Raw genomic sequence first — 115343 nt, forward strand, 5'->3', positions numbered from 1 at the left:
GGCCGCGGCCGGCATCAGCACGGCACAAAGCGGCGTGACCTCCCTGTCGACGAGCCTGACCACGACCAACAGTACCCTCGGGGCACTGTCGACCCAGGAGTCGACCGATGTCGGATCGTTGTCGACCAGCGTGAATACCACCAACAGCAATGTGGCGAGTCTGTCGACGTCGGCTGCCGCCGGCATCAGCACGGCGCAAAGCGGCGTGACCTCGTTGTCGACCGGCCTGAACACGACCAACAGCACCCTCAGTGCACTGTCGACGCAGGAGTCGACCGACGTCGGATCGTTGTCGACCAGCGTGAATACCACCAACAGCAATGTGGCGAGTCTGTCGACGTCGGCCGCGGCCGGCATCAGCACGGCGCAAAGCGGTGTGACCTCGCTGTCGACAGGTCTGAACACGACCAACAGTACCCTCGGGGCACTGTCGACTCAGGAATCGACCGACGTCGGATCGTTGTCGACCAGCGTGAATACCACCAACAGCAATGTGGCGAGTCTGTCGACGTCGGCCGCGGCCGGCATCAGCACCGCGCAAAGCGGCGTGAGCTCGCTGTCGACAGGACTGAACACGACCAACAGCACCCTCGGTGCACTGTCGACCCAGGAGTCGACCGACGTCGGATCGTTGTCGACCAGCTTGAATGCGACCAACGGCAACGTCAGCTCGCTGTCGACAGGTCTGAACACGACCAACAGCACCCTCAGTGCACTGTCGTCCCAGGAGTCGAGCGACGTCGGATCGCTGTCGACCAGCTTGAATACCACCAACAGCAATGTGGCGAGTCTGTCGACGTCGGCTGCCGCCGGTATCAGCACGGCGCAAAGCGGCGTGACTTCCCTGTCGACAGGTCTGAACACGACCAACAGTACCCTCGGGGCACTGTCGACTCAGGAGTCGACCGACGTCGGATCGTTGTCGACCAGCGTGAATACCACCAACAGCAATGTGGCAGCCTGTCGACGTCGGCTGCCGCCGTATCAGCACGGCGCAAAGCGGCGTGACTTCCCTGTCGACAGGTCTGAACACGACCAACAGTACCCTCGGGCACTGTCGACTCAGGAGTCGACCGACGTCGGATCGTTGTCGACCAGCTTGAATGCGACCAACGGCAACGTCAGCTCGTTGTCGACGGGCCTGAGCGCCACGAACAACAACGTGGCGAGTCTGTCGACTTCGGCTGCCGCCGGTATCAGCACGGCACAAAGCGGGGTGACCTCGCTGTCGACAGGTCTGAACACGACCAACAGCACCCTCGGTGCACTGTCGACTCAGGAATCGACCGACGTCGGATCGTTGTCGACCAGCTTGAATGCGACCAACGGCAACGTCAGCTCGTTGTCGACGGGCCTGAGCGCCACGAACAATAACGTGGCGAGTCTGTCGACTTCGGCTGCCGCCGGCATCAGCACGGCGCAAAGCGGCGTGAGCTCGCTGTCGACAGGTCTGAACACGACCAACAGCACCCTCGGTGCACTGTCGACCCAGGAGTCGACCGACGTCGGATCGCTGTCGACCAGCTTGAATGCGACCAACGGCAACGTCAGCTCGCTGTCGACGGGCCTGAGCGCCACGAACAACAACGTGGCGAGTCTGTCGACGTCGGCTGCAGCCGGTATCAGCACGGCGCAAAGCGGCGTGGCCTCGCTGTCGACGGGCCTGAACACCACCAACAGCAACGTGGCGAGCCTGTCGACCTCGACCGCCGCCGGCATCAGCACGGCGCAAAGCGGCGTGACCTCGTTGTCGACGGGCCTGAATACCACCAACAGCAAAGTGGCGAGTCTGTCGACCTCGACCGCGGCCGGCATCAGCACGGCGCAAAGCGGCGTGGCCTCGCTGTCGACGGGACTGAACACAACCAACAGCAAAGTGGCGAGCCTGTCGACCTCGACCGCGGCCGGCATCAGCACGGCGCAAAGCGGCGTAAGCTCGCTGTCGACGGGCCTGAACACCACCAACAGCAATGTGGCAAGCCTGTCGACCTCGGCCGCGGCCGGCATCAGCACCGCGCAAAGCGGCGTGACCTCCCTGTCGACAGGTCTGAACACGACCAACAGCAAAGTGGCAAGCCTGTCGACCTCGACCGCGGCCGGCATCAGCACGGCGCAAAGCGGCGTGACCTCCCTGTCGACGGGCCTGAACACCACCAACAGCAATGTGGCGAGCCTGTCGACGACGGCCGCCGCCGGCATCAGCACGGCGCAAAGCGGTGTGACCTCGCTGTCGACAGGTCTGAACACGACCAACAGCAAAGTGGCGAGCCTGTCGACCTCGACCGCGGCCGGCATCAGCACGGCGCAAAGCGGCGTAAGCTCGCTGTCGACTGGCCTGAACACGACGAACAGCACGGTCGGCTCGCTTTCCACGAGCTTGAACACGACGACCGGCAGGGTCAACTCGCTATCAACGAGTCTGAACACGACCAACAACAACGTATCGAGCCTGTCGACATCGGCATCGACCGGAATCAGCGCGGCAGAGAACGGTGTGACTTCACTCTCCACGAGCCTGAACACGACGAACAGCAATCTGGCGTCGTTGTCGACCTCGTATTCCGGCTCGATTGCCTCCTGGCTCAACAAACTGAACGCGGTCAACAACAGCCTGTCGACGTTGAGCCTTTCCACATCGACCAGCGTGGTTCAGCTCTTCACCGGCGTTGCGTCTCTCTCGACCGGTTTGAACACAACAAACGGCAAGGTGGCGGCGTTGAGTACCACGGTGACATCGCTGTCGACGGGGCTGGCCTCGCTGTCCACGCAGATAAACTCGCAGGGGTCCGGCAAAGTCGCGGTGCAAAGCACGAGTACGTCTACTGCTACCGCGCTCTCGACATCGACCTCGACAAGTGCCAGTACCGCGCAAAGCACCTCATCGACAGGGACGGCTTCGCTATCTACCAGTTCGACCTCGCTCTCGACCAGCACGAAGGCAGTCGTTACCGCGCAAGCAGTTCAGGGCATGTCGGCAAACCCGGTCGCGACAGGCGCCGCAGCACAGGTCGTCAACAGCTCCGCCACGGCAACGGGCACCAACGCGCTCGCCTCGGGGACGAACTCGGTTGCGCTCGGCGCGGGAGCGGTAGCAACAGCGGAGAATTCGGTCGCGCTAGGCGCGAGCTCAATCGCAAGCGAAGCGAACACGGTGTCGGTGGGCTCGCCTGGCAACGAGCGCAGGATTACGAATGTGGCGCCCGGGATGAACCCGACGGACGCGGTCAACATGTCGCAATTGGGAGCCGTGCAGTCGAACGTGAATCAGGTGGCAAGGATGGCCTATTCCGGAATTGCCAGTGCCGCCGCGCTGACGATGATTCCTGAAGTTGATCCCGGGAAGACGCTCTCGTTCGGCATAGGTACCGCCGGCTACCAGGGATATCAGGCGGTGGCCCTTGGTTTTACCGCTCGAATCACGAACAACCTGAAGGTCAAGGGAGGGGTGGCGATCAACGGTGCGGGCGGCAATACGTACGGTGCTGGCGCAGCCTACCAGTGGTAAGCGACGCATACGCACTCGAGTGAACAATCATGCGAATCGGAATTTCGGCTTTCACGCATGCCGGCCAGAACGTCTGGGAAAACGGCCTGGGCCAGAACGTGTTCTATCTGGCCCGCTTGTTGCGCACGTTGCCGTTTGTCGAAGAAGTGTTGCTGCTCAATTGTGGCGATCAGTCACACCTGCCCGATGACGTCGAGCCGGACGATGCCGGCTTTCGGCTGATTGCGCCGCAAGACACAACCGACTTGATCGACGTGGCGATCGAAATGGCGGGCGGGCTCGACGTCAATTGGCTCGACCAATTGCGCTCGAAGGGAAAGAAGGTGGTCTACCACTGCTGCGGACAGCCCTATGCAGCCCTGATCGAGCCAACGATCTTCGGCACGGAGGGCTATGTCTCCCGTTTTGAGCGCTGCGATGAAATCTGGACCTTGCCGAGAGACCGGTGCTTTCACCCAATGCTCGAATCCCTTTACCGATGCCCGGTGTACGACGTGCCCTATTTGTGGGAACCGACATTTCTCGAGCGGCGCGCCACATTGCTGCGCAGGGACCATGCAGTCGAATTCGGATATCGTCCCCAATCTCGCAAGGAATATACGTTTCGCGCACTCAGGGCTGCGGTATTGGAGCCGAATATCTCCGTCACCAAGACATGCAGTATTCCAATGCTGATCTGCGATGCAGCTTTTCGTGCGAACGAGGATGCCGTTGCCGAACTGCATCTGCTCAACACGATTCAGATGAAAGATCATCCGACGTTCGTGCATCTTGCCAACTCCCTGGACCTGACGAAGCGCCGGAAAGTCCGCTTCGAGCAACGGCATGATTTCGCCGGCTACATGAGCCAGTTCGGCGACGCCGTTGTCACGCATCAGTGGCAACAAGATCAGAATACGCTCTATCTGGATGCACTTTACGGCGGATACCCGTTGATCCATAACTCGAAGTGGCTGGGGTCGGCAGGGTACTACTATCCGGACGCGGACATACCGAGCGGCGCATGTCGGCTCATCGAAGCTTCCCGAAACCACGATGAGAATTTCGATTCCTATCGGCGCTCCGCAAGCGAGTTTCTGGCCGCGCTGAGCCCGCTTCACACGATGAATCAGACTGCGTATTCGCGCAGCTTGTTGCGGTTGACATCCGTACGAGATCGGAGGGCGGCATGTTGAATGGTCGGGGGCTCAAGGTAGGGGTGACGCTCTTCGTGCGTTCAGGTCAGCAATCCATGTGGGAAAACGGGATCTTTCAGAACTGTTTCTTCCTGGCCATGCTGCTCGCGAAATCGCCCCTCGTCGAGGCAGTATTCCTGGTCAACGGTGGCGATGGTCGTGCCGAGGATGCACGAGAATTTCTGGCTGATGCGCCGGCGCAGGTGATCGATCTGCAAACGGCGCGCTCGCAGCTTGATGTGATCATCGAGCTGAGCGCGCAGCTCGACCCGCAGTGGGCGCGAGACTTCCGGTCGCGCGGCGGGCGCGTCATCGGCATGCGCGTGGCCAACGATTACGCAATCGATGTCGAGCGCATGATCTTCAATCGCCCTCATGGCATGCTTGTTTCCGGTACCGGATACGACATGATCTGGACATTGCCTGCCTTTGAAAGAACGTGCTCTGCCTATTACGAAGCAGCATTGCGTGCCCCGGTGCGAACCATGCAGCATATCTGGAGTCCGGTGCTCCTCGAACGCGCAGTCGGCCGGAGTGCGCCGACGCAGCCGTTCGGCTATACCCCCGGCCGCTCGCGCTGGCGCCTCGCCATCCTTGAACCCAACCTATGCATGGTGAAGACCAGCCACGTTTCGATGCTGCTTGCGGATGTCGCATATCGTCAGTCGCCCGACATCATCGAGGTGCTGCGTGTATATAACTCGTTTCATCTGAAGAGCGACCCGCTGTTTGTCGGATTCGCGACGAGCCTCGACCTCGTGCGGCACGGGCTTGCTTCATTCGAGGCGCGCTTTCCCACGTATGAAATCATGGCGTTGCAGGCTGACGCGATCATTTCTCACCATTGGGAGAATGGACAGAATTACCTGTACTACGAGGCGCTGTATGGCGGGTACCCGCTTATCCACAATTCGACGCTGCTTGGGGACAGTGGATACCGGTATACGGACTTCGACCCGCAGGACGGCGCTTTGGCGCTACGCCAGGCGTTTGCAGAGCACGATGGGCGGCTCGACGACTACCGGTGTGCCGCGCGTGGTTTCTTGAAGACGCTTGATCCGCATGCAGAGCGCAATGTCGAGCAATACAGCGCGGCGATCGCAGAACTCTATCAGTGATCAAACCTTCAGTTTTTGCTCGAGACGGACGATTTATCGGCCGCTCAGCGCGCTGCGCGAAGCCGGCAAGGCACTCGGCGTGGACCCAGCGATCGTCGATCGCGCTGCCAAGCAACACCGATGGTTCGACTCGCGCCAGGCCTGCTGCGGCGCGTCGTCGAGGCCGGCCTCGCCCACAAAAATGCGGACAGGTCCCGCACCCGCGCCGATGCCTTGCGCGCAGGCCGCGAATGCTGTTCGGCGCATGCCCGCTACTCGACATTGTCCGCGACGTCCGTCATCCGGATCATGTGCGGCTTGACGCCTTCGTCGTCCGCGGCCACCGCTTCCTTCGGATGGATCAGCGCTTCGAGCCGCGCCTTCGTTGCAATGAACTCGGGCGTATTGACCTGCGCATAATCGCGCGGCCGCGGCACCGGCACCTCGATCAGTTCCTGCACGCCGCCCGGGTTCGCCTTCAGCACCAGAATCCGGTCCGCCAGGAAGATCGCCTCGTCGAGGTCGTGCGTGATGAACAGGATCGTCACGTCGATATTGCGCCAGATGTCGAGCAGGTGGGTCTGCATCCGCGCACGCGTCTGCGCGTCGAGCGCGCCGAACGGCTCGTCCATCAGCAGGATCCGCGGGCGGTTCGCGAGCGCGCGGGCAATCGCCACGCGCTGCTTCATCCCGCCCGACAACTGGTGCGGATACACGTCGGCGAAACGCGTCAGCCCGACGAGATCGAGCCACTGCAGCGCCTCGCGCTCGGCCTCGCCGCTGCTGCTGCCGTTCATGCGCAGGCCGAACATCACGTTCTTCTTCACGGTGAGCCACGGAAACAGCGTATAGCCCTGGAACACCATCCCGCGGTCGGCGCCCGGCCCCTGCACGGGCTTGCCGTCCAGCAGCACCTCGCCGCTCGTCTGCGCGTCGAGCCCGGCCAGGATGCGGATCAACGTCGACTTGCCGCAGCCGGACGGGCCGATCACGCACACGAACTCGCGCCGGTGCGTACGGAAGCTGATGTCGTCGAGCGCGACGCACTCGCCCTGCGGCGTCGCGAAACGCTTGCCGACATGGCGCACGTCGAGAATCACGTCGCGGGTTTTCAGCCGCGCGAAGCGCTCGCGCACCGCGTCGGATTGAATCAGGTAATCGGGAACGGTTTGCGGATTCTGCATGATGCCCTCTGCGAAAATCGGTCGATGGATGCGCGTCGACGGGTGTCACGCCTTCAGCGTGCGATCCCACGGAAACAGCTTGCGGCCGAGCAGCCCGAGCACGATGTCGGTGCCGAGGCCGATGATCCCGATCATCAGGATCGCCGCGTATACGTTGTCGAAATGCTGGTAGCGGGCCTGCTGGCTGATGTACCACGTGATGCCCGAACTCGTGCCGACGAGTTCGGCGACGATCAGGTAGGTCCACGCCCAGCCGAGCAGGATCCGCTGGTCGCGATACAGGTCCGGCAGCACGCCCGGAATCACGACGTGCGTGAGCAGCTTCAGCTTCTTCGTGCCGAGCGTCATCGCGGCCTCGAACAACCCGTATTCGAGCTTGCGCGTCGTGTTCGCGATGATCAGCACCTGCTGGAACAGCGTGCCGATCACGATGATCGCGATCTTCGGCGCGTCGTAGATGCCAAGAATCGCGACCATCAGCGCGCCGAACGCCGGCGCCGGCAGGTAGCGGAAGAACTCGAGGAACGGCTCCTGCAGCCGCGCGAGCGCACTGAAGGTGCCGCAGACGATGCCGAGCGGCACGCCGATCGCGGACGAGATCACGAAGCCCCAGAAGATGATCCGGATGCTGTGCCACAGGCTCTCGTGCAGCCACACGCCGTCGCGCGATGCGGGCGGTGTCGTGAACGCCGTGTAGAACGCGCGCAGCACCTGGTGCGGCGCGGGCAGGTAGACCGGGTTCGCGCGCACGCCTTCGGGCACGGCCGCGTGCGTCGCACGCGCATGCGCGAGTTCGTCGTCGAACACGTCGCGATCGATCTGCATGCCGGCCTGGAAATAGTCGACGCTCCCGGGATTCGTGATGCGCATCTGCGGATGCCAGACGAACGGCACATAGCTGATCAGGCACCAGACGGCGCACGGCAGCAGGAACGACGCGAGGCCGAGCGTCCATTTGCCGCGCGTCGTCAGTTCGCGGCGCACGGCCAGCCAGCCGGTCGTGTTGCGGGTCATTGACATGGGAATCTCCGTATCGTTGCGGGTGCCGGTCGCGCGCCGCCCCGGGGCCACGCGCGACCGGGCGTTCATTGCAATGCGCCGTCGGCGGCCTGGGCGCGGTAGGCCCGCCAGCCGCCGAAGCGCGTGATGTCCTGCGCATCGTCGAGCGCCGCGCTTTCGCACAGGAAACCCTGCACCCGCGAACCGTCCGCGAGCGTCAGCGTGCCGATGCCGAGCGGCGCCGCAATCCCGGCGACGAAGCTGCCGTACGCGTCGACCGGCATCTCCCAGATCTCGACCGCGATCGGCGCGCCGCCGTCCGGCACGCGCACGAGGCCCGGCTTGGCGAGGCCGCCGCTGGCCGCCGCGGACAGCGCGTAGAGGCGATAGGCGGCGGCCGTCGTCGTCGCGGCAACGAAACGCGCGCCCCGATCCGTGAGCTGCCCGTTCAGCGGCTCGCCACGCAGATGCGCGCCGACGACGGCCACGCACACGACACCGGACGACGCGTTGGAAGACGCGTTGAACGACGCGTTGGACGACACACCGGACGACACGCCGGACGACACGCCGGACGACACGCCGGACGACACATCGGACGACACACCGGACGACGCGCCAGACGATGCGCCAAACGACACATCGGACGATGCGCCGGACGCAGGCGCCGCCGGCGCTGGCGCCCCGGCATCGCCGACGCCCGCATCGCCGCCCGCGACGGCGCCGTCGACCCACGCCTGCGCGAGATCCAGCAGCCGCGCATCGTCGTGCGCGCGGCCGACGAACGTGATCCCGAATGGCAAGCCCGCATGCCGTCCGCTTTCGCACGTGCCGGCCGGCACCGCGATCGCCGACAGGTCGAGCAGGTTGACGAAGTTCGTGTAGTAGCCGAAGCGCGAGTTGACGCCGATCGGGTCGGCTTCGAGCGCGTCGACGGTCGCGGTCGTCGCCGAGGTCGGCATCACGATCGCATCGAGCCCGCCCCATGCGCGATCGGCCTCGACGCGCAGCATCGCGAGCCGGTCGAATGCCGCGAACGCATCGGCCGCGCTGAAACGCGACGCACCGCCGACGATCTCGCGGATCACCGGATGCAGCGCATCGGGTTCCCGCGCGGCGAATGCGCCGATCGCGGCGAGCCGCTCGGCCACCCACGGGCCTTCGTACAGCAGCCGCGCGGCGGCCAGGAACGGGCCGAAGTCGATCTCGACGACCCGCGCGCCGGTCGCGCGCAGGCGTTCGAGCGCCACGCCCCACGCCGCGCGATACGATTCGTCGCCGAAGAACTCGAGCTGATCGGCACGCGGCACGCCGAAGCGCAACTGCGCGAGCGGCCGCCCCGGATGCGCGCGCAGTCCGCTAGCGCCCGGCAGCGGCTGCCACGCGCGCCCGTACGGATCGCCTTCGGTCACGCCATGCGCGACGTCGAACACGGCCCGCGCATCGGCCGGCGAGTGCGCGAACACCGACACGCAATCGAGCGAGCGGCAGGCCGGCACGACACCGAGCGTACTCACCACGCCGCGGGTCGGCTTGAGCCCGACGAGGCCGTGGAACGCGGCCGGCACGCGCCCGGAGCCGGCCGTGTCGGTGCCGAGCGAGAACGTCGCGACGCCGAGCGCGACCGCCACCGCCGACCCGGAACTCGACCCGCCCGACGCATAGCGCGGATCGAGCGCATTGCGGCACGCGCCGTAAGGCGAGCGCTGCCCCGAGAGCCCGGTCGCGAACTGGTCGAGATTGGTCTTGCCGACGGGAATCGCGCCGGCCGCGATCAGCCGCTCGACGACGGGCGCGCTGCGTGCGGGCGTGTACGCATAAGCCGGACAGGCCGCCGTCGTCGGGATGCCCGCGAGGTCGATGTTGTCCTTGATCGCGAACGGCACGCCGTACAGCGGCAGCGTCGCGATGTCGCGCCCGGCGAGCGCGTCGGCATACCGCGTCATCTCCGCGCGCGACAGCGGCCGGATCCACGCGTGATGCGGGTCGCCCGCGTCCAAATGCGCGGCGATCGCGTCGACGAGCGCATGCGGCGTCAGGTCGCCCGCTTCATAGCGCGCGCGCAGCGCGGCAATCGAGCGCAGCCCGGGCAGGAGGGAGCGTTCCGTCGTGTTCATGCGACCTCCTCGGCAGCACCCGCCTTCATCACCATCAGCCGCTGGCCGGCCACCACCGCCGCGCCCGGCGCGCAATCGATCGTCTCGATCGTGCCGTCTTCCGTTGCCGTCACCGCCACCTCCATCTTCATCGACTCGACGATCGCGACGACCTGTCCTTCGGTCACGCGCTCGCCCGCTTCGACCAGCACCTTCCACACGCTGCCCGACACGTCCGCGGCAATCGCCCGCTGCGTGTCGTCGAGCGCGCCCGCCGCGCGCGCCGCCTGCCCGTCGCCCGGCTCCGCTTCGCCGACGTATTCCGCCTGCCCGGCCGCGCGCCATCGCTCGCGCTCGGCTTCGAACGCGGTTTGCTGCGCGGCCTTGAACGTCGCGATCGACTCGGCCTCGTCGCGCAGGAAGCGGTTGTATGCGCCCAGATCGAACACGGATTCCTCGATCCTCAGCGCCGCGCGGCCCGCGATGAAATCCGCGCGCAGTGCGGTCAGCTCGGCTTCGCTGACTTCGTAGAAGCGGATCTCGTCGAAGAAGCGCAGCAGCCACGGCTTGCCGGTTTCGAATTCGCGCGTGGTGCGGTGGCGGTTCCACATCTGCACGGTCCGGCCGACGAACTGGTAACCGCCGGGCCCTTCCATCCCGTACACGCACAGATACGCGCCGCCGATGCCGACCGCGTTCTCCGGCGTCCAGGTGCGCGCGGGGTTGTACTTCGTGGTCACCAGCCGGTGCCGCGGATCGATCGGCGTCGCGACCGGCGCGCCGAGATAGACGTCGCCGAGCCCCATCACCAGATAGCGCGCGTCGAACACGATGCGCTTGACGTCGTCGATGCTCGCCAGCCCGTTGATGCGCCGGATGAACTCGATATTGCTCGGGCACCACGGCGCATCGGGCCGCACCGACTGCATGTAGCGCTCGATCGCGATGCGCGTCGACGGGTCGTCCCACGACAGCGGCAGATGCACGATGCGGTTCGGCACGCGCATGTCGGCCACGTCGGGCAGTTCGCGCTCGGCTGCCTGCAGATGCGCGAGCAGCGTGGCGAGCGGCAGCGTCCGCGCGTCGAACTGCACCTGCAGCGAACGAATCCCCGGCGTCAGGTCGAGCATGCCGGGCAGCCGGTGCGCGTCGAGCCAGCACATCAGCGCATGCACGCGAAAGCGCAGGTTCAGGTCGAGCACGAGCGGCCCGTATTCGACCAGCACGTTGCGATCGCCGGAGCGCCGGTACACCACGCCGATGCCGCCGCCGGCCGCCGGATCGCGATGCAGCACGCAATCGTCCGGCGCGCCGGCGCAAGCCGCAGGCACGACCGCGGCAGCGGCAGGCGCGGGCGACACGCGGGCGCGCACGAACTGCACGGTGTCGCCCGGCCGCAACTGCCCGAGCTTCCACAACTCGTCGCGCACGACCGTCACCGGGCACACGAAGCCGCCCAGGCTCGGGCCGTCGGGGCCCAGGATCACCGGCATGTCGCCGGTGAAATCGACCGCACCGATCGCATACGCGTTGTCGTGGATGTTCGACGGATGCAGGCCCGCCTCGCCGCCGTCCACCCGCGCCCATTGCGGCTTCGGGCCGATCAGCCGCACGCCGGTGCGGCTGGAGTTGTAGTGGACCGTCCACTGCGTGCCGTAGAGCATCGCGATGTCGTCGGGCGTGAAGAAGTCCGGCGCGCCGTGCGGACCGTCGAGCACGCCGAGCGTCCATGCGTGCGTCAGCGCGGGAACCTCGGTCGCGGCCAGCGTCGCGCCCGCGTCGCCGCGCCCCGCGTCCGCGTGCAGATGCAGCACGTCGCCCTTGCGCAGCGCGCGCCCCGCGTGACCGCCGAACTGGCCGAGCGTGAAGGTCGCCTTGCTGCCGAGATAGTCGGGCACCTGCAGCCCGCCCTTCACGGCCAGGCAGGCGCGCACGCCCGCGCCAGTCACGCCGCCGAGCTTGAGCACCGCGCCGGGCCGCGCGCGCAGCACCTGCCAGAACGGCGCGGGCTCGCCGTCGAGCGTGGCCGCGAGCGGCGCGCCGCCGAGCACGAACAGCGTCGCCGTGTTGAAGCGCAGCGTCGCGCCGACCATCGTGAATTCCAGCCCGGCCGCGTCGCGCGCGTTGCCGAGCAGCGCGTTCGCGAGGTCGAACGCGCGATCGTCCATCGGCCCGGACGGCGGCACGCCGACGCTCCAGTAGCCGACCCGCCCGGGGGCCTGCTGCACGGTGGTCTGCACGCCGCCGTCGAGCACGTCGATCGTGTGCGGCGCGAACGCGAAGCGCGACAGGAATGCCGTCGTCGGCGCGCCGCGCGCGAACGTGTCCGAGCCGGCGATCGCGCGCAGGTAGTCGAGGTTGGCCTCGATCCCGTACAGCTCGGTACGCGCGAGCGCGGCCTGCAATGCGGCCAGCGCGTCGCGCCGCGTATCGCCGCGCACGATCAGCTTCGCGAGCAGCGGATCGTAATGCGCGCTGATCTCGGTGCCCGCCTCGATCCAGCCGTCGACGCGCACGTCGTCCGGAAACGCGACGTGCGTGAGCAGGCCGGCGCTCGGCAGGAACTGCTTGTGCGGATCCTCCGCATACAGCCGCACCTGGATGCTCGCGCCGCGCGGCGCGACCGCGAGCGTGTCGAGCGGCGGCAGGTCGCCTTCGGCCTGCAGGATCATCCACTCCACGAGATCGACGCCCGTCACCGCTTCGGTCACGCAATGCTCGACCTGCAGGCGCGTATTCACCTCGAGGAAATAGAACTGGCGCGCGTTCGCGTCGAACACGAATTCGACGGTGCCGGCCGATGCGTAGCCGACCGCGCGGGCGAGCCGCACCGCGCTCGCGTGCAGCGCGTCGCGCTCGGCATCGGTCAGGTCCGGCGCGGGCGTTTCCTCGATCACCTTCTGGTTGCGGCGCTGCACCGAGCAATCGCGTTCGCCGAGCGCGATCGCGCCGCCCCGGCCGTCGCCGAAGATCTGCACTTCGATGTGCCGCGCGTGTTCGACGAACTTCTCGAGATAGACGCCCGCATGCGCGAAGTTCGCGTTGCCGAGCCGCACGACGGATTCGAACGCTGCCTCGAGCTGCGCGGCATCGCGGCAGAGCGACATGCCGATCCCGCCGCCGCCCGCAGTGCTTTTCAGCATCACCGGATAGCCGATCGCGCCGGCTTCGGCGAGCGCCGTCGCCACGTCGTCGAGCAGGCCCGTGCCCGGCAACAGCGCGACGCCCTGTGCGGCGGCGAGCGCGCGCGCGGTGTGCTTGAGGCCGAACGCGCGCATGTGATCGCCGCGCGGGCCGATGAAGCGCAGGCCCGCCGCTTCGCATGCATCGGCGAAGCCCGCATGCTCGGACAGGAAGCCGTAGCCGGGATGCACGGCCTGCGCGCCGGTCTCGCGCGCGGCGGCGAGGATCGCCGCGACGTTCAGGTAGCTGTCGGCCGCAGGCGCCGGCCCGACCCGCACGGCTTCGTCGGCGAGCGCCACGTGACGCGCGTCGCGATCGGCGTCCGAATAGATCGCGACCGACGCGATGCCGAGCCGCTTCAGCGTGCGGATCACGCGGCATGCGATTTCGCCGCGGTTCGCGACGAGGACTTTGGCGAATCTCATGCGGCCTCCCGCGAACGATGGCGAGCGTGGGCGTGGTTCATTCGGCCTCCCAGATCGTGAGGCGCACGGGCGTCGGGTTGTAGCCGTTGCACGGGTTGTTGAGCTGCGGGCAGTTCGAGATCAGCACCGTGACGTCCATCTCCGCGCGCATCTCGACGTACTTGCCGGGCGCGGAAATGCCGTCCTCGAACGTGAGCCCGCCGAGCGGCGTGACGGGCACGTTCATGAAGAAGTTGACGTTGCCGACGAGGTCGCGCTTGCCGAGCCGCGCACCCGCGCCGCACGTGCAGTGCGCGATCGCGTTGAGGAAGCTGTCGCGGCAGTTGTGCATGTAGCGCTTGTCGAGCGCATAGCGCACGGTGTTGCTCTCGGCCGCGCACGCGCCACCGAGCGTGTCGTGGCGCCCGCACGTGTCGGCGACGATCGTCACCATCGGATTGCCCCGGCTGGACAGCAGCACGCTGCCCGCGCTCAGGTACAGGTTGCGCTGCGCGCGAATCGTGTCCTGCGCGCTGTAGCGCTCCTCAGTGTCGTCGGTGCGGTAGAACAGCGTGTCGACCGCCTGGTTGCCTTCCAGGTCGAGGATGCGGAAGACCTGGCCGCGTTTCAGGTCGTGCAGCCACGGTTCGCCCGCGTTCAGCGTGGTGTCGTGGATCGCGTCGCGCGGGTCGAGACGGCTTTCGATGATCGGCATGGTCCGGCTCCTTACGCGAACAGGCGGTCGGTGTTGGTGAAGCCGCGCATGTTTTCGGCGCACGCGCGCCGGCACGGGTCGTCCTCGGGCGCGGCGCCGTCCGCGGGATACGCGCGGTACGCGATCAGCTTCACGGGCTTCGGCGCATAGTCCGGACGCGGATCGAGCGGATGCGGCGCGGTCGAGAACGCCGCGAGCGTGTTCATCTCGAAGCGCAGGTCGAGCGCGCTGCCGGCCGGCGAATGTCCGGCGACGAAATCGAGCGTGCCGTCGTCGCGCGTGTCGAGCCGGCTGAAGAAGTTGACGTTCGCGGCAAGATCGCGCGCCGACAATCCGTGTTTCGCGAGCTCGAGCACGAGGCTGTCGCGGCCGTTGCGGATCATCGCGTTGCGATCGGCCTGGTACGAGCTCGTACCGTACTTGTGCGCGAACAAGCGCGCATCGCCGACGCCGCCGAGCGGGTCGTGCCAGCCGAGCGTGTCGGCCGTAATCGACGCGATCACGCGCCCCATGTCCGTGTACAGCGCATGACCGCGCGTGAGATGCGCGGTGTGCTGCGCCTTCAGCGTATCGGCCATGTTGTAGCGTTCGAGCGGGTCTTCCTGGCGATGAAACACGGCGGACAGGTTCGCGCCGCCGTCGACGTCGACGACGCGCAGCGCGAGGCCGCGGCGCAGGATGCCGGACCAGTGGGTGCCTGCGGGAATCAGCGTTTCCCACACGACGTGCGGCGGCGGGGCAAGGAGGGCTTGGGGGCTCGGCGACATGGCGGCTCCGTGGAGGGTTGGACAAAAGGCGTGAGAGGGCGACCGAACGACATCGCGACCTCCCGGGCTTTTATCCCTCCGTGGAGCCTCGCCGTTTCCTCGAATCGAGGCGAAGGCAAGACCGGATTGCTCTCGGACCAGTCATCGCGCGGCGCGAACGCCGCACGACCGGAACCCTAGCGATCCTGAAGATGATGCAAATTGCTTCGCACCTCTCGAGCGTCTATCAAGCGAGTTGCGTGCCAGCCGCCGTGCAACGACCACACGACGACCGCGCAACGACCGCACGACGCGGCACGACGGCGCGACGACCCGCGGCATGCACGAATCGGCGGCGGCGGCTTGCCCTCGCAGCGGGCGTGCGGCGCACCATGCGCATGCGATCGCGCACCGGCGCAGTGCGGAGCGTGCGCACCTGCGCCGCGCGTTCGGCAATGGCATGGGCATTGCTGAACGGATGCATCGTCACTCGATATCTCACGCGTCATGAACAAGCTCGACCTGCTCCGGCGCGCATTGAGCGCGCTGTTCTCCGCCCGCTTCATCGAACTTCAGCGCGCCGCGCGGCGCCGTTGAATCGCGTGACCACGTGCCATTGGCACGCTTCTCGCTCGGCATGACGCCGAGAGGTGCGGCAGCGTCGCATCTTAGGGGTGCTAGGGTTCCGGTTCATCGAACGTCTGGTCCGAGAGCAGCCCGGCGCGGGTGCGTCCGATCGCGAGACCGGACGCACCCGCGCTACACGGCGGGACAAAAGCCCGGGAGATTGGCGATGGCAACGGCCGTCGCGCCTCTCCGTGGCCGCTTCGTTCGTTCCGCATCCGCAGGAACCGGCCACGCGGCCGGACCGCGCACAGGCGCGGTCCGAATCGACGATCCCGATCCCGGTCTCCTGGAGAACAACGATGACCCGTCCCGCCCTGGCGTTCCGCCGCCTGCCGTCCCTCCGTTTCGTCCGTCATGTATTGGGGGCCGCCGTCACGGCCGCCGCGCTGTTGACGGCGCCCGCCGTGCACGCGGCCGCGCCGCTGAAGATCGGCTACAGCGACTGGCCCGGCTGGGTCGCGTTCCAGGTCGCGCTCGACAAGGGCTGGTTCAAGGAAGCCGGCGTCGACGTCGACTTCGAATGGTTCGATTATTCGGCGTCGCTCGACGCGTTTTCCGCGGGCAAGCTCGACGCGGTCGCGGCGACCAACGGCGATGCGCTCGTCACCGGCGCGGCCGGCGCGAAGAACGTGATGATCCTGCTGACCGACTATTCGGCCGGCAACGACATGATCGTCGCGAAGCCGCCGCTGCGCACCGTCGAAGGCCTGAAGGGCAAGAAGGTCGGCGTCGAGCTCGGCCTGGTCGATCACCTGCTGCTCGAAACCGCGCTGCAGAAGCACGGGCTCAAGGACGGCGACGTCACGCTCGTGAACGCGAAAACCAACGAACTGCCGCAGGTGCTCGGCTCGTCGTCCGACATCGCCGCGGTGGCCGCCTGGCAGCCGAACGCGGGCGAGGCACTGAAGCGCGCACCGGGCGCACGGGCGATCTTCACGTCGGCGGATGCGCCGGGGCTGATCTACGATGCGATCACGGTCGCGCCGGCGAGCCTCGCCGCACGCCGGGCCGACTGGGCGAAGGTGGTCAAGGTCTGGTACCGCTGCGTCGCGTACATCAACGACCCGAAGACGCAGGCCGACGCGGTCAGGATCATGTCCGCGCGTGTCGGGCTCGCGCCGGAACAATACCTTCCGCTGCTGAAGGGCACGCACCTGCTCGACGAGGCTGCCGCGAAGCGTGCGTTCCGCAAGGGCGACGGGCTCGATTCGATCTATGGCTCGACGCGCAACGCGAATGCGTTCAACGTGCGTAACGCCGTGTACAAACAGTCGCAGGACGTCGACGCGTATATCGATCCGCGCTTCACCGCGCCGCACTGACCGTCGCGGGTTCGCTTGCAGGCCGGGCCGGGCATGCCGGTGGCGGGTCCGGCCCGCTGACCACGGACATCCGGGCACGCTCGTGCCCGATGGAGATCGAAGCAGCAGGACGCGGGAATCGTGCGCGGGCCGAACGGTTCCCGCGCATGCCGACCGCTCGCCGCGGCAAGCGTCCGGCCGTCGGCAAGCCGCGACGCCGCCATGCACGGCGCTCATGCGCTGCATGAAAACTAATCGATTGTTGGCAGCGCCGATCGACCCCGACAATCCGCTTCATGCCCGTTGCTTGCGGTACGGGCCACTCCCCCTCCCAATCGGCACGTCACGATCCATGAACCATCCCGCCCCTGTCTCCTGCATTGCCGAGGCCTGCGCGGCCACGGCCGCTCCGTTCCATGCGCGCCCCCGCACCTGCGGCGAAGCGCTCGTCGATCTCCTCGAACGCCAGGGTGTCGAATGCGTGTTCGGCATTCCCGGCGTGCATACCGTCGAGCTCTATCGCGGCCTCGCGGCATCGTCGATCCGTCATGTGACGCCGCGCCACGAACAGGGGGCCGGATTCATGGCCGACGGCTATGCCCGCGTCACGGGCCGGCCGGGGGTCTGCTTCATCATCACCGGGCCGGGGATGACCAATATCGCGACCGCGATGGCACAGGCCTACGCGGATTCGATTCCGATGCTCGTGATCTCGAGCGTCAACGCGCGGCGCGAACTCGGCAGCGGCGACGGCCGCCTGCACGAGCTGCCGTCGCAGCGCGACGTGTTCGCGGGGCTCACCGCGTTCTCGCACACGCTGCTCGACGCGGCCGACCTGCCGCAGGTCCTCGCGCGCGCCTTCGCGGTGTTCGAAAGCGCGCGTCCGCGCCCCGTGCATATCGAGATCCCGCTCGACGTGATCGTGATGCCGGCGCCCGCGCTGCCCGCCACGCCGCTCGCGCTGCCCGCGCGCCCCGCGCCGGATGCGAACGCGCTCGCGGCAGCCGCCGACCTGCTCGCGCAGGCCCGGCGGCCATTGATCCTGGCCGGCGGCGGCGCGATCCACGCCGCGACGGAACTGCGCGAACTCGCCGAACGCCTGCACGCGCCCGTCGCGCTGACGATCAACGCGAAGGGCCTGCTGCCGGCCGGCCACCCGTTGCTGATCGGCTCCACCCAGTCGCTGCCGGCCACGCGCGCGGCGATCCGCGAGGCCGACGTGGTGCTCGCGGTCGGCACCGAACTCGGCGAAACGGATTACGACGTCACGTTCGACGGCGGCTTCGCGATCGACGGCCGGCTGATCCGCATCGACATCGACGCGCAACAGCTGATGCGCAACGCGCGCGCCGAAATCGCCATCGCCGGCGATGCACGGCTGGCGCTCGGCGCGCTGTCGACCCGCGTGCACGAACGGCCGGCGCCGGCACCCGAGCCCGGCTGGGGCGCGCCGCGGGTGGCCGCCGTGCGCGCCGCGATCGCGGCCGGCCACGACGACGCCGCGCGTGCCCAGGCACGGCTGATCGAGACCATCGTCACCGCACTGCCCGGCGCGATCATCGCCGGCGATTCGACGAGCCCCGTCTACGTCGGCAATTTCACGCACGATGCGCCGGCACCGCGCAGCTGGTTCAACTCGTCGACCGGCTACGGCACGCTCGGCTACGGGCTGCCCGCCGCGATCGGCGCAAAGCTCGCCGCACCTGCGCGGCCCGTGGTGTGCCTGATCGGCGACGGCGGCCTGCAATTCACGCTGCCGGAGCTCGCGAGCGCGGTCGAGGCTCGCGTGCCGGTGATCGTGATCGTCTGGAACAACCGCGGTTACGGCGAGATCCGCAAATACATGGTCGAGCGCGACATCACGCCGGTCGGCGTCGATCCGTATACGCCCGATTTCCAGACGCTCGCACGCGGCTTCGGCTGCGCGGCGCAGGCGGCCGCGACGCCCGACGCGCTGGCCGACGCGCTGCGCGATGCGACGGCACGCCCGATGCCGACCGTGATCGAAATCGACGAGGCAACCTGGTTCGGTCAGGTGCGGCCATGAGCACGACGCCCGATCTCGCGTTCGATCCGCCGCTGCACACGCGCCATTTCATCGACGGTACGTGGCGCACGAGCTTCGGCGGCGCGACGCTACCCGTCGTCGACCCGTCGACGGAAATGGTCATCGCCGAGGTCAGCGCAGGCGACGACGCCGACGTCGAGCATGCCGTGCAAGCCGCCTCGCGCGCGTTTCGCGACTGGAAACGCACGACGGGCGCCACGCGCGCGGCGCTGCTGCGTGCCATCGCGCGCGGCGTCGACGCACGGCGCACGCGGCTCGCGACACTGCAGTCGCTCAACAACGGCAAGCCGTTCGCCGAAGCCGAGATCGACGTCGCCGACGTGATCGCCACCTTCGACTACTACGCGGGCCTCGCGGAGGCCCTCGACACCGACGGCGAAACCGAGATCGCGCTGCCCGGCGGCGACCATCGCGCGTGGATCCGGCGCGAACCGGCCGGCGTCGCCGCGCTGATCGTGCCGTGGAATTTCCCGATGGTCACGACCGCATGGAAGCTCGCGCCCGCGCTCGCCGCCGGCTGCACCGTCGTGCTGAAGCCGTCCGAGATCACGCCGCTGCCCGAGCTCGAACTCGCCGCGATCGTCGCCGAAGCGGGCCTGCCGCCCGGCGTGCTGAACGTCGTGACGGGCACCGGCCACGAGGTCGGTGCCCGGCTGTGCGCGCATCCGCTCGTCGCGAAGGTGTCGTTTACCGGCAGCACGGCAGTCGGCGCGCAGGTCATGAAGACGGCCGCGGACACGATCAAGGGCGTCGGTCTCGAACTCGGCGGCAAATCGTCGATCGTCGTGTTCGACGACGCCGACCTCGATCACGCGGTCGACCTGATCGCGGGCGGCGGCCTGTTCAACGCCGGGCAGATGTGTTCGGCGACCTCGCGCGTGCTCGTGGCCGCCCCGCTCGCCGACGACCTGATCGCGCGCCTCGCGCGACGGATCGAGACGACCGTCGTCGGCCCGCCGTTCGCACCCGGCGTGCAGATGGGCCCGCTGACGAACCGCGCGCAATACGAACGCGTGAAGCGCCACATCGCACAGGGCCGCGCCGACGGCGCGCGGCTCGTGACGGGCGGCGACGCGCTCGCCGGCCCCGGCTACTTCATCCGGCCCGCGCTGTTCGCCGACGTGCCGGCCGGCTGCGCGCTATGGCGCGACGAAATTTTCGGGCCGGTGCTGTGCGTGCGCGCGTTCGACGCCGAGGACGACGCGATCGCGGCCGCCAACGATACCGAATACGGGCTCGTCGCAACCGTCGTCACGCGCGACGCCGCGCGCGGCAGGCGGGTCGCCAATGCGCTCGAGGCGGGCGTCGTGTGGATCAACACACCGCAACTGATCTATCCGCAAACCTCATGGGGCGGCTACAAGCGCAGCAGCGTCGGGCGCGAGCTCGGCCCGTTCGGGCTGGCCGCCTTCCAGGAGATCAAGCAGGTCATGACGGCGGCCCGCTGAGGCTGGCGACCCATGCGTTTATGTCATGGCGCGCATGCGGATATTTCGTTTGTTGCGGAAATTTGACCTCCCTACAGTTCATCCACACCCCGCGCCGCCTTTCGGCGACCGGCATCGAACCACACGGCATCGTTTATCAGGAGACGGCCATGCAACACTTCAAGGCGGGCAGAAGGCAGGTGATCAAAACCCTCGGCACGGCACTCGCCGCATCCGCCATTCCGATGCCGTTCATCAGGACTGCGAAGGCTCAGTCTGGAAACTTTTCCGGAAAGACGCTGCGCCTGCTCACCTGGTCCGACGATACCGGCGCGGCCGCGCTGCGCAACATCGCGGAAACCTTCAGCAAGCAGACCGGCGCGCGCGTGATCGCCGATCGCGCGGACGGCACGTCGGGGATGGTCGCGAAGGTCAAGGCCGCGGGCGAGCGGCCGACCTACGACGTCATCACGCTCGCGGGCGTCGGCGCGGCCGGCCTCGCCGACGCCGGCCTGCTCGCGAAGCCCGACCTGAACCGGCTGCCGAACCTGAAGGACGTCGCGCCGCAATACCGCACGGGCGCGAACGGCTTCGGCATCGGCTACCTGCTGTGGTCGGACGGGCTGATCTACAACACGGCGACCGTGAAGAGCGCGCCGTCGAGCTACGAGGCACTGTGGGATCCGAAATATGCGGGGCGGCTGTTCCTGCCGCCGCCGGAGTGGGCCGAAGCGGTCGACCTCGCGATCATCGCCGCGAAGCTGGCCGGCGGCTCGCAGCAGAACATCGATCCGGGGTTCCGGAAGCTCGCGCAGCTCAAGGATCGCGTGATGACCCTCGGCGAGAACCCGAACCAGGTCGCCGACCTGTTCCGCACCGGCTCGCTCGACATCGGCGGCATCTATTCGCCGGCGTTCTTCCCGGACCAGATCCGCAAGCCCGACTACAAGTTGGGCGTGACGTACGGCATGAAGGAAGGCTTCGCGACGCAACTGATGTTCACGGTGATCCCGAAGGCGCATCCGGGCGACCTCGACCTGATCCACGCGTTCATCAACCATTCGCTCGACGCGGGCGTGCAGGGCCGGATGGCGGCCGACGTGCTGAACGGGCCCGTGAACGGCAAGGCCGTGATTCCCGCGGAAAGCCGCGCGTTCGTGCCGTCGCCGCAGCAGATCGCGGAGAAGGCCGTGCTGCACGACGACAAGGCGCTCGCCGTCGTCCAGCCGGCGTGGATCAAGCGCTACACGGGCCTCTTCGCGGCGTAACGACATGGCCTCCCTGTCCTCCCCCCGCGACGCGGCGCCGGCCGCCGGCACACCGGCCGGCGCCGGCTCGGACGCCGGGCCCGCGCTGGCCGGCGTGCCGCCGTGGCTGCTGCTCGCGCCGATCCTCGCGTTCCTCGCGGTGCTCGCCGCCGCGACGCTCACCGTGTTGCGCATGAGCGTCGGCGTATCCGGCGACGAATGGCGGACCTTCACGCTGCAGAACTACGCCGATCTCGCGGACCCGTACTTCACGAAATCGCTGTGGCTCACACTGCGCCTCGCGTTCCAGAGCATGGTGTGCGCGGTGCTGCTCGCGATCCCGGTCGCGCTCGCGATGGCGCGCACCGAATCGCGGCTCGCGCGCCGGCTGATGCTCGCCGGCGTGTTGCTGCCGCTGCTCGTGAACCTGCTGCTGCAAGGTTATGGCTGGCTCGTGATGCTCGGCCCGGCGGGATTGCTCAATCGCGCGCTGCTGGCCTCGGGCGTCGTCGATCGGCCGCTGCAACTGCTGTACCGCGAGCACGGCGTGCTGCTCGGGCTGATCCAGACCGCGTTCCCGCTCGCCGTGCTGCCGCTGTCGAGCGCGCTGCGCGCGGTGTCCCGCGCATACGACGAAGCCGCCGCGACACTCGGCGCGAGCCGCTGGCAGACGCTGCGGCACGTGACGCTGCCGCTCGCGATGCCCGGCCTCGTCGCCGGCGCGCTGCTCGTGTTCGCGTACAACGCCAGCGCATTCGCGGTGCCGCTGCTGCTCGGCGGCCGACGCGTGCCGATGCTCGCGGTGCTCGTGCACGACCAGGTCGCGCCGCTGCTCAACTGGCCGGCCGCGTCGGCATCGGGCGTCGTGCTGATGGCCGCGACGCTCGTCGTGATGGCGGTGTCCCAGCGCCTCGTGCGCACCCTGCAACGTGCCGGCGAGGTGAGCCGATGAATACCCTGCTCTTGCGTACGCCCCTGCCCGGCCGCCTCGGCCGCGCGACGGGCACGCTCGCGACGCTCGTGCTGTTGCTCGCCGCGCTGCCGATCCTGACGATGATCACGATGTCGTTCGGCGCATCGGGCACGCTCGAATTCCCGCCGCGCGAGTTCAGCCTGCACTGGTATCGCGCCGCCTGGCAGACGTTCGTGTCGTCCGATGCGGGCAGCGCGCAGTCGATGGGCGCCGCGTTGACGACCAGCCTCGTCGTCGCGGTCGCGACGATGCTGATCGCGACCGCCGTGTCGGTGCCCGCGGCCTACGCGCTGTCGCGCTGCCGCTTCCGCGGCAAGGCGCTCGTCGAGCAGCTCGTCGCGTTGCCGATCGTCTATCCGCTCGTGATGCTCGGCCTCGCGCTGCTGATCGTGTTCAACGCGCTGCCGGTCGAGCTCGGCATCGTGCGGCTCGTCGTCGCGCACGTGATCCTGACGCTGCCTTTCACCGTGAAGAACTGCGCGGCCTCGGTTGCGTCGATCGGCCCCGACTTCGAGGAAGCCGCGTGCGTGATGGGCGCGAGCCCGTGGCGCGCGCTCGTCGACGTCGTGCTGCCGCTGATGCGGCCCGGGATTCTCGCCGGGATGCTGTTCGCGTTCATCGTGTCGTTCAACGAATTCACGGTGACGTTCTTCCTGTACAGCATCGACACGATGACCCTGCCGGTCTGGCTCTACAGCCGCACCGTGTCGTCGCTCGACCCGACCGTGTTCTGCTTCGCCGTGTTCACGGTCGCGATCGACTTCGCGCTGATCTGGATGCTCGAAAAACTCGTCGGCGACAAGGGCGTCGCGCTCTGATGCGCGCACGGCCTCGCCCTCGACCATGCAAGGAACCGTCATGACCCAGCTCATCCTCCAGAACGTGACCAAGCGCTTCAATCAGGCGTGTGCGGTCGACCACGTCGACCTGTCGGTGCCGGACGGCAAGCTCGTCTGCTTTCTCGGCCCGTCCGGCTGCGGCAAGACCACGCTGATGCGGATCATCGCCGGCCTCGACACGCCGACCTCCGGCACGGTGACGTTCGCCGGCCGCGACCTCACGCACGTACCCGCCAACCGGCGCGACTTCGGCATGGTGTTCCAGTCGCTCGCGCTGTTTCCGCACATGACGGTCGCGCAGAACATCGCGTACCCGCTGCGGCTGCGCAAGACGGCGCGGGCCGCGCAGGCGCGGCGCGTCGCCGAGCTGCTGGAGCTGATCCAGCTGCCGCACATGGCCGACCGGCTCGTCACGCAGCTGTCGGGCGGGCAGCGCCAGCGCGTCGCGATCGCGCGCGCGATCGCGTCGTCGCCGCGCCTGCTGCTGCTCGACGAGCCGCTGTCGGCGCTCGACGCGAAGCTGCGCGAGGCGATGCAGGTCGAGATCCGGCTGCTCCAGCAACGGCTCGGCATCACGACGATCATGGTCACGCACGACCAGCGCGAAGCGATGACGATGGCCGACGAGATCGTCGTGATGGAGAAAGGCCGCATCCAGCAGGTCGGCCGGCCGCTCGACATCTATCGCGACCCGGTCAACGAATTCGTCGCCGACTTCATCGGCCTCGGCAACATCCTGCCGGTCGCGCGCGACGGCGACGACGCGATCGTCCTGCCGGGCGGACAGCGCCTCTCGATCGGGCGCGCGCCCGACACGCCACACGCGCCCGACGCCGTGCGCCTGCTGATTCGTCCCGAGGACGTATGCGTGCGCCCGGGCGCGACGGCGTCGGGCGCGCCGAACACGCTCGCCGGCACGATCACGTTCGTGCGCGACGTCGGCGCGTCGATCGAGGCGACCATCGATTGCCGCGGCTTCACGCTGACGGCCGCGACCACGCCGCGCGAGACACCCGACCTGCACGTCGGCATGCCGGTTGCCGCCGAACTGCCGGCACACGCATGCAAGCTGATCGCCGCACGCGGCGCCTGATTTTCCTTTCGTTCCCCAACGCAGCAACAAGGATCCCGCCATGAACGCATCGACCCAAGCCAACCGCCTCGTGCGACGCCTGCTCGCCCGTACCGCCCTCCTCTGCGCCTGCGCCACGGGCGTAGCCGCCGTCGCGCCGCTCGCGCACGCCGACGCGCTCGACACGATCGCCAAATCGGGCGTCGTGCGCATCGGCGTATTCGAGGATTACCCGCCGTTCGGTTCGATCGGCCCCGACATGAAGCCGCAGGGCTACGACATCGACATGGCGAACCTGATCGGCAAGGCGCTCAACGCGAAGGTCGAACTCGTGCAGGTCACCGGCGACAACCGGATGGCGTATCTCGCCGACCGCAAGACCGACATGCTGCTGTCGGTCGGACAGACGCCGGAGCGCGCGAAGGTGATCGACTTCTCGAACGCGTATGCGCCGTACTACCTCGCGGTGTTCGGTCCGAAGTCGCTCGCCGTGAAGGGCAACGCCGATCTCGCCGGCAAATCGGTCGCGGTCGCGCGCGGCACGCTCGAGGACCTGAGCATCAGCAAGGTCGCGCCGCCGAGCGCGACGATCAAGCGCTTCGACGACCCGAACGGCGCGATCGCGGCGTTCCTGTCGGGACAGGCGCAACTGCTGGTGGTCGGCAACGACGTGGGCGCCACGATCATCGCGCGTCATCCGTCGATCGATCCGGAACAGAAGTTCTCGCTGTTCAGCTCGCCCGACCACGTCGGCCTGAACAAGAACGAGCCGCGCCTGATGCAGAAGGTCAACGACGCGATCGCCGGCGCGAAGAAGAACGGCGCGCTGAACACCCTGTCGCAGAAGTGGCTGCACGCTGCCCTGCCGGCCGATCTGTGATGCGCAGCGCCTTCGCCCCGCACGCTCGACCCAAGGCATCGCGATGAGCTACGTGTTCGACTTCAGCGATTTCGGTCTCTACGCCGGCATGCTCGCGCGCGGCGTCGGCGTGACGCTCGGCCTGACCTCGGCCGCGACCGTGCTCGGCGGCCTGCTCGGCACCGGCGGCGCGTGGATCGCGCTCGCCGGCCCGCGCTGGGCGCGCGCGCTCGCCGCGTCCTACGTCGAGCTGATCCGCAATACGCCGTTCCTGGTCCAGTTGTTCTTCATCTTCTTCGGGCTGCCCGCGCTCGGCGTACACCTCGACGAAGCGCAGGCGGCCGTGCTCGCGATGACGGTCAACCTGGGCGCCTATGCGGTCGAGATCCTGCGCGCCGGGATCGAATCGGTGCCGCACGGGCAAGTGCAGGCCGCGCGGGCGCTCGGGCTGCACGGCCGGCAGGTGTTCGGCCACGTCGTGCTGCCGCAGGCGCTCGCGAACGTGTACCCCGCGCTGCTCGGGCAGGTCCTGATCGTGATGCTCGGCTCGGCGGTCGTGTCGCAGATCTCGGTGCCCGACCTGACCTACGCGGCCAACTTCATCCAGTCGCGCAATTTCCGCGCGTTCGAGATCTACATCGTCGTGACCGCGATCTACCTGCTGCTGTCGATCGCGCTGCGCATGCTGCTCAATCGCGTCGGCCGGCGGCTGTTCGCCGGTCGCACGCGCCACGGCGCGGCTGCCGCACCGCGGCGCACGCGGGTTGCCCGCTTCACGTGGCGCGCCCGCTCCCCTGAAACCCACCTGCCGACGGAACGTGCGCGATGATCGAATTCACCTTCCAGGACATTGCATGGAACCTGCTGCTCGCCGCGCGCTGGACCGTGCTGCTGTCGCTGATCACGTTTGCCGGCGGCGGCCTCGCCGGGTTCGCGCTGCTGGCAATGCGCATCTCGCCCGTGCCGGCGCTGCGCCGCTTCGTGATCCTGTACATCGAACTGTTCCAGGGCACGCCGTTGCTGATGCAACTGTTCCTCGGCTTCTTCGGATTGCCGCTCGTCGGCATCGACGTGACGCCGTGGGTCGCGGCGTCGGTCGTGCTGACGCTAAATGCCAGCGCCTGTCTGGCCGACATCTGGCGCGGCTGCGTCGACGCGGTCCCGCACGGCCAGTGGCACGCGGCGGCCAGCCTCGGCATGACGTGGACCCAGCGGCTACGCTACGTGGTGTGGCCGCAGGCGTGGAAGATCGCGCTGGCGCCGACCGTCGGCTTCCTCGTGCAGGCGGTGAAGAGCACCGCGCTCACGTCGATCATCGGGCTGACCGAACTGACCAAGACCGGCAACATCATCACCAACGCGGTATTCAAGCCGTTTCCGATCTACGCGATGGTCGCGCTGCTGTACTTCGCGATGTGCTTCCCGCTGACGTGGTATGCGCGCACGCTCGAGCGCCGCTATCGCGTCGCGAAGGCGCGCTGAACCGGCGCCGCGCGCGCCTCATTACGATGCAGGGACTTTCATGATTTCCATCAGCAACGTTTCCAAGTGGTACGGCCAGTTTCAGGTCCTCGCCGAGTGCACGACCGAGGTGAAGAAAGGCGAGGTGGTGGTCGTGTGCGGCCCGTCCGGCTCGGGCAAGTCGACGCTGATCAAGACCGTGAACGGCTCGAGCCGTTCCAGCAGGGCGAGATCCTCGTGAACGGCCAGTCGGTCGGCGACAGGAAGACGAACCTGTCGACGCTGCGCTCGAAGGTCGGGATGGTGTTCCAGCATTTCGAGCTGTTCCCGCACCTGTCGATCGCCGCGAACCTGACGCTCGCGCAGGTCAAGGTGCTCGGCCGCGGCAAGGACGAAGCGGCCGAGAAGGCATGAAGCTGCTCGATCGCGTCGGCCTGAAGGCGCATGCGCACAAGTTTCCGGGCCAGCTGTCGGGCGGCCAGCAGCAGCGGGTCGCGATCGCGCGCGCTGTCGATGGACCCGATCGCGATGCTGTTCGACGAGCCGACGTCCGCACTCGATCCCGAGATGATCAACGAAGTGCTCGACGTGATGGTCGAACTCGCGCAGGAAGGGATGACGATGATGGTCGTCACGCACGAGATGGGCTTCGCGAAGAAGGTCGCCCATCGCGTGATCTTCATGGACCAAGGCGCAATCGTCGAGGACGACCGCAAGGACGATTTCTTCTCGAATCCGAAGTCGGATCGCGCGAAGGACTTCCTCGCGAAAATCCTGCACTGAGCGATCCCGCGCCGCCGCCCGTTCCACGCCGATGCTCCCGATGAAACGACTGCCTTCCCTCAATGCGCTGCAGGTCTTCGACGTCGTCGCGCGACACGGCAGCTTCACGCGCGCCGCCGGGCACCTGTGCCTGACCCAGGGCGCCGTGAGCCGGCAAATCCTCGCGCTCGAAAGCTTCTATCAGTTTCCGCTGTTCAAGCGCACGCCCAAGGGGCTGACGCTGACGGCCGAGGGCGAGCTCCTGTTGCCGACGGTGCGCGAAAGCTTCGCGCGCATCGAGGAAGTGTCGATGCGCCTGTCGCGCAGGCGCACCGAACTCGCGCTGAAGGTGCCGACCTGCATGATGCAGTGGATGCTGCCGCGCATCATGCGGTTCCAGGCCGAGCATCCCGAACTCCAGGTGCAGATCACCACCACCTGGGAGCATCACGTCGATTTCCGCATGGAGCCGTTCGACGCCGCGGTGATCTACGCGCCCGGCGCCGGCCCCGACATGCATGCGATCCCGTTGTTCGAGGAACGGCTCACGCCTGTCTGTGCGCCGAGCCTGCTGGAGCGGCAACCGCTCGCGAGTCTCGAAGACCTGCTCCGTCACACGCTGCTGCATCCGACGCGCGATCACCGCGACTGGAAGCGGTGGCTCGACCATGCGGGCGCGCCGCACGTCGACTCGACGCGCGGGTTGAGCTTCGAGACGCTGGATCTCGCCACACACGCGGCGATCGACGGTTACGGCATCGCGATCGGCGACCGGACGCTGGTGGACGAGAGCGTGGCCGCGCACCGGCTCGTGATGCCGTTCGACGTATCGTTGCCGACGGGGATGGGTTATTACTTCGTGTATCCGCGCGGGTCCGAACAGCAGCAGAAGATCCAGCTGTTCGGCGACTGGATCGCGGACGAACGCGCGTGGCGCTGCGTCGACACGCCGGCCGTGCCGCCGTCTCGGCCATCGCCATCGCCATCGCCATCGCCGAAACTTCCGGACTGAACCACGTCATGCGAGCGCCGCTCGCGTACTCGGACCTGTCCGGTCATGCGGTCGACGAATCCCGGAGTGAGGAAAACGGTTGTCGTTCCTTTCTCCGCCATCGTCGGCGACGTAGCGCTCCCACCTGAAACCTGTCGACCAGACGGCCGGCCTCGTCGCGCGAAGCCGCGTGCGCGATCTGCGGATGCTCCGCGCCGTCGATTTCCGGCGTCTCGGACAGGAGCGCCGTGCCGCCGATGCGTTTCAGCAGATCGACGGCCGCGCCGCGCGCGGAATTCCGCGGTCGTCCCCGACTAGCCGTCGGACCCGCCCCATCGCAGGCCGGCCGTCAGCCGCGAGGCCGGCACGGTGCTGCACCGCGCGCCGATCCTCCAGTCATGCCGATGGGTGTCCCTGCGCGATTCAACCCGGACACAACAACCGCAAACTTACGATTGAAAATAACTCTCATTTGCATTAAATTCCGGCGCGCAAATGTACCGTTTGGAACACGGATGCCGGCGCAACGCGGCTCGTGGTGCCCGAACGCGAACCAATTTCTCAGGGACGGGTATGAGCAGAAAGAACTGGGCGGCCGCACCGGTGGCCATCGCCGTCGGCACGGTCGGGCTGAACGTCGCCAATGCGCAGGAGCTGGTGCTTCCGGCCGTCGAGATCTCGGCGCAGCGCACGAAGGCACCGTTTCGCGCGCCCGACTCGACGAGCGCGACGCGCACCGAGGCGGACGTGATGGAGATCCCGTTCGCGGTCAGCAGCGTCGATACGAAACTGATCCAGACCGTGGCCGCCACCCGCGGCGAAGACCTGTACGACTGGGTCGCCGGCGTCGCGCGGCAGAACAACTTCGGCGGGCTGTGGGACAACTATGCGGTGCGCGGCTTTGCCGGCGACGGCAACACGTCCGGCACCGACTACCTCGTCAACGGCTTCTCGTGGAATCGCGGCATCAGCGTGCCGCGCGACACCGCGACGCTCGAGCGCATGGAAGTCCTCAAGGGCCCCGCGTCCGCGCTGTACGGCCGCGGCGACCCCGGCGGGCTCATCAGCTACACGACGAAGCAGCCGCAGTTCAAGCGCTCGAACACGATCGGCGTGTCGGCCGGCAGCTACGGCGCGCTGCGCGAGACGCTCGATTCGACCGGCCCCGTCACGCAGTCGCTCGCGTACCGCTTCATCGCGATGAACGAGGACAACGGCAGCTTCCGCGACACGGTGTCGAGCAAGCGCTACCTGTTCGCGCCGTCGTTCACCTGGGATATCGGCGCCGACACGACGCTCCACTACGAATTCGAGACCGCGCGCCAGCGCGCGCCGCTCGATCGCGGCGTGGTCGCGGTCGGCGGCCAGCTCGGTGCGGTGCCGGCGTCGCGGTTCCTGGGCGAGCCGCGCGACGGCGACTACGACGTGCGCAACTCGGGGCACCAGTTCACGCTCGAACATCGCTTCGATGCCGACTGGTCGGTCAACGCCGGCTTCGCGCAGCGCGACACCGACCTGTCCGGCCGCTCGTCCGAAGCGTTCGCGCTGCAGCCGGACGGCCGCACGCTGTGGCGCCGCTACCGGCAGGTCGCGTTTCACTCGAACGACGTGCAGGGGCGCGTCGAAGTGGCCGGCAAGGCCCGCACGGGCGCCATCGACCATGCGTTCGTGATGGGCGTCGATGCGTATCGCTTCAACTACGACCAGTTCGTCGCGCGCTCGACGCCGACAGCCGCGGCGCCGTATGCGATCGACATCTTCGATCCGGTGTACGGCCAGCCGGCGCCCGTGCCGCGCACCGCGACGAACCTGCTCGAGCGCGACGACGGCCAGGGCCTGTACGCGCAGGACACGCTCGCGTTCGGGCCGCACTGGAAAGTGCTCGCCGGGCTGCGCTGGGACCGCTTTCACCAGTCGGTCGAGAATCGCCTGAAGGGCGTGACGACGAGCCAGCTGCAAACGGCGCTGAGCCCGCGGCTCGGCATCGTGTACGAGGCCAGCGCAGCGCTGTCGCTGTATGCGAACACCGCGTACTCGTTCCGGCCGAACAACGGCGCCGGCGCGAACGGCCACGCGTTCGACCCCGAGAAGGGGCACGGCTACGAAGCCGGCGTGAAGTGGGCCGGCACGCGCTGGCTCGCGACCGTCGCCGCGTTCTACGTGAACAAGCGCAACGTGCTGACCGCCGATCCGGCGAATGCCGGGTTCTCGCGTGCGGCCGGCGAAGTGCGCAGCCGCGGCGTCGAATTCGAATGGAACGGCGAACTGGGCCACGGCTTGCGCGGCATCGTCAACCTCGCCTACGTCGACGCGCAGGTCACGCGCGACACCGTCCTGACGCCGGGCGCGCGCCTCGTCGACATTCCGCGCCTGAGCGGCAGCGCGCTGCTGATGTACGAAACCGCGCTGCCGCTGGTCGACAAGGCCGGCGCGGGCGCGGGCGTGATCTACGTCGGGCGCCGCGCGGGCAACACCGCGAACACGCAGGACGGCTTCGACCTGCCCGCCTACGCGACCGTGCAGCTCAACGGCTACGTGCAGGTCAACAAGCATCTGCGCGCGTCGGTCGTGCTGAACAACCTGTTCAACCGCACGTACTACGTCAGCTCGTACAACAGCCTGTGGGTCACGCCCGGCGCGCCGCGCAGCCTGTTCGCGTCATTGGCGTATTCGTTCTAGGCCGGCGCGGCGCGTCGACGGGCAGGCGCGGGGCGCGATTCGGCGATGCGTCGACGTGCCGGGGCGCGCATCCGGCCATCTCGAATCGTCAGGCAGCCAGCCACTGCGCCGCATCCGCCACATCCACCGGAATCTCCGGATTGAACCGCGTCATGCAGTTCAGGTCGAGCGCTCGGATCTGCTCGGTCATGAAGTCGACGAAGATCCGGATGCGCGTCGGCAGATGTTGCCGGCTCAGATAGCAGATGTAGTGGCCGCGATCCTGCGGCACATGCTGCGCCAGCGCGACGACGAGTTCGTTCGACGCGAGATGGTCGCGGATCTGGTAGCCGGCCATCTGCGCGATGCCCGATCCGTTCAGCACCGCGCGCAACACGAGATCGGCGTCGTTGAACGTGCGGCGCGCCGTCGGCAGGTACTTCTGCACGCGGCCGTCCACGTTGAATTCCCATTCGAACAGGCGCCCGCTCGCGAACCGGAAATTGATGCACGCGTGGCGGTCGAGGTCCTCGATGCGTTGCGGGAGCCCGTGCGCCGCCACATACGACGGCGCCGCGCAGAGCGCCATCTGCATCGGAATCAGTTGCCGGGCGATGATGCTGGAGTCCTCGATGCGCCCGTTGCGGAACGACACGTCGATCCGCTCGGACACCAGGTCGACGGGCCGGTCGTCGAGCAGCAGATCGACGATGATGTCCGGATAGGCGTCCGCAAACTTCTCCAGCAGCGGCGCCACGATCTTCCTGCCGAACCCCGCGGCCGAGCTGATGCGGATGAGGCCGCGCGGCGGCCCCTGCCGCAACTCGAGCATGTCGTTCATCGCTTCGACGATCTGCGCCACGCCCTGATGGCAGTTCTCGAAGAATCGCCGGCCCTCGCACGTCAGCTCGGTCGTGCGCGTGGTCCGCTGGAACAGCCGCGTACTCAGTTGCGCCTCCAGCTTCTGCACATTGCGGCTCACGGCCGGCCGCCCGACGCCGAGCAGTTCGGCGGCCTTCGTGAAGCTCCCCTCGCTCGCCACCGCAACGAACGCGAGGATGCCCGCATAGCTCGCACCGAAGCTCGCCGACAGCGCATCGGCGCGACCGGCCAGGTCGCGACGAACGTCGGGCTCCGATGTTTCCGAATGATTCATTTCCGCTGCCCCCAAGCATGCTGCTCATACGGATTGGCGCGTCGCCGGCATGCGCCGGCCAAGCGCCTGCGTGCGAACGTGATTCAGCGCCCCGCCAGCCACGCGTCGAGGCCGATGCGCCCGAGCCGCGCCGCGCCGAGCGGCACCAGCGACGTTGCCTCGACGCGGCCGCCGTAGTAGCGGGCGTCGCGATCGGTCACCACCGCGCGTGTGTCGCCGACCGACTTCAGATAGCGCGCGACGATTTCCGCGAACGGCGCGCGATCCGGGCCCGCGATCTCTATCGTGCCGTTCTGCGGCCCGGCGAGCGCGGCCTGCGCGACGAGGGCCGACACGTCCTCCGCGGCGATCGGCTGGAACAGTCCATCACCGATGCGCACGGTGCCGTCTTCCGTGCCGGCATCTGCGATGCCGCCGATGAATTCCATGAACTGCGTCGCGCGCACGATCGTGTACGGCACGCCCGCCGCCTCGATCGCCTGCTCCTGCGCGACCTTGGCCAGGAAATAGCCGTTCTCCGGCATGCGGTCGCAGCCGACGATCGACAGCGCGACGTGATGGCGCACGCCCGCGGCCACTTCGGCCTTGCCGAGATTGCGCGCCGACGTGCGGAAGAAATCGAGCACCGCCTGCGGCTCCCATGACGGTGCATTCGCGACGTCCACGACGACGTCGGCGTCCGTCAATGCGTCGGTCAGGCCTTCGCCCGTGATGGTATTGACGCCGGTGCGCGGCGATGCGGCGAGCGCCTGATGGCCGGCTTCCTCGAGCAGCGTGACGACACGCGAGCCGATCAGGCCCGAACCGCCGATGACGACGATCTTCATCGCAAAATCTCCTGACGAATGAACTGCAGTGGAATGTGACGGGGCGTGACGGCTGCCGGATCGGGTGAACGCGGCGATGACCGTCCATCGCTTGGCGCAATTGTGGAAGAATCATGTCCTATCCAGCAGTGCCAAGAATCGTCGATCGGACTGATCCATGCCGTGCCTGTCCCCGTCATCCGCGAGACCGTCATGTCTGAGCACCCCTCCACCCTGACCATCGAAATCGACCGGCAGCATCGGTTGCCGATCTATCTGCAGATCTGCGAGCGGTTCAGAACCGCGATCGCCGCGGGCCACCTGCGTCCCGGCGATCGCGTGCCCGCGCTGCGCGGCCTCGCGACGCAGCTGAACACCGCGCGCGGCACCGTCGAACAGGCATACACGATCCTGGTCGACGAGGGCTATCTGCAGATGCGCGGCGCGGCCGGCACGTTCGTCTCGCCGTCGCTGCCGAATTCAGTGACGCGGGCGGCGCCCTCGCGTGCCGACGATCCGGTCCGGCACGCCGAGGATGCCGGCCTGCGCCAGCCGCCGGGCATGTCACGCGACAGCCCGCCGCCGCGGCGCGCGCAACCGATCGCCGTCGCGCTGAGCGGCGAGCCGCGCCCGCTGCAGCCCGGGCTGCCCGCGCTCGACGCGTTTCCGCGCAAGGTATGGCACCGGCTCGTGTCGCTGCGCGCGCGCAGCGCCGACCGCGCGCTGCTGGGCTACCCGAATCCGGCCGGCTACCGGCCGCTGCGCGAGCACATCGCCACCTATCTGGGGCTGTCGCGCGGCGTCACCTGCGTGCCCGAACAGGTGTTCGTCACCAGCGGCTACCGCGCGACGCTGGAACTCGTGCTGCGCAGCCTCGCGCGCCCGAACGACCGTGTGTGGTTCGAGGACCCCGGCTATCTGCTCGCACGCAGCTTCCTGTCCGAGACCGGCGTGGAACTCGTCCCGGTGCCGGTAGACGCCGACGGAATCGACGTCGAGCGCGGCCTGCAGCTGGACGCGCACGCGCGCTTCGCGCTCGTGACGCCGTCGCGGCAGAGCCCGCTCGGCCATACGCTGTCGCTGTCGCGGCGCATCGCGCTGCTGGACTGGGCCGAAAAGACGTCGGGCTGGATCGTCGAGGACGACTACGACAGCGAGTTTCGCTATCTCGGCCGCCCGCTGCCGGCGCTGAAGAGTCTCGACCGGCGCGATCACGTGATTTATTGCAGCACCTTCAGCAAGGCGATGTATCCCGGCTTGCGGCTCGCGTATGCGGTCGTGCCGGAACGCGCGGTGGAACGCGTCGAACGCGTGGCCTGCAGCATGAACGCCGGCTCGCCGACGCTCCTGCAGGCGGCCCTCGCGGATTTCATCGAACAGGGGCACTTCGCCCGGCACCTGAAGCGCATGCGCACGCTGTACGGCGAGCGCCGCACGCTGATCGTGAACGCGTTGCGACAGGTGTTCGGCAAGCGGATGATCGTCGAACTGCCGGTGGGCGGCATCCAGTTCGCGGTGCGGTTCACCGACGGCCCCGACGGGCCGGTCGACGACGTCGCCGTCGCCGCACGCGCGCGCGACGCGGGGCTCGCGGTCGTGCCGCTGTCGATCTGGTACACGAACAGCCATACGCAGCAAACGCCGCGCGGCCTCGTCATCGGGTTCGCGAACGTCGCCGACGCGGACGAAGCGCACCGTCATGCACGGACGCTCCTTGCGTGCCTCGGCGGCTGACGCGCGGCGTGCGGCCGGGCCTCCGGCGTGGCCCGCTCGGACGACGGCAATCTCGCCGTCGATCTGCGCCTGCCCGCCGAGTTCGGCGGTCCCGGCACCGGGACCCATCCGGAACAGCTGTTCGCGGCGGCCTTCGCCGCGTGCTTCCACGGCGCGCGATTGGTTCCGAAGCGGCAATAGAGTGCGCACCTTCCCGGCACTACTGGCCCGTGGGACCTGCAATTACGATGGTCGCCAGGCAGGTCGCGCAATGAATGGTCATGCGCAGCGCCGATAGCCCTGCTTCAGCAATCAGGAGAACGTATCATGACGCAACGTATCAACTACTTTCAGCAATCGCCGGAGCTGACGAAGAAGCTCGTCGAACTCGACGGGCTGCTTCAGAAGACGACGATCGAAGTGCCGGTTCGCGAACTCGTCGAGATTCGCGCGTCACAGCTCAACGGCTGCGCGTTCTGCGTCGACATGCATATCAAGATGGCCAGGATCCACGGCGAGCGCGAACTGCGCGTGCATCACGTCGCGATCTGGCGCGAGTCGCCGCTGTTCTCGCCGCGCGAGCGCGCCGCGCTCGAATGGACCGAAGCGCTGACGCAGCTTTCGCCGCACGGCGTGCCGGACGATCTCTACGATCGCGTGCGCGCCCACTTTGCCGAGAAGGAGCTGTCGGATCTCACCGTCCTCGTCGGTGCGATCAACTGCTGGAACCGCCTGAACGTCGCGTTCCGGATGGTGCCCGGCTCGTTCGACAAGATGTTCGGTCTCGACAAGGCCAACCTGGAGTAACGACATGAAACGCATCGTGCTCGCGCTTGCACCGCTTGCGCTGTCGCCGCTGATGCCCGTTCCGCCGGCTGCCGCCGCACCGCAAGCCAAGGTGACGCAACTGACCACGGAGCCGCTGCCCGAGTATCCGGGCAAGGAAGTGGAGATGATCGTCGTCGATTATCCGCCCGGCAGCGTCGACCCCGTTCATCGCCACGACGCGCACGCGTTCGTCTATGTGCTCGACGGCAGCATCGTGATGGGCCTGAACGGCGGCAAGACGGTCACGCTGCACGCGGGCGACACGTTCCACGAAGGCCCCGACGACGTGCACACGGTCGGACGCAACGCCAGCAGCACGAAGCCGGCGAAATTCGTCGTGTTCCTGATCAAGAACAAGGACGCGCCGGTCCTCACGCCGGTGAAGTAGCGGGGTCGTCGTCGAGGCGCCAGGTCGGCCGGCAACGGCAGCTCGGCTGCCACGAGCGCACGCGTTCCGCAACGCGACGGCTTGCCTGGGCTGGCCGGCCGTCGCCGTCTCGGCCGGCGCACGGCCGGCAAGCGAGCCTGCAAACCGCATGCCCCGCCTTTGAAGGCCCTTCGCTGAAAAGCCGGGATCGACTGCGTACAGCCGGATGCCCGATGCGGGAAAGCCGCAGACATGAGTGTGCCGCACGGAAAGCCTTGCCCGGAAATATTCGACGCCGGCATGCGGCGTCCGGCCGGCATTTATCTGACGTAGCGCGGCCCGATCAACGCATCATCGGGAAATCGCCGGGTATACTCCCCACCAGTATCGCCATATACTCCCCCCCAGTTTCATTCGACGAATGAAATGCCACATGATCGGGGCTCTGCACGCCAGTTCCGTCTGGTCGCCGGGCCGATGCGCGAAGGGAATTCGATCCGAACCGTCGTTCACTGCCGAAGCACCGAAAAGGAGCATGACCATGTCCGTCGCCATTCATCCCACTGTCGATCGCGGTATCCAGAAGGGCGCCGATCCGTTCGCGAGCGGTACGCTGCGCTGCCTGTGCACGCAGGATCCGGTCGAGGTCCGGGTCGATACGCAGGTCGCATTCAATCACGCGTGCGGCTGCACGAAATGCTGGAAGCCGGCCGGTGCGCTGTTTGCCGTCGTGGGCGTCGTGCCGCGCGACAAGGTCTCCGTCACCGCGCATGGCGAGAAATTGCGCGTCGTCGACGACAAGGCGCTGATCCAGCGTCATGCCTGCTCCACGTGCGGCACGCATCTGTTCGGGCGCATCGAGAATCGCGACCATGCGTTTTACGGCCTGGATTTCATCCATACCGAACTGTCGCAGGATGCCGGCTGGGATGGCCCGGGTTTCGCCGCGTTCGTGTCGTCGATCATCGAAAGCGGCACGCCGCCGTCGTTGATGGCGGATGTGCGCGACACGCTGCGCAGCAAGGGGCTGGAGCCCTACGATTGCCTGAGCCCGGCGCTGATGGACGTGCTGGCGACGCATACGGCCAAGGCTAAAGGAACTTACCGGGAGGCGTGAGGCCAGCGCCCGTGCCGGTGCGCGGCGGCCGGCTGCCGCGCACCGGCGCATCGTCGTCGCACCGTTGGAAGTCAGTGGCGTTACTTCCTCGACCTACTTCACGTTTTGCTCGTGAGAACGGCCGGGCAGCCGGTCAATGCGGACCCGAGTCCAGACAAAAGGGTGTGCTTCGCGGATTTCCATGGATGGCGCTTTCCGACCCGGAGCGGACGGCCGCCCTTCTACAAAGCAGCCATTCGCTTCAGATGGGCCAAACGCCGCGCGAAAGTTTACAACTCATTCGGATTGACGTGTGTGAAATGCAATGGGGTTAACGATTCCTTGAAAACTCCGCTGCCATTGCATCTAATTGCTATCAAACGCAACAATCAAAGCTTGGCGGGGTAGCATCATGAAGAAAATTGCCTTGCATTTGATGGACGCCGCATTGGTCTCGGCGGTTTTGTTTTTTTACTACGTTCGCGCATTTTACGGTCACGGTCGAGCACCAATATCAACCCAAATGGCTCATTGGCGAGACGTATGCTTCGTCTTGACGCTTATCGCGATGTTTGTCATTCCATTTCGAGTAAAAAAATCATATCCGAGCATATATAACTTCGCTACATTTAACGCAAAAGGAGAGAGAAGAAAAACAATATTAATTCCATTATTGACAACGATTACGATCATCATCGGCACGGTGGCAATAATTCGAATATTCATTGTGGCGGCGCCGTAAACAGGGGGGCGTTAATAGTTGTGAATACATCTTCATATCCGAGTCCACTGTGATCATACCTGCACCTTATCTGACAAGACGCAGATCACAAACCTACGCCGAGACCTACGCCAGACGTTTCAGCGATGGGCCGTTACCGACCCGTTGCAGACTCCGGCAGCCGTGATACGAACGTCGTTTGAGCCTGAGGAAGCGGTCGTTCGCGTCGTCTACGCAAAGCAGGACACGACGACTTTGACACTGGGGTCGCTCTTGCGAGGGCCTCTCACGTGGTAATCTATAGAATCGACCTGCCCACGTTGCGCCGACGCGAATTCAATTCCCCCCCTTTTTTGACTCGCCATGCCCCGAAAAGCTGCCTCCGCGCGCCCAGACTGGGTGATGCGTACCCAACCGACAGAAGGCATAGAGCGCATTGAGGCCTGGTTTCATGGCAAAGCGTATGCCATGCATCGCCACGATACGTACGCGGTCGGACGCACGCTCGCAGGGGTGCAGAGTTTCAGTTATCGACGCAGTCGCCGCGACAGCCTGCCGGGCAACACCATCGTGCTACACCCTGACGAAGCACATGATGGTCAGGCGGGTACGTGCGAGGGCTTCCGTTACCGCATGATTTACGTGGAGCCAGCACTTTTTCAAGACGTGTTGGGTGGCCAGGCGCTTCCGTTCCTCGAAGACGGTGTGACAACTGACCCACGCATCGCAGCGGCAACGGAAACCCTGCTTCAACGTGTAGACCATACGTTCGAGCCGCTTGAGCAGAGCGACGCGCTAGCCGAGCTTGCGCATGCGCTCGCCGCCGTCTCTGGCATGCAGCGCGAACGAGGCAAGGGCGATTATTTCGCGGCACGCCGTGCTCGCGATTTTTTGCACGCGAACTTCACGCGAGTAGTCACGCTCGAAGAAGTGGAAATCGCAACGGGCCGCGACCGTTGGAGCCTCTCGCATGATTTCCGCACGTTCTACGGCACGAGTCCGTATCGCTACCTCACCATGCGTCGGCTTGATGCGGTGCGGCGCTCACTGCTCTCGGGCATCTCGCTAGCGAGTGCTGCGGCAGACGCAGGCTTTGCAGATCAGAGTCACATGACGCGTCATTTCCTGAAGGCCTTCGGCCTAACGCCGGGAGTCTGGCTCCAGATAGTGGACAACGTGCCCCTCGATTGAACTGTCACCCACGATCGTTCAATACGGCGCTCTGATGGCTGAGTATTCTCGACGGCACATCCATACCGAACGGAGAGAACGATGTCCACTTCAACATATTCCCTCACAGCCCCCGCCTCACGCGGTCAATGCGAAGCAATCGACCTGACTGGCAAGATCGCGTTGATTGACGGGCACTGGCAACCGCGCGTGGTTGCGGAAATGAACGATTATCAGTTCAAGGTCGTCAAGCTCGAAGGTGAATTCGTTTGGCACAAGCACGCTGATACAGATGAGACCTTTATCGTGCTAGACGGTGAATTGCGAATCGACTTTCGTGGCGAACCATCGGGAGACGGCTCTATCGTGTTGCGTGCGGGTCAGATGGCCGTCGTGCCGAAAGGCGTCGAACACAAGCCTTGCGCGCCTGCCGAAGTGAAACTGTTGCTGATCGAACCGCGCGGTGTCGTGAATACCGGCGACAGCGCAACAAGCGAACGCACTGTACTAAACGATCAGTGGATTTAAGCGCCCGCGTTTGAAAGAAGGCGGCGCAGATGCATGCCCCCTTTTTTCGAATCTACGCTAAATGTCCGCTGCGCGTCGGAAAGCCGCCGTCCACTCCACCGTCACGAATGTCAGATGGTGGCCGAACCCGGAAGCTCGAAGTTGGTCGACAGTCGCGCTCTGGCACCGGCCCCCCCCGACTTCCGCTGTCGACCCTGAACGGCCAGTCCGGCCGTCGCGAACTCAGCGGCCGGTTTAAATGGGACAACGGCCAAGCGCTTTACTGGAGCGGCACAACTTTAATTTCGTTCAGCGCGATTATTTCGCTTCCGAAAATTGGCGCCGTTGAAAGTGTTTAGACTGCGCCATTTTCAACAGAAGGCTTCGGTGGAGAGAAAAACTGGAAACCCTTCTTCTTCAGGTTAGCGAGAAAACCTTGCCCGTTTCCTGAGAGTTCGGCCTCAGACCAAACTTGATAAATCAATAGCCAATGTTTGTCTTTTTCACGCGCATCCGCTTTCAGCAGCGCGTTTGTCCTATTTTTTACTGCTTTTGCTATCTTTTTGCGGTCTCGAAGCAATGCGTACTCGAGTAGCAATACATTCACAACGCAATCATCTAGAGCTATGACGTCGATGAGCTCCTTGTCGTCCAAGTCGAGAACCAAGTTGTGCTTGAGAACAAGGAACAAAGCATGGGCTATGGTGTCCGGATATAGCTTGCGCAGTCCTATTCTGATCAACTCCCTGGAGAATTCAGCTATTTTTTCCAGCGCGCCATCATGCCAGTACGGTGCAAAAACGTGCTCGTCCAAAAGTGGAACAAGGTACGGGTAAGCTAACGCAAGATTCATTGCTTCCTGCGTATACATTCGCTTCGCCCTCAAACTGAGATTTCGCGGGGCGATTCCATCTGGATCTCCAGGACTCTTCTTCGTGCGCGTCTTCGCCAGCACCTTGATTGCGTAGTTCAGTGGGGTCGACTTACCTATAGTTTGGCCGCAAGTTAATGCGAGATCCAAATATGAACGGATTTCAGAAAACTTGAGTTCGTCGTTAGGAAATTTGAATCGATTAAGCACCAATATCCAATCCTCGTCGCTTGGACGGGGAAGAGACAAAATTTTGGTTTTTTTCTCGTTTAGCGACATCTCGAAAGCACGCAACCCCAACCCTAAATCCTTGATAAACCGCTCTGCCTCTTCGAAATTTGCAGCGTAGAAGCTGTAATCATCCACATGTCGCTTAACCTTGCGATACCCCTTTTTCTGTAAGTCGGCATCAATCTGCGTCAAGATGATCTCCGAGATGATGTTCGACGCATGAGGGCCTATCAGCAATCCGTTGGTCTGACGGTCGCGCGTGTTCTGGGTGCATCTATCAAGTAGGTTTCCTGCAAAGTTGATCAAGCTGTCGCTTCCCTTTGCGGCCTCCTTACCATGGAGCGCCCAAGGAACAGAGTGTGTGTATATGCTCGGGAAGCAAGTGGCGATGTCGGCGGCAACAACAAATTGTGCGCCGGACATCCATCGAAGCTCATCTTCTTCGAATTGGAAGCGCTCGTCACCCTTATAGTTCATCTCGAAGATCTTACCGTCTCCGACATGCCGCACATAAATTCGGCTGAAAGCCGGATCCGGCTTATTGCAATGAATGGCGATGGTTTCCCAGTGCTTAGAGATCGCCAGTGCCTGAGCTGCATATGCTTGTGGATGCGGGATACCCAGATGCCTCGGAATATTGCTGTCCCGCAACGCCTCGTATCTCACGTAGTCGTGAGCACATTTGCCAATTTCTTTTTTTAGCGTCGATTCATCAAGTTCGTCAAGAAGGCTGCCCATCGCGCCCAAAACGATTTGAGTTAAACCCGCGCTGGAAAAGCATGGCGGAATTTTCTCATTAAACAAGCCGTGATCTAGCAAACCATACAATACATCGGAAGGGCTCAGTTGCTCCTTGGTGGCGTCGTACCAGGGAATTTCTAGATTTTCGAGAAGTTCGTCAAACTCTATTGCGGGGGCAGAGGCGATGCCGGTTGAATTCACGTTCGCACCTTATGGCAGGTCGCTGAAAAGATGATCACCGGATCTTACACTTTTTGATGTTCTGACAGGTCCTTTCATGCATATGCGGTATGAAATGCCGATGCCATAGACCTCTGGCAACGCCGCAGTGATTCCCAGCGTTCCCCGTGCCCTTTTGTCTCTTGTAGGGTGAAAAGCGGCCCTTCGAATCACTACGTGGAAACGCTCGTTAGCGTCCGGACTTGGCCGATCGCCGACATTTCGCACCGCGCTCCCCGGAAATCCGCGATGACCCAATAAAAACGACAACGTCATCGAACAAGGCAACGGCATACAGATCAACCGCCGTGAATTCAACCCCCATACAGCCCCGTCGAATACACAAGCCTTCCCGCCCAAACGAAACGCGTCGCGCCAACATCCGGGCGCGACACACTAGCGCTTTGAAGCACGCCCGCGCGTCGTCGCCTTTGCTGCCGCAACCGGCGCCACTTCCGCCGGGGCAGCCGCCGTGCCCGTCCGCTTGAACCACGGCGAACCCAGCGTGGCCGCGCTCATGTCCGACGCAGCCGCGAGCAACAGCGGCGCGAGTTCCTTCAGGCGCGACTCCGGCAGGCGGCTCGTCGGCCCGGCGAGGCTCACGATACCGACCACTTCGTTCGTGACCGGATTGCGCACGGCTGCCGCGATCGACGTCATGCCGACCTCGTACGTCTCGATCGCCATCCCGTAGCCACGCGCGCGTGCGCCGTTCAAATCCTTCAGGAACTGCTGGATCGTCTTCGGTGCGCGCGGTACATTCTGCACCTTCGCGCTGAGCCCGCCCTGCCTCGACACCAGTTCGATCGCGCGCTCGTCGGGCAGCGTCGCGAGCCACGCCTGGCCGCTCGCGGTGCAATGCAGCGGCGGCTGGCTGCCCATGTCCGGGTCGTAACGCAGGCCGGACTTCGCACCCTGCGCCTTGCCGACGAACGTGATGTGATCGTCCTCGACCACGCCCAGCCGCGCCAGTTCGCCCGACGACTCGGCCAGGCGATCGAGCACCGGCTGGGAAATGTCGAATACCCCGCTCGTCGACAAATAGATCAGCGCGAGCGACACCAGCTTCAGCGCCAGCATGTATTCGCCGTGCTCCTCGTCCTGACGGACGAACCCCTCGTCGATCAGCATCGACAGCAGGCGATGCGTGCCGCTGCGGGGAATGTTCAGCGTATCGGCAATGGTGGCCAGCGGCATGCGGCCGCCGTTCTTTGCCAGCAATTCCAGCACTGCGAGCGCACGCTCGAGATTTCCTGCCATGGCGCCTTCTCGTCCGTATGGTGAATGTCAAATAAGAACACAATTCCATACTGGAATTCAAGAGAATTTGCGCGACACCGCCCCCCCGCCGTGGCGCCGCGCTCGCCGTCAGTGGCCGGCAGCCCCGCTCACGGCCACGAACCTTCCGCGATGGCGCGCGCCCTTGAGCAGCACCGCCGCACCGCCCACGGCCGCCGGCACCGCAAGCGCCGCGAAGACCTGGCCGAAGCTCCAGTTCGCATGGAGCATGGCCGCGCCCAGCATCGCGCCCGCGATGCCGCCGAAACGGCCGACTCCGAGCATCCAGCTCGTCCCGGTGGCCCGCATCTCGGTCGGATAGGAGCCGGCCGCCAGCGCGCAGAAGCCCGTATTCGAACCGTTCATGCAGTACCCGATGCCGAACGCGAGCACGCAGATCACGCCGAACGGATGAGCCGACACACCCATGTACCAGGCCAGCGCGCCGCCGGCGAGCACGGTCGCGCCGAGCGCGGCGTGCGGATTGAATCGGTCCATCTGCCAGCCGATCAGCAACGAGCCGACCGTTCCGCCCGCCTGGAACAGCGCGCCGACGATCGCCGCCTCGGCCAGCGAAAACCCCAGACCGCGAATCAGCGTCGGCAGCCAGTTGCCGAGCAGATAGACGGTCAGCAATCCCGCGAAGTAGCAGATCCACAGCATCACCGTGCCGAATGCATGTTCGCGCGACAGAATCGCGCGAACGGGGCTGCGCACGTCGCGCACCGGTTCGGCGGACACGAACCGCGTCCGTGCGTCGGCGACCGCCGGCTGTATGCGATTCAGCACGCCGATGAGCCGTGCGCGGCGCCGCTCCGACAGCGCGAGATACCGCGCCGATTCCGGCAGCCATTTGACGAGGATGGGCACGTACGCGATCGGCAGCACGCCGCCGAGCAGCAGGACCGAATGCCAGCCCCACGCTTCGATCATCCACGCGCTCACGAAGCCGCCGCCCGCCGCGCCGAACGTGAAGCCGCAGAACACGGCCGTCACCATCAGCGCGCGCCGCCGCGGCGGCGCATATTCGGCCATCAGCGTGGCCGCGTTCGGCATCGACGCGCCCAGGCCGATGCCGGTCAGGAAGCGCAGCACCGTCAGCGACACCACGCCGGTCGCAAACGCCGATGCAATGCTCCACAGGCCGAAGAACATCACCGCGCTGACCATCACCGTCTTGCGGCCGAAGCGGTCGGACATCGGGCCGGCCGTGAGCGCGCCGAACGCGAGGCCGAGCAGGCCACCGCTCATCACCGGGCCCAGCGCGTCACGCGGAATCGACCACGCGCCGGAAATCGACGGCGCGATGAAGCCGATCATTACCGTGTCGAGCCCGTCGAGCATCACGATCAGCATGCACAACACCAGCACGAGCCACTGGAACCGGCCCACCGGCCGCGTATCGAGAAATTGCTGAACGTCGAGTGAGCGCGCGTCATTCGATTCGCTTTCCTGAATGAAATGTTTCGGCCGTCGGGCCGTCTGCGAGGAAGTCATGCTGATGTCTCCGGAGATGCTGTTCTTGTTGTCGTATCGAATGCCCGATCCGCGCGCCGGCGCGATGCCTGGCGCCGATCGGGCCCGTTGCGTCGAGAAGGCGGCCGCCACGCGATCAGGCCGGCACGGCCGCCGCATCGATCACGGCAACGGTGGCTTCACGCAGGCGGCGCGCGCGCTCGACGGCAGGCGTCGTCTTCGCCCACGCCTCGTTCGGCACCTCGACGCTCACCGGCAGGTGAGCGGGCAGCGCGCGCAGGATGCCCGCAAGGTCGAGACCGCCATCGCCCGGCACCATCCGCGCGCAGCGTGCCTGGAACAGCAGCGTGTCGACGTCGGTCGGTCGGTCGGCCGGCGCATCGCAGAACTGGACGTAGCCGAAGTACGCGTGCGGCAACGCGCGCAACGCGTCGAGCGACGAGCCGGCACGATCGAAGTGGATCGGATCGACGATCAATCCGGTGTTGCGCCGGCCGCACGCGTCGACGATGCGCGCGCCGGCGCCGATGTCCTTCACGTCGGTCCACGGCATCGGCTCCAGCGACGGCGACAGGCCGAGCGGCGCGGCCAGGTCGCACAGCCGGCCGAGCCGGTCGACGGTGCGCGCCTCGTCGGGATCGTTGCCGGCCACGAGGACGTAGCGCGCGCCGAGCTCCGCCGCCGTTTCGAGCATCGGCAGGTAGTGCGTCACGTCGGTATCGGGCTTCAGGCGCGCGATCTCGACGTCGAGCACGCGCATGCCCGTATCGCGCAGGACCGCCAGCGTTTCGCGCCTGAGCGGCGTATCGCCGACGATCTCGTGGCGAACCTCGGTGTCGGTGGCCGGCAGCAGTCGCAGGCCGACGTAGTCGTAGCCGGCGTCGACGGCGCATCGCACCATCTGCGGCGGGCTCAGTTCGAGCACGGTCAGCGCCGACAGCGACAGCGCGCGGAATTGAGGCTGGGTCATATCGTCTCCTTGAGCGTCATGGCGCACTACGCGGCACGTTCAGCGCAACGGCGAAAACGGCGCGGGCACGCAGATCGTCGATTCCATGGTCGTGAGGTGGGCCGGGCCGCCCTTCGGCGGCCAGATGCCGTCCTTGACCGCTTCGGCGCGAATGCGCGAACGCTCGTCCACGCTCGCATACGGCCAGATGTTCAGGAACCGCGGCGTGTCGCCGTCGAGCGCATACATCGCGCCGACCAGCGGCGAGCGGCGGGTGCGCTCCGGCACCGCCTGCTCCCACACGTCGATCGTGTGCTGCAGGCTGCCGAGCTTCGTGCCGTACACGCGCATCTCGTAGATGCCGCCGTGCACGGCCGGTTCGATCGGCGGCAGGAACGGGAACAGCGCATAGCTGGCCGTCTTCACGTCGATGATCGATTCGCCGCAGCCGAACGGGTTGCCTTCGAGCAGCATCCGTTTGCGCTCGGCGACGAGCGCGGCCTCCGATTCATAACCGCGCAGCACCAGCACCTGACCGAGCGTGCCGATGTCCGAGTACCACGCGCCGAGCAGCCTGCCGCCGTGCGGATCGCCGCTGGCCTGAATCCCTTCGAAGACCTGCGCGTTCGCGCCGATCTTCACCGTGAGCGTCACTACGTCATACAGTCTCATTGCGTTGTCCTCGTGGATGAATCGATGCCGGCACGCGCGGATTCGGGCGCGGCGTCGGCGAGAGAAAGGCCGGCGAGATAACCGAACGTCATCGCCGGGCCGAGTGTGATGCCGCCGCTGGGATAGCAGCCGCCCATCATGCTGGCGGAATCGTTGCCGACCGCGTAGAGGCCGGCGATCGCACGGCCGGCGTGGTCGAGCACGCGCGCGTCGCGGTCGGTGGCCAGGCCCGCGAACGTGCCGAGGCTGCCCGGCAGCAGCTTCACCGCATAGAACGGCCCCGCGTCGATCGGCGCGAGACACGGGTTCGGCTGCCGGTCGGCATCGCCCTGCACGCGGTTGTACGGCGTCGAGCCCTTGTGAAACGCCGGATCGCAACCCTGCTTCGCGTACTGGTTGTAGGCCGATACCGTGTCCACCAGCGAAGCGGCGTCGATTCCGCATTCGCGCGCTAGCGCGTCGAGCGTCGCGCCGCGCTTCAGATAGCCCGAGCGCCGGTACGGGCCGGTCGGGAACGGAAACGGCTTCGAGAAACCGAGCCCGTAGCGCCGCTGAAAGCGATGGTCGCAGACGAGCCACGCGCACACTTCCTCGCCGGCCGGCGTCGTGTCGAGCAGCGCGGCAATGAAGTCGTGATACGACGATGCCTCGTTCACGAAGCGCTTGCCCGCGCGTGTCACCGCGATCACGCCCGGCTTCGCGCGTTCGATCAGATGCGGAAACGCGACGGCGTCGCCGCCCGGTTGCGGCACCAGCGAGACGGGCGCCCACGCGGCCGGCGCATCGAGCGACCGGTCGAAATGCGCGCCGATCGATTCGCCGAGCCGGATCCCGTCGCCGGTATTGCAGAGCGGCGCCGCCGACCAGTGTTCGCGGCCCGACGGCGTATACGCGAACGTCTGCGCACGCCGCGCCCGATCGTGAGGGAAGCCTCCGCAAGCCAGCACGACGCCGCGCGCCGCGCGCACCTCGTGCACGATGCCGTCGATCGCCACGCGGGCGCCGGTCACGCGCACGTCGTCGCGCAGCAGGCCGATCGCCTTCGCATGGGTGCGCAGGTCGACCCCGCGATCGGCGGCCGACTTCAACAGGCGCGCGACGAGCGCATTGCCGTTGACGAGATGCATCGAGCGCCCGTAACGCAGCTTGTGCCACGCGAACGCGGCCAGCCGGCGGCCGACATGCAGCGCGGAGCTCAGCGAGCGCGTCGCGCGATAGAAATGCGCGAGATCCTGGCCGGACGCGAGTGCCATCCCCTTGAGCGTCGTCACCGACAGCGGTGTGCGCAGCTTGTCGAGCAGCGGGCCCAGTTCACGGCCGTCGTACGGCATCGCGCAGACCGAGCGCCCGCCCGTGCCGGCGCCCGGCGTGGTGTGGAAATCGGGAATGCGGTTGCCGTCGACGAAGCGCAGCGCCGTGTTCCGCTCGAAGAATTCGATCATCTCCGGGCCGCGTTCGAGCAGCGCATCGGCCTTCGCCGCATCGAACTGCGCGCCCAGCTCGTTCTTCAGGTACGTGCGCGGCGCATCGATGTCCTCGCGAATGCCGGCACGCGTAGCGAGCGGATTGCGCGGAATCCACATCCATCCGCCCGACCACGCGGTGGTGCCGCCGAACACGGCCTCCTTCTCGGCGACGATCACGCCCAGGCCCCGCGCCGCCGCCGTGACGGCCGCCGCGAGGCCGCCCGCGCCGGAGCCCAGTACCAGCACGTCGCAATCGAGTATCGGTTCACGCTTCATGTTCAGTCCTGCCCGTTCAGTGTCTCCAACGCCGGATGCGACACGATCGCGACGCCTATGGAATATCATTGCGAAGTGGAATACTATTCCACTCAATCGGATTTCGCAAAGACTTTGTGACGACAGGGAGGCAATGCAATGCGAGTACTGGTAACGGGCGGCAGCGGTTTTCTCGGCGCATGGATCATCAGGAGGCTGCTGGCGCGCGGCATGGAATGCGTGAGCTTCGACGTGCGCACGAACCCGCGCCTCGTCGAGGCGCTCGCGCCCGAACGGGCTGCGGCCGTACGCTGGCGCACCGGCGACATCGCCGACGCGGCCGCCACGGCGCACGCCTTCGACGGCTGCGACGCGGCGATCCATCTCGCAGGCATCCTCACGCCCGACTGCGCGGCCGATCCCGTGCGCGGCGCGCGGGTCAACCTGATCGGCACGCTGAACGTATTCGAGGCCGCACGCTCGGCCGGGCTGCGACGCGTGCTCTATGCGAGCAGCGCCGGCGTATTCGGCCCCGACGACGGCGCCGTGCCGTTGCCGCAAACCCACTACGGCGCGTTCAAGCTGGCGTGCGAAGGATCGGCGCGCGCGTACTGGCACGACCACGGGATCGCGAGCGTGGGCTTCCGTCCGCTCGTGGTCTATGGGGCCGGACGCGAGACCGGATCGAGCGCGGGGCCGAGCCTGGCCTGTCGGGCGGCCGCGCGCGGCGAGCGCTACACGATTCCGTTTACCGGCGCGACGGGCCTCGTGTTCGCCGACGACGTCGCCGCCGCTTACGAGGCCGCGCTGCTGGCCGACATCGAAGGCGCACACGCCTTCACGCTGGCGGGCGAGATCACCCCGGTGAACACACTGATCGAACGGATCGCGGCCCTCGTGCCGGGTGCGCACATCGATGCCGGCGGCCCGCCGCTGCCGATCGCGACGGCGTTCCCCGACGACCCCGCGCTCGACCGCCTGCTGCCCGGCCTGCCGCGGACCGCGCTCGACGACGGACTGCGGCAGACGGTGGCGTTCTACCGGCGCCAGCGCTAGGCCGGCGCCCGCTCCCCGCGGCTACGCGACGACGTCCGCGGGTGCAACGCCCGTGCGCGTCGCAGCCGCGCGATGCACGGCGAGCGTCGCCGCGAGCGTGCGCGCGGCGTCGTCGGCCGGACACAGCGGCGCCTCGGCGCCCGCGATCACCGCCGCGAAGTGGCGCAACTGCTCGTGATACGGATCGGCGCCATGCGGCGTGCAGCGCTCGACCGTCAACGGATCGTGCCAGCCCTTCCCGCTGCGGTATTCCCACAGATCGAGCTGCGGCAGCGTGAGCGACGCATCGGTGCCGATCAGGAAATGCGTGTTCACCTGCTGGCGCGGATAGTGCGCGGCCTCGCCCGCCGCGAGATCCCAGTTCCACGGCGAGGTCGCGCAGTCGGACACGGCCAGCGTGCCGAGCGCGCCGCTGTCGAAGCGCAGCAGCACGGCGGCCGTGTCTTCCACGTCGAAGCCGCGCACGCGATTGGACGCCTGGGCCTGCACCTCGACGATCTCGCCGAGCAGGAACCGCATGATGTCGATGTCGTGAATCAGGTTGATCAACACCGGGCCGCCGCCCGCGCGACGACGCCATTCGACGTCGAAATACGCATCGGGCTTGTAGAACGTCGCGAGCGCATTGGCCGCGACGGGCTTGCCGAGCCGCCCCGACTGCACGATCTCTCGCGCGCGCCGCAAGATCGGATTGTGGCGGCGATGGTGGCCGACCAGCAGCGGCACGCCGGCTTCGCGTGCGGCGCGACCGAGGCCCGCCGCCGCCGCGACGCTGTCCGACACCGGCTTCTCGATCAGCGCCGGCACGCCGCGCGCGATGCAGGCAAGGCCGACCTCGACATGCGTCGCATTCGGCGTCGCGACGATCGCGCCGTCCGGGCGCATCGCGTCGAGCATCGTCGCGTAGTCGGCGAACCAGCGCAGCCCCTCGGCACGCGCGAACTGCTCGGCCGCCGGCGACGGATCGGCGATCGCCGCGACTTCCACCTGCGCATGCGTGCGCGCGCGCTCCACGTGCATCCGCCCGATTGCGCCTGCACCGATCACTGCCAGCCGTCTTCTTGCCATCGCTTCATCTCCGTTGTGCGGGGCGTACGTGTCGCGTCGAGCCGTTCGTCTTCCGGATCGACCGGGTGAATACCCCGATTTATTGAAACCATCTTTGATTGTTGAATGCTATTCCACTTCTAACCATAATTCACGAAAATTCGACACGTGTCGCGCGGCCCGCCCACGGACCGCACGGAATCGAACCTTGACCAGGAAACAGGAGGCCAGACACATGACTGATCAGCACGAGCAGAACGACACCCTTTCCGGCGCCCCGGCAGACGTGCCCGACCACCCGGCGGCGTCGCGCCGCGCGTGGCTCGTCACCGCGGGCAAGGCGCTCGCGGGCGGGGCCGCGGCGCTCGCCGCGCCGGCGATCGTGCGCGCGCAGGGCGAGCAACCGCTGAAGCTGGGCCTGCTGATGGCCAAGCAGGGTGTGTGGACCGAACAGGGCGAAGTGATCGCGAACGGCGTCAAGCTCGCGCTCGACGAGGCGGGCAACCAGGCGCGCGGCCGGCGCGTCGATCTCGTCTGGTACGACGAACCGAACCCGCAGTCGGCGCAGCAGAACATGCAGAAGCTCGTCGAGCAGGACCACGCGATCGCGGTGATCGGCGGCACGAACAGCGGCACGTCGCTCGCGATGTCGTCGGTCGCATGGCGCACCAGGACGCCTTACATCGCGCCGAACGCCGCCGCGCGCGAGCTGACCGGCAGCAGTTGCAACCCGTACACGTTCCGCGTGCTGAGCCCGACGCCCGTCGCATGCCGCGCACTCGCACCGTCGATGCTCGCGATCGGCAAGAAATGGCACTTCCTCGTCGCGAACTATGCGTACGGGCAGGACATTCAGCGCGCGATGTCCGACTTGTTGAAACAGGCCGGCGGCGTCATCACCGGCGCCGACGTCACGCCGCTCAACACCACCGACTTCAGCTCGTTCATCCTGAAGATCCGCCAGTCGAAACCCGATGTCGTGCTGCTCGGGCTGCCGGGCGGCGACCTGTCGACGTTCCTGAAGCAATACGCGGAAATGGGCATGAAAGGCCGCATCCCGGTGGCGTGCCCGATCATCGGCGACTCGGATCTCTGGTCGATCAACGCCGACGCCGCCACCGGCTACTACGGCAAGCCGTGGCATTTCAGCTCGCCGGGCCATGCGCCGGAAGAAGTTGCGTTCATCAGGAAGTACACGGCGAAGTACGGCAAGCCGCCGGCCGACAAGGCCTGGATCGGCTGGTTCACGGCGCGCGCACTGCTGCAGGCGATCAACCACGCGAAGAGCACGTCCGGCGCGGACATCGTGCAGAGCCTGGAGACCATTCAGCTCGCCGACGGCAGCGGCGCCGCCTACTTCCGCCCGTGGGACCACCAGTTGTTGCGGCGCTGGAGCGTGTTCAAGGTGAAGGACCGGATCGGCGACAAATGGGACTGGCTCGACCCGATCTCCGTCGTGCCGCAGAACCCCGGCGACCTCGACCGTCTGTTCGGCACACGCGAAGAGATCGGCTGCAAGATGGCCGCGCGCTGAGCCCGCGCGCCGCCGCCAAGCGTATCCCGCGCGCGTCGCGGCCCGCCGCTCGCCCGTCACGACGGGCCGCGGCGCGGCGGCGGCGAGCCGCACTCTGGAGTAAGGGCATGGCTGAAATGTTGTTGTCCCAGGTCGCCAACGGACTGGTGCTGGGATTCCTCTATGTATTGCTCGCGATCGGACTGTCGATCATCTGCGGGCTGCTGGGCATCGTGAATTTCGCGCATGGCGCGCTCTTCGCGCTCGGCGCGTATTTCGCGATCGCACTGTCGACGCAGTTCGGATGGGCCGCCGTCGTGCTCGCACCGGTGCTCGTCGCGGCGGTGGGCATGCTGATCGAAGTGGTGTTCATCCGGCGCCTGTACGGCAAGGAGCCGCTCCTCGGCCTGATCGTCACGTTCGCGCTGTCGCTGCTGCTCACCGCACTGGTTCGCCTCGTGTGGGGCGCGGGCGGGCTGCCGTTCAGTCCGCCCGGGATGCTCAACGGGTTTCTCGTATACGGGCCGCTGCTGATCACGAAGTATCGACTGTTCGTGCTCGCCGCGACGATCGCGATCCTCGTCGTGCTGTGGTGGTTCATGAACTACACGCCATACGGGCGGATCCTGCGCGCCGGCAGCCGCGATCCTGAAATGGTCGGCCTGCTCGGCATCAACCTGCCGCGCGTGCTGACCGGCGCGTTCGCGCTCGGCGCGCTGCTGGCGGGTGCCGCGGGCGTGCTCGCGGCGCCGCTCGTCACGGTCACGCCGGGGATGGCGACGACCGCCGTGATGCCCGCGTTCGTGATCGTCACGATCGGCGGGCTCGGCTCGTTCGCCGGTGCGGTGGTCGCGGGCCTGCTGGTCGGCATCGCAACCGCGCTGGCCGTCCAGTTCTTTCCGGCGGCCTCGTCGGTCGCGATGTACGCGCTGATGGCACTCGTCCTTCTCGTGCGCCCTCGCGGGCTGTTTGGTGAACGCTGGGAGCGCTTCGAATGAAATTCGACTATCTGACCCGCCATCCGGTTGCAGTGCTGACCACCGCGCTCGTCCTCGTGTCGCTTGCCCTCACCGCGACCGGCACGCCGCTCGAGCGCGCAACCCAGATCGCGATCTACACGCTCTACGGGATGGGCGTGAACCTGCTGGTCGCGTATACGGGGCTCGTCCCGTTCGGCGCATCGGTGTTCTTCGGCACGGCCACGTACCTGGTCGCCGTGTCGCTGCTGCGCGTGCTGGGCAACGAGCTGCTCGCGCTGGCGGCCACCGTGATCGTGACGACCGTGCTCGCCGCGCTGATCGGCGCGGTTGTGTTGCGCCGGCGCGGGCTCTACTTCTCGCTGCTCACCCTCGCCTGTTCGCAGATCGCGTTCGAGATCGCGTTCAAGTGGACCGATGTGACCGGCGGCGAAAACGGCCTGCAGAACGTGCCGCGCCCGACCTTCCCGACGACCGTCGGCTTCCACGTATTCGCATGCGTGACGGTGATCGCCATCGCCTGTCTGCTATGGCGCCTCGTGCACGCGCCGTTCGGACGGGCGCTGCAGGCACTGCGCGACAACGAGCAGCGCGCGGCGAGCCTCGGCTACGACACGTATCGGCTCAAGCTGCGCGCGTTCGTGATCTCGGCTGCCGTGATCGGCTATGCGGGCGGCCTGCTGTGCCTGATGCTGCAGGGCGCGTACGCGAACAACCTGAGCTGGGAGCACGCGGGCGACAGCCTGCTGATGACCGTGCTCGGCGGTGTCCACCAGTTTCTCGGGCCGCTGTGGGGCGTGATTGCGTTCATCCTGCTCGAAGACAAGCTCAGCAGCCTGACCGAGCACTGGTGGCTGATCTTCGCGCCGATCGTCATCGCGTTCGCGTTCTTTTCGCCCGAGGGCATCCACGGCATCGCGCAGCGGCTGTTGCGACGTCCGCGCTGGACCCTCGTGCGCGACACGATTCCCGCGCGCCCCGCCACGATCGCGCCGTATCGCGCGGGCGGCGTCGAGACCGATCCCGCCACGCCCGTGCTGAGCGTGCGCGGATTGACGAAGCGTTTCGGCTCGCTCGTGACCGCCGAACGGATCGACCTCGACGTCCATCCGTGCCGGCTGCACAGCTTCATCGGCCCGAACGGTGCGGGCAAGACCACGTTCTTCAACATGCTGACGGGCGTGCTGTCGCCGACGGCCGGCACGATCACGTTCGACGGCAAGGACGTGACGAAGCTCGCCATGTTCCGCCGCGTGCGGCTCGGCATGAGCCGCTCGTTCCAGATCCTCAGCGTATTTCGCAATCTCACCGTGTTCGAGAACGTGCGCGTCGCGGTGCAGGCCGCGCAGCACGATCGCCTCGGCCTGTGGCGCGACGCGCACACGCTCGGCGAACAGAACGAGATGACCTGGTCGCTGCTCGCGGCGGTCGGGCTGGCCGAGCGCGCGGCGCATGGTTGCGAAAGCCTGTCGCACGGCGAGCAGCGCCTGCTCGAAATCGCGCTGTCGCTCGCGACTCGCGCACGCCTGCTGCTGCTCGACGAGCCGCTCGCGGGGCTTGCCGAAGCCGACCGCGTGCGCGTGGCGGCGATCATCCGCGAGCTGGCGAACCATCACGCGGTGCTGCTGATCGAGCACGACATCGATCGCGTGCTGACGATTTCCGATCGCGTCAGCGTGCTCCATCGCGGCCGGCTGATCGCCGACGGCTCGCCGGCCGAAGTCGCGCGCCATCCCGAGGTGATCGAAGCCTACCTGGGCCACGCGAAGGGCGAGCGGCCGGTCGATGCGAGGCTGGCCGCCCGACGCGGCGCACAGCACGAAGATGCCGCACCGGCACGCCGCCCGCTGCTGCGCCTCGAAGGCGTGAAGGCCGGTTATACCGGCAACACGATCCTCGACGGCATCGACCTCACGCTCCACGAAGGCGAAGTGATCGCGATCCTCGGACGCAACGGCGTCGGCAAGACGACGACGTTGCGCGCCGCGACCGGCGTCGCCGACGTGACGGCCGGGCGCATCGTGTTCGACGGCCACGACATCACCGGGCGCCCCGCGCACGAGATCAATCGACTCGGCCTCGCGATGGTCCCCGAGGGCCGCCGCCTGTTCCCGAACCTCACGGTCGCCGAGAACTTGCGGCTCGCCGCACGCAAGGGCGGCGCGAGCGTCGACGAGATGTTCGCGCTGTTCCCGCGACTCGCGACGCGCAAGGATGCGCGCGCCGAACATCTGTCCGGCGGCGAACGACAGATGGTGGCGATCGCGCGCGCGCTGATGGCGCCGGCGAAGGCGATCCTGCTCGACGAACCGTTCGAGGGGCTCGCGCCCGCCGTCGTACAGGAAGTGCTCGACGCGGTAGTCAAGCTGCGCGAGCGCGCGAGCGTCGTGATCGTCGAGCACCAGGCCGACATGGTGCTGCCGATCGCGGATCGCGCGTACGTGCTCGTCAACGGTCGCGTCGCGCACGAAAGCAGCGCAGTCGCGCTCGAACAGGACACCGCCACCCAGGCGCAATTGCTCGGCATCGTACACGACGAGGCCGGTTCCACCCAGGAGATGAAAACAGCATGACAGCCCCCTTGACCCCGACTGCCCCGGTTTCGCTCGACGAAGGCCTGAGCGGTGCGACCCGCATCCATTTCATCGTCGGCGATCCGATCGCGCAGGTCCGTTCGCCGAAAGGCGTGACGGCCGCGCTGCGCGAGGCCGGACTCGACGCGCTGGTCGTTCCCGCTCATGTCGCACCGGACGATCTTGCGGCGTTCTTCGCGGGCATCACACCGATGCGCAACGTCGACGGCGTGATCATCACCGTGCCGCACAAATTCAGCGCCGCCGGGTTCTGCTCGCGCCTGTCCGATGAAGCGGCATTCCTCGGCGCGGCGAATACGCTACGACGCACCGCCGAAGGCGGCTGGCACGGCGGCATGTTCGACGGCACCGGTTTCGTCGCCGCGCTCGGCGACGAAGGCTGCGACCTGCGCGGCAAGCGCGCGCTGCTGGTCGGCGCGGGCGGCGCAGGCTCGGCGATCGGCCATGCGCTGGTGATGGCGGGTGTCGCGTCGCTCGACGTGCGCGACAACGATGCCGCCCGCACCGCGTCGCTGGTCGAGCGGCTGGCCACGCTGCAACGCGGCACGGTGCGCGTCGCCGGCGCGGAGGTCGCAGCCGAATCGTTCGACGTGATCGTCAATGCGTCGCCGATGGGCATGCGGCCGGACGATCCGCTGCCCGTCGACGTCTCGCGCGTGCCGGCCACCGCGTTCGTCGGCGACGTCGTCACGAAGCCGCCGCTCACGCCGTTCATCGAGGCAGCGCGTGCTCGCGGTTGCCGAACCGTCACGGGCACGCAGATGTTCGCGCGGGTCTGCGATCGAATGGTCGCATTCCTGGTCGATACCGATACCGCCGCCTAAGTGCATGTGGACAGGTCGCGATCGTCATGCGCGGCGCGGCCTGCCGAATCGTTTCCGCCGAACGACGGTGACGCGGCGTGCCGCGCCGCCGTTCCTGCCTGCCTCATCACGACCATCCGACGACAACCCATGCATCCCGGGCGTACCTCGCCCGGGCGCCTGGCGCGCAGCGCCGCCCGGCTCGCCGCCGCACCGGCGTCGACGCGCAGCCAGTTCGCAGCCGGTGTGGGCAGCGTGCACCGGTTCTGAACGAAGTCGCGCTTCGTCTCTCGATCATATTTCGGAACACTATTCCACTTTGTTGTTTATTGGAATAACATTCCAAAACGGTCGAAGCCTCTTCCGCCACGCGCCGAATCCGGACGTGCGGCGGAACGAAACGAAGGAGACATGGACATGGCTGCAGTGCAACAGGGTTGGGACGAAGAGGTGGACCTGCTGGTGTTCGGCGCAGGTGCGGCGGGCATGACCGCCGCGCTCGTCGCGCATCACGAGGGGCTCGCCGTCCTGATATGCGAAAAAACCGCCGCGGTGGGCGGCATCACGTCCACGTCGGGCGGCACGACCTGGGTGCCGGGCACACGCTTGAGCGTCGCCGCGGGCGTGCCCGACAGCGTCGACGATGCGCGCCGCTTCCTGCAGTCGGTGGTCGGCGCGCGCGGCGGCGACGACGCGCGCGAAGCATTTCTGCAAAGCGGCCCCGACGCGATCGACGAACTCGCGCGCATCAGCGACGTGAAGTTCGTCGCCGCCACCGCACATCCCGATTACGTCAACGGCCCGGGCGCGGCCTACGGCGGCCGGGCGCTCGTGCCCGCGCCGTTCGATGCGCGCGTGCTCGGCCGCGCGTTCGCGCGCGTGCGCCCGCCGCGCAAGGAATTCATGGGCCTCGGCGGCATGATGGTCGCGCGTGCCGACCTCAATGCGCTGCTCGCGCCGTTCGCGTCCGTCGCGAACTTCAAGCGCACGATCGCGGTCGTCGGGCGCTATGCGATGGATCGCCTGCGTTTTCCGCGCGGCACGCAGCTGGTGATGGGCAACGCGCTCGCCGCCCGGCTCTATTACAGCCTGCTCAAACGCCAGGTCGAGATTCGCTTCGACACGCCGCTGCTCGAACTGGTACGCGAGAACGGCCGCGTCACCGGCGCCATCGTCACGACACCGGATGGCGGTCGCAAGCGAATCGGCGCGCGGCGCGGCGTGGTGCTCGCGACCGGCGGCATCGCGCGCCATCCGTCGCTGCGCCGGCAGTTCTTCCCTGCCGCGGCCCAGCCGCTGTCGCTGTCGCCGAATACGCATACCGGCGACGGCGTCGACCGCGCACAGCGCGTCAATGCGCGGGTCGAAAACGGCGGCGACAGCCCGGGGCTGTGGATGCCGTGTTCGATCCGCCGCGCACCGGGCGCCCCCCCGGGCGGCGACGGCGACAGCGTCTGGCCGCACATCATTCTCGATCGCGCGAAGCCCGGCCTCATCGCGGTCAACAGCCGCGGCGAGCGCTTCGTCAACGAATCGAACTCGTACCACGACTTCGTGATGGGCATGCTGCGCGACAGCGGCAACGGTCCGAGCGTGCCCGCCCATCTGATCGTCGATGCGGCGTTCATTCGCACCTATGGCCTCGGCCTGCTGATGCCGGCGCGCAGTGCGGCCCGCATCGCCGAATTCGAACGCGCCGGCTATCTGGTGAAAGGTGCAACGCTGGCCGAGCTGGCGGCTAAGTTGCAGGTGGACGCGAACAGTCTCACGCGCACCGTCGCGACCTACAATCGCGACGCCGCCAATGGCGAGGATCCGGCATTCCAGCGCGGCAGCAGCCCGATGAGCCGCTTCAACGGCGATCCGGCGCAACAGCCGAATCCGTGCATCCGCCCCATCGGCGCCGGCCCCTACTATGCGCTGACCGTATGGCCGGCCGATCTCGCGTGCAGCGCGGGGTTGAGCGGCACGGCGAACGGCGAGGTGATCGATGTCGACGGGCGCGTGATCCCCGGCCTGTTCGCGTGCGGCAACGATCTCGCGTCGATCTTCCGCGGCACGTACCCCGGCCCCGGCACGACGCTCGGCCCGGCCATCGTATTCGGCTGGCGCATCGCGAAGTTCGTCGCGCGACGCGAAGCGGCATCGACGGGCACATCACCCGCGGCCGCGGTGCACCGCTCGACCTGCGACAGCGCGCAACGCTGACGAACGCGCCGGCACGGCACGCGCAGGCCGCGCCGGCTCACCCCATCGAGAAGGAGTCGTTCATGCAACGCATCGTCAACCGCCATCGATTGAACATGCCGAAACTGGGGCTCGGCACATGGCCCATGCTCGGCGACGAATGCACGCGCGCGGTCGCGCTCGCACTGGAGTCGGGTTATCGCCATATCGATACCGCAGCCGCGTACGAGAACGAAGCGGCGGTCGGCAACGCCATCGCCGCTTCGAACGTCCAGCGCGAGCAGATTCACGTGACCAGCAAGGTATGGTGGGACCAGTTGAACCCCGAACGCATGCGGAAATCGCTCGACGACACCTTGCGCGCGCTGCGCTGCGACTACGTGGACCTGTTCCTGATCCACTGGCCGGCGCCCGACTGGAATCTTGCCGAGACGATCGACACGCTCGTTTCGTTCAAGGAGCAGGGACGCGCCCGAGCGATCGGCGTCGCGAACTTTCCGCTTGCGCTGTTGCGCGCCGTCGTCGAACAGATGCAGGCGCCACTGGCCGCGATACAGGTCGAGTATCACGTGCTGCTCGGTCAGGCGCGGCTGCTGCAATTCGCGCGCCAACATGACATGGCGCTGATCGCGTACAGCCCGCTCGCGCGCAACCGCGTGTCGGAGATCCCGGAACTGCAGCGGATCGCCGACAAGCATCGCGTGCTGCCGAGCCAGGTGGCGCTGAAATGGCTGCTCGACCAGCCGAACGTGGCCGCCGTGCCGAAGGCGGCCGGGCAACGCAATCAGCTCGCCAATCTGGCATCGCTCGACGTGAACCTGGACGACGCTGATCGTGCACTGATCGCCGGCCTGCCGAAGAATCAGCGACTCGTGAGTCCGGCGTTCGCGCCGCAGTGGGATCCGGCCGTGTAAGGAACAGCGTGTGGGTCGGCGATCGTTGCGGGCACGGGATGAATCGCGACTTCGGCACGCCTGTCGCCCACGCCGCGCCGCCCTTCACCTGGGTGCCGGCCCGATCACGGGCGCCGGAACCGATCGGCGTCGACGAAATCAGTCGACGCCGACGGACCGGAGATCGCACTGGCCAGCACTGGGGCTTTGCATCGCGCCTGCATCGCGAGCCAATGCCCGCAAGGCATTCAGATCCGGCCCCATAAATCAGAATTTGTGCCGGTAAACACCTGACCGATCAAGACCTGGCACCCGCCATCTTCCGCAAGCATGTCTTTCCGGGGTTTACCTAACTGACTGGACGCCGAGCGCATGCTTAAATAAATCAACTTGATTTATTTAATGCGCCGAAAGCGGCGCCACATGGAGGGAGACGCCATGCGAAGCCCGCACATCGGCCAGGGCAGCAACTCGGTCAACGTGCGCCGTTACAACGAGCGCCTGCTGCTGAAGACGCTGCGCCGTACCGGCAGCGCGTCGAAGGCCGACCTCGCCCGCCACGCGAACATGACGAGTGCGGCTGTCGGCGGCATCATCGCGTCGCTCGCCGACGCGAAGCTGATCGAATTCGCCGGCCGCACCGAAGGCCAGCGCGGCCAGCCGGCGTCGCTGATTCGTCTCGATCCGAATGGGGCATTCGGCATCGGCGTCCGCATCGACCGCATGCGCATCGAAACGGCGCTGGTCAACTTCGCGGGCGAGATCATCGGCTGCCGCTCCCACGACACCCTGCTCCCTCCGCCCGCGACCGTGCTCGAACTGGTTCGCAGCGACATCGAAGAGATGCAACGGCTGCTGCCCGCGCAGGATCGCGATCGGCTGGCGGGCGTCGGCGTGGCCCATCCGTTCAACCTGGGAAGTTGGCTGCGCGAACTCGGCCTGCCGGCCGAAGCCTTCCGCGCGTGGGCCGAGATCGACCTGGCCCGGGAACTCGCCAATGTCATTCCGCTGCCGGTGTTCAGCGAAAACGACGGCAACGCGGCCGCGATCGCCGAACTGTTCTATGGCTGCGGCCGGCAACGCGACAATTTCGTCTATCTGTTCCTCGGACCGGTGATCGGCGGCGGCATCGCGATCGACGGCGACTGCCTGCACGGCCGCACCGGCAACGCCGGCGATTTCGCCGTGATGCCCGTACACCCGAGCCGCCTGCCGTCGGCGCCCGCGCCGCACGGCGCGTGGGACATCCTCCTGACGCGTGCGTCGTTGAGCGCGCTGATTCGTCATCTGCGCCATTGCGGCGAGCGGGTCGAGAACCGCGCGGATCTCAACGACTGCATCGCACGCAACGTGCCGGCCGTCGACGAATGGATCGACGATTGCGTCGATGCGCTCGCGTTCGCGCTGCGCGGGGCGCTATCCGTACTCGATTTGCCGGTCGTCGTCCTTGATTCGGACGTTGACGCCGGCCTGCTCGACACGCTCATGCAACGCCTGGGCGTGGCGCTCGCCGACATCACGCCGGAAGCCCGCAGCGCGCCGGAACTCGTGCGCGGCTCGTTCGGCGCCGACGCCGGCGCGATCGGCGCCGCGACGCTGCCGATGTTCTTCAACTTCTCTCCACGCTCCGGCATCCTGCGCGGTGCAGGCCTGGATACGCAAGAGGTCGCTTATGTCGCGTTCTGAGTCCCCCCGGCCGCTGCTCGAGATGCGCGGCATCAGCAAGACCTTCCCGGCCGTGCGCGCGCTCGACAACGTCAGCCACGGCGTCAGGTGGAAGCCGCGCGACACTTCGCTCAGGTCGCGCGGCACCGTGCGCAGCGACTGGTAGAAGCTGAACGTCATGTTCCACGCCTGGCTCGTGAAGATCGCGAAGATCGCCGCGAGCTCGGCGCCGAGCACGCGGCCCGGGAACAGTGCGAGGAAGAACGTGACCGTAAACGAGATATAGCCGAGCACCGGCACCGACTGCAGGATGCGAGGATCGGGATCAGCACCATGCCGGCACGGCGGCTTTCGCGCGGCGTGCCGTTTACAAGCGTGATACCAGCGACGCGACCATCGCCGGCGAGCATCCGCAGGTGGTGCCCACGCAGTATTCGGGCAGGTCGACGGGCGAGCGAGATCTTCTGCGTCTGCAGCACGGCGATCGGCGCCATTGCGATGAACGCCGACGATCGCCATTGCGAGTATCCGATGATCAGCGGAAACGCGACCGCATCCCAGCGGTTGGGAGCACGCGCCACGCGGACGCGTTGGCGGTGCGATTCGGATCGAAGAAACTGATATCCATCGGTAGCGTCTTGGTCGAATTGAAAATCGATGGGATCGGCCGCGTGACGCGCGGCCGGATGCGCCGTTAGCCGGCGCGGCTCAGAACGGCTTGTGGCGCGCCCGGTACAGGACCGCCGAACGCGCGATCGACGCAGGCAAGACCAGCACCCGCGCGACGGCGGGCAGCATGATCGGCAGGACCGAACCCTCCTTGACCGGACCGGGATCCGCGCTCAGCTGAACGCCGACGTAGACGACGCCGCAGGCAACGATCGGCAAGAACGGCGCGAAGCCGATGGTGCGCGTGCGATGACCGCCCGCACCGCTGGTTTCCGTTGCCGCGAGATTCGGCATGAGGGGCTCCGGAGAAGTGATTCGGTGTCGCAGGCTATCGGGCGGACATGACGCAAACGTGACGTGTCACTTACAGGACATTGACAGGTCATCCGCCGGTGGTCCGTCATTGCGCCGCAAGCCGCGAGCAACCTCGCAACGCGCGGGAATAAATCCGCCGCCGCAGCGGTATGGCATACGAAGGCGCCGGCTTATTCCAGGACGATCCGGCCGTCCGGTTCCGTCACACGAATGCGAGGCTCACATGTCTTCATCGAATCCCACCCGCCCGTCGCGTCGCAAGGCCCTGCAATGCATGGCGTTCGGCGGCCTCGGCACGCTGTTTACGCTGTCGGGCGGCATCCTGACGCCGTTCGACCTCGCGCTCGCGCAAAGCGGCGCCGCACTCCCCGCGGACAAGGGCCGGCCGCTGTTCGTGCAGATCAGCGACACGCACATCGGCTTCAACAAGGACGCGAATCCCGACGTCGCGGCCACGCTGCGGCAGACCATCGAGCTCGTCAACGCGATGCCTGCCACGCCCGCGCTCGCGATCCATACCGGCGACATCACGCACCTGTCCAAGGCAGCGGAGTTCGACCAGGCGTCGCAGCTGCTGTCCGCGCTGCGCGTGCCGGAGCTGCATACGGTGCCCGGCGAACACGACGTGACCGACGGCTCGGGTGCCGAATATTTCAGCCGCTTCGGCAAGGCGTCGGACAACCGCGGCTACTACAGCTTCGATCACGCGGGCGTGCACTTCGTCGCGCTCGTCAACGTGATGCACTTCAAGCCGAACGGGCTCGGCAGCTTCGGCGACGAGCAGCTCGCGTGGCTCGCGCAGGATCTGAAGGGGCAATCGTCGAGCACGCCGATCGTCGTGTTCTCGCACATGCCGATGTGGACCATCTACGAGCCGTGGGGCTGGGGCACCGGCGACGCACCGCAGACGATGGCGCTGCTGCGCCGCTTCGGCTCGGTCACCGTGCTGAACGGGCACATTCACCAGATCGTGTCGAAGGTCGAAGGCAACGTGACGTTCCACACCGCGCGCTCCACCGCGTTCCCGCAGCCGACCGCCGGCAACGGCCCCGGCCCGGTGCCGCTCACCGTGCCGCGCGACCGGCTGCCCGCGATGCTCGGCGTGACGACCGTCGACTTCGCCGGCCATCCCGTGGCGGCGTCGCTGCGCGACACGACGCTGGCCTGATCCCTCGCCTGATCCCTCGCCCGATTCCGCTACGCAAGGAGACCGACATGACCTTCCTCAAGCCCTCGACGCTGCTGGCGGCGCTGACCCTGTGCGCGGCCGCCGCCGGCACGCCGCTCGCCGCATTCGCGCAACCCCCGGCCGGCCCGCTCGTGACGATCCACAACTTCATGTTTTCGCCGATGTCGACCACGATCAAGGCCGGCACGACGGTCACGTGGAAGAACCTCGACGCGGAACCGCATACCGTCGTCAACGACGCGGGCATCTTCCATTCGAACGCGCTCGACCAGGACGAGACCTACTCGTTCCGCTTCGACAAGCCGGGGGTCTACAAGGTGTTCTGCGGGATTCATCCGTACATGAAGGAGACCATCACCGTGGAATGACGCGGCGCAGCGCGCCGCACCATGCGCGCGAAGATCCGGCACCGCAGAGCGACGCCCGCCGATCGCCTACACTGGTTCCAACCGGCCGGCCCCCGCCGGCCGTCACCGACCACGAGGCAAGCGATGACGGCAAGTCAACCCGCACACCCGAAGCTACCCGGACAGGTCGTGCTCGTGCTCCAGGGCGGCGGCGCACTGGGCGCATACCAGCTCGGCGTATTCGAGGCAATGGACGCGGCGGGCATCCAGCCAGACTGGGTAATCGGCACGTCGATCGGCGCGATCAACGCGGCGCTGATCGCCGGCAACGCTCCCGCGCGCCGCGCGCAACGAATGGCCGAATTCTGGCGCCACGTCACCGAACGGCCCGCCGTGACCGTGCCGGGCTTCCCGACGAGCTGGGACAAGATCGGCTCGGAACTCGCGGTGATCGGCGCGGGCCTCACGGGATTCTTCCGGCCGAATCCCGCCGCGTGGCTCGGGCCGCTCGCGCGGGTCGGCGTCGAGCACGCGTCGTACTACGTGGTCGAGCCGCTGCGCGACACGCTCGCGTCGCTGATCGACCTCGACCTGCTGAATGCGTGCCGGCCGCGACTGACCGTCGGCGCGGTCAACGCGTGCACCGGCACGATGCGCTATTTCGATTCGCGCGACCGGCCGCTCGACATCGACCACGTGATGAGCTCGGGCGCGCTGCCGCCCGCGTTCCCGGCCGTGCGGATCGACGGCGCGCCCTACTGGGACGGCGGCATCTATTCGAATACGCCGGTCGAGGTCGTGCTCGACGATGCGCCGCGCCGCAGCTCGATCATTTTCTCGGTGCAGATGTGGAATCCGGTCGGGCCCGAGCCGCAAAGCATCTGGCAGGTGTCGGAGCGGCAGAAGGACATCCAGTACGCGAGCCGCACGGACGGCAACATCGCGCGGCAACAGCAGATTCACCGGCTGCGCCACGTGATCAAGGAACTGGTGATGCGGCTGCCGGAGGCGGAGCGCACGTCGGCCGACGTGCAGGCGCTCGCCGCGTGGGGCTGCCAGACGACGATGCACGTGATCAAGCTCGCAGCGCCGCGGCTCGACGGCGACGATCAGTGGAAGGACATCGATTTCACGCCGGACGGCATCGCGGCGCGCCGGCAGGCCGGGTTCGACGCGACGATGGAGGCGATCGCCGCGCGACCGTGGGATCAGCCGATGGACCCGACGGAAGGGCTCAGCGTCTGGAGCCCGGAAGAGAACCGGATCGGCGAACGGCACAACTGAGGCAGCCGGCGCAACGTCCGCGCGCGCACCGCCCTGCCCGGCAGCGGCTTAAAGCGCACGGACGATGCCGCCGTCGACGCGAATGTTCTGCCCGGTGATGTAGCCGGCGCCTTCCGACAGCAGGAACGTCACGGTCTGCGCGATCTCCTGTGTCTTGCCGAAACGGCCGACCGGAATGCGCGCGACGATTTCGGGCGTCTCCGGCCAGCTATCGATGAAGCCGGGCAGCACCGAATTGATGCGGATGTTGTCCTTCGCGTACCGGTCGGCGTACAGGCGCGTGAACGCACTGAGCGCCGCGCGCAGCGCGGACGACACCGGCATCGCCTGCTCGGGCGCGTCGGCCGCGAAGCTCGAAATGTTGACCACCGCACCGCCGCCCTGCTTCAGGAAGACCGGTGTCACGCGGCGCAGCACGCGCGCGACGTTGAGCACGATCAGGTCGAGCCCTTCGTGCCATTTGTCGTCGTCGATCGAGAGCAGGTCGCCCTTCGGCGGATGCCCGGTATTGTTGACGACCGCATCGATACGGCCGTACTTCGCGAGCGTCTCGTTCACGAAGCGCGCGATGTCGGCGTCTTCGGTGACCGACCCCGCCACGCCGAACCCGCCGAGTTCCTTCGCCAGTTCGACCGCGCTGCCGGACGGCGACATCAGCGCGACGCGATAACCGTTGCTCGCGAGATCCCGCGCGATTGCGGCGCCCATACCCTTGCCCGCCGCCGTCACCAAAGCCACTTTCTCTACAGTCATGCTGTTCTCCTGGATGGGTCGGCGCAGCGCCGCGATCATCGTCTATGGCAGCACTGTAGGACTCTATAATCGGCTTGTCGAACCATGATTTCTCCACCCACCCTGTAGAATTTCTACTGCATGAAGGCGCTATCGCGTACCCGCCGGTTCCCGCCGCTCAATGCGCTTCGCGCGTTCGAGGCCGCCGCGCGACACCTCAATTTCCGGCTGGCCGCCGACGAACTCGGCGTGACCCAGGGCGCGGTGGCGCAACAGGTCAGGCATCTGGAGGACGTCGTGGAGGTTCAGCTGTTCCGGCGACTGCCCAGGGGGCTGGCGCTGACGCGCGAAGGGCTCGAGTATTTTTCGTCGGTCCAGCGTGCGCTGCAGATCATCTCCGACGCCACGGACGCGCTCGGGCAGCGCCCGACGGTTCTGGCGGTCAGCACGACGCCGTCGTTCGCGTCGAAGTGGCTGATTCCGCGCCTGTCGGACTTCGGCCGACTGCATCCCGACATCGAGGTGCGCGTGATCGCCGACGAAAGGCTGGCGTCGTTCCGGGCCGACGGCGTCGACATCGCGATTCGACTGAGCAAGCCGCCGTTCCCGGCCGGCCTGGTCGCCGAGTTGCTGTTTCCGCTCGACATCTTTGCCGTCGCCAGCCCGAAACTGCTCGACAGCGGCTCGCCGATCCGGACGCCCGCGGACCTCGCAAAGCACGTGCTGTTGCACGACGCGCACGATCTGTGGCCCGAGTTCATCGACAAGCTCGGCGGCAAAGGCCGGGCCGATCCGACCAAGGGGCCGCGGTTCAGCCAGTCGCTGCTCGCGATCGACGCCGCGGTCGCCGGCCAGGGCATCGCGCTGACCAGCGAGCCGCTGGTCGAACGCGATATCGCGGAAGGCCGGCTGCGGCGCGTGTTCGACTTTTCGTTTCCGATGTCGCTCGGGTTTTACGTCGTCTTTCCGCAGGCCAATGCGCATTCGGAGGCGCTCGATGCGATGCGGCGGTGGCTGTTCGCGCAGTACGGGAACGGGTGACACGCTGAAGTCCGACCGATCAACAACCCCACTTCCATCAGTGCCTTCGCACGTATCGTTATTTTCCGATATATGATTCGCCCATCGACGATACCCGTTTGCCCCGAACATCACGCCCTTCCATGCCGACCGAACTCGACATCGACGCGATCCTGAAAGCGCTCTCGAACCCCGTGCGCCGGGAAATCCTCGTCTGGCTGAAAACGCCGGGCGCGCATTTCCCGGAGCAGACGCTGCCGTACGACCACGGCGTCTGCGCCGGGCAGATCGACGCGCGCTGCGGGCTGTCGCAGTCGACGGTTTCCGCGCACCTCGCGACGCTGCAGCGCGCGGGGCTCGTGACGTCGACGCGGATCGGCCAATGGGCGTTCTTCCAGCGCAACGAGGCCGTCATCGACGCATTTCTCGACGCCCTGCGTCGCGAACTCTGACCCAGGCCATGCGGGCCACCCGCCGCGCACGACGCGACGGCCATCCCGTCTTTCGTGAAGAGGTTATCTCCATGCCCACCCTGTTCGACCCCGTTACCCTCGGCGACCTGACCCTGCCGAACCGCGTCGTGATGGCGCCGCTCACCCGTGCCCGCGCCGGCAGCGCGCGCGTGCCCAACGACCTGATGGCCCGCTATTACGCCGAGCGCGCGTCGGCCGGCCTGATCATCAGCGAAGCGACTTCGGTCACGCCGCAGGGCGTCGGCTACGCGGACACGCCGGGCATCTGGTCCGACGAGCAGGTGGAAGGCTGGAAGCGCGTGACGCAGGCCGTGCACGCGGCGGGCGGCCGCATCGTTTTGCAGCTCTGGCACGTCGGCCGGATTTCCGATCCGGTGTTCCTGGACGGCGACCTGCCGGTCGCGCCGAGCGCGATCGCCGCAGGCGGTCACGTGAGCCTCGTGCGGCCGCCGCGTCCGTACGTGACGCCGCGCGCGCTCGACATCGATGAAATTCCGGGTATCGTCGCCGCGTACCGCAGGGGCGCGGAAAACGCGAAGAAGGCGGGCTTCGACGGCGTCGAGATCCACGGCGCGAACGGCTACCTGCTCGACCAGTTCCTGCAGGACAGCACCAACCTGCGCACCGACGCGTACGGCGGCCCGATCGAGAACCGCGCGCGCCTGCTGCTCGAAGTGGTCGACGCGGCGATCGACGTGTGGGGCGCGGGCCGTGTCGGCGTGCACCTCGCACCGCGCGGCGACGCGCACACGATGGGCGATTCCGACCCGGCCGCGACGTTCGGCTACGTCGCACGCGAACTCGGCCGCCGCAAGATCGCGTTCATCTTCACGCGTGAATCGTATTCGGGCGACCAGCTGAGCCCGCGTCTGAAGGAGGCGTTCGGCGGCCCGCTGATCGCGAACGAGCAGTTCACGCTCGAATCGGCGCAGGACACGCTCGCGAGCGGCCACGCCGACGCGATCGCGTGGGGCAAGCTGTTCATCGCGAATCCGGACCTGCCGCGTCGACTCGAACTCGGCGCACCGTTGAACAAGCCGGTGCCGGAGACGTTCTACGCCGAAGGCGAGACGGGTTACACCGACTACCCGGCGCTCAGCGACGCGGCCTGACGGCCGGCGGCCCGTTCATGCGCGCACGTCCGCGCGCATGAACACGCGCTGCGTCTCGTCGAGCCCGCGTGCAACGTGATGCGCGCGGATCGCATGCAGCGTGTCGTCGAGCGATGCGTCGTCGATGATGTCGAAGCCCAGGCGCGCGTAGTACGGTGCATTCCACGGCGCGTCGCGAAACGTCGACAGCACGACCTGCGCGATGCCGTCTTGCGCGGCGCGCATCATGATCCGTTCGATCAGGCGCGCGCCGATCCGCTGCCCCGCATGCGACGGCGCGACGTCCAGCTCCTCCAGATAAAGCCGCTGCGCATCGAGCAGCCGGTAGAACGCGAAACCCACGCAGGCCCCCGCTTCGTCCGTCGCCACATACGCGCGACCGTCGTCGATGCGTGCGAGCACGTCGGCCGCATCGGTCGGCTCGCCTTCGGCGATGTCGGACATGCCGATGTCGCGAAAGCGCTGGGCGGCGGCCACTTCCACGGCGGCCATCGCGGCTGCGTCTTCCCGCGTGGCGGGACGAATCCGGATCGATACTGTCATCACGACGAGGTAGGCAGGCAGGAACGGCCGTCACTATAATCGAAACTTCATACCTTTCGAACGCCTTGCCCACGAGGTTCGCCATGACGCTGTCCGCGCTCGCCGTGTTCGCCATCGCCCTGCTCGTCACCGCCGGCACGCCCGGCCCGAGCGTCGCCGCGCTCGTCGCGCGCGTGCTGACGAACGGCGTGCGAGACGTGCTGCCGTTCCTCGCCGCGATGTGGATCGGCGAGGCGCTGTGGCTCACGCTGGCGGTGGCCGGGCTGTCGGCGTTCGCACGCACGTTCGAGACGGGCCTGCTCGTGCTGAAGCTGCTCGGCGTCGCGTACCTGCTGTTCCTCGCGTGGAAGATGTGGACCGCGCCGACCGACACGCAGGCCGGCGACCTGCCGCGCGGCCAGTCGCCGTGGCGCATGTTCGTCGCGGGCACGCTGGTCACGCTCGGCAATCCGAAGATTATGCTGTTCTATCTCGCGCTGCTGCCGACGATCGTCGATCTGACGCATGTCGGTGTGCTCGCGTGGGCCGAGCTCGTCGGCACGATGCTCGCGATCCTGATTCTCGCCGACTGCTTCTGGTCGCTGCTCGCGGTGCGTGCGCGCGCATTTCTGACGTCGGCACGCGCGAAGCGGGTCGCGAACCGCACGAGCGCGACCGCGATGGCGGGTGCGGCGGTGGCGATTGCGACGCGGTAGTCCGTCGATCGCACACCCTACCGCTCTCTGCAGACCTGCGATGCCGCAACTCGAGAAAATTCCCGCGGCACTTGCCGCACTGTCGATTTCTCGTCGCGAGATCGTGCTTCCGCTCGACGCCGCGCTCGAATGCATTGACTATTGCGAGCGTCATCGCATTCCGATCTATGGTTGGGAAGGTTGGGTCCTGACTGCCGACGGACGTGTCGGACATGGCAGCGCTCCGCAGGGCACCGTGAGTCTTGATGATTGGCCGCTGGCGGAGGCCACCGCGTTCTGCCGCAGCACGATGGTGTCCGAATCGAAGGTGTGGCACAACGAATACCCCGGGACAACCGACCAGCTGCATTTCTGCATCACGATCGGCGACACGTACTGATTGCCCCACCCGCGCGATCGGTCCTCGATATCGACGGCGTCTCGAATGCCACGCATTTCACCTTTCTCAGGCAGTGCCCCGATCAGCTAGTTCGCGATCGTCAATGCGAATGCGCTAACAACCCACCGACCTGCGCCTGCCACCCGCCACAGGCACATCCTCATTACACTCAACCAACGCCCGCACCAGCGCCCAGTCATCGTCGTCGCAGAAATCGAGGAGCATCGCGCCGCACGGCCCGCGCGCTTCGCGCAACCGCGCCGCGAGCCGCGCCTGAATCCCGACCACCCTGCCGTCGCCGCGCGCGACCACCGACGGATTCGCGCCCATTCCCGTGCCGCTGCAGAAATTGATCGCCCAGCGCCCGCTCTCCGGCGACGGCATGCGGCTCAGCAGCGCATCGATCACACGCCACTTGTAGTGGATCGACCCGGCGACAGGCACACGGTATTCATCCTGGATCACGAACGCCGCATCCGGATGATCGACCGTAAACGTCGCATTGTCGGGCCACGCGGTCAGGTCGATGCCCAGCGGCCGGCTGCTGCGGAACCGCCGCAACAGCACCATCGCGCCGCGCACGTCGCCGAGCGCCGGCAGCGCGCCGCCCGCATGCCAGCGCAGCCGCGGATGCCGCGCGCAATGCGCATCGAACGTCGCGTCGAAACTGCGCGTGCACGCATGCGCCGGCCATTCGTCCTTCACCGACATCACGATGCATTCGCGCGGATGCGCATCGAGAAAGCGCGTGCAGTCCGCGAGCACGTCGTCGAACGACAGGCCGAGCGCGATGCCGCCGTGATGGATGTCGAACGTATCGCCCCGGTGCCGGCAGCGAATGTCGAGCAGCCGCACGCCATGCGCGAGCTGCGCATCGAGCGGCGCGCGCTGCGTGCGCACGAGCGGATCGTCGACCGTATACGCACAGGTGTCATGGCTGCCCGGTAGGGTCAGCGTATGCAGCGGCCGCGCGTCGTCGAGCGCCGACATCCAGTCGGCCAGCGGCGTGGAGGCTTCGTGTCGCGAAGGGATCATGAATCGATGACTGACAAGGAAAGAAAGACATGGGTGACCGCGTCGGATGTCGCCGTGCGGGCCGGCGTGTCGCGCTCCGCGGTGTCGCGCGCGTTCTCGCCGACGGCGAGCATCGCGCCCGAGACGCGCGAACGCGTGATGGCGGCCGCGCGTGCGCTCGGCTACCAGGTCAACCTGATCGCGCGCGACATGATCACGCAGCGCAGCAGCATGATCGGCGTCGTGACGGCCGGGTTCGAGAATCCGTTCCGCGCGCGGCTGCTGTCGGACCTGATGGCCGCGCTCGGGCAGCGCGCGTTCACGCCGCTCGTGACCAATGCGGACGATCCGCATCAAGTCCGGCAATCGCTCGAACGGCTGCTCAGCTACCGGATCGCGGGCCTGGTGATGACGTCCGCTTCGCCGCCGCTGTCGGTCGCACGACAGTATCTCGACCACCGGATTCCCGTCGTGATGATCAACCGCGAAGCGAACCTGCCGGGCGCGGACGTCGTCGTCAGCGACAACGCCACGGGCGCCGTCCACGCGGCGCAACGGCTCGTGCGGGCCGGCGCGCGCCGGCTCGCGTTCGTCGGGCCGCGCACCGCGAGCTACAGCGCACGCTCGCGCGCGGATGCGTTCGAGCAGGCGCTGCAATGCGGCGACGCGTACGATGCGGCGCTCGTCCGCGTGATCGATACGGACTCCGACACGCACGCATGCGGCCTCGACGCCGCACGGCAACTGTTCGCGACGGGCGAGCGGCCGGACGGTGTGTTCTGCTCGTCCGACCTGCTCGCGCTCGGCATGATCGACGCCGCGCGCGACGCCTTCGGCTTGCGCGTGCCCGACGACCTGCGCGTGATCGGCTTCGACGACATCCCCGCCGCCGCATACGACGCCTACCGGCTCTCGACGCTGCGCCAGGACACGCAAGGCCTCGCGCACGCGGCCGTCGACCTGCTCGCCGACCGGATCCAGACGTTCGACGGCGCGTCGCGCACGCGGGTCGTGCCGGTTACGCACGTGGTGCGGCATAGCTGCGCGTAACGCGTCGCGTCACTTCAGCCCGCCGGCGAAGCCGCGCAGCAGGTAGCGCTGCACGTAGCCGGCCACCGCAAGGGTCGGTAGCGACGCCAGCAGCCCCGCGCTCATCAGGTCGCCCCAGTCGATGCCGTTCTCCGTCACGTAGCCGGCAATCGCAAGCGGCAGCGTGAAGCGGCTCGGCGTCGACACGAACAGCAGCGCGATCAGGAACTCGTTCCATGCGGCGATGAACACGAAGATCGCGGTCGCGATCAGCCCCGGCGCGCACAGCGGCAACACGATCTGCACGAGCCGCCGCGCGAGCCCCGCGCCGTCGATGCACGCGGCCTCCTCGTATTCGACGGGCACGTCGCGCACGAACGCGAGCAGCATCCAGATCGCCATCGGCAGCGCGTAGATCTGGTAAGCAAGCATCAGCCCGAGCGTCGAATCGAGCAGATGCAACCGCTTCGCGAGCGCGAACAGCGGCACCGCGATCGTGATCGGCGGCATCAGCTTCAAGGCCAGCACGAGCATCAGGAACAGCACATCCAGCCGCGCCGGAAACCGCAGCCGCACGAGCGCGTATGCGGCCGGAAACGCGAGCGTCAGCGCGAGCAGCGTCGTGCCGAACCCGACCAGCAGCGAATTGGCGAGCGGCGCGCCGATACCGTTCGACCACACCGACGCGAAATGCTCGAACGTCGGTGCAGCCGGCCAGATCCGCAGCGGATGATCGAGGCGTTCGAGCGTCGGCATGAACGCCGCGCCGGCCATCCACAGGCACGGCAGCAGCAACAGCGCGAGCGCAATGATGCGCAGCGCCCACGGCGCGGCATGCGCGAACGCGGCACCCTTTCGCGCGTGCGCGAGGTACGCGGATCGCGCCGTCATGCGCGCCGCTTGCGAACCGTCTGCCATACGTACCCCGAAACGAGCAGCGCGGACGCCGCCAGCATCAGCACCGACGCGGCGCTCGCCGGCCCGACGTTGAAGAAGCGGAAGCCCGTGTCGTAGATGTAGGTCGACAGCGTCTGCGTCGCGTTGCCGGGGCCGCCGCCCGTCAGCGCGTAGACCTTGTCGAACAGCTTGAACGTGTCGATCGAGCGCAGCAGCAGCGCGAGGCCGATCTGCGGCGCCGCGAGCGGCAGCGTGATGTCGCGCAGGCACTGCCATTCGCTCGCGCCGTCGGTGCGCGCGGCTTCGTACAGTTCCTGCGGGATCGATTGCAGCCCGGCCAGCACGATCAGGAACGCCATCGGCGTCCACTGCCACACGTCGACGAGCGCGAGCGACCACAACGCAAGATGCGGATCGGACAGCCAGCGCACGCCTTCGACGCCGAACGCGGCGAGCAGCGCGTTCAGGAAGCCGTCGAAGTTGAGCCAGTTGCGCCAGATCGCCGAGCACACGAGCGTCGACAGCATCATCGGCAGGATCGCGAGCGGCAGCGCAATGCGCCGCCCCGGAAACGCGCGCACGAACAGCAGCGCGAGACCGAAGCCGAGCGCGACCTCGACGAGCGACGCCGCGATCGTGAAGCGCAGCGTGTTGCCGAAACCGGCCGCGAACGCGTCGTCGCCGAGCACCGCGCGATAATTCGCGAGCCCGATGAACGCGCGCCGGCCGGCCGTATAGTCGACCTGGCAGAACGAGTCGATCAGCACCTGCGCGACCGGGTACAGCGCGAGCGCGGCCAGCACCAGCAGCGCGGGCCCGAGCAGCGCGACGAACGGCAGGCCGCGGCCGAGGGCTTTCATGCGCGGTTTCCGGACGATGCGTGGCGGCGTGCCGTCATTTGCCGGCCGCGGCCATCGCCTGCGCGATCTTCTGCTGCGCCTGGCGCAGCGCGGCGTCGGGAGCGGCCTGCCCGGTCAGCGCGAGCTGCAGCTGGTCGCCGAGAATGCTCTCGACCTGCTGCCAGTCCTTCACGCGCGGCCGCGCACGGCCGGCCTCGAGCGCCTTCAGCTGATCGGGGTACCAGCGGTACTGGCGCACCAGCGCCGGATCGGCGAACACGCTGCGGCGCGTCGGCGGAATGCCGATCCCGGCGAGACGCGTTTGCGTGTCGCGCGAGCTCAGGTAGGCCAGGAAATCCTGCGCGAGCTTCGCGTGCGGCGCATCCTTCGGAATGCCCATCTGCCAGATGCCGAGCATCGGCGCCGGGCCGGCCGTCTGCCCGGGCGGCGGCTGCAGCGCGATCTGCCCGACCACGCGCGACTGCTTCGGATCGTCGAGCGCCGGGATCCACGCCGGCCACACCTCGATCGACTGCGCGGCCGTGCCGCGCTGCAGTGCGTCGCGCACCTCGGCGGCGCCGTACACGTCGACGTCCTTCGGCGCGGCGGTCTTCAGCGCAAGGAAAGTCTTGAGCGCGGCCTGCGACTCGCGCGAATCGATCGTCACGTTGCCGGCACGGTCGAACACGTCGCCGCCGTAGGCCCACAGGATCGGCAGGAAGCCCGTCACGACCGGGTTGCCCTTGGTGCCGCGGAACACGACGCCCGACACGCTCTTGTCCGCGCCGCCGATGGTCTGCGCGATCTTCAGCACGTCGTCCCAGTTGCGCGGCGGCTGCAGCTGGTACTTCGCGAGCAGGTCCCTCCGGTACGCGAACATCTCGACGTTGCCGACGATCGGCAGCGCGTACAGCGCGCCCGCCGCGTTGCGGCCGAGCGCGACCGCGGACGGCACGAGATCGGCGTCGGCGAGCGCGGCCGGCAGCGGCTTCAGCCAGCCGTTGCCGATGAATTCGGGTGCCCACGTATCGTCCATCATCACGAGGTCGTACGTGCCGGTGCCTTCGCGCATCGACAGCTTCAGCTTCTGGTACAGGTTCGCGTTCGGCAGCTTGAGCAACTCGATGTCGGTGCCCGGATGCAGCTTGGTGAAGCCGGCGACGGCGTCGGCCAGCCCCTTGCCGTAGATGTCGTCGCGGCCCGCGATGACGAGGTCCGCCGCGAAGGCGTGCGAGGCGGCAACGGACAGCGCAACGGCGGCGGACAGCCCGCGCAGGCGGCTCAGCAGGGTCATGTGGTCTCTCTCGATCGGCGTGGTGGCGAGCCGCCGGGCGCTGCACACGTGTGCAACGCGGGCGACGCTTCGGGCGGCCTGAAGCGAACGCCATTGTTCACGTCGATCGTTAAGAATTTGTGGCACGCGGCGAAAGCGGCCGGCGGTGCGGCCGCCCGCCCCGCCCGCCGCCCGTGCCGTCGTGTGCGTGCCGTCAGAAGTTCACGCGAATCCCGGCCATCACCGCGAGCTGCCGGCTCGAATTGCTGTTCGCGAGCACCGGAATCTGCGCGTAGTTCACCGCATTGCCGTTCGCGTCGGTGCCGAGCCCCGTGCCGCTCGCGATCTGGCCGATCGCGACCGCATACAGCGCGGTGCGCTTCGACAGGCTGTAGTTCGTGCCGACGTTGACCTGGTGAAAACGCGTCGTGCCGCGGCCGTCCGTGTGCGCGGCGTTGAAGATGTACGCGACGCCGCCCTGCAGCGCGGGCGTGAACATGTACGTGACGTTCAATTCGCCGATGTCGAACGTGAACGCCTGCGTGCGCGGCTGCGCGCCGGTCGAGAAATAGCGGCTGTCGCCGAGGCGCGTGTGCGTGTAGGTCAGTGCGACCGTCGCCGCGCCGAGCGTCACCGAGCCGCCCGCGCCGAACGCGCGCATCGAGCCGGCGTCCTGCAGCAGGCAGTACATCGCGCCCGGGTTGCTGCACGCGAAGTCGCCGATATAGCCGCTCGCGCCGCCGAGCGCCGCGTCGAGCGGCTGGTGCAGGTCGAGATAGCCGACCGAGAACGCGACCGGCGCACGCGTGTAGGTCGCGGCGACCGCATAGCCGCGCTTCGCGGAAAAGTCGCCAGCCTGGCCGCCGAAGCTGAACGTGCCGCCGAACGTCAGGCCGTTGAAATCCGCGCTGGTGAACTTCACCGCGTTGTTGAAGTTGAACGCGGCGTTCAGGTTGTCGACATCGCCGAGGTGCGAGCCGTACGGCGTCGCCCAGTTGTTGCTCGATACGTATGCGCCGAGCATGTCCGTGTACGAGTCGTATTGCCGGCCGAGGCCGAGCGTGCCGATCGCATCCTGGCGCAGCCCGACCCACGCCTGCCGGCTGAACGCGGTGCCACCCTGCAGCGCCTGCCCGTTCGCGGACAGGAACTGCTGCTCGAGCGAAAACACCGCGTCGAGCCCGCCGCCGAGCGGCTCGGCACCCTGAAATCCGAAGCGGGACGGCACGAGGTTGCCGCCGCCCATCTGCCATGCATGGCCGCCGCCCGTGCTGCCGTCGGCGCGCGTGAACTGCTGGTTCGTCGAATAGATGATGCCGGTGTCCACGGTGCCGTACAGCGTCACGCTGCCGGAGGTCTGCGCGTGCGCGTGCATGCAACCCAGCGTGGCCGCGGCCGCGGCCAGTCTTCGTCCGATCTTCATGTCCCGTCCCTCTGTTGTCATCGATTCGCAGTGCGAACCGATGGTGTTGTCGATTTCGGTGACAGGACTCTATCCAGCGAAAATTCGGGACCCCTATCCCAAATCAGCAAATGGTGAAGCGAACGGAACGGGCGACACGCGACGCCGCCCGGCGGCGCCGTCGCGATGCGAAGACGTCATTCGGGGCGCAAGGTTTGCGACGGCAGCTCGCCGAACAGGTCGCGATACTCGCGCGCGAAATAGCCGAGATGCGTGAAGCCCCAGCTCGCGGCGGCCTCGCCGACGCCCAACTGATGCGCGGACGTCGTGCGCAGCAGGCGCCGCACCGCATTCAGCCGGATCGTGCGCAAATAGCCGACGGGCGTGACATCGGCGACGCGCTGGAAGCTCGTCTGCAGCGTGCGGCGGCTGCAGCGCAGCGCGCGGCACAGCTCGAGCACGGTGACGGGTTCCTCGGGCCGGTCGCGCAGGTGTTTCTCGCAACGGCTGACGATATCGCTGTAGGTGGCGTGCGTGATGTCGCGGCGCTCGACGCCGATGCCCTGCTCGAGCGCATCGAGGAACATGCCGAGCATCGTGTCGCGGAACATCTTGCGGGTGGCCGCGTATTCGAGGCAGCCGGGGTTGCGCTGCGCGTCGTCGATCAGCGACGACAGCCGCGCGCCGAGCGCGACGCCTTGCGCGTCCGACAGCCGCGTGACGTGCCGCAGCTTGCGCGCGCCGGCTGCGCCGAATTCGGCCTCGCAGAGCTCGTCGACCATGTCCGACGCCGCGCTGATCCCGACCAGTCCCATCCCTTCCGGCGTATGGAATTCGAAATCCTCGCCGGCGCGCAGCGCGAGCAGCGCATAGCCGTCGACCGGCTGGCTCTGGAACGTGCCGGCGAGCGGCACCGACAGCGGCACCGCGAGCGACGTGCGCCCGGCCGGTGCGAGGCCGGTTTGCGCGACACGCCGGTTGGTCGTCTCGCGGAAGAAATGGAAATCGTCGTACAGCACCTGCGTGACGGTGCCCCTGAAGCGGCCCGGCGTCATCTGGCGGTAGACCTGATGCCAACCCGCGATCGCGAGCCCGTGGTCATGCACGTCTTCGTGTGAGCGTGACTGGAACAGCATCGGCATCTCCGGTAAAACCCTGATTCCACGCTGCGGCCGCACGGCGCGCAGCGCCACAGCTTACCCCCGCAAAATTCCGCGCAGTGCAGTTTCGAATGCAAGACAGGCCGCCGACAGCGCGGCGGCCTGCTCGCCGGTCACGCGCACGTAGCGGCGAAACGACGGCATCCGGTTCACGACCTCGCTGCCGCCGAACGGCACGACGGCGAGCGTCCAGCGGCCGTCGTGCGCGGCGATCGTACAGTCGGTCAGGTGCAGCGGGCGCAGCGCGTCGGCGAGCGACGAATCGGCGACGAGTGCGGCCACCGTCCGCGCGAATCCGGGGTCGCTTCCCGGCTCGGGCGCGGCCACGATGCCGGTGCGCCGCAGCCAGCCGGTCTGCAGCACGCGTGCAAGGCCCTGCGCGGCCGGGCCGTCCGCGCTGATCGACACCTGCACGCTGACCGTATGCATCAGGAACTGGCGGTCGACGTGTTCTTCGATGCTCACGCGCACGCCGTTCGGCAGCCGGGCCAGGATTTCGGCAGCGCCGCCGTTCGCGTCGCGCACCGCACCGAGGTCGACGAGCACGCGTGCGGCGATCGCGCCGGGCCGGTGGCCGGGCGGCGGCGCGTCGGGCGCCGCGCGCCAGCGGGCGAGCACGGCCCTCACGATGCGACGTGCTCGTTGCGCAGCACTTCCTCGACCGGCACCGGCCTGAACGGATGCCGGCGCTGCACGACGAGCGTCCAGAACAGCGCGTACAGCGCGGTGAGCCCGAGCATCACGCCGAACGGCACGTAGATGTCGCGCGCGTTCATGCCGGGCGGCGTGATGTACCAGATCGCGAGCACGATGCCGACGCTCGACACGATCTGCGGCAGCGGGAACAGCGGCGATCGGTACGGGCGCGGCAGGTCCGGGCGGCGGATGCGCAGCATCACCACCGACGCGGTCACGAGCAGGTATGCGGTGCCCCACGCGCAGGTCGCGGCGAGCACGAGATGCAGGATGCTGTCGAGATTGCCGTTGATCAGCCACGCATGGAAGATCGGCACGACCGCCGCCGCGACAATGCCGACCACCGGCGTCTTGAAGCGCGGATGCAGATACGCGAAGCAGCGCGGCAGCGCGCCGTCGATCGCCATCCCGTACAGGATGCGCGGCAGCCCGGCCATCAGCGTGTTGATCGTCGCGGCGCCCGCGCACAGGAACGCGATGCCGAACCAGATGCGGCCGAAGGGCCCGAGCACCTGCAGCGCGAACGCGGGAATCGCGCCCGGCGTGTCGAGCAGGTGCGTGAGGCCGTCCGGGCTCACCGGCACGTTCGCGACCTGGCGCCGGATCGCCGCGCCGTACAGGAACATGCAGATCGCGACGCCGACGAGGCCGAGCGCCATCGCGCGCGGAATCGTGCGGCCCGGCGCCTTCATTTCCGGCGCGAGCGGCGTGACAAACTCGCAGCCGACGAACATGAACATCGCCATCCCGACCAGCGACAGCACGGCCGGCACCGACGTGCCGACTTCCGAGCCGCCGAACCAGCCGTCGAGATGCACGGCCGGCGCGGCCGCGAGGCCGAGGATGCCGAAGATCATCAGCGACAGCCACATGCCGGCCGTCAGCACGATCTCGAGCTTGCTGAACACCTTGATGCCGATGATGTTGGTGATCGCGAACGTGACCACGAGGCCGACGCCGACGAGCCACGAGCTGTTGTGCTTCTCGAGCGCGGCGTTCAGCGATTCGAAGTTCACGAGCGCCATGATGCCGCTCAGGATCGTCTCCGCCGTGCCGGCGAACACGTGCACGAGGAAATACGCGGAAATCGTGCCGGTGATCGCCCAGAAGCGGCCGAGCCCGCACGACAGGTAATCGTAAACCGAGCCGGCCGTCGGCAGCATCGCGGCGGCTTCGGAGAACGTCGTCGCCTGCGCCTGCATCATCACGAACGCGATGATCATCGCGACCGCGAACGCCCAGCCGCCCATCCCGAAGCCCGAGGTCGCGGTGAGAATCACCGGGCTCGCCATGATGAGGCCGACGGCGCTCGCCAGCGCGGTCGGAAACCCGACCGCACCGGCCTTCAGCACCGTGCCGCCGCCCGCTTCAGCCGACGCACCGGCGGGCGTGTCGCCCGCTGCGCCGGTCATTCCAGACCATCCCGACATCTTCGTCTCCTTCCCTTTTCGGGCCGGAACCGGCGCTGCGGCGCCCGCTCCGAGCCATGCTTCGCGGTCGGCCCGGGGCGGCGCTCAAGCGCCGGCACCCGGGCCCCTGTCGATCCAAACCTGATCCGATGTCGAAAAAATACGCAGGCAAAATAATCCGGTCATAGCGCAAATCGGCAAACCGGCGGTGGCGAACGGGTTATCCCGCCCTCCACCGCCGGTTCGGCGTCATGCGCTCATGCCGTCACGGCCTCATGCGAACGGCACGGCCTCGAAGCCCGCCGCGAGCGCGTCGACGATCCGGTCGAGCTGCTCGCGCTGGATCACGAGCGGCGGCGACAGGATGATCTTCGTGCCGACCGGCCGCACCAGCACGCCGTGCTCGCGCGCCACTTCCGCGACCGCGTTCGCATAGCCGGACAGCGGGTCGATCGGCTCGCGGGTCTGCTTGTTCGCGACGAGATCGAGCGCGAGCATCAGCCCCTTGCCGCGCACCTCGCCGACCGCCGCGAAGCGTTCCGGGAACGACTGCAGCGCTTCGAGCAGATACGCGCCCTGCTTCGCCGCGTTCGCCGGCAGGTCTTCCTTCACGACGATGTCGAGGCTCGCGATCGCGGCCGCGCAGGCGACCGGGTGCCCTGCGTACGTGTAGCCGTGCATGATCGCGCCGCCGAAGTCCGCGTTCGCGGCGAACGCATCCTCGATCCGCGCGTTCACGGCCGTCGCGCCGAGCGGCACGTAGCCGGACGAGATCCCCTTCGCGAGACACATGATGTCGGGGCGCACGCCCCAGCCGCGGCTGCCGAACAGGCTACCGCTGCGGCCGAAGCCGGTCACGACTTCGTCGGCGATCAGCAGCACGCCGTAGCGGTCGCACACCTCGCGCACGAGCGGCCAGTAGTTGGCCGGCGGCACGATCACGCCGCCCGCGCCCTGCACCGGCTCGGCGATGAACGCGGCGACCGTGTCGGGGCTCTGGAACTGGATCTCGCGCTCCAGCATTTCCGCGCAGATCCGCCCGAGTTCCTCCGGATCCTGCGTGAACGGGTTGCGGTACAGCCACGGCGTCTCGACGTGGAAACAGCCGGGCAGGTTCGGCTCGTAATTGCGGCGGAACACCGTGTTGCCGTTCACCGACGCGCCGCCGAAGTGCGTGCCGTGATAGCCCTGCTTCAGCGAGATGAACTTGGTGCGGTCGGCCTGGCCGCGCACCTTCCAGTACTGGCGCGCGATCTTCAGCGCGGTCTCGATCGAGTCCGAGCCGCCCGAGCTGTACAGCACGCGGCGCATCCCTTCCGGCTCCATCATGTCGATCAGCTTCTTCGACAACTCTTCCGCGCGCGGATGCGAGATGCCGTCGAACAGCTGGAAGTATTCGAGTTCGTCGAGCTGGCGCACGATCGCATCCTTCACTTCCTGGCGGTTGTGCCCGACGTTCACGTTCCACAGGCCCGCGACGCCGTCGACCAGCTGCTTGCCGGTTTCGTCGAACACGTAGCAGCCGTCGCCGCGCACGATGCGGATCGGCTTGCGCTGTTTCATTTCGTTCGGGTGCAGCATCGGGTGCCAGAATTTCGCTTCGTTGTAGCTCATTGCAATCTCCACTTTCGGATCGTTTGAACCTCGATCGTCCGGGGTCGGGGTTCGAGGTTTTCGGGTTGTTCGCGGGGTTCGTGGTGTTCGGAGCAGGCGCCGCGCGTCAGTGCGCGATGCAGACGGATTTGGTTTCGGTGAAGCCTTCGATCGCGTACTGGCCGAACTCGCGGCCGATGCCCGATTGCTTGTAGCCGCCGAACGGCATCGACGGGTCGAGCGGAATGTGACAGTTCACCCACACGGTGCCGGCCTCGATCTGCGGCACGAGGTTCATCACGCGCTTCAGGTCGTTGCTCCAGATGCTCGCGGCGAGGCCGTACGGCGACGCGTTCGCGAGTCGCACCGCGTCGGCCGCATCGTCGAACGGCACGACGACGATCACCGGGCCGAACACTTCGTCGCGCACGATCGCGCTGTCCGGATGCGGATCGGCGATCACGGCCGGCTTCACGTAGTAGCCGGGCAGGTCGTCGGCGGGCGTGCCGCCCGCGAGGAACGTGAGGCCCGCGCGGCGTGCGCCTTCGATGTGCTCGACGACCTTGTCGCGATGGTGCGCGGAGACGAGCGGGTTGATCTGCGCGGTGGTATCGAGCCCCGCGCCGAGCTTCATCGACTGCGCGACGCCCGCGAGGCCGTCCGCGAGCTGCGCGAATTTGCTGCGATGGACGTAAATGCGCGACGCTGCCGCGCATACCTGCCCCTGGTTGAAGAACGCGCCGGCGGCGACGCCGTCGAGCGCCTGCGCGACGTCGACGTCGTCGAGCATCACGATCGGGTTCTTGCCGCCGAGTTCGAGCGAGAAGCGCGTCATGTTCTGCACGGCCGCCGCGCCGACCAGCTTGCCGGTCGCGGTCGAACCCGTGAACGAGATCTTCGCGATCGACGGATGGCTCGACAGCGCGGCGCCGCACGTGCGGCCGCCGGTAACGACGTTGAACACGCCGGGCGGCACGCCGGCGTCGAGGGCGAGTTCGGCGAGACGCAGCGCGGTGAGCGGCGTTTCCGGCGACGGCTTCAGCACGATCGTGCAGCCGGCCGCGAGCGCCGGAATCAGCTTCCACACCGCGATCATCAGCGGGAAATTCCACGGCACGATCGCCGCGACCACGCCGACCGGCTCCTTGCGCGTATAGGCCGTATAGCGGGCGCCGGGCGGAAACGGGATCGACACGTCGAGCGTCTGGCCGGTGATCTTGGTCGCCCAGCCGGCCATGTAGCGCACGTATTCGACGCTCGCGCCGACCTCGATCGCGCGCGACACGTGGATCGACTTGCCCTGGTTCAGCGTTTCGAGTTGCGCGAGCGTTTCGGCGTCGGCCTCGATCAGGTCGGCGAGCTTCAGCAGGATGCGCTCGCGGTCCGCCGGGCGCAGCCCGCTCCACACGCGGGTGTCGAACGCCTGCTTCGCGCTCGCTACCGCGCGGTCGACGTCGTGCGCGTCGGCATCGGCGACCGTCGCGAGCCGCTCGCCCGTCGCCGGGTCGTACACGTCGAGCCGCGCGGGCGAGTGCGCGCGCTGCATGGCGCCGTCGATGAAAAGGCCGAAGTCGCGTGCGACGAAGGTACGCACGGTGTCGCTGACCGCGACGAAGTTCGTGGTGCTCATGGGCGTCTCGATGATTGTCATGACTGGGCCGCGTGCGCTTCGGCATGCGGGTGTCGAACCACTGTATCGACGGGGGATCGCGCCCGGTGAGCGCAAATTGGCAAGCGCGTGCGGGACCGGAACGCGGGTGACTCGGGAACGTGGAATGGCGGCGGGCGAGCGTCGCGTTATCGTCGGATCGATGGCGGGGTGTGGCGTGGTGCGATGCGGTGCGACGTGGACGTGGACGTGGACGTGGATGCGGACGCGGGTGCGGGTGCGGGTGCGGATGCGGATGCGGATGCGGATGCGGATGCGGATGCGGATGCGGATGCGGATGCGGATGCGGAAAAGCTACAGGAACAACGCGCCGACCAGCTCGGTGCGGTTCGACACGCCGAGCTTCCGGTACATGCGCATCAGATGCGTCTTGATGGTCGGCTGGCCGAGCGCGAGATCGCGTGCGATTTCCTTGTTCGAGCGGCCGTCGCGTACGAGTCGCGCGATCTGCTCCTCGCGGTAGGTCAACCGCTCCTCGCAACCAATCCGGTGAATCCCGCGCCGCGCGCGCAGCAGCGGGGCCAGCGCGGCTTCGGCGACCGGCTGCAGCCGTGCCAGCGCGTCGATCTCGCCTGATGCGTACCGGCCCGCTGTGCGGTTGCCGTCCGCGTCGCCCGTCCCGAAGCGCAGCAGCGAAAACGCGCCGACCGTGCGGCCCGCGTCGTCGCGCAGCCAGATCTCGACGACGTCGGCCACATCGTGCCGTCGCAGGAAACGGGTCCAGTACGCGGACGCATCGCGTCTTTCGTCAGGCAATTGGGACGCGAGCGTCACGACCGCACGTTCACCTGCCGCGCAGCGCGACGGGTGCAGCGGATCGAGCATCCGGTAGCGCGCGATGTAGGTGCGATGCATCGCCTCCGGCATCCCGAACAGCTCGAAATCGGCCGGCTCGCCGCTCAGGTCGAGCCGGTAGAACACGGTCGCGGACGGGCTCGCAAACGCGTCGAACGCATCGACGCACGCGCGTAGCGCGCGCTGCCAGTCGGCGGCTTCGTGGTCGGCGGAAGCGGATGAGGTCGGCATGATGGGAGCGGCCGGCGGCCGAACGCGTCGAAGGTCGGGCCAGCCTACCCGCGCCGAAATGGGCCGGTGAGCACAAATCGGCAATTCGTCCGCAGGGGGCGGATGACGAAGCTGCCGGCCATGTCGCGACAACGGAGCCTGCGACGGAAAGGCATGCGCCGTGAGCCGTGCGGACGATGATGGCTGTCGACGGTGGCGCGAGACATCGCACGCACGGGCCGTGTCCCGACGACAGAATCCGCGTCGGATAGGCATGCGCCGCGCGCCGTGCGATCGAAAATGGATGTCGAGGGCGGCGCGGAACATCGCGCGCCGATCGAGCGCGATCGGAATGATCAGCGAAATGCGCGGAGCGGCCGCACGCGCGGCCGCGAAACGGCGGCGCGGCAGCGTGTGCGCCGCGCCCGGTCAGTCAGGGTCCGCGTCAGTGCGCGTTCGCGGCGAACGTGTCGCAGGCGCTTACTTCACCCGACTCCATCCCGCGCCGCAGCCAGTACACGCGCTGCTCGCTGGTGCCGTGCGTGAAGCTCTCCGGCACGACATAGCCCTGGCCTTGCTGCTGCAGCCGATCGTCGCCGATCGCAGCCGCCGCCTTCAGCCCCTGCTCGAAATCGCCGGGCTCCATCAGCCGCTGGTTCGCGCGCTGCGCGTTGTTCGCCCACACGCCGGCGAAGCAGTCGGCCTGCAGTTCCATCCGCACCGACAGCGCGTTCGAGCGCGCTTCGCTCGAACGGCGGCGCGCGGCATCGACCTTGTCGGAAATGCCGAGCAGGTTCTGCACGTGATGGCCGACTTCGTGCGCGATCACATAGGCCTGCGCGAAATCGCCACCCGCGCCGAAGCGCTTGCGCAGTTCGTCGTAGAAACCGAGATCGATGTATACGTTGCGGTCGCCCGGACAATAGAACGGCCCCATCGCGGTCTGGCCGGTGCCGCACGCGGTCGGCGTCGAGTTCGTGAACATCACGAGCTTCGGCGACTGGTACTGCGCATGCAGCTGGGTGTTGAAGACGCCCGTCCACGTGCGCTCGATATTGCCGAGCACCTTGCGCGTGAACACCGCGCCGGGATCGTTCGCCGCCGCGCCCTGATGCTGCGTGGGCGCGGGCTGCGCCTGCTGCTGGCGGCCCTGCAGCGCCGATGCGCCTTCGAGCACGACGCGCGGGTCGATCCCGAAGAAATACGATGCGGCCAGCGCGACCACGATCGTGCCGATGCCGATCGTCGCGCGTCCGCCGCCGAACCCGCCGCCGCGTCGATCCTCGACGTTCACGCTTTCCCTTTCGTCGTCCAGCCTCATTGCCGGCCCTCCCTTCCTTGTCGTTGTGCTGACCGGACAGCCCCCGGCAGACGATTGATTCCCATTGCGACGTGCAGCGTCCGGCGCGCCATCGCACGGCGGCACCGCCCGGTCAGTGGTGCGGCACCATGCAGTACCGCGCCGCCTCATCGTTACACGACGCACGCGGCACCCGGGCGACGGTCTGACGCACGCGCCATTTTGCCGACCTTGGCGTCTTATCGCAAAATAAGGAGCATAGAGCGACCGGACCGGCGACATCGTCATTCTTTGCAAAATGACGGCGCGTGCGGCCCGGGAGGACGAGATGACCGGCGGAAGAACCAGGCTTGCCCGTCTGCCGCCCGGCCAGGCCTGCCGCGACTTACTTCGCGTGACCTCGACGAACGTCGCTCACTGCTTCGAGCAAGCGGTACTTGCGGATCTTTTCATAGAGCGTGCTCTTCGCGATGCCGAGCTGACTCGCTGCCTTCGTCAGATTGCCGGCATGACGCGCAAGCGCGCGACGGATCGATTCCGCCTCAGCCATCTTCAACGAGTCGCCCGCATCCGGCGCGAGCGCGTCGACGGCCCGCGCGGCGCATGCATCGATCGGCGCCCCCGCGCCGATCTCGGCAGGCAGCTTGTCGGCCTTTATCACCGGGCTGTCCGACAGCAGCAGCGCCCCCTCGATCGCGTTCCGCAGTTCGCGCACATTGCCGGGCCACGGATAGCGCAACAGGCGTGCATACGCATCGTCGTCGAACGACCTCGGGGAGAGGCCATACGACTCGCACAGATGCCCGAGCCAATGCGCAATCAGCGCCGGCAGGTCCTCGCCGCGCTCGCGCAAGTTCGGTATCGACACGGTCGTGACCGCGATCCGGTAGTACAGATCCATCCGGAACCGGCCGTTCGCGACGGCGTCCTTCAGATCCCGGTGCGTCGCCGCGACCAGCCGGAAATTCACCCTGCGCGGCGTATTCTCGCCCAGGCGATAGATTTCGCTCTCCTCCAGCACGCGCAGCAGGTGCGGCTGGATGTCGAGCGGCATTTCCCCGATCTCGTCGAGAAACAGCGTGCCGCCATCGGCCGCTTCGATCTTGCCCGCCGCACCGGACTTGCGTGCGCCGGTAAATGCGCCTTCCGCGTAGCCAAACAACTCGCTGGCCAGGAGGTCTCTCGACAACCCGCCGCAGTTGAGCGCAACGAACGGACCGTCGGCGCGATCGCTCGCCTGGTGGATACCCTGCGCGAACAGTTCCTTGCCGACGCCGGTTTCGCCAAGCAGCAGCACCGGCACCCTGGACGGCGCGAGCTGGCGCGCACGATTCACGGCCGCCCGCAATGTGGCGCTGTCGCCGACGATACGCTCGAACCCTCGCGGCTCACCGCCGTGCCGTTCCCGTCCGCGCGCGATCGGAACGGCGCCGCGGGGATTCGTGATGCCCGGCGTCACGATCATGTAGCCGAGCACGTCCGCACCGTCACGCACGGTTTCGATGTGGCCGCGCGACAGCCATGCCGGCGCACTCGCCGACAGGCGGCCGTCGCCCGCGTAGTGCTCGAGTTCGGGCAGCGCGAACGCCGCGTCGCACCGGATATCGAATCCGAGCCGGCGCAACACCGGAACGACCTGCGCGTTGGCCTTGACGAGTCGGCCGCGTTCGTCGACGACGATCACCGCATCGGAGGAAGACGCACCGAAGCGTGACGCGCAGCGGTCGAGCAGGCTCAGACGGCGCGCCATGCCCTCCTTCGCGAGCCGGCTTTCGATGCGGCCCGCAAGCGATACCGCGAGCGCAAGGCTGTATGGGTTGTAGGTCTGCGCGAGCCCCGAAATGTCGATCACGCCCAATACGTGCCCGTCGCGCGGATCCTGGATGACGGTCGCCGAGCAGGTCCAGCGCTTGATGCCCGCGCAGAAGTGCTCCGCGCCATGGATCTGGACCGGCTGCCTGAGCGCGAGCGCGGTGCCGATCGCATTGGTGCCGCAATTCAGCTCGGTCCACTCGCAGCCCGGAATGAGGCCGACCTCGCGCGCAGGCTCGACGATCCGCATGTCGCCCTCCTGCTGGAGGATCATCCCGCTCGGATCGGCCAGCAGCATTACCGTACCCGTCTGCGAAAGAAAATCCCGGGTGTGCTGCATCAGCGGCAGGCTCGCATCGACGAGGCGACGGTTCGACGTGCGCCACTGCACGAGCCCGTCTTCATCGAGCGGCGGCGGCGCACGGTCGACGCCGGGATCGACGCGGCTGACGAGACAGCGCTGCCACGAATCGTCGACCACGCCGCGTACGTCGGGCGAACGCCACTCGCTGCCTGTCACCAGATGCTCCCATGCGGCCATGATGCTCGCGTCATGGCGTGGACTGGGAAACCAGTCCATCGGCGTGCCTCTCTGTTGCATGTCTGTCTCCTGGCGGTGTCGTGACGGCACCAACCGCACGGCCGTCTCAGCGGCCATTTTGTCGACTTTGTGGGGCGCCCGACCGCAGCCGGCGGCGAGCGTAGCGACTATCGTACTCCGTCCCGGCGCCTCGACGTCCGTCCGGACACCAACCACTGCAAGCAATGCGCGCGCCAGCAAGCGGTCGCCCGCACGTCGTCGCGCGGCTCGGCACGCCGTCGAGAACCGGTGGCCGAAAAGAAACCGGCCGTTCGAAAATCGAACGGCCGGAAATCGAACACTTTACGCGAACGAAGCCGAAGCGAGGCCGGCGAACGCCGAGCCACGCGGACAGCGTCAAATGTCAGATCATTGCACGCGCTCCGGAACCGGCAGCTTCACCCATTCCGCGTAGAACGCATCGATGTCGGGTTCGAAGTCGTGAATGACCGGGTACCACGGCGTAGGCGCCTCGACGTCGTGCATCGCGCCGCAAGTCGGGCAGTAGTATTCGCGATAGACCTGCCATTGCGTGTCGGGCGCCATCAAGCGTGGGTAGACCTCGTCCATCGCCTCTTCGGATTCGCGCACGAAGATGTTCGCATGCAGTTTCCAGTTGTCGCGGTAATCGCAGAACACATGGCCGCAGTCGCATTGCGTGACCCAGTGCTTCGTCGCCCATTGCTGCACGATGTACAGGTGCGGGCCGAGCGGCAACACGATGCGGTCCTTCCAGCCGAGCTTCTGCTGCAGCGCATCGACATACATCCGGAAGCGCTCGCCGTCCTTCGGCATCGACAGCATGCGCAACGTGGTGTCCCAGTCGAGCTTGCCGTCGACCATGTTCCTGATCTGTTCCTTGGTGTAGGTAGACATCTCCAGTCCTCCATGTGGGTGATAGTGCGCAGGGTCCGGTTCACTCCTCGACCAGCACCACTGTATTGACGTCGGGCATCTTCGACAGGTCCATGCGGAATTTCGAGCCGTAGGTCGGCACGTCGAGCTCGTCCTCGGTGAGCGTCCACGTGTCCGGCAACTCCCAGAACGCGCGGAACTGCTGCTCGAATTTCGTCGACAGGCCGAAGCTCGTCGCGAACATGTGCTGCACCTGTGTCGATGCATGCTTGAGGAGGATCCGCTCGCGCTCGCCCTTCATCCATTCGCGAGTCGGTTGCGAGCGCGCGAGACGCGCGTTGCGGATCTCGATGCGCCGCAGAGCGGTCGCTTGCGGATCGACCGTCCAGATGCCGTTGACATCCCGCGTCGCCACCGCCCCATAGACCTTCTGCGCGTATTCGGGCAGCAGCACCGCGTTGTTGAGATCGCGTTCGATCGCGTCGATCTCGCGGTCGAGCGGATCGCCGAAGCCGGGGCCGCCGCGCAGATAGTTCAGGTAGAGATCGTAGTTGCTGTAGCAGTCCTCCGTGGTCATGCATTGCTGGTCGCGCTTGACGACCGCGCCGGCGTTCAGGTGGTTTTCGTAATCCGGCAGGTCCGGATTCGTATCGCCGCCGAGCGGCAGGCTCTCGCCGAGCGCGATGCGCTCCTCGATGCCAGTGCGATGCGCTTCGAAACGATAGCCGGTGGCGGGCGGGTAGCCGCCCATCAGGCCCCAGTCGCTGTTCATGTAGCCGTTGCCCATGAAGAACATCGTCCAGTCCTGCGCCTTCCAGACCATGCGCAGCGTCTCGAATCCGCAACCGCCGCGGTACTTGCCGTAGCCGCCCGAATTCGACTTCACGTTGCGGCCGAGGTACAGCAGCGGCTCGGCCATCTCCCAGATCTCGATGTCGCCCATGTCGCCTTCGGGGTTCCAGATCGCGGCCGCGTGATTCAGACCGTCCTTGATCGCGCACGCGCCGGTGCCGCACGACGACGCCTCGAAGCTGTTCACCGCATGGATATCGCCGTCCTGGTTGATCCCGCCGCCCTGCAGCCAGTTCGACGTGTTGGCGTTCCCCGCGTTGACCTCCTCGAGATAGCCGCGGCTGAAGTACGCCTGCGACAGGGCGCGCCACATCGCGCTCCAGCCCGACACCAGGAAGTGCCACGCGTAAGCGTGTCCGGTGCGGCGGTCGTCCGGGTTCATCCACGCGCCCTTGGGCAGGTGGAATTCGGTGCCGAAATACGCACCGTCGTTGATGCGCTGCGTCGGCACCAGCGTCTGCGTCATCATCACCCAGATGCCGCTCGTGAACGCTACCTGGTGCGCGTTGTACGAGTGCCAGCCCCAGCGGCTCGCGCCCTCGAAATCGAGACGCCACGAGCCGTCCTTGCGAATCTCCATCTCGACCGGCGAATGCATGATCGAGTCGAGCTTCGCAAACGCGGACGACGTCTGCACGTCCGGATGGTCGTACGGCACGTCGACGAACGCGACCTTGCGATACTTGCCCGGCAGCGTCATCGCCTTGAGGCGCGTCTGCAACCCGCGCCGTCCTTCCTCGATCACCTCGAAGCCGAATTTCTCGTAGGCGTCGAGGCCCTCCTCGTCGATCACTTCCTCGATCAGATCGCGGATCATGTGGCAGCCGGCGATGCGCGTGCGCTCGTCGAGAATCCAGTACTTCGGCGTGCGAACCGAGCGCTGGCTCTCGTGCAGCCAGTCGCGCAGCGGCGTGTCGTTCACCCCTGTCTTACGGCACGTAATCATGTAGCCGTCGCCGAAACGCTGCACCTGGCCCGTCGACATCGAGCCCGGCGTCACCGCGCCGGTATCGATCACGTGCGTGACGCCGCCAACCCACCCGACCAGCTTGCCGTGCGCGAAAATCGGCACGATCGTTGCGATGTCGCACGGGTGGACGTTGCCGATCGAGCAGTCGTTGTTGGTGAACATGTCGCCGGGCTGAATGCCCGGATTGGCTTCCCAGTTGTTTTCGATCATGTACTTGATCGCCGCGCCCATCGTGCCGACGTGGATGATGATTCCGGTCGACGTGAGCACGCAGTCGCCCGCCGCGTTGTAGAGCGTGAAGCACAGCTCCCCTTCCTGCTCGACGATCGGGCTCGCGGCAATCTTCTTGGCCGTTTCGCGCGCATGCACGAGGCCGCCGCGCAGCTTCGAGAAGATCTTCTCGTAGCGGATCGGATCGCGCTCGCGCAGCTCGAGCCGTTCGAGCCCGTTGTAATGGCCGGTTTGCGCGGTGCGCTCGAGAATGCCGTCGCGAAACTGCTTGAGCGTCTGGCCGTTCTTTAGCAGATCGGCGAAGCCGACTTCCTGGCTGGACATCATGTTCATCGCATGTCTCCTTACTTGACTTCGCTGAGATGGAAGAGGCGGTGCTTGTCGAGCGTGGTGGCGAAGCCCTTCGGGACGACGAACGTCGTCGCGTCGGATTCGATGATCGCGGGCCCCGCGATCTCGTTGCCCGGCTTGAGCGACTCCATTCGCCAGATCACCGCGTCATGCCACTGCTTGTGCCGATACAGACGCCGCGTACCGATACGCGCGTCCGCCGGCGGCGTGGGGCCGGCAATGGCGTCTTCCGGCAATACCGGCTTCTGCGTGACGACCATGCCGCGCATGATCGCGCCCGTGACCGAGAAGCCCAGCTCCGGCGAGCGCGCGGAGCTCGCGTACACGCGGCCGTAGGTCTCTTCGAAGGCCGTCACGATCTTGTCCCAGTCGTCCGCACCGGACGCGCCCGCGATCGGCGATTCGATTTCGAGGTCGTTGAGCTGGCCCATGTACTGCATCCGGAAGCCCGGCCGCAATATCACGTCCCGCTCGCCGAAACCGTTGATGCGAAACTCGTCGATCACCTTGGCGGTCAGTTCGGCCCAGGCCTTCTGGATCGTCTGCGCGGCCTGCGCCTTATCGGCGTCGGACGCGAGCTGCGGCAGCGCGAGATCGACGCTCTTGTCGTAGCGATACTCGAAATCCGCGCACGCGCAGCCGAATGCCGAGAAGCCCGCCGCCCACGCCGGCACGACGACATCCTTGAAGCCGAGGCCCTCGGTGTAGCCATAGGTATGAACCGGCCCCGCGCCGCCATACGAGAAGCACACGAATTCGGTCGGGTTGTACCCTTTCGCGCTGACGTTCGAGCGCAGGTATTCGCGCAGTTGCAGGTCGAGCAGCTCGATCACGCCGGCCGCCGCATCCTCCACGGAGAGTCCGAGCGGCTCGGCGATCTGCACGCGAATGTGCTCGCGGGCGCGATTCACGTCGAGCTTGATCTGGCCGCCGAGGAAGTTGTCCGGGTTCAGGTAGCCGAGCACGACGTGGCAATCGGATACGGAAACCGTCGTCAGGCCGCTGTCGGGCCAGCACGTGCCGACGCGATAGCCGGCGCTGTCCGGCCCGAGCTTGATGGCCCCGCTGTACGGATCGAGCCGCACGAAGCTGCCGGCGCCCGCGCCGACCGAATCCATCGTGACGAGCGGCAGCGACAGCACCAGGCGCGCCATGTCCGGGTCGGACGCGATCGCGAATTTGCCCTTCGTGATGAGCGCCATGTCGAACGACGTGCCGCCGATGTCCGAGCATGCGATGTTGTCGTAGCCGAGCGCCTCGCCGAGGAGCTTCGAGCCGATCACGCCGCCGATCGGCCCCGACACGATGGTGCGCGCCAGTTCCTTCGCTTTCCAGCTGATCGTGCCGCCGTGCGTCGCCATCACGCGCAGGTCGAATTTCGCGCCGTGCTTGCGGAAGCGGTCGCTGACTTTCCTGAGCGTCTGCCGCGACGGCTCGGCCGCATACGCTTCGAGCACCGTCGTGTTCATCCGGTGGCTTTCCTTGCGCTGCGGGTAGTAGTCGACCGATGCGAACACCGGGAGATCGACGCCGCGCGCAGCCAGCTCGTCGCGCACGATGTCCCGCGCCTGGCGCTCGCTCGCGGCGTTTTTGTGCGACTGAAGAAAACAGATGACGATCGCTTTCGCACCGGCGGCGACGAGCTCCCGCGTAGCCTGCCGCACTTCGTTTTCCCGCAGCGGAATCACGATCTCGCCCTGGACGTCCGTACGCTCGGTGACACCTCGCGTTCGCGACAACGGCACGAGCGGCTCGTCGTAGCGGTGCGTATTCAGGTGGATGCGCTCTTCGAGCGCGTACCCGAGGTAGCTCTGGATCGCCCGCCCCATCAGGTGCACGTGCTCGAAGCCCTTGTTGACGAGCAACCCGACGTCGAGCCCCTTGCGCTGCACGACGCGGTTGAGCATCGCAGTGCCGGAATACACGCAGGTGACCAGTTCCGGATAGACGTCGTCGACGTCGCGTTGCCAATGCGCGAGCGCGTCCTGCGACGAGTTGAAGATCGCGAGTGATTCATCCTCCGGATTGCTTTGCGCCTTGCCGACGACAAACCGTCCGTCCTCGCGCACGAAGAAGGTGTCGGTCATCGTGCCGCCCGCGTCGATGCCCAAGACCTGGACTTGCGAAAGTCCTTCCATGGTGATGTCTCCAATGATTGAAGTCGTGATGAGCCGCGCTCCGGTTCGAACGGGGTCATCGTTCGATCCCGGGCGTCGGCTCATCTGCAAGGAGGCAACAACCGTGCCATTCGGTGGATCCGGCCGATCGGCGCGCCCCGGTCAAGCCAGGCGGGGCGCCCATCGGATGGAGCGGGTTGCTTCGGGCAGGCGACTCACCTTGGACGTCCGGATTCCGGACTGGTCAGGCGTCCGAATATCAGTCGGCTCCCCCGGCGGGCGGGTGCACGCTTGCCCCGGATCAGGAACGGAGGCAGCGCGGGCGCCTCGCCGTGCGGCGTGACGTCATCGCCGGCCGTCGCCCCTCATTCACGTTCATCCTTTCGGCTGATACCGGCATTCATCCGTGCCGCCTAAAGTGACCGGAAACGCCCCCCTTACGGAGAACGACATGACGCACCCGCAACCCCGTACGATCGCGATCACCGGCGCCGGCACCGGCATCGGCGCCGCGTGCGCGCGCCGCTTCGCCGCCCGCGGCGACCGCGTCGTACTGATCGGGCGGCGCCGCGCACCGCTCGACGCGCTCGCCGCCGAGACGGGCGGCCTCGCGCTCGCCGGCGACGCCGCGAGCACGGCCGACTGGACCCGCTTCCTGCCGGAGATCGCCGGGCGGTTCGGCCCCGTCGATGCGCTCGTCGCGTGCGCGGGCGGCCACGGTCTCGGCCGCGCGGACGAAACCGACGACGCGCAATGGCGCGACGCGCTGCATGCGAACCTCGATACCGCGTTCGTCAGCGCACGCGCGTGCCTGCCCGACTTGATCGCGCAGCGCGGCAGCATCGTGCTGGTCGCGTCGATCGCCGCGCTCGCGGCCGGGCCCGGCGTATGCGGCTATACGGTCGGCAAGCATGCGCTGCTCGGGCTCGCGCGATCGCTTGCACGCGACTACGGGCCGCACGGCGTGCGCGCGAACGCGGTGTGCCCGGGCTGGGTCCGCACGCCGATGGCCGATGCAGAAATGGAACCGCTGATGTCCGCATACGGCGACACGCTCGACGGCGCGTATGCCCGCGTGAGCGCCGACGTGCCGCTGCGGCGCGCGGCCGATCCGGACGAGATCGCGGCCGTGTGCGCATTCCTGGCATCACCGGATGCGTCGTTCGTAACGGGCGCAACGCTCGTCGCCGACGGTGGCGCAACGGTCGTCGACGTGCCGACCCTCGCATTCGACACGCTTTGATGCATGGGGATACGCCGCCCGCACCACGCTTCTTCACTGCACGGGGACGCATCGCCCGCGCGCGCATCGTGACGGGCGGCCGCGCTCGCCGCCGGTACGCGACCGCCCGTTCCCTCGCCCGGCGCATGCACCACGCCGCGCGCGCTTCCCACCCCGGAAATCCGCTAACATCGACCGATCCCGCCGCCCCCGCGCGGCCCTGCCTCACCGATCGGCATTCGATGAACATCCGGTTTCTTGAAACCTTCGTCTGGCTCGCGAAGCTGGAGAACTTCCGGCTCACGGCCGAGAAACTGCACACGACGCAGGCGGCCGTGTCGAGCCGCATCGCGTCGCTGGAAGAAGCGTTCGACGTGCGGCTGTTCGACCGCAACACGCGCTCGGCGACGCTCACGCCCGCGGGGCGGCGCATGCTCGCGTACGCGGAACGCATCGTGCGGCTCGACAGCGAGATGCGGCGCGACATCGACGCAGCGAGCGACGCGGGGCTGATCCGGATCGGCGTGATCGAGTCGATCGTGCACAGCTGGTTTCCGGCACTGATGGCGCAATTGCGCGAGCGCTATCCGCGCCTCGACGTCGAGATTACCAGCGACACGACACTGCACCTGATCCGCCTGCTTAGCACCGACGGCGTCGACCTGATCCTGCAGACCGACCCGGTGCCGGGCCCCGACTTCACGAACCTGCCGCTGTGCGAATTCCCGGTGCGCTGGGCGGCGAGCCCGCGTCTCGGGCTCGGCGGCGAACGGCTCGACGTCGCGCGGCTTGCCGCGTACCCGATCATCAGCTTCTCGCGCCACTCGGGCCCGCACGCGACGATCGAGCGGTTGTTCGCGGCCGTCGAGCGGCCGGCCAGCATCAACTGCATCACGTCGGTCGCCGCGATGATCCGGCTCGTCGCCGACGGTTTCGGCGTGGCCGCGCTGCCGCCCGCGATCATCGGGCGCGAACTGCAGGAAGGCGCGCTCGAACTGCTCGACGTCGAACCCGAATTCCCCGCGCTGCCGCTCGTCGCGTCGTATCGCACGCAGGGGCTGCCGGTCGCCGCGCGCATCGCGGAACTGGCGAGCGAAGTCGCGCGCGCAATGCCGGCGGTTTCCAGTCATGCGAGGCCCGCCGCGTCGGCAAAGGCCGAGGCCGAAACCGAAACCGAAACCGACATCGTCGACAAGTCCCCCGCCCGCTCGGCGAAAAAAGCCCGACCCGCGTCGGCAAAACGCACGCCCCAATCCGCGTCGCCCGCCCCCTCGGCGAAACGCCGCCCGCGCCGCTCATAAGAAAACCTGTTCACCGCGAATTTGTTTTCTTGTTGGACGGGTGCGGCCCGTCTTCGGGACACTGCGGTTCCTGACACACCCCGTCACAAGGAACCCGCCATGTCCCGCCTTTCCCTTCCGCACGGCCAGCTCTGCGTCTGGACGGACATCGATCCCGCGCACGAAGCCGATTTCAACGCGTGGTACGACCGCGAGCACATGCAGGAGCGTGTTGCGATTCCCGGCTTCACGCATGCGCGGCGGTTTCGCGCGACCGACGGCGGCCCGCGCAAGTACCTCGCGCTGTACGTGACGGACACGCTCGACGTATTCCATAGCGACGCGTACCGGCGCGCGTTCACGCAGCAGACCGCGTGGTCGCTCGCGAACTTCGAACGGATGACGGGCACGCAGCGGCGGGTCGGCGACCTGACGATCGAGGCCGGCGACGGCGAAGGCATGCATCTCGCGCTGTTCGTGCTACCGCCGGAGCGCGTCGACGTGCCGCACCTGCGCGAGCGCTTCGACGCGGCGCTGCACGAACCCGGCATCCACGCGGCCCGGCTGTTCCGCACCGCGCCGGACCTGTCCGCGCCGATCGGCGCCGATGCGGCCGCGCGTCCGGCCGCCGACGCGCTCGTGCTGATCGAGGGCAGCGATGCCGCGGCCACGCGCCGCGTCGCCGCCGCGATCGCCGGTCACGACGACGTGCGCACCTTCGACCTGCTGTGGCGCGCCGCCGCGCCGCAGCCGGCTGCCGGTCGCGACGCCCAAGCAAAACCGGCCGCCGCCGCGCTGCCCGCCTGAACGCCGACGCCGCCACCGGCCGCGCCGTCCGTGATCCACACGCGGCCCGCGCATCGGTCCCCGCGCGTCCCCCCGTCCTCCTTCACGACATGCCCGACACCATGAGCACTCTCGCCCAGCCCGCCGCCCACGCGCCCCGCCGCGTCCGCAACAGCCGACTCGCGACCGCGAGCATGATCGGCACGTCGCTCGAGTGGTACGACTTCACGATCTACAACACGCTCGCCGCGCTCGTCTTCAACCACCTGTTCTTTCCGTCGGTCGATCCGCTGGCCGGCACGATCCTCGCGTTCTCGACCTATGCGGTCGGCTACGTGTCGCGTCCGCTCGGCGGCTTCGTGTTCGGCAACCTCGGCGACCGCATCGGCCGCCGCGCCGTGCTGATGCTCACGCTCGTGCTGATGGGTGTCACGACCGCGCTGATGGGCGCGCTGCCGACCTATGCGCAGGCCGGCATCCTGAGCCCGATCCTGCTCGTCGCGCTGCGCTTCGTGCAGGGTGTCGCGCTCGGCGGCGAATGGGCCGGCGCAGTGCTGCTGTCGGTCGAGCACGGCGACCAGAAACGGCGCGGACTGTCCGCGTCATGGACACAGATCGGCCCGTCGTTCGGCACGCTGCTCGGCACCGGCTGCATCGCGCTCGTGACGCTCTCCACCACGTCCGACGCCTTCCTGTCGTGGGGCTGGCGCGTGCCGTTCGCGGCCAGCGCGCTACTCGTCGTATTCGGTTTCTGGCTGCGGCGCGGCGTCGACGAAACGCCGCAGTTCGAGCAGCTCGCCGAGTCGCACGCGACCGCCGACGTGCCTGTCGCCGAAGTGCTGAAGTGTCACTGGCGGCGCCTGCTGATCGCCGGCGGCTCGCGGATCGGCTCCGACGTGCTGTACGCGCTGATCGTCGTGTTCACGCTGACCTACGTGACGACCGTGCTGCACCTGTCGCGCCCGGTCGCGCTGACGGCCGTGATGATCGGCACGGCCTGCAACGCGCTCGCGGTGCCGTTCTTCGGCGCGCTGTCGGACCGCTTCGGACGCCGTCCGGTATACCTCGCCGGCGCGATCGCCGGGATCGTATGGGCGTTCGTGTTCTTCGCGATGCTCGATTCGGCGCGGCCGGGCGCGATCGTCGCGGCGGTTGCGATCGGCCTCGTGATCCATGCTGTGATGTACGGCCCGCAAGGCGCGTTCGTCACCGAACAGTTCCCGACCCGCGTGCGTTATGCGGGCTCGTCGCTGGCCTACACGCTCGCCGGCATCGCCGGCGGCGGCTTCGCACCGCTCGTGATCGCCACGCTGTTCCGCCAGACGGGCACGACGACGGCCGTATCGCTGTACGTCACCGCGGCGCTCGTCGTCACGTCGATCGCGCTGCTGGCCGCGCGCGAGACCGCGCACCGGCCGCTCGCGGATTGAACATCCCCGCCGGTCGTTTCACTCATTCGCACTTCGAACGGATACCCGCATGCAAGCCCTGTCGTTCAACGTGATGTCCCTGCAAGGCGCGCCCGCCCAGGTCGACGTCGAGATCGAACGTGTCGTGATCGCCGGCTGGGCCGGGCGCGATCCGGACGCGATCCGCGCACACATCGACGAACTCGCGGCGCTCGGCGTCGCGCCGCCGTCGGCCACGCCGTGTTTCTATCGCGTGTCGTCCGCGCTGCTCACGCAGGCGCCGTCGATCGGCGTGCTCGGCGCACGCTCGGGCGGCGAGATCGAGTGCGTGCTGATCGACAGCCCGGTCGGCACGCTGGTGACGGTCGGCTCCGATCATACGGATCGGGAAGTCGAGGCCTACGGCGTCGCGGTGTCGAAACAGGTGTGCGCGAAACCGCTCGGCCGCGACGCGTGGCGTCATGCGGACGTCGCCGATCATTGGGACGCGATCGAGATGCGTTCGTGGTGGATCAAACCCGGCGGCGAGCGCGTCGCATATCAGCACGGCGCGGTCAGCGGGCTGCTTGCGCCCGCCGCGCTGTGGCACCGCTTCGACGACCGGCGCACGATGCCCGCGCGCTGCGCGATGTTCGGCGGCACGGTCGCCGTACACGGCGCGATCGCGGCGATGGGCGACGGTGACGCGTTCGAGATGGAACTCCACGATCCGGTGCTCGGGCGCAGCCTGCGGCACCGGTATGAGGTCGAGGTATTGCCGGTTGTCGCGTAAAGGACGGTGGCAGGTGCGCAGGCAATAAAGAACCCGCCCGCACGCGGCCCCGTCACCCGCCTTCAGCGCTCGCCGTCATCGCAAGCAGCCCAGCCCGGCCAGCGTCGCCTCTACCGCCGTATCGAGCGGCGTCACCGGCTCGCGGCCCAGCACCGCCGTCACCCGCGCGTTGTCCATCCGGAGCGGCTCGCGCCACAAATAGCGCATCTCGAGCATCTCGCGCATCGTCGTGACGAACGGCGCCGCGACCCACACGAGCCACCACGGGAAACGCCGCACCGTCGGCCGCATCCCGTGCCGCTGTGCGACGCGGCGCACGGCCTGCGCCATCTGCGTGCCGTCCGCGTCCCAGTGACCGCCGAAGTGGAAGCGCGCGAACGGCGCCAGCGTGTCGCGCCGCTCGATCAGCTCGACCATCGTGCGCGCGACGTCCGGCAGGTACGCCCATTGATGGCCGACGCCCGGCCGGCCCGGCACGCTGATGGCCGCGACGGGCCGCCCGGCCTTGACGAGCGCCTGCCCGAACCAGTTGTTGCCCGCGTGCGCCCCGAAGAAATCGCCGGCCCGCACGATGATCGTCCGGACGCCCTGCGCGGTCGCCGCCTGCAACCGCCGCTCCATCTCGACGCGGATCGCGCCCTTGCGCGTCACCGGATGCTGCGGCGCCTCTTCGCGCAGCACCGGAAACGCGTCGGGGCCATAGTTGTAGACCGTCCCCGGCAGCACGACGGTCGCCTGCGCCAGCGTCGCCGCCGCGATCGTGTTGTCGAGCATCGGCAGCACCTGCGTCGACCAGTTCCGGTAGCCGGGCGGATTCACCGCATGCACGATCACGCTGCAGCCGCGCGCCGCGCGAACCACCGCCTCGCGGTCGAGCGCGTCGCCGCGCAGCCACGCGATCCCGTCGCGCTCCACGGTCTCGGCGTCGAGCCCGCGCTTGAGCGCGCGCACCTGCCAGCCGGCATCGCGCAACTGACGCGCGACCTCGCCGCCGATACCTCCGCTCGCGCCGAGCACGAGTGCCTGTCGTTGCGTCCCGCCTGCGTTCGCCGTCATTGCCGTTCTCCGTGAATGAACCGTTGTCAGCACCCATTCTGGCGCGAGGCAGCCTAACAAGGAATTGCCTAACCCGATGCATCGGCTATACATTTATGCATGGCCATCGATCTGAACTGGGAACGCTACCGCACCTTCCTCGCCGTGCTGACGGAAGGCTCGCTGTCGGGCGCGGCGCGCGCGCTCGGCATCACGCAGCCGACGGCCGGCCGCCACGTCGCGGCGCTCGAAGCCGCGTTCGGCCAGACGCTGTTCACGCGCTCGCCGTCGGGGCTGCTGCCGACCGAGGCGGCCCTGGCGCTGCGCGGCCATGCCGAGGCGCTGCGCAGCGCGGCGGCCGCGTTCGAGCGCGCGGCCGCGAGCCACGGCGCGGGCGTGCGCGGCACCGTGCGGATCTCGGCCAGCGACGTGATCGCGGTCGAGGTGCTGCCGCCGATGCTCGCGCAGTTGCGGCGCGACCATCCGGGGCTCGTGATCGAACTGGTGCCGACCGACCGCATCCAGGACGTCCTGAATCGCGAGGCCGACATCGCGGTGCGGATGGCGCCGCCCGCGCAGGAGGTGCTCGTCGCGCGGCGCATCGGCGCGCTGGAAGTCGGGCTGCATGCCCGCGACGACTACCTGGCGCGCAACGGTACGCCGTCATCGACGGACGAACTCGCCCATCACGCGCTGATCGGCTTCGATACGGTCACGCCGTTCATCCGCGCGGCGGGGCGCGGGATGCCGCTGTGGAACCGCGATGCGTTCGCGCTGCGCACCGACAGCAATCTCGCGCAGCTCGCGATGATTCGCGCGGGCTACGGGATCGGCTTCTGCCAGAACCGGCTCGCGCAGCGCGATGCGCGGCTCGTGCGCGTGCTGCCGGACGGGCCCGCGACGAAACTGGAAACCTGGATGGTCATGCACGAGGATCTGCGGACGAGCCCGCGTTGCCGGGCCGTGTTCGATGCGCTGGCGAACGGGCTGCGTGCGTATGCCGAAGGGACGGCCGACTAGGCCGTTCCCGCCCGCCGCACGCGCGAATCGCCGCGGCGCGCGCTATTCGTGGATCTTGCCGGCGAACAGGATGTCGGCCATGCGCCGCCACGGGTTGTCGGGCAGGTCGTAGCAGCGCAGCCCCTCGTCGGACGCCTCGGCCCAGTCGACCATCGCCTCCAGGTACTCGCCGATCGAGCGGTTTTCCCAGCCGAGCGCGGCGGCCGCATACGGCGCCGGCGGCAAGTCGGCCTCGAGCTGGCGCTCCTTGTGCCAGTCATGGCCGAGCACGCGCAGGAAACGGATCAGCGAGCGCTCGTCGATCACCCGCTCGAGCGCGTGCGCCAACCGCACGGCCATCTCGCTTTTCAGTTCGTCGTTCATGCGTATCGCCCCCTGCTACGCAACGTTCAGAACGCTTCCAGCTCGCACCAACCGGGATACGTTTCCTCGACGATGAAGAAATCGTCGAAGTAGACCAGCCCGAGCCGTTCGAGCGACCTCATGCACGCATCGGCGGCGTCGCCGCCGAAGAACGGGCCGAGCGACACCAGCCGGTCCGACTCGTCGAAACAGTCGGCGAAATTGAATTCGCGCATGAGCGCGGACAGGTCGACGTCTTTCTCGACCAGCGCCGCGCGTCGAACGACGATCCCGAAATCTCTCGATATTTTCATCGGTACCGACTCCCGTCGAATACGTGCCGCTGCGCCGACGCGCATGCGTGCTTCATGCTTCACATCAGCAACTGCCGCGACAGGACCTCGCGCGCCTGCGTGACCGTCTCGCGCTCGCCCGGCATCGGCGGCGTCAGCGAGAACACCGCGTCGGGCAGCGTCGGCAGCCGGTATTTCGCGCCGAGCCGCACGAGGCCCTCGCCGATCGCCGACGCGCACAGGCAGCCGACGCCGAGCCCCGCCGCCAGCATCGACTGCAGCCCCGCGACGCCCGACGCGCTGTGCACGAGCACGTACGGCGCGTGCTGCTCGTCGAGCGAGCGCACCGCGATCTGATGCATCATGCAGTCGTCCGGCAGCAGCACGAGCGGCAACGGCTCGGGCAACTGCTCGGCGAGCGCGGGCGACGTGACCCACGACAGCGGCTCGCGCCGCAGCACCCAGCGCGTATCGGCCGACGCGGGCCGGAACGGGCCGCTCGACAGGTTCATCACGACGCCAAGATCGATCTGCCCGCGCGCATGGGCAGCTTCGATCTCCGCGCTCTTCATCGCGCTCACGTGCAGGCTCAGTTGCGGGTAGCACTCCCGCAACCGCGCGAGCAGGCCCGCGACTTCATGCGTCCGGTAGTAGTCGGTGATCGCGACGCGCAATTCGCCCTTGATCGCCTGTCCACGCACTTCGTCGAACGCGGCCTCGTTCAGCGCGACGATGCGCCGCGCATGCTGCAGCAGGCGCGCGCCGGCCGGCGTCGGCTCGACGCCGCGCTTGCTGCGCACGAACAGCGGCACGCCGGCGCGCGACTCGAGCTTGCGCACCTGCTCGCTGACCGTCGACTGTGACAGATGCAGCAGCGGCGCGGCCGCCGTTAGGCTGCCCGCATCCGCCACCGCCGCGAACGTGCGTAACTGATCCAGGTCGAAACCGCGCATCGCACTCTCCATCCATCGAATAACCCGATGGATGCTACCACCAATTCCCGCTTTTCCGATTCATCGGCGGTCCGCAGAATATCGGTTCAACGGCCCGCCGAACCCGTTTCCACGGGATTCGGCATGCGTTGCGGCCGCCATTCTTCCGGATTTCCGTTCATGACCGACAACACCCTCGCCCCTTGCGCACCGGCCGGCGCGGCCGCCGCGGCACCGCCGCGCAGCCATCACGGCTGGGCGCTCGTGGTCCTGCTGGTCGGCGCCATTCTGCCGCCGCTCGACTACTTCATCGTGAATCTCGCGCTGCCGGCCATCCGCGACGGCATCGGCGCGCGGCCGGCCGAGCTGCAGCTCGTCGTGTCGGCCTACGCGTGCGCGAACGCGGTCGTGCAGATCACCGGCGGGCGTCTCGGCGACCTGTACGGCCGCAAGCGGATGTTCATGATCGGGATGGCCGGGTTCGTCGTCGCGTCGGCGCTGTGCGGGCTCGCCGGCAGCGGCGCGGTGCTGGTCGGCGGCCGCGTGCTGCAGGGCCTGTTCGCCGCGATCCTCGCGCCGCAGGTGCTCGCGACGATCCGCAGCGTGTTCAGCCCGCAGGAGCAGGTGCGCGTGATGGGCTTCTACGGTTTCGTGTTCGGCCTCGCGGCCGTGATCGGCCAGCTCGGCGGCGGCGCGCTGATCGACCTGCATCCGTTCGGGCTCGGCTGGCGCGCGATCTTCCTGGTCAACGTGCCGATCGGCATCCTTGCGCTGCTCGGCAGCTGGCGCTTCATCCCGGAAAGCCGGCCGCCGCGCGGCCAGCGCATCGACGTGCCCGGCACGGTGCTGCTGTCGCTGTTCCTGCTGATGCTCGTCTATCCGCTCACGCACGGACGCGAGGCGGGCTGGCCGCTGTGGATGATCGCGTGCGTCGTCGGTGCGCTGCCGATGCTCGGCGCGCTGCTGGCGGTCGAAGCGCGCCGGCTCGCCGGCGGTCGCGATCCGCTGCTCGACGTGCGTCTGCTGCGCAATCCGGTCGTCGCGCTCGGGCTCACGCTCGCGTTCCTGTTCTACATGCTGAGCGCGTTCTTCCTGAGCTACGGCATCTATCTGCAGGGCTGCCTGAACTGGTCGCCGCTCGCGTCGGGGGTCGCGATCCTGCCGCTCGGCATCGGCTTTCTCGCGAGCCCGCTGCTGATGCCGCATCTCGTCGAGCGGTTCGGCGGCTATCGCGTGCTCACGCTCGGCTTCGCGATGCTCGCGGCCGGGGTCGCGACCGCCGCCGCGCTGGCCGGCGATCATGCGCCCGGCCCGGGCTTTTACGCGGGGATCGCGGCGATCGGCATCGGGCAAGGCCTCGTGCTGCCGTCGGTCGTGCGGATCGTGCTCGCGGAAGTCGACGCGGCGCGCGCCGGGGTCGCATCCGGCATGGTCACCGCGATGCTGCAGATCGGCGCGGCCGTCGGCGCCGCGACGCTGGGCGGGCTGTTCTTCGCGCGGCTCGGCGCGCAGCCGCGTGCGCTCGACTACGTGCAGGGGTTCAGGACGGCGATGTGGGCGCTGGCGGCCGTGCTGCTGGCGTGCGTCGCGTTGTCGGCCGCATTGGGGCCGATGCATCGGCGGGGGCGGACAATCGCGTGACGACGCCGGCCAGGGAAGCCCTCGCCGGCAGCGAATCGCGGCATGCGCGACCGCTTGTCGGCGGCGGGCTCGCTAATGATGCTTGTGCTGCGCGTGCCGTGCTTCCCATTCGGCCAGTTCGACGCGATAGCGCGCCAGCGCTTCGTCGTACAGGTCGAACACGCACGGCGAGCAGCCGCTGTTGCAGCAGTCTTCCAGTTCGGGTTGTTCGGGCGGGGTCGGACGCGGATCGTCGGCGAGCGCATCCGCGGAGGCAGGCTTGGTCACGGCTTCAGTCATATGGTGTCGAACGCCCAGTATACGGTGATGGTCGGCGGCATGCAGGCACGCACCGGGCGCAGCCGCGCATCCACCCCACGGACAGGAGTCGCGCCACGGCCGAAGCCGTGAATCCGCCGGAACGCCGGGCGCCGTTCGGCGCCTTCTCGATGGCCGCGATCCAGGGCGACGGCCGGATCCCGATCGAAATCGCGGCGATCGCGGAAATCTCGCGTGCGCGATTTCGCATGCCCTGACGTCGCACTCGAGTGCGATCACCCGCTCCCTGCTACGCCACGCGACCGCTCACCGGAATCGATGCGCCGGTGATCGCCTGCGCGTCGGGCGACAGCAGGAATCCGATCGTCGCCGCAAGCTGCTCGGGCCGGACCCAGCGCGTGAAATCCGCATCCGGCATGTCCGCACGGTTCGGCGGCGTGTCGATGATGCTCGGCAGCAGCGCGTTCACGGTCACGCCGCGATCGAGCAGTTCCGCCGCCAGCGCCTCGGTGAGCCGCGCGACGCCCGCCTTCGCAGCTGCATAGGCGCCCATCCCGGCGCCCGCCTTGAACGCCGCGCCCGCGCCGATGTTGACGATGCGGCCGGCCGGGCTCGTCACCAGATACGGCAGCGCGGCCTTCGACGCGTTCAATGCCGTCTTCACGTTCAGTTCGTACATGCGGTCCCACGTGGCCGCGTCGCCGTCGGCGATCGTCTGCCAGACGAACGCGCCCGCGATGTTCAGCAGCGCGTCGACCCGGCCGAATTCGCGATTCACCGCTTCAAGGGCGCGCGCAGCCGCCTGCGGATCGACGAGGTCGATGCCGCCGATGCGCAGCGCATCGGCCGGCACGCCGGGCAACGCCTGCGCGTCCGGCACCGCGCCGCGGCCGATCAGCGCGACGCGCGCGCCGCGCTGGCCGAGCCAGGCGGCCGTGGCGACGCCGAGATGGCCGAATCCGCCGGTGATCGCGACTGCCTTGCCTTTCAGGTCGTGTTCCATCGATGTGCTCTCCTGGGTCGAGGGGGTTGGATGATACGTGGTTCGGGGCGATGCCGGTACCGACACGGACGCGCGTGGCCAGCGTTTCGACAGCGTAGCGCCGTTCATGCTTGCGCGCGCACGGCGATCAATGCGTCACCGCCAACGCAGCCGCTCGGTTGATCCGCAGCCGTGAAGGCGCGCACCGCGCATGACGGTGGACGGCAGGAGGTAGGCGTTAGGCGTTAGGCGTTAGGCGACAGGCGACAGGCGGCGGGCGGCGGGCGGCAGACGGTGGGCGGGGGAAGGCGGACGGTGGACGGCCGACGGCCGGGCATAATGCGCGAACACGGTGCGCCGCACGGTGCCCCGTGATCGCGCCGGGTCCTTGAACGGCCCGCGTCGTTTCCGTAACGAAACCCGAACCTCAACCCGTCTATCCCATGCAAGTACTCGTCGTTGGCACCGGCAAGCTGGCAACCGAACTGCTCGGCTCGCACCGGCTCGACCCCGCAACCTGTCGCGTGACGGCCTGGTCGGACCCCGCACGCACCGAGACGCGTTCGATCGTCGTGCACGCCGGATCCGGCCGCGAGCTGCCTGCCGCGATCGAATTCTGCCGCGCAACGGGCTCGCCGCTCGTCGAGTTGTCCACCGGCTCCGAGCTCGAAACCGGATCGCACGACTTCCCCGTCGTGCTTTGTCCGAATACGAACATCCTGATGCTGAAGTTCATGAGCATGCTGGAAACCAGCGGCCATCTGTTTCGCGACTGCCGCATCAGCGTGACGGAGTCGCACCAGGCCAGCAAGACCTCCGTGCCGGGCACTGCGGTCGGCATCGGTCAGGCACTCGGCGTGCCGGCGCAGGACATCCGCTCCGTGCGCGACCCCGACGAACAGCGCGACGCCCTGCAGATTCCCGACGATCAGCTCGGCCGCCATGCGTTCCACCGGATCCGCATCGAGGATGGCGCATGCAGCCTGCAGTTCGAATCGCGCGTGTACGGCGCGTCGCCTTACGCGGACGGCGTGTCGCGGATCGTCGAGACCGTCCGGCAGCACGAACTCGAACCCCGCCGATACTCGATCGTGGAGTTCATCCGCAACGGCTGGCTGTAGGCGCGACGGTGCGCTGATCGCGCCGACGCCACCGCGGCCGGCACATTCGACGGCCGCGATCGCACGATCGCGCACGCGCCGCTTACCCGTCGCCCAGCACGGCCCCGCTCTCCGGCAGCGTCGCGCCGCCGTCGACGACGATCGTCTGCCCGGTGATGTACGCCGCATCGGCCGACGCGAGAAACAGCATCGCGTTCGCGATGTCCTCCGGCTCGCCCATCCGCGCGAGCGGAATATCGCGCGCGATCTGCGCGGCGACCGACGCGTCGCCGAGATTGCCGGCGGCCGGCGTGCGGATCATCCCCGGCTCGACGCCGTTGACCGTCACGTTGCGACGCGCGAGTTCGAGCGCCGCCGCGCGGATGAAGCCGTTCACGCCGGCCTTCGACGCCGCGTAGTGCGCGAGCCCCGGATAGACGACGCGCGGCCCGGTCACCGACGACGTGACGAGCAGCCGCCCCGCCCCCGCACGCTCGAACGCCGGCAGCGCGGCCTGCGCGAGCCAGAACAGCGCCGACAGGTTGACCGACAGCGTGCGCTCGAGGATCGGCTCGTCGATCCGCGCAAACGGGGTCAGCGGGAAGTACGCGGCGTTGTGAACGACGACGTCGAGCCGGCCGCCGTCGCGCTCGACCGCCGCGACGAGCGCGCCGAGTTCGTCGCGGCTCGCGGCGTCGACGCGATACGCGCGCGCGTCGCCGCCCGCACTGACGAGGGCGTCCGCCTGCGCGGCAGCGGCATCGCCGTTGAGATCGGCGAGCGCGACGAACGCATCGGATTCCGCGAAACGGCGCGCGATTGCCGCGCCGATCCCCTGCGCGGCGCCCGTGACCAGCACGACGCGTCCGCTGAAATCCGCACGCAGGCGGGCGCTGCCCGGCACGGCGCTCATCATTGCGCCTCGCCGCCGAGCGGATGCACGGTTTCGTTCAGCACCTGCGCATGCGCGCCGACCGGGAAGTTCGACAACGTGCCGAAGTCGCCGCCCTGATAGCCGAAGATCTTGCCGTCCGTCTTGCGTTGAGCGAGATCGATCAGCACGACGCCGAGCGTCGGCACCACCTTTTCGCGCCACACGAACAGATACAGTTCATCGGCAATCCTGAAGTAATGGCAGCGATCCACGTCCGCCAGCCCGCCTTCTACGCCCTGCAGGCACTGCCATGCGTAGAAGTTCTCGTTCAGGTAGATGTGCTCGTAGCATTCGGTCGGGCTGTAGCGATACATCGTCCGCTTGCCGATCAGTTCGCGCGTGGGCCCGTGCAGCGGGCCCGGCTGCGCATGGCCGCCGAGCGTGCCGTGCCGGAATGCCGCGTCGACGCCAGTCAGCGGCAACCCGCGCGAAACGCGCGTGAACGCGTCGACATGTGTGTCGGCCTCGGTCGGCAGCGTGCCGATCACCGACGTCCACACGCCGCGGCCGACATCGATCACGAGGCTGACGGACGTCGCGCGCGCCACCGGATCGATGTAGTCGACGAAGTACAGGTCGTCGCGCAGCCCCGTGACGCGGCACGGCGCATGGCCGCCCGTGCCGGTCGCCACATCGCGCCATTGCAGCGCACCCGCCTCGAACGTATAGACGCGCCATGCGCCCGTTGCGTCGCCGAGGGCCAGGGACCGCCCGACGAGCGCGTTCACGGGCGTGAGGATGTTCGCGTCCGGTGCAAAGCCGTCCGCGAGCGCGCCAACCTGAATGAATACCGGATCCTGTCGTTCCACCTGCCGTCTCCCGCGCAGCTTCAGGCCCGGCGGGCCGTGTACGCTGCTCATGTGCACATGGTGCGGGCTGCACGCGCCGCACGGTATCGGCCAAAAGGATGAAGGGCGCGCGGCGCCGGAACGCGCTACAGTGCATGTGATCCGCGCCGCTGCCGGCGCGAGGAGCCCCCATGCACCGTGTCACCCACTACCGACGGACCGATGAAGGCATCGAGGCGATCAGCCTCGAGTCCGACCGCACGTTTCCACGGCACGCGCATGACGAATTCGGGGTCGGCGTGATCGTCAGCGGCGCGCACCGGTCCTGGAGCGGCCGCGGGCAGGTCGATGCGCTGGCCGGCGACGCGATCATGGTCAATCCGGGCGAAATGCACGACGGCATGCCGATCGGGACGGGCACGGCGCGGCGCTGGCGGATGCTGTACCTCGCGCCGGCGCTGGTCGCGGGCGTCGCGGCGGAAGAAGGCCTCGGCGGCGTCGAGCTCGCGCATCCGGCGGTGCGCGACGCGCGGCTCGCGGCCGCGTTCGGCCGGTTGCATGCTCGAATCGTCGCAGGAGATACCATGCCGCTCGCCCGCGACGAGGCGCTCGTGACACTGGTCGCCGGGCTGCTTGCGCGGCATTCGAACCGGGCGCTGCCGGCCGCCGGCGTCGCGCCGGCGATCCGCGTGGCCCGCGAGCGGCTCGATGCGGCGCCCGCCGCACCCGTCTCGCTGGCCGAACTCGCCGGCCTGAGCGGCGTGAGCCGCTTCCAGCTGCTGCGCGGGTTCGCGCGTGAACTCGGCATCACGCCGCACGCGTATCTGGTGCAGTCGCGCACGCGGCTGGCGCGGGCACTGCTCGCGAGCGGCCGGCCGATCGCGGATGCCGCGGCCGAAGCCGGTTTTGCCGACCAGAGCCACCTGACGCGCGCGTTCGCACGCCAGTTCGGGATCACGCCGGGACGATTCACGCAGGCCGGCTGACGGACCTCGCGGTCCCGGCACGACCGCCGCCGTGGCGCGACGTCGTCGATCGCCGCCGTTCGGCAACAACGATGGCGCTTGATAGCAGCGCCACCGGTCATCCGGAGACACCGAGCGCAATACCCTTCCGTTCACCCGCTCCGCTCGCCGGCGCCGCTGCAATTTCGTTCAAGACGCCCGCGCCGCCGCACGCGACCATGCGGCACATGAAAACACGACTGATCGGCTATCTCTATCTCGCCGCCGCGATGGCGGGCGTCGGCAGCACCGTCATCGCGAGCCGCCTCGCGGCCGGCGGCCTGCCGCCGTTCGCCGCCACCGCGCTGCGCTTCCTGATCGCAACCCCGCTGCTGTTCGCGCTGATGCGGGCGCAGCGGCTGCGATGGCCGCGGCTCTCCGCACGCGACGCCGTGCTGCTGGTCGTGCAGGCTGCGGCGGGCGGGGTCGGCTATACGGTGCTGCTGATCAGCGGCACGAAGCTGTCGTCGCCGGTCGATGCGGGCGTGATGCTCGGCACGCTGCCGGCGATGTCGACGCTGATCGCGGCGGTCGTGCTGCGCGAGCGGCAAACGCGGCGCGACTGGAGCGCGGCCGCGCTCGCCACCGCCGGCGTGGTGTTGGTCACGTTCGCGCCCGGCCAGGCCATGCCGTCGCTCCGGACGCTCGCCGGCGACGCGCTGGTGCTGGCCGCCGTCGCATGCGAGGCCGTGTTCATCCTGCTCAACCGGCGGCTGTCGGCGCCGTTGCCGCCGCTCACGCTGTCGACGGCGATGTCGGGCCTCGGCTTCGTGCTCGCACTGGTGCCGGCCGCGTTCGAATGGCACGCGCTGGCGACGAACTGGAACATCGGCGCGGTGTCGGCGATCGTGTACTACGCGCTGGTGCCGACCGTGCTCGGTTATCTGTGCTGGTATGCGGGTTCGGCGCGAACGAGCGGCACCGAAGCCGCGCTGTTCACGGCGGTTGCGCCGGTCTCGGCCGTGCTGTTCGCGGTCGCACTGTTCGGCGAGACCCTGGGCGGCACGCGACTCCTCGGCATCGCGCTCGTCGTCGCGGGAATGCTGGTGGGCGCGACGCGGCGGCGCGAGCCGCCGGCACGCGCAACGGACTCACGGTCGAGGTCGCCAGCGCGCCCAGCGGCATCCACGTCGACTGCTACCGATTGATCCGCGTGCGCGGCGACTGTAGGAATGTGTCCGCCCGCGGCAAAATCGTTGCGCACCGTCGCACAAGATGCAATATTCGCGTGGCCGGGCCATTCGACAACCACCGAACAATAATTCGCATCACCATGAACAAGAAGGAAGCAAAAACAAGAATCGCGGCGCTGCTGTCCGCGGGTGCGAGGAAAGCCGACGTGCTGGCCGAACTGGCCGAACAGGGCCTCAAGGATCGCGTGCTCGCGCGCCTGATCGCGTCGCGCCCCGACCCTGAGCTGTGCAGGAAGAACAAGGTGCATACACGGGTCCTGATCGGGCTCGGCATCGCGCAGTTGGTGATCAGCGTCGCACTCGCCTATCTCATCCTGGTGGACACACTCAGCATCGGCGCCGCGGTGCTGTTCCTCGCACTGACGGTGCCGCTGTCGCTGCTGTTCATCTGGGGCTTCGCGACCCATCGCGTCGGCGCATATCACGCGTTCATCATTCTGTCGCTGCTGCAGGTACCGAAGACCATCGCCGATCTCGGCCGCGATCCGTCGGCCGCGCTGCCTACCCTCGGGGTGACCGTCATCCTGGTCGGCTACGTCTGGTTCGTCCGCAACCGGCTGTTCCCCGACTTCGGCTGGTTCACGCCGCGCAAGGTCGAGGGCCGTTACGCGTTCGTGGAAACCGCCTGATACCGCACACCACGCACCACGCACCGTGAAAAAGGCGCCGGGCCGCCCCGCAATCGCGGGACGGCCCGGCGCCTTCTGCATTCCGGAACCCGGCAGCTTATTTGGCCTTCTCAGCCGTATCGCTGATTGCCTGGCCACCCTTCGAAATGTCCTGCCCCACGCCTGCAACGGTATTGCAACCGGCGAGCGCGGCGGTCACCACCAGCAGCACTGCAGCAATCGTACGCGTCATGCTCGTTCTCCTTCGAGTCAACATGCCCGACCGGGCGAATCGTATGCGGCGTGGTGCCCTGCGGTGTGCAGGACACGGGGCCTGACCTGATTATACGGAGACGGCCGCCGTGCGCCAGTGCCGACCGCGCCAGTGCCCTCGCACGACACGGCCGGCCGGCCGGTCGCACAGATTTTCCTTGACTTCGTCGGCACGCGAACTAATATACGCACCGCGTATATTTCTCATCAGGTGCCGCCGATGACCGTTCCCCAGCAAGCCTTCCTGCGCGACGCGATGCGCCGCCTCAACATGACCCGCGAAGCGTTCGCGAACCGCATCGGCGTGAGCCGCCGCGCGCTCGACACGTGGCTGTTGCCCGACGACTCGCAGGAATCGCGCGGGATGCCCGAGATCGTCGAACGCTTCGTGTCGGAAATCGTCGAGCGCTCGGCACCGGACGGCGGAGACTATACGCAAAGCGTAGACAAACAGGAGCTCGCAAAGCAATTCCTGTTCGAAGGCAAGCCGCAGTTGATCTCGGTGGACCAGTTCTCGCGCGACTCGGTCGAGGCGCTGTTCCGCGTCGCCGACGTGATGCAGCCGATCGCGCGCCGCCACAAGATCTCGCGCGTGCTCGAGGGCGCAGTGCTCGGCAACCTGTTCTTCGAAGCCAGCACGCGCACGCGCGTGTCGTTCGGCGCGGCCTTCTGCCGGCTCGGCGGCTCGGTGTGCGACACGACCGGCTTCACGTTCTCGTCGATGGCCAAGGGCGAATCGATCTACGACACGAGCCGCGTGATGGCCGGCTACGTCGACGCACTCGTGATCCGCCACCCGGAGAAAGGCTCGGTTGCCGAATTCGCGCGCGCGACCAACCTGCCGGTGATCAACGGCGGCGACGGCCCGGGCGAGCACCCGAGCCAGGCACTCCTCGATCTCTATACGATCCAGCGCGAGTTCTCGCGGCTCGGCAAAATCGTCGACGGCGCGCATATCGCGCTCGTCGGCGACCTGAAATACGGTCGCACCGTGCATTCGCTCGTCAAGCTGCTCGCGCTGTACCGCGGACTGAAGTTCACGCTCGTGTCGCCGCCGACGCTCGAAATGCCCGCGTACATCATCGACCAGATCGCGACGAACGGCCACGTGATCGAGCAGACGAACGACCTCGCGGGCGGGCTGCGCGGCGCGGACGTCGTCTATGCGACGCGGATCCAGAAGGAGCGCTTCACCGACGAGTCGTTCGAGGGCTATACGCCGGATTTCCAGATCAACCAGGCGCTCGTCGACTCCGTCTGCAAGCCCGACACGCTGATCATGCACCCGCTGCCGCGCGACAGCCGGCCCGGCGCGAACGACCTGTCGGTCGACTTGAACCGCGATCCGCGACTCGCGATCTTCCGGCAGACCGACAACGGCATTCCGGTGCGGATGGCGATCTTCGCGGTGCTGCTCGGCGTCGAGAATCTCGTCCAGCATTCGATGCGCGATGCGACGTGGCGCCCGCCGGCGTACCTCGGGCCGGAGGATGCGGTGTTTCACGGAATCGATTGACCCGCATCCAGTGTCGCGCGGCCAGACTCGAGATTGCTGAAGATCGAGCGCCGCGCGCCGAAGCAACGCACGACGCGCCGCCTTGCACGGCGCGTTTTCATTTTCGGCGCGGGTGATATCGAGGCGACCGGCCGGAAGTTAGCGAACCCACGGATCGATCACGCGCAGGCCCGCTGCTTCGAACGGTGCGACGTCGCGCGTGGCCACGATCAACCCGTTGGCTGCGGCGGTTGCAGCGATGAAGCCATCGGCAGGCGCCATCGTGTGCCCCAGGGCGCGCGCCTTCGCGCGTAGGCTCGCATATGCGTCACTGGCCGCATCGTCGAACGGCAGAATCCGCCCGCGAAACAACGGCACGACGCGTTGCTCGATGTTTTGGTGCAGCCAGTCTCGCCTGCGCCCCTCCGGCAACGCGGCCACGCCGAATCGCATCTCGGCCAGACTGATCGCGGCAAGAAACAGCGTCTCGACGTTTTGCGCGTCGAGCCATTCGATCACGGCCGCGCTCGGTTCGCGTCGCAGCGGCTCCGAAATGACGTTGGTATCGACCAGAATCATTCGAAGCTCATCGGATCGGTTGGCGATTGATCGCGCTGAACCTCGAGATCGATGCCGCCAGCCTCTCGCCCGATCTCCGCCAGCAGCGTTCCCAGCCTGGGACGTCCGCCGGGCCGAACGGCCTGCTCGAGGATATCGCGCACCTCGGCCTCGGTACTGCGGCCATGTTGTGCAGCACGGATTCGAAGCGCGCGATGCACCTCGTCGGGCAGGTTTCTAACAGTGATCACAGGCATGATGCGCCTCACTACATTTGCTTTCAATGCAGTCATATTATCACCTTGCTGTCATTTTGGACGAGTGAAGACCCGATCACTGTAAACCGCCCGCCTCGCCTTTCCCACTCGGCCATTCGGCCATCGCCGCAACCCCGCACGCGCTCGGCAGCCCTCCGCCACATTCGCCAACACTCCTCCCACAAATGAGAACGCGAACGCTTCTCATTTAAAAAGAAATTACATAGAATGCCACCTGAAAACAAATCGTAATAATTCCCGGCGGCATGCACATTTCCGTAGCGCGTCGTTCCCGGGGCCACACTGCGAGGTCGAAGCGCATCATGAAGTCCCGTCCTGACGAGCAGAAGCTCGGCAAATTCACCACCCTGTGCAGCGTGCTCGCCGCGAGCCCGGCGTTCGCCGACGGCACGCCGCCATCCGCCCCGGTCGGCACCGAAGGCCATCTCGCGCCGATCGAGGTCCAGGGCAAGGCCGAGCACAGCTACAAGGCCGACTTTTCCGCATCCGCGAAATTCACCGCGCCGCTCGTCGACACGCCGAAGTCGGTGACCGTGATCCCGCAGGAACTGATCCAGAGCAGCGGCGCGGCGACGCTGACCGAAGCGCTGCGCACCGTGCCCGGCATCACGTTCGGCGCCGGCGAAGGCGGCAACCCGCTCGGCGACCGCCCGTTCATCCGCGGCTACGACACGCAGGGCAGCATGTTCGTCGACGGGATGCGCGACACGGGCGCGACCACGCGCGAAATCTTCAACACGGAACGCGTCGAGATCACCAAGGGCTCCGACGGCGCGTACGGCGGCCGCGGCGGCGCGGGCGGCAGCATCAACCTGATCACGAAGGCGCCGCACCTCGGCACGACGGCCGCCGCGAGCGCGGGCCTCGGCACCGACCGCTATCGCCGCTTCACCGCCGACGGCAACTGGCAGTTCGCCGATCACGCGGCGTTCCGCCTGAACCTGATGAGCCACAACAACGACGTCGCCGGCCGCGACGCCGTCAACAACGAGCGCTGGGGCGTCGCGCCGTCGATCGCGTTCGGCCTCGGCACGCCGACGCGCGTGACCGCGAGCTACTACCACCTGTCGACCGACGACATGCCCGACGGCGGCATTCCGTACTTCTACACGACGTCGAACAAGCCCGCGAACGTCGACACGATCTATCCGGCGCCGGTCGACCGTCACAACTTCTACGGCCTGATCGACCGCGACTTCCGCAAGACCACGTCGGACATCAGCACGATCAAGATCGAGCACGACATCACGTCGAATCTGACGGTGCGCAACACCACGCGCTACACGGAATCGACGCAGGACTACATCTGGACGCAGCCCGACGACAGCCAGGGCAACGTGGTCAACGGCCGTGTCTGGCGCCGCAACAACAATCGCGACAGCTCGATCAACAGCCTCGCGAACCTGACCGAACTGTTCGGCGAATTCCGCACCGGCCCGTTCAAGCACAGCTTCACGACCGGCATCGAGCTGACGCGCGAATGGGGCAAGCGCGATTCGTACACGGTCGCGACCGACAAGGGCACCATCTGCCAGCAAGGCATCGGCGCGCCGTCCGGCTACAACTGCACGAGCCTGTGGTCGCCTGATCCGAACGATCCGTGGGCCGGCTCCGTCACGCGCAACAACGACTATGCGCATGCACGCACCACGACCAAGTCGATCTACGGCTTCGACACGATCGAGCTCACGCCGCGCTGGCAGGTGAACGCCGGCGTGCGCGTCGACGATTACTCGACCCGCTTCACCGACACCAAGGCCAACGGCAGCAAGACCTACACGCGCGACGACACGCTCTTCAACTGGCAGGCCGGCCTCGTGTTCAAGCCCGCGCAGAACGGCAGCATCTACGCGTCGTATGCGACGTCGTCGACGCCGGCCGGCATGCTGCTCGGCGAAGGCAGCGAAACGCAGTCGCTCACGCCGGGCCGCGGCGGCGTCGGCCCGAACGCCGATCAGATGGCCCCCGAGAAGAACCGCAGCATCGAGCTCGGCACGAAGTGGAACGTGCTGAACGACAAGCTGTCGCTGACCGCCGCGCTGTTCCAGATCGACACGACGAATGCGCGCGTGACGCTGCCGAACAACCAGTACGCGATGGTCGGCAACAAGCGCGTGCAAGGTCTCGAACTCGGCGTCGCCGGGCAGATCACGAAGCAGTGGCAGGTGTTCGGCGGCTATACGTACATGAAGAGCGAGCTGCGCGACAACGGCAAGGATGCAGCGAATGACGGCAACCGCTTCCCGAATACGCCGAAGCACAGCCTGACGATGTGGTCGAACTACGACGTGACGCCGAAGTTCACTGTCGGCGGCGGCGCGTTCTACATGTCGGAAGTGTTCGGCGATCCCGCGAACCTGCGCGCGGTGCCGTCGTACTGGCGTTTCGACGCGATGGCGCAATACCGGATCAACAAGAAGCTCGACCTGCAGCTGAACGTGAACAACCTGTTCAACCGCACGTACTTCGATCAGGCGTATCCGGCGCACTACGCGTCGATCGCGCCGGGCCGCTCGGCGTTCGTCACGCTGAACGCGCGCTACTGATCGATGGAAACCGTCTCGCTGAAGGCGCTCGCGTCGGTGTCGCCGCGCGCGTTCGCCGACATCCTGGCCGGGCCGCCCGAGCGCGCCGCCGCGTGGGTCGCGGCTGCCGCCGATAACGGGATCGTCGACGCGCAGG

Annotated in this window: 101 protein-coding genes, 3 pseudogenes and 2 riboswitches (1 of these 106 running past the window's edge); of the genes and pseudogenes, 56 read left to right on the forward strand and 48 right to left on the reverse strand. The window is 67.5% G+C overall.

From position 1 onward, the window contains the following. Positions 1 to 321: hypothetical protein (locus PL79_RS36340; protein ID WP_207671165.1), on the reverse strand; the 321-nt coding region annotated here is incomplete at its 3' end. Here PL79_RS36340 and PL79_RS07250 point away from each other — a divergent pair. From PL79_RS07250 to PL79_RS07260, 3 genes are read left to right on the forward strand one after another with little or no spacing between them, the layout of a single operon-like run. Then, entirely contained in the window at positions 302 to 3505 is a 3204-nt protein-coding gene (locus PL79_RS07250; protein ID WP_207671166.1) for a YadA-like family protein, read from the forward strand. The two genes, PL79_RS36340 and PL79_RS07250, sit on opposite strands and share 20 nt — an antisense overlap. Before the next feature lie 29 nt (positions 3506 to 3534). Continuing rightward, positions 3535 to 4680: a DUF2827 family protein gene (locus tag PL79_RS07255; protein ID WP_044848694.1), complete on the forward strand. Its 1146-nt coding sequence runs from the start codon at positions 3535 to 3537 to the stop codon at positions 4678 to 4680. Beyond that, positions 4674 to 5798: a DUF2827 domain-containing protein gene (locus tag PL79_RS07260; protein ID WP_044848695.1), complete on the forward strand. Its 1125-nt coding sequence runs from the start codon at positions 4674 to 4676 to the stop codon at positions 5796 to 5798. The genes PL79_RS07255 and PL79_RS07260 overlap by 7 nt, the downstream gene beginning before the upstream one ends. Positions 5799 to 6049: 251 nt before the next feature. Here PL79_RS07260 and PL79_RS07270 read toward each other — a convergent pair whose 3' ends face one another. From PL79_RS07270 to PL79_RS07295, 6 genes are all read right to left on the reverse strand, one after another. Then, positions 6050 to 6961 carry an ABC transporter ATP-binding protein gene (locus PL79_RS07270; protein WP_044848696.1) on the reverse strand — a complete coding sequence of 304 codons (912 nt, stop codon included), beginning with the start codon at positions 6959 to 6961 and terminating at the stop codon, positions 6050 to 6052. A gap of 45 nt (positions 6962 to 7006) precedes the next feature. Next, entirely contained in the window at positions 7007 to 7981 is a 975-nt protein-coding gene (locus tag PL79_RS07275; protein ID WP_044848741.1) for an ABC transporter permease, read from the reverse strand. Between the two features lie 65 nt (positions 7982 to 8046). Next, entirely contained in the window at positions 8047 to 10077 is a 2031-nt protein-coding gene (gene atzF / locus PL79_RS07280) for an allophanate hydrolase (protein WP_044848697.1), read from the reverse strand. After that, a complete protein-coding gene (gene uca / locus PL79_RS07285) occupies positions 10074 to 13664 on the reverse strand; it encodes an urea carboxylase (protein WP_044848698.1) in 3591 nt (1196 codons plus the stop codon). The genes atzF and uca overlap by 4 nt, the downstream gene beginning before the upstream one ends. Before the next feature lie 37 nt (positions 13665 to 13701). After that, positions 13702 to 14358, reverse strand: coding sequence for an urea amidolyase associated protein UAAP2 (locus PL79_RS07290; protein WP_044848699.1), 657 nt, complete (start codon positions 14356 to 14358; stop codon positions 13702 to 13704). Between the two features lie 11 nt (positions 14359 to 14369). Continuing rightward, positions 14370 to 15125 carry an urea amidolyase associated protein UAAP1 gene (locus PL79_RS07295; RefSeq protein WP_044848700.1) on the reverse strand — a complete coding sequence of 252 codons (756 nt, stop codon included), beginning with the start codon at positions 15123 to 15125 and terminating at the stop codon, positions 14370 to 14372. 57 nt (positions 15126 to 15182) lie between these two features. Next, positions 15183 to 15316, reverse strand: a riboswitch (guanidine-I (ykkC/yxkD leader). Positions 15317 to 15770: 454 nt separating this feature from the next. After that, positions 15771 to 15892: riboswitch (guanidine-I (ykkC/yxkD leader) on the forward strand. Positions 15893 to 16030: 138 nt separating this feature from the next. On the opposite strand from PL79_RS07295, the gene PL79_RS07305 reads away from it, so the two are divergent. The 12 genes and pseudogenes from PL79_RS07305 (at position 16031) to PL79_RS07360 (ending at position 28752) form a co-directional block, all read left to right on the forward strand. Next, a complete protein-coding gene (locus PL79_RS07305) occupies positions 16031 to 17053 on the forward strand; it encodes an ABC transporter substrate-binding protein (RefSeq protein ID WP_044848702.1) in 1023 nt (340 codons plus the stop codon). A gap of 331 nt (positions 17054 to 17384) precedes the next feature. Continuing rightward, positions 17385 to 19079, forward strand: coding sequence for a 5-guanidino-2-oxopentanoate decarboxylase (locus PL79_RS07310; protein ID WP_135800998.1), 1695 nt, complete (start codon positions 17385 to 17387; stop codon positions 19077 to 19079). Beyond that, positions 19076 to 20548, forward strand: coding sequence for an aldehyde dehydrogenase family protein (locus PL79_RS07315; protein ID WP_044848703.1), 1473 nt, complete (start codon positions 19076 to 19078; stop codon positions 20546 to 20548). The genes PL79_RS07310 and PL79_RS07315 overlap by 4 nt, the downstream gene beginning before the upstream one ends. A gap of 149 nt (positions 20549 to 20697) precedes the next feature. After that, positions 20698 to 21795 (forward strand): ABC transporter substrate-binding protein, encoded by a 1098-nt coding sequence (locus PL79_RS07320; protein WP_044848704.1) that lies wholly within the window; start codon positions 20698 to 20700, stop codon positions 21793 to 21795. A gap of 4 nt (positions 21796 to 21799) precedes the next feature. Beyond that, on the forward strand, positions 21800 to 22726 hold the full coding sequence (locus tag PL79_RS07325) for an ABC transporter permease (protein WP_044848705.1): 927 nt from the start codon (positions 21800 to 21802) through the stop codon (positions 22724 to 22726). Further along, positions 22723 to 23565, forward strand: a complete 843-nt coding sequence (locus tag PL79_RS07330; protein ID WP_044848706.1) for an ABC transporter permease — start codon at positions 22723 to 22725, stop codon at positions 23563 to 23565. The genes PL79_RS07325 and PL79_RS07330 overlap by 4 nt, the downstream gene beginning before the upstream one ends. 40 nt (positions 23566 to 23605) lie before the next feature. Then, on the forward strand, positions 23606 to 24679 hold the full coding sequence (locus PL79_RS07335; RefSeq protein WP_044848707.1) for an ABC transporter ATP-binding protein: 1074 nt from the start codon (positions 23606 to 23608) through the stop codon (positions 24677 to 24679). A 40-nt stretch (positions 24680 to 24719) separates the two neighbouring features. After that, a complete protein-coding gene (locus PL79_RS07340; protein WP_044848708.1) occupies positions 24720 to 25538 on the forward strand; it encodes a transporter substrate-binding domain-containing protein in 819 nt (272 codons plus the stop codon). Positions 25539 to 25581: 43 nt separating this feature from the next. Then, positions 25582 to 26346: an amino acid ABC transporter permease gene (locus tag PL79_RS07345; protein WP_044848709.1), complete on the forward strand. Its 765-nt coding sequence runs from the start codon at positions 25582 to 25584 to the stop codon at positions 26344 to 26346. Then, positions 26343 to 26999, forward strand: a complete 657-nt coding sequence (locus PL79_RS07350; protein WP_044848710.1) for an amino acid ABC transporter permease — start codon at positions 26343 to 26345, stop codon at positions 26997 to 26999. Before PL79_RS07345 ends, PL79_RS07350 begins: the two co-directional genes overlap by 4 nt. 40 nt (positions 27000 to 27039) lie before the next feature. Then, a pseudogene (locus tag PL79_RS07355) lies at positions 27040 to 27761 on the forward strand (amino acid ABC transporter ATP-binding protein). 40 nt (positions 27762 to 27801) lie between these two features. Further along, positions 27802 to 28752, forward strand: a complete 951-nt coding sequence (locus PL79_RS07360; protein ID WP_235879225.1) for a LysR substrate-binding domain-containing protein — start codon at positions 27802 to 27804, stop codon at positions 28750 to 28752. A 43-nt stretch (positions 28753 to 28795) separates the two neighbouring features. Here the strand turns inward: PL79_RS07360 and PL79_RS37140 are convergent, their stop codons facing one another. Beyond that, positions 28796 to 29002: a hypothetical protein gene (locus PL79_RS37140; RefSeq protein WP_442861531.1), complete on the reverse strand. Its 207-nt coding sequence runs from the start codon at positions 29000 to 29002 to the stop codon at positions 28796 to 28798. A gap of 302 nt (positions 29003 to 29304) precedes the next feature. On the opposite strand from PL79_RS37140, the gene PL79_RS07370 reads away from it, so the two are divergent. After that, positions 29305 to 31410 (forward strand): TonB-dependent siderophore receptor, encoded by a 2106-nt coding sequence (locus PL79_RS07370; RefSeq protein ID WP_044848711.1) that lies wholly within the window; start codon positions 29305 to 29307, stop codon positions 31408 to 31410. A gap of 88 nt (positions 31411 to 31498) precedes the next feature. Here PL79_RS07370 and PL79_RS07375 read toward each other — a convergent pair whose 3' ends face one another. Further along, positions 31499 to 32545, reverse strand: coding sequence for a LysR family transcriptional regulator (locus PL79_RS07375; protein ID WP_044848712.1), 1047 nt, complete (start codon positions 32543 to 32545; stop codon positions 31499 to 31501). A gap of 83 nt (positions 32546 to 32628) precedes the next feature. Then, a complete protein-coding gene (locus PL79_RS07380; protein WP_044848713.1) occupies positions 32629 to 33372 on the reverse strand; it encodes an SDR family oxidoreductase in 744 nt (247 codons plus the stop codon). A gap of 192 nt (positions 33373 to 33564) precedes the next feature. Between PL79_RS07380 and pdxR the strand changes: the two genes are divergently transcribed. From pdxR to PL79_RS07420, 8 genes and pseudogenes are all read left to right on the forward strand, one after another. Further along, on the forward strand, positions 33565 to 35085 hold the full coding sequence (pdxR, locus tag PL79_RS07385; RefSeq protein ID WP_044848714.1) for a MocR-like pyridoxine biosynthesis transcription factor PdxR: 1521 nt from the start codon (positions 33565 to 33567) through the stop codon (positions 35083 to 35085). A 12-nt stretch (positions 35086 to 35097) separates the two neighbouring features. Beyond that, positions 35098 to 35241, forward strand: a pseudogene (locus PL79_RS07390) (peroxiredoxin); the annotation flags it as partial. A 150-nt stretch (positions 35242 to 35391) separates the two neighbouring features. Further along, on the forward strand, positions 35392 to 35871 hold the full coding sequence (locus PL79_RS07395; protein ID WP_044848715.1) for a carboxymuconolactone decarboxylase family protein: 480 nt from the start codon (positions 35392 to 35394) through the stop codon (positions 35869 to 35871). Positions 35872 to 35875: 4 nt separating this feature from the next. Next, positions 35876 to 36280 (forward strand): cupin domain-containing protein, encoded by a 405-nt coding sequence (locus tag PL79_RS07400; protein WP_044848716.1) that lies wholly within the window; start codon positions 35876 to 35878, stop codon positions 36278 to 36280. Between the two features lie 520 nt (positions 36281 to 36800). After that, positions 36801 to 37376, forward strand: coding sequence for an S-(hydroxymethyl)glutathione synthase (gfa, locus tag PL79_RS07405; protein WP_044848745.1), 576 nt, complete (start codon positions 36801 to 36803; stop codon positions 37374 to 37376). 391 nt (positions 37377 to 37767) lie between these two features. Beyond that, a complete protein-coding gene (locus PL79_RS07410) occupies positions 37768 to 38097 on the forward strand; it encodes a hypothetical protein (protein WP_135800999.1) in 330 nt (109 codons plus the stop codon). Positions 38098 to 38439: 342 nt separating this feature from the next. Then, positions 38440 to 39267, forward strand: coding sequence for an AraC family transcriptional regulator (locus PL79_RS07415; protein ID WP_044848717.1), 828 nt, complete (start codon positions 38440 to 38442; stop codon positions 39265 to 39267). An 81-nt stretch (positions 39268 to 39348) separates the two neighbouring features. Next, on the forward strand, positions 39349 to 39774 hold the full coding sequence (locus tag PL79_RS07420; RefSeq protein ID WP_044848718.1) for a cupin domain-containing protein: 426 nt from the start codon (positions 39349 to 39351) through the stop codon (positions 39772 to 39774). Positions 39775 to 40108: 334 nt separating this feature from the next. Here the strand turns inward: PL79_RS07420 and drt4 are convergent, their stop codons facing one another. From drt4 to PL79_RS07450, 6 genes are all read right to left on the reverse strand, one after another. Beyond that, the gene (drt4, locus tag PL79_RS07425) at positions 40109 to 41797 is read right to left on the reverse strand and encodes an antiviral reverse transcriptase Drt4 (protein WP_135801000.1); all 1689 of its coding nucleotides are present in this window, start codon (positions 41795 to 41797) and stop codon (positions 40109 to 40111) included. A 414-nt stretch (positions 41798 to 42211) separates the two neighbouring features. Further along, the gene (locus tag PL79_RS07430) at positions 42212 to 43075 is read right to left on the reverse strand and encodes an IclR family transcriptional regulator (RefSeq protein ID WP_044848719.1); all 864 of its coding nucleotides are present in this window, start codon (positions 43073 to 43075) and stop codon (positions 42212 to 42214) included. 108 nt (positions 43076 to 43183) lie between these two features. Then, positions 43184 to 44590, reverse strand: coding sequence for an MFS transporter (locus PL79_RS07435; protein WP_082088752.1), 1407 nt, complete (start codon positions 44588 to 44590; stop codon positions 43184 to 43186). Positions 44591 to 44705: 115 nt separating this feature from the next. After that, a complete protein-coding gene (locus PL79_RS07440) occupies positions 44706 to 45539 on the reverse strand; it encodes a sugar phosphate isomerase/epimerase family protein (RefSeq protein ID WP_044848720.1) in 834 nt (277 codons plus the stop codon). Between the two features lie 39 nt (positions 45540 to 45578). Continuing rightward, the gene (locus PL79_RS07445) at positions 45579 to 46190 is read right to left on the reverse strand and encodes an NIPSNAP family protein (RefSeq protein ID WP_044848721.1); all 612 of its coding nucleotides are present in this window, start codon (positions 46188 to 46190) and stop codon (positions 45579 to 45581) included. Further along, positions 46187 to 47932, reverse strand: coding sequence for an FAD-dependent oxidoreductase (locus PL79_RS07450; RefSeq protein WP_044848722.1), 1746 nt, complete (start codon positions 47930 to 47932; stop codon positions 46187 to 46189). Before PL79_RS07450 ends, PL79_RS07445 begins: the two co-directional genes overlap by 4 nt. 138 nt (positions 47933 to 48070) lie before the next feature. Between PL79_RS07450 and PL79_RS07455 the strand changes: the two genes are divergently transcribed. Beyond that, positions 48071 to 48967 (forward strand): NAD-dependent epimerase/dehydratase family protein, encoded by an 897-nt coding sequence (locus PL79_RS07455; RefSeq protein ID WP_044848723.1) that lies wholly within the window; start codon positions 48071 to 48073, stop codon positions 48965 to 48967. A 21-nt stretch (positions 48968 to 48988) separates the two neighbouring features. Here PL79_RS07455 and PL79_RS07460 read toward each other — a convergent pair whose 3' ends face one another. Further along, complete coding sequence (locus tag PL79_RS07460; RefSeq protein WP_044848724.1) at positions 48989 to 50035, reverse strand: Gfo/Idh/MocA family oxidoreductase; 1047 nt, start codon at positions 50033 to 50035, stop codon at positions 48989 to 48991. A 214-nt stretch (positions 50036 to 50249) separates the two neighbouring features. Here PL79_RS07460 and PL79_RS07470 point away from each other — a divergent pair, with 214 nt between their 5' ends. From PL79_RS07470 to PL79_RS36065, 8 genes are all read left to right on the forward strand, one after another. Next, positions 50250 to 51548 (forward strand): ABC transporter substrate-binding protein, encoded by a 1299-nt coding sequence (locus PL79_RS07470; protein ID WP_044848725.1) that lies wholly within the window; start codon positions 50250 to 50252, stop codon positions 51546 to 51548. A 107-nt stretch (positions 51549 to 51655) separates the two neighbouring features. Further along, positions 51656 to 52525, forward strand: a complete 870-nt coding sequence (locus PL79_RS07475) for a branched-chain amino acid ABC transporter permease (protein ID WP_044848726.1) — start codon at positions 51656 to 51658, stop codon at positions 52523 to 52525. After that, on the forward strand, positions 52522 to 55077 hold the full coding sequence (locus PL79_RS07480) for a branched-chain amino acid ABC transporter ATP-binding protein/permease (RefSeq protein WP_044848727.1): 2556 nt from the start codon (positions 52522 to 52524) through the stop codon (positions 55075 to 55077). The genes PL79_RS07475 and PL79_RS07480 overlap by 4 nt, the downstream gene beginning before the upstream one ends. Then, positions 55074 to 55922, forward strand: coding sequence for a shikimate dehydrogenase family protein (locus PL79_RS07485; RefSeq protein ID WP_044848728.1), 849 nt, complete (start codon positions 55074 to 55076; stop codon positions 55920 to 55922). Before PL79_RS07480 ends, PL79_RS07485 begins: the two co-directional genes overlap by 4 nt. Before the next feature lie 396 nt (positions 55923 to 56318). Then, positions 56319 to 58109 (forward strand): FAD-binding protein, encoded by a 1791-nt coding sequence (locus tag PL79_RS07490; RefSeq protein WP_044848748.1) that lies wholly within the window; start codon positions 56319 to 56321, stop codon positions 58107 to 58109. A 62-nt stretch (positions 58110 to 58171) separates the two neighbouring features. Then, the gene (locus PL79_RS07495; protein ID WP_044848729.1) at positions 58172 to 59002 is read left to right on the forward strand and encodes an aldo/keto reductase; all 831 of its coding nucleotides are present in this window, start codon (positions 58172 to 58174) and stop codon (positions 59000 to 59002) included. A 417-nt stretch (positions 59003 to 59419) separates the two neighbouring features. Then, positions 59420 to 60667, forward strand: a complete 1248-nt coding sequence (locus PL79_RS07500; RefSeq protein WP_044848730.1) for an ROK family protein — start codon at positions 59420 to 59422, stop codon at positions 60665 to 60667. After that, positions 60654 to 60812: a hypothetical protein gene (locus tag PL79_RS36065; RefSeq protein WP_193759820.1), complete on the forward strand. Its 159-nt coding sequence runs from the start codon at positions 60654 to 60656 to the stop codon at positions 60810 to 60812. Before PL79_RS07500 ends, PL79_RS36065 begins: the two co-directional genes overlap by 14 nt. Here the strand turns inward: PL79_RS36065 and PL79_RS07505 are convergent. Continuing rightward, positions 60743 to 61274 (reverse strand): annotated as a pseudogene (locus tag PL79_RS07505) (sulfonate ABC transporter permease); the annotation flags it as partial. The gene PL79_RS36065 and the pseudogene PL79_RS07505 overlap by 70 nt on opposite strands. A gap of 80 nt (positions 61275 to 61354) precedes the next feature. After that, entirely contained in the window at positions 61355 to 61609 is a 255-nt protein-coding gene (locus PL79_RS36545) for a hypothetical protein (RefSeq protein ID WP_063927853.1), read from the reverse strand. A gap of 244 nt (positions 61610 to 61853) precedes the next feature. Here PL79_RS36545 and PL79_RS07515 point away from each other — a divergent pair, with 244 nt between their 5' ends. From PL79_RS07515 to PL79_RS07525, 3 genes are all read left to right on the forward strand, one after another. Further along, the gene (locus PL79_RS07515; RefSeq protein WP_044846687.1) at positions 61854 to 62798 is read left to right on the forward strand and encodes a metallophosphoesterase family protein; all 945 of its coding nucleotides are present in this window, start codon (positions 61854 to 61856) and stop codon (positions 62796 to 62798) included. Between the two features lie 47 nt (positions 62799 to 62845). Next, on the forward strand, positions 62846 to 63187 hold the full coding sequence (locus tag PL79_RS07520; protein WP_044846686.1) for a cupredoxin domain-containing protein: 342 nt from the start codon (positions 62846 to 62848) through the stop codon (positions 63185 to 63187). A gap of 123 nt (positions 63188 to 63310) precedes the next feature. Next, positions 63311 to 64450 carry a patatin-like phospholipase family protein gene (locus PL79_RS07525; protein ID WP_044846685.1) on the forward strand — a complete coding sequence of 380 codons (1140 nt, stop codon included), beginning with the start codon at positions 63311 to 63313 and terminating at the stop codon, positions 64448 to 64450. A gap of 48 nt (positions 64451 to 64498) precedes the next feature. Here the strand turns inward: PL79_RS07525 and PL79_RS07530 are convergent, their stop codons facing one another. Next, complete coding sequence (locus PL79_RS07530) at positions 64499 to 65203, reverse strand: SDR family oxidoreductase (protein ID WP_044846729.1); 705 nt, start codon at positions 65201 to 65203, stop codon at positions 64499 to 64501. A 120-nt stretch (positions 65204 to 65323) separates the two neighbouring features. Here PL79_RS07530 and gcvA point away from each other — a divergent pair, with 120 nt between their 5' ends. The 3 genes from gcvA (at position 65324) to PL79_RS07545 (ending at position 67787) form a co-directional block, all read left to right on the forward strand. Further along, positions 65324 to 66223: a transcriptional regulator GcvA gene (gene gcvA, locus PL79_RS07535; protein WP_044846684.1), complete on the forward strand. Its 900-nt coding sequence runs from the start codon at positions 65324 to 65326 to the stop codon at positions 66221 to 66223. A 122-nt stretch (positions 66224 to 66345) separates the two neighbouring features. Further along, the gene (locus tag PL79_RS07540) at positions 66346 to 66654 is read left to right on the forward strand and encodes an ArsR/SmtB family transcription factor (RefSeq protein ID WP_044846683.1); all 309 of its coding nucleotides are present in this window, start codon (positions 66346 to 66348) and stop codon (positions 66652 to 66654) included. Between the two features lie 71 nt (positions 66655 to 66725). Next, a complete protein-coding gene (locus PL79_RS07545) occupies positions 66726 to 67787 on the forward strand; it encodes an alkene reductase (RefSeq protein ID WP_044846682.1) in 1062 nt (353 codons plus the stop codon). 15 nt (positions 67788 to 67802) lie between these two features. Here the strand turns inward: PL79_RS07545 and PL79_RS07550 are convergent, their stop codons facing one another. Next, positions 67803 to 68330: a GNAT family N-acetyltransferase gene (locus tag PL79_RS07550; protein ID WP_044846681.1), complete on the reverse strand. Its 528-nt coding sequence runs from the start codon at positions 68328 to 68330 to the stop codon at positions 67803 to 67805. Between the two features lie 83 nt (positions 68331 to 68413). On the opposite strand from PL79_RS07550, the gene PL79_RS07555 reads away from it, so the two are divergent. Then, positions 68414 to 69025, forward strand: a complete 612-nt coding sequence (locus PL79_RS07555; protein WP_044846680.1) for a LysE family translocator — start codon at positions 68414 to 68416, stop codon at positions 69023 to 69025. Between the two features lie 40 nt (positions 69026 to 69065). After that, positions 69066 to 69404, forward strand: coding sequence for a hypothetical protein (locus PL79_RS07560; protein WP_052664733.1), 339 nt, complete (start codon positions 69066 to 69068; stop codon positions 69402 to 69404). Positions 69405 to 69518: 114 nt separating this feature from the next. Here the strand turns inward: PL79_RS07560 and PL79_RS07565 are convergent, their stop codons facing one another. Then, the gene (locus PL79_RS07565) at positions 69519 to 70439 is read right to left on the reverse strand and encodes a phosphatidylinositol-specific phospholipase C (RefSeq protein ID WP_153227283.1); all 921 of its coding nucleotides are present in this window, start codon (positions 70437 to 70439) and stop codon (positions 69519 to 69521) included. Positions 70440 to 70445: 6 nt separating this feature from the next. Here PL79_RS07565 and PL79_RS07570 point away from each other — a divergent pair, with 6 nt between their 5' ends. Next, positions 70446 to 71468, forward strand: coding sequence for a LacI family DNA-binding transcriptional regulator (locus tag PL79_RS07570; protein ID WP_044846679.1), 1023 nt, complete (start codon positions 70446 to 70448; stop codon positions 71466 to 71468). A gap of 9 nt (positions 71469 to 71477) precedes the next feature. Here PL79_RS07570 and PL79_RS07575 read toward each other — a convergent pair whose 3' ends face one another. The 15 genes from PL79_RS07575 to PL79_RS07645 all read right to left on the reverse strand — a co-directional run bounded on the left by PL79_RS07575 (position 71478) and on the right by PL79_RS07645 (position 92479). Beyond that, positions 71478 to 72338: a carbohydrate ABC transporter permease gene (locus tag PL79_RS07575; RefSeq protein ID WP_044846678.1), complete on the reverse strand. Its 861-nt coding sequence runs from the start codon at positions 72336 to 72338 to the stop codon at positions 71478 to 71480. Continuing rightward, a complete protein-coding gene (locus PL79_RS07580; protein ID WP_044846677.1) occupies positions 72335 to 73204 on the reverse strand; it encodes a carbohydrate ABC transporter permease in 870 nt (289 codons plus the stop codon). The genes PL79_RS07575 and PL79_RS07580 overlap by 4 nt, the downstream gene beginning before the upstream one ends. A 34-nt stretch (positions 73205 to 73238) precedes the next feature. Then, positions 73239 to 74477, reverse strand: coding sequence for an ABC transporter substrate-binding protein (locus PL79_RS07585; protein ID WP_044846676.1), 1239 nt, complete (start codon positions 74475 to 74477; stop codon positions 73239 to 73241). Between the two features lie 193 nt (positions 74478 to 74670). Beyond that, on the reverse strand, positions 74671 to 75879 hold the full coding sequence (locus PL79_RS07590; RefSeq protein WP_044846675.1) for a porin: 1209 nt from the start codon (positions 75877 to 75879) through the stop codon (positions 74671 to 74673). A gap of 176 nt (positions 75880 to 76055) precedes the next feature. Next, complete coding sequence (locus PL79_RS07595) at positions 76056 to 76994, reverse strand: helix-turn-helix domain-containing protein (protein ID WP_044846726.1); 939 nt, start codon at positions 76992 to 76994, stop codon at positions 76056 to 76058. Between the two features lie 60 nt (positions 76995 to 77054). Continuing rightward, positions 77055 to 77645 carry a DUF3156 family protein gene (locus PL79_RS07600; RefSeq protein ID WP_044846674.1) on the reverse strand — a complete coding sequence of 197 codons (591 nt, stop codon included), beginning with the start codon at positions 77643 to 77645 and terminating at the stop codon, positions 77055 to 77057. Continuing rightward, positions 77642 to 79144: an APC family permease gene (locus tag PL79_RS07605; protein ID WP_044846673.1), complete on the reverse strand. Its 1503-nt coding sequence runs from the start codon at positions 79142 to 79144 to the stop codon at positions 77642 to 77644. The genes PL79_RS07600 and PL79_RS07605 overlap by 4 nt, the downstream gene beginning before the upstream one ends. Before the next feature lie 252 nt (positions 79145 to 79396). Further along, positions 79397 to 80737 (reverse strand): aspartate aminotransferase family protein, encoded by a 1341-nt coding sequence (locus PL79_RS07610; protein WP_044846672.1) that lies wholly within the window; start codon positions 80735 to 80737, stop codon positions 79397 to 79399. A gap of 106 nt (positions 80738 to 80843) precedes the next feature. Then, positions 80844 to 82346: an aldehyde dehydrogenase family protein gene (locus PL79_RS07615; protein WP_044846725.1), complete on the reverse strand. Its 1503-nt coding sequence runs from the start codon at positions 82344 to 82346 to the stop codon at positions 80844 to 80846. A 333-nt stretch (positions 82347 to 82679) separates the two neighbouring features. Beyond that, positions 82680 to 83411, reverse strand: coding sequence for a helix-turn-helix transcriptional regulator (locus PL79_RS07620; protein WP_044846671.1), 732 nt, complete (start codon positions 83409 to 83411; stop codon positions 82680 to 82682). 424 nt (positions 83412 to 83835) lie between these two features. After that, a complete protein-coding gene (ypfJ, locus tag PL79_RS07625; protein WP_044846670.1) occupies positions 83836 to 84711 on the reverse strand; it encodes a KPN_02809 family neutral zinc metallopeptidase in 876 nt (291 codons plus the stop codon). Positions 84712 to 85075: 364 nt separating this feature from the next. Next, positions 85076 to 87103 carry a sigma-54-dependent Fis family transcriptional regulator gene (locus PL79_RS07630; protein WP_235879227.1) on the reverse strand — a complete coding sequence of 676 codons (2028 nt, stop codon included), beginning with the start codon at positions 87101 to 87103 and terminating at the stop codon, positions 85076 to 85078. 348 nt (positions 87104 to 87451) lie between these two features. Beyond that, positions 87452 to 87958, reverse strand: coding sequence for an acetone carboxylase subunit gamma (locus PL79_RS07635; RefSeq protein WP_034180969.1), 507 nt, complete (start codon positions 87956 to 87958; stop codon positions 87452 to 87454). A 40-nt stretch (positions 87959 to 87998) separates the two neighbouring features. Continuing rightward, entirely contained in the window at positions 87999 to 90323 is a 2325-nt protein-coding gene (locus PL79_RS07640) for a hydantoinase B/oxoprolinase family protein (protein ID WP_044846667.1), read from the reverse strand. 11 nt (positions 90324 to 90334) lie between these two features. Next, positions 90335 to 92479: a hydantoinase/oxoprolinase family protein gene (locus PL79_RS07645; protein ID WP_193759819.1), complete on the reverse strand. Its 2145-nt coding sequence runs from the start codon at positions 92477 to 92479 to the stop codon at positions 90335 to 90337. Between the two features lie 430 nt (positions 92480 to 92909). On the opposite strand from PL79_RS07645, the gene PL79_RS07650 reads away from it, so the two are divergent. The 5 genes from PL79_RS07650 to PL79_RS07670 all read left to right on the forward strand — a co-directional run bounded on the left by PL79_RS07650 (position 92910) and on the right by PL79_RS07670 (position 97927). Beyond that, positions 92910 to 93701, forward strand: coding sequence for an SDR family NAD(P)-dependent oxidoreductase (locus tag PL79_RS07650; RefSeq protein ID WP_044846666.1), 792 nt, complete (start codon positions 92910 to 92912; stop codon positions 93699 to 93701). 221 nt (positions 93702 to 93922) lie between these two features. After that, positions 93923 to 94981, forward strand: coding sequence for a LysR family transcriptional regulator (locus PL79_RS07655; RefSeq protein ID WP_044846665.1), 1059 nt, complete (start codon positions 93923 to 93925; stop codon positions 94979 to 94981). A gap of 99 nt (positions 94982 to 95080) precedes the next feature. Next, positions 95081 to 95767, forward strand: a complete 687-nt coding sequence (locus tag PL79_RS07660) for a DUF4286 family protein (protein ID WP_044846664.1) — start codon at positions 95081 to 95083, stop codon at positions 95765 to 95767. A gap of 89 nt (positions 95768 to 95856) precedes the next feature. Next, positions 95857 to 97176 carry an MFS transporter gene (locus PL79_RS07665; RefSeq protein WP_044846663.1) on the forward strand — a complete coding sequence of 440 codons (1320 nt, stop codon included), beginning with the start codon at positions 95857 to 95859 and terminating at the stop codon, positions 97174 to 97176. A 49-nt stretch (positions 97177 to 97225) separates the two neighbouring features. Further along, entirely contained in the window at positions 97226 to 97927 is a 702-nt protein-coding gene (locus PL79_RS07670) for a DUF2848 domain-containing protein (RefSeq protein WP_044846662.1), read from the forward strand. Between the two features lie 75 nt (positions 97928 to 98002). Here PL79_RS07670 and PL79_RS07675 read toward each other — a convergent pair whose 3' ends face one another. Continuing rightward, positions 98003 to 98983 carry an NAD-dependent epimerase/dehydratase family protein gene (locus PL79_RS07675; protein WP_044846661.1) on the reverse strand — a complete coding sequence of 327 codons (981 nt, stop codon included), beginning with the start codon at positions 98981 to 98983 and terminating at the stop codon, positions 98003 to 98005. Between the two features lie 99 nt (positions 98984 to 99082). On the opposite strand from PL79_RS07675, the gene PL79_RS07680 reads away from it, so the two are divergent. Then, entirely contained in the window at positions 99083 to 99982 is a 900-nt protein-coding gene (locus PL79_RS07680; RefSeq protein ID WP_044846660.1) for a LysR family transcriptional regulator, read from the forward strand. Between the two features lie 42 nt (positions 99983 to 100024). Here PL79_RS07680 and PL79_RS07685 read toward each other — a convergent pair whose 3' ends face one another. From PL79_RS07685 to PL79_RS07695, 3 genes are read right to left on the reverse strand one after another with little or no spacing between them, the layout of a single operon-like run. Next, positions 100025 to 100345 (reverse strand): DUF7660 family protein, encoded by a 321-nt coding sequence (locus tag PL79_RS07685; RefSeq protein ID WP_044846659.1) that lies wholly within the window; start codon positions 100343 to 100345, stop codon positions 100025 to 100027. A gap of 26 nt (positions 100346 to 100371) precedes the next feature. Next, positions 100372 to 100638 carry a hypothetical protein gene (locus PL79_RS07690; RefSeq protein WP_044846658.1) on the reverse strand — a complete coding sequence of 89 codons (267 nt, stop codon included), beginning with the start codon at positions 100636 to 100638 and terminating at the stop codon, positions 100372 to 100374. 59 nt (positions 100639 to 100697) lie between these two features. Then, positions 100698 to 101570: a LysR family transcriptional regulator gene (locus tag PL79_RS07695; protein WP_044846723.1), complete on the reverse strand. Its 873-nt coding sequence runs from the start codon at positions 101568 to 101570 to the stop codon at positions 100698 to 100700. A gap of 159 nt (positions 101571 to 101729) precedes the next feature. Between PL79_RS07695 and PL79_RS07700 the strand changes: the two genes are divergently transcribed. After that, complete coding sequence (locus PL79_RS07700) at positions 101730 to 103190, forward strand: MFS transporter (protein ID WP_044846657.1); 1461 nt, start codon at positions 101730 to 101732, stop codon at positions 103188 to 103190. Between the two features lie 72 nt (positions 103191 to 103262). Here the strand turns inward: PL79_RS07700 and PL79_RS07705 are convergent, their stop codons facing one another. Both PL79_RS07705 and PL79_RS07710 read right to left on the reverse strand, forming a co-directional pair. Continuing rightward, positions 103263 to 103469 (reverse strand): oxidoreductase-like domain-containing protein, encoded by a 207-nt coding sequence (locus PL79_RS07705; RefSeq protein ID WP_082088621.1) that lies wholly within the window; start codon positions 103467 to 103469, stop codon positions 103263 to 103265. Positions 103470 to 103737: 268 nt separating this feature from the next. Beyond that, positions 103738 to 104451, reverse strand: coding sequence for an SDR family NAD(P)-dependent oxidoreductase (locus PL79_RS07710; RefSeq protein WP_044846656.1), 714 nt, complete (start codon positions 104449 to 104451; stop codon positions 103738 to 103740). 422 nt (positions 104452 to 104873) lie between these two features. Between PL79_RS07710 and PL79_RS07715 the strand changes: the two genes are divergently transcribed. Beyond that, on the forward strand, positions 104874 to 105551 hold the full coding sequence (locus tag PL79_RS07715; protein WP_044846655.1) for a dihydrodipicolinate reductase C-terminal domain-containing protein: 678 nt from the start codon (positions 104874 to 104876) through the stop codon (positions 105549 to 105551). 82 nt (positions 105552 to 105633) lie between these two features. On the opposite strand, the gene PL79_RS07720 is transcribed toward PL79_RS07715, so the two are convergent. Beyond that, positions 105634 to 106443 (reverse strand): SDR family oxidoreductase, encoded by an 810-nt coding sequence (locus PL79_RS07720; protein ID WP_044846721.1) that lies wholly within the window; start codon positions 106441 to 106443, stop codon positions 105634 to 105636. After that, entirely contained in the window at positions 106443 to 107273 is an 831-nt protein-coding gene (locus PL79_RS07725) for a molybdenum cofactor biosynthesis F family protein (protein ID WP_044846720.1), read from the reverse strand. The genes PL79_RS07720 and PL79_RS07725 overlap by 1 nt, the downstream gene beginning before the upstream one ends. Positions 107274 to 107443: 170 nt before the next feature. On the opposite strand from PL79_RS07725, the gene PL79_RS07730 reads away from it, so the two are divergent. From PL79_RS07730 to PL79_RS07740, 3 genes are all read left to right on the forward strand, one after another. Beyond that, on the forward strand, positions 107444 to 108238 hold the full coding sequence (locus tag PL79_RS07730) for an AraC family transcriptional regulator (protein WP_044846654.1): 795 nt from the start codon (positions 107444 to 107446) through the stop codon (positions 108236 to 108238). 206 nt (positions 108239 to 108444) lie between these two features. Continuing rightward, positions 108445 to 109404, forward strand: coding sequence for a DMT family transporter (locus PL79_RS07735; protein WP_044846719.1), 960 nt, complete (start codon positions 108445 to 108447; stop codon positions 109402 to 109404). A gap of 125 nt (positions 109405 to 109529) precedes the next feature. Further along, on the forward strand, positions 109530 to 110078 hold the full coding sequence (locus PL79_RS07740) for a hypothetical protein (protein ID WP_044846653.1): 549 nt from the start codon (positions 109530 to 109532) through the stop codon (positions 110076 to 110078). 97 nt (positions 110079 to 110175) lie between these two features. Here the strand turns inward: PL79_RS07740 and PL79_RS07745 are convergent, their stop codons facing one another. Next, positions 110176 to 110310, reverse strand: coding sequence for an entericidin A/B family lipoprotein (locus PL79_RS07745; RefSeq protein ID WP_006752948.1), 135 nt, complete (start codon positions 110308 to 110310; stop codon positions 110176 to 110178). A 240-nt stretch (positions 110311 to 110550) separates the two neighbouring features. Between PL79_RS07745 and PL79_RS07750 the strand changes: the two genes are divergently transcribed. Then, the gene (locus PL79_RS07750; protein WP_044846652.1) at positions 110551 to 111846 is read left to right on the forward strand and encodes an aspartate carbamoyltransferase; all 1296 of its coding nucleotides are present in this window, start codon (positions 110551 to 110553) and stop codon (positions 111844 to 111846) included. Positions 111847 to 111984: 138 nt separating this feature from the next. Here the strand turns inward: PL79_RS07750 and PL79_RS07755 are convergent, their stop codons facing one another. Both PL79_RS07755 and PL79_RS07760 read right to left on the reverse strand, forming a co-directional pair. After that, a complete protein-coding gene (locus PL79_RS07755; RefSeq protein ID WP_044846651.1) occupies positions 111985 to 112404 on the reverse strand; it encodes a type II toxin-antitoxin system VapC family toxin in 420 nt (139 codons plus the stop codon). Then, positions 112401 to 112640, reverse strand: a complete 240-nt coding sequence (locus tag PL79_RS07760; RefSeq protein WP_044846718.1) for a FitA-like ribbon-helix-helix domain-containing protein — start codon at positions 112638 to 112640, stop codon at positions 112401 to 112403. Before PL79_RS07760 ends, PL79_RS07755 begins: the two co-directional genes overlap by 4 nt. Positions 112641 to 112963: 323 nt before the next feature. Here PL79_RS07760 and PL79_RS07765 point away from each other — a divergent pair, with 323 nt between their 5' ends. Both PL79_RS07765 and PL79_RS07770 read left to right on the forward strand, forming a co-directional pair. Further along, positions 112964 to 115207 carry a TonB-dependent receptor gene (locus PL79_RS07765; RefSeq protein ID WP_044846650.1) on the forward strand — a complete coding sequence of 748 codons (2244 nt, stop codon included), beginning with the start codon at positions 112964 to 112966 and terminating at the stop codon, positions 115205 to 115207. 3 nt (positions 115208 to 115210) lie between these two features. Further along, on the forward strand, positions 115211 to 115343 hold the start of the coding sequence (locus PL79_RS07770) for a tetratricopeptide repeat protein (RefSeq protein ID WP_044846649.1). The gene runs 623 nt beyond the window's last position; the window shows 133 of its 756 coding nt (coding positions 1-133); its start codon is at positions 115211 to 115213; its stop codon lies beyond the right edge, outside the window.

Source organism: Burkholderia sp. USMB20, assembly GCF_000949135.2.
Classification (GTDB): Bacteria; Pseudomonadota; Gammaproteobacteria; order Burkholderiales; family Burkholderiaceae; genus Burkholderia.

Coding starts and splice junctions, on each gene's coding strand:
- PL79_RS07685 (WP_044846659.1), bottom strand. CDS start 100,345: ATGAACGACGAACTGAAAAGCGAGATGGCCGTGCGGTTGGCGCACGCG.
- PL79_RS07555 (WP_044846680.1), top strand. CDS start 68,414: ATGACGCTGTCCGCGCTCGCCGTGTTCGCCATCGCCCTGCTCGTCACC.
- PL79_RS07560 (WP_052664733.1), top strand. CDS start 69,066: ATGCCGCAACTCGAGAAAATTCCCGCGGCACTTGCCGCACTGTCGATT.
- PL79_RS07545 (WP_044846682.1), top strand. CDS start 66,726: ATGCCCACCCTGTTCGACCCCGTTACCCTCGGCGACCTGACCCTGCCG.
- PL79_RS07340 (WP_044848708.1), top strand. CDS start 24,720: ATGAACGCATCGACCCAAGCCAACCGCCTCGTGCGACGCCTGCTCGCC.
- PL79_RS07740 (WP_044846653.1), top strand. CDS start 109,530: ATGAACAAGAAGGAAGCAAAAACAAGAATCGCGGCGCTGCTGTCCGCG.
- atzF (WP_044848697.1), bottom strand. CDS start 10,077: ATGAACACGACGGAACGCTCCCTCCTGCCCGGGCTGCGCTCGATTGCC.
- PL79_RS07610 (WP_044846672.1), bottom strand. CDS start 80,737: ATGAGCTACAACGAAGCGAAATTCTGGCACCCGATGCTGCACCCGAAC.
- PL79_RS07460 (WP_044848724.1), bottom strand. CDS start 50,035: ATGGCAAGAAGACGGCTGGCAGTGATCGGTGCAGGCGCAATCGGGCGG.
- PL79_RS07490 (WP_044848748.1), top strand. CDS start 56,319: ATGGCTGCAGTGCAACAGGGTTGGGACGAAGAGGTGGACCTGCTGGTG.
- PL79_RS07325 (WP_044848705.1), top strand. CDS start 21,800: ATGGCCTCCCTGTCCTCCCCCCGCGACGCGGCGCCGGCCGCCGGCACA.
- PL79_RS07705 (WP_082088621.1), bottom strand. CDS start 103,469: ATGACTGAAGCCGTGACCAAGCCTGCCTCCGCGGATGCGCTCGCCGAC.
- PL79_RS07375 (WP_044848712.1), bottom strand. CDS start 32,545: ATGAATCATTCGGAAACATCGGAGCCCGACGTTCGTCGCGACCTGGCC.
- PL79_RS07590 (WP_044846675.1), bottom strand. CDS start 75,879: ATGAAGATCGGACGAAGACTGGCCGCGGCCGCGGCCACGCTGGGTTGC.
- PL79_RS07550 (WP_044846681.1), bottom strand. CDS start 68,330: ATGACAGTATCGATCCGGATTCGTCCCGCCACGCGGGAAGACGCAGCC.
- PL79_RS07420 (WP_044848718.1), top strand. CDS start 39,349: ATGTCCACTTCAACATATTCCCTCACAGCCCCCGCCTCACGCGGTCAA.
- PL79_RS07615 (WP_044846725.1), bottom strand. CDS start 82,346: ATGAGCACCACGAACTTCGTCGCGGTCAGCGACACCGTGCGTACCTTC.
- PL79_RS07400 (WP_044848716.1), top strand. CDS start 35,876: ATGAAACGCATCGTGCTCGCGCTTGCACCGCTTGCGCTGTCGCCGCTG.
- PL79_RS07540 (WP_044846683.1), top strand. CDS start 66,346: ATGCCGACCGAACTCGACATCGACGCGATCCTGAAAGCGCTCTCGAAC.
- PL79_RS07495 (WP_044848729.1), top strand. CDS start 58,172: ATGCAACGCATCGTCAACCGCCATCGATTGAACATGCCGAAACTGGGG.
- PL79_RS07680 (WP_044846660.1), top strand. CDS start 99,083: ATGGCCATCGATCTGAACTGGGAACGCTACCGCACCTTCCTCGCCGTG.
- PL79_RS07450 (WP_044848722.1), bottom strand. CDS start 47,932: ATGAAGCGTGAACCGATACTCGATTGCGACGTGCTGGTACTGGGCTCC.
- PL79_RS07470 (WP_044848725.1), top strand. CDS start 50,250: ATGACTGATCAGCACGAGCAGAACGACACCCTTTCCGGCGCCCCGGCA.
- PL79_RS07275 (WP_044848741.1), bottom strand. CDS start 7,981: ATGTCAATGACCCGCAACACGACCGGCTGGCTGGCCGTGCGCCGCGAA.
- gfa (WP_044848745.1), top strand. CDS start 36,801: ATGTCCGTCGCCATTCATCCCACTGTCGATCGCGGTATCCAGAAGGGC.
- PL79_RS07585 (WP_044846676.1), bottom strand. CDS start 74,477: ATGACCCTGCTGAGCCGCCTGCGCGGGCTGTCCGCCGCCGTTGCGCTG.
- PL79_RS07330 (WP_044848706.1), top strand. CDS start 22,723: ATGAATACCCTGCTCTTGCGTACGCCCCTGCCCGGCCGCCTCGGCCGC.
- PL79_RS07350 (WP_044848710.1), top strand. CDS start 26,343: ATGATCGAATTCACCTTCCAGGACATTGCATGGAACCTGCTGCTCGCC.
- PL79_RS07360 (WP_235879225.1), top strand. CDS start 27,802: ATGAAACGACTGCCTTCCCTCAATGCGCTGCAGGTCTTCGACGTCGTC.
- PL79_RS07620 (WP_044846671.1), bottom strand. CDS start 83,411: ATGCCGACCTCATCCGCTTCCGCCGACCACGAAGCCGCCGACTGGCAG.
- PL79_RS07410 (WP_135800999.1), top strand. CDS start 37,768: ATGAAGAAAATTGCCTTGCATTTGATGGACGCCGCATTGGTCTCGGCG.
- PL79_RS07305 (WP_044848702.1), top strand. CDS start 16,031: ATGACCCGTCCCGCCCTGGCGTTCCGCCGCCTGCCGTCCCTCCGTTTC.
- PL79_RS07750 (WP_044846652.1), top strand. CDS start 110,551: ATGACCGTTCCCCAGCAAGCCTTCCTGCGCGACGCGATGCGCCGCCTC.
- uca (WP_044848698.1), bottom strand. CDS start 13,664: ATGAGATTCGCCAAAGTCCTCGTCGCGAACCGCGGCGAAATCGCATGC.
- PL79_RS07530 (WP_044846729.1), bottom strand. CDS start 65,203: ATGACTGTAGAGAAAGTGGCTTTGGTGACGGCGGCGGGCAAGGGTATG.
- PL79_RS07745 (WP_006752948.1), bottom strand. CDS start 110,310: ATGACGCGTACGATTGCTGCAGTGCTGCTGGTGGTGACCGCCGCGCTC.
- PL79_RS36065 (WP_193759820.1), top strand. CDS start 60,654: ATGTCGCGTTCTGAGTCCCCCCGGCCGCTGCTCGAGATGCGCGGCATC.
- PL79_RS07650 (WP_044846666.1), top strand. CDS start 92,910: ATGACGCACCCGCAACCCCGTACGATCGCGATCACCGGCGCCGGCACC.
- PL79_RS07295 (WP_044848700.1), bottom strand. CDS start 15,125: ATGTCGCCGAGCCCCCAAGCCCTCCTTGCCCCGCCGCCGCACGTCGTG.
- PL79_RS07395 (WP_044848715.1), top strand. CDS start 35,392: ATGACGCAACGTATCAACTACTTTCAGCAATCGCCGGAGCTGACGAAG.
- PL79_RS07755 (WP_044846651.1), bottom strand. CDS start 112,404: ATGATTCTGGTCGATACCAACGTCATTTCGGAGCCGCTGCGACGCGAA.
- PL79_RS07630 (WP_235879227.1), bottom strand. CDS start 87,103: ATGCAACAGAGAGGCACGCCGATGGACTGGTTTCCCAGTCCACGCCAT.
- PL79_RS07345 (WP_044848709.1), top strand. CDS start 25,582: ATGAGCTACGTGTTCGACTTCAGCGATTTCGGTCTCTACGCCGGCATG.
- PL79_RS07500 (WP_044848730.1), top strand. CDS start 59,420: ATGCGAAGCCCGCACATCGGCCAGGGCAGCAACTCGGTCAACGTGCGC.
- PL79_RS07320 (WP_044848704.1), top strand. CDS start 20,698: ATGCAACACTTCAAGGCGGGCAGAAGGCAGGTGATCAAAACCCTCGGC.
- PL79_RS07715 (WP_044846655.1), top strand. CDS start 104,874: ATGCAAGTACTCGTCGTTGGCACCGGCAAGCTGGCAACCGAACTGCTC.
- PL79_RS07695 (WP_044846723.1), bottom strand. CDS start 101,570: ATGCGCGGTTTCGACCTGGATCAGTTACGCACGTTCGCGGCGGTGGCG.
- PL79_RS07730 (WP_044846654.1), top strand. CDS start 107,444: ATGCACCGTGTCACCCACTACCGACGGACCGATGAAGGCATCGAGGCG.
- PL79_RS07315 (WP_044848703.1), top strand. CDS start 19,076: ATGAGCACGACGCCCGATCTCGCGTTCGATCCGCCGCTGCACACGCGC.
- PL79_RS07380 (WP_044848713.1), bottom strand. CDS start 33,372: ATGAAGATCGTCGTCATCGGCGGTTCGGGCCTGATCGGCTCGCGTGTC.
- PL79_RS36545 (WP_063927853.1), bottom strand. CDS start 61,609: ATGCCGAATCTCGCGGCAACGGAAACCAGCGGTGCGGGCGGTCATCGC.
- PL79_RS07645 (WP_193759819.1), bottom strand. CDS start 92,479: ATGGAAGGACTTTCGCAAGTCCAGGTCTTGGGCATCGACGCGGGCGGC.
- PL79_RS07640 (WP_044846667.1), bottom strand. CDS start 90,323: ATGAACATGATGTCCAGCCAGGAAGTCGGCTTCGCCGATCTGCTAAAG.
- PL79_RS07670 (WP_044846662.1), top strand. CDS start 97,226: ATGCAAGCCCTGTCGTTCAACGTGATGTCCCTGCAAGGCGCGCCCGCC.
- PL79_RS07480 (WP_044848727.1), top strand. CDS start 52,522: ATGAAATTCGACTATCTGACCCGCCATCCGGTTGCAGTGCTGACCACC.
- PL79_RS07255 (WP_044848694.1), top strand. CDS start 3,535: ATGCGAATCGGAATTTCGGCTTTCACGCATGCCGGCCAGAACGTCTGG.
- PL79_RS07515 (WP_044846687.1), top strand. CDS start 61,854: ATGTCTTCATCGAATCCCACCCGCCCGTCGCGTCGCAAGGCCCTGCAA.
- PL79_RS07335 (WP_044848707.1), top strand. CDS start 23,606: ATGACCCAGCTCATCCTCCAGAACGTGACCAAGCGCTTCAATCAGGCG.
- PL79_RS07445 (WP_044848721.1), bottom strand. CDS start 46,190: ATGAGACTGTATGACGTAGTGACGCTCACGGTGAAGATCGGCGCGAAC.
- PL79_RS07475 (WP_044848726.1), top strand. CDS start 51,656: ATGGCTGAAATGTTGTTGTCCCAGGTCGCCAACGGACTGGTGCTGGGA.
- PL79_RS07710 (WP_044846656.1), bottom strand. CDS start 104,451: ATGGAACACGACCTGAAAGGCAAGGCAGTCGCGATCACCGGCGGATTC.
- PL79_RS07485 (WP_044848728.1), top strand. CDS start 55,074: ATGACAGCCCCCTTGACCCCGACTGCCCCGGTTTCGCTCGACGAAGGC.
- PL79_RS07270 (WP_044848696.1), bottom strand. CDS start 6,961: ATGCAGAATCCGCAAACCGTTCCCGATTACCTGATTCAATCCGACGCG.
- PL79_RS07525 (WP_044846685.1), top strand. CDS start 63,311: ATGACGGCAAGTCAACCCGCACACCCGAAGCTACCCGGACAGGTCGTG.
- PL79_RS07635 (WP_034180969.1), bottom strand. CDS start 87,958: ATGTCTACCTACACCAAGGAACAGATCAGGAACATGGTCGACGGCAAG.
- PL79_RS07655 (WP_044846665.1), top strand. CDS start 93,923: ATGAACATCCGGTTTCTTGAAACCTTCGTCTGGCTCGCGAAGCTGGAG.
- PL79_RS07605 (WP_044846673.1), bottom strand. CDS start 79,144: ATGTCGGGATGGTCTGGAATGACCGGCGCAGCGGGCGACACGCCCGCC.
- PL79_RS07575 (WP_044846678.1), bottom strand. CDS start 72,338: ATGACGGCGCGATCCGCGTACCTCGCGCACGCGCGAAAGGGTGCCGCG.
- PL79_RS07415 (WP_044848717.1), top strand. CDS start 38,440: ATGCCCCGAAAAGCTGCCTCCGCGCGCCCAGACTGGGTGATGCGTACC.
- PL79_RS07435 (WP_082088752.1), bottom strand. CDS start 44,590: ATGACTTCCTCGCAGACGGCCCGACGGCCGAAACATTTCATTCAGGAA.
- ypfJ (WP_044846670.1), bottom strand. CDS start 84,711: ATGAGGCTGGACGACGAAAGGGAAAGCGTGAACGTCGAGGATCGACGC.
- PL79_RS07570 (WP_044846679.1), top strand. CDS start 70,446: ATGACTGACAAGGAAAGAAAGACATGGGTGACCGCGTCGGATGTCGCC.
- PL79_RS07370 (WP_044848711.1), top strand. CDS start 29,305: ATGAGCAGAAAGAACTGGGCGGCCGCACCGGTGGCCATCGCCGTCGGC.
- PL79_RS07665 (WP_044846663.1), top strand. CDS start 95,857: ATGCCCGACACCATGAGCACTCTCGCCCAGCCCGCCGCCCACGCGCCC.
- PL79_RS07700 (WP_044846657.1), top strand. CDS start 101,730: ATGACCGACAACACCCTCGCCCCTTGCGCACCGGCCGGCGCGGCCGCC.
- pdxR (WP_044848714.1), top strand. CDS start 33,565: ATGTCTGAGCACCCCTCCACCCTGACCATCGAAATCGACCGGCAGCAT.
- PL79_RS07565 (WP_153227283.1), bottom strand. CDS start 70,439: ATGATCCCTTCGCGACACGAAGCCTCCACGCCGCTGGCCGACTGGATG.
- PL79_RS07690 (WP_044846658.1), bottom strand. CDS start 100,638: ATGAAAATATCGAGAGATTTCGGGATCGTCGTTCGACGCGCGGCGCTG.
- PL79_RS07260 (WP_044848695.1), top strand. CDS start 4,674: ATGTTGAATGGTCGGGGGCTCAAGGTAGGGGTGACGCTCTTCGTGCGT.
- PL79_RS07760 (WP_044846718.1), bottom strand. CDS start 112,640: ATGCCTGTGATCACTGTTAGAAACCTGCCCGACGAGGTGCATCGCGCG.
- gcvA (WP_044846684.1), top strand. CDS start 65,324: ATGAAGGCGCTATCGCGTACCCGCCGGTTCCCGCCGCTCAATGCGCTT.
- PL79_RS07735 (WP_044846719.1), top strand. CDS start 108,445: ATGAAAACACGACTGATCGGCTATCTCTATCTCGCCGCCGCGATGGCG.
- PL79_RS07455 (WP_044848723.1), top strand. CDS start 48,071: ATGCGAGTACTGGTAACGGGCGGCAGCGGTTTTCTCGGCGCATGGATC.
- PL79_RS07765 (WP_044846650.1), top strand. CDS start 112,964: ATGAAGTCCCGTCCTGACGAGCAGAAGCTCGGCAAATTCACCACCCTG.
- PL79_RS07580 (WP_044846677.1), bottom strand. CDS start 73,204: ATGAAAGCCCTCGGCCGCGGCCTGCCGTTCGTCGCGCTGCTCGGGCCC.
- PL79_RS07660 (WP_044846664.1), top strand. CDS start 95,081: ATGTCCCGCCTTTCCCTTCCGCACGGCCAGCTCTGCGTCTGGACGGAC.
- PL79_RS07675 (WP_044846661.1), bottom strand. CDS start 98,983: ATGACGGCGAACGCAGGCGGGACGCAACGACAGGCACTCGTGCTCGGC.
- PL79_RS07440 (WP_044848720.1), bottom strand. CDS start 45,539: ATGACCCAGCCTCAATTCCGCGCGCTGTCGCTGTCGGCGCTGACCGTG.
- PL79_RS07595 (WP_044846726.1), bottom strand. CDS start 76,994: ATGCTGTTCCAGTCACGCTCACACGAAGACGTGCATGACCACGGGCTC.
- PL79_RS07430 (WP_044848719.1), bottom strand. CDS start 43,075: ATGGCAGGAAATCTCGAGCGTGCGCTCGCAGTGCTGGAATTGCTGGCA.
- PL79_RS07290 (WP_044848699.1), bottom strand. CDS start 14,358: ATGCCGATCATCGAAAGCCGTCTCGACCCGCGCGACGCGATCCACGAC.
- PL79_RS07720 (WP_044846721.1), bottom strand. CDS start 106,443: ATGAGCGCCGTGCCGGGCAGCGCCCGCCTGCGTGCGGATTTCAGCGGA.
- PL79_RS07520 (WP_044846686.1), top strand. CDS start 62,846: ATGACCTTCCTCAAGCCCTCGACGCTGCTGGCGGCGCTGACCCTGTGC.
- PL79_RS07310 (WP_135800998.1), top strand. CDS start 17,385: ATGAACCATCCCGCCCCTGTCTCCTGCATTGCCGAGGCCTGCGCGGCC.